Origin of the sequence: Lunatimonas salinarum (genome assembly GCF_017811155.1) — a bacterium.
GTDB lineage: Bacteria > Bacteroidota > Bacteroidia > Cytophagales > Cyclobacteriaceae > Lunatimonas > Lunatimonas salinarum.
Window position 1 is genome coordinate 1 of the sequence record NZ_JACVCV010000005.1, and the last position, 115,343, is coordinate 115,343.

Here is a 115,343-nt window from a genome sequence, read left to right on the forward strand (position 1 = left end):
AAGAAGAGGGTGGTCAAGATCACCGGATTGGTGGTCAAGATCACCGGAATTTACACAAGAGTAGAAATGGTTTTTTGAGTCGAAATGCTATAGTAATTATGCGTTAAATCACCTGGTGTATAAAATGGAACATCGCCATTCCAATATTCGTTTTTTTCAGTACTCGGTGTGCCACCTCCTCCAAATTTTACAACTTGTGTAAAAGGTTTTACTTCCCACCCCTTCGGAATCTCTTTTCCCAATTCCTCATTCCAAACCATTTCCCCACCACTACTTTTATAAGGCTTTCCATTTTCATCAGGAAATTCAAACTCCACAAACCACTCCCGATAAATCGCCTGTGCGGTTTCTTCCAATTTTTGGATGAGTTGTTGGTTTAGAGTGATACGGTCTTGGATGGTGTTGTATTCTTTTACGATTTCTCGTTGTTTGTCTATGTGGGGGATAGGGAGTTTTAATTCCAAAAAATCTTCCCAAGGTAAATTACCTCTAACCCCTCCTACAGCATAATAAGAAGCTTGCCTGTCAAACTCTGATCGCTCAAACCACATTTTCAAATATTCAGGAATCAGAACAGCTTCATCTTTTACTTCAAAAACTGGATAGGCTGGGGACATAATAGCCTTGTCTTCTGAAAACATTCCAATTGGTATTTTTCCATCTCGGCTAACCTGCATCAAACTGCAAGCAAACTGATTCTTTTTAATCAATTTATAGTTAGATAAGTCCGTTCCAATAATATTGGCTACTGATTTGATAAACTGTTTTGATATGCTTATACCAACTAATGGCAAATCCTCTAATGCAGCATTACGCTCATCTGCAGGCTGTATGTATTTACCAAGTGGTTTATAATTCTTTTGCATATTCCTCTGCTGTTTTATAGCCTTGTTCGGGGTGATTATGGGTATAAGGAAATCTTTTTTTGAGTTTACCCTCCTTTATCATAATGGGGAAAATCTTGTTTTTCAGGTAATCTACGGACTTTCCTAGAATGGTAGCGACCTCATCCATCTTAATATATTCATTTTGGCAAATCTTCATTACTTCATCTTCGAGTTGCGCTTTATTTAATTTTGTTCGGGTTGCAACCTTTTGTTTCGAGGTGTCAACCTTTGGTTTCGAGGTGTTAACCTTTGGTTTCGAGGTGTCAACCTTTGGTTTCGAGGTGTCAACCTTTTGGCTTGTTTCTGACTGATTATCAGTGTTTTTAAAAGAGATTTCAACCCTTTTGGAGGTGTCAACCTTTTGGCTCGGACTTGCAACCTTTTTACTAGAGGTGTCAACCTTTTGCTTCAACTTGTAAGTAGTCCACCTGCCATTTTTATCTGATTCCAGATAATGATTGGCACAAAGCCTTTGAAGTAGCGCAGTGATGTCAGCACTATGCATGTTCAACACATACTGCAAGCGCTGATTAGAGATTGAACCTTCTATTTGGCAAAACGAAAGTGCAGTAAGTTCATCAGGAGTTAGGTTACTCACGTCATCATAAATAGCATTTAACTCATCTAATACCACTTCAGGTATCACGCTAAACATGGGCAAGGTGAGTTTCACTCTGTCTGGCTGACTTTCAATTTCTAGAAAAGGCCTTCGCCAATGAGACTCTTGCCAGCCTGTCATGATTTTATCTACACCACTTCCTGCTTTTTCTGCACGTCCAATCAACATAAACATTTGTTGCAAAGAAGGATTGCGGCATTCACTAATACCTCCTGCATAATATTGATGAATGGAAAGAAGTAACGTTCCCGGATTTGAAAACACAAATTTTTCTGTATCCAACTCAATCACAATATTCCCGCTGAGAGAATAATCAGTATGTACCAAGGCATTTACAAATGCTTCACGCAAGGCAACATGTGTTGGTGTTTCATCTACCCGTTGATCATTTTCCAATAGGAAAGGTTTGGGTAATGTAGATGAAAGTTTTGGCCAGACTTTCAGGTAAAATTGAAGCAAATTATTTTCCCATGTGCCATCAGGACAAATTCTATCTGTCCAACGGATTTTAGGATCAGTAGAAAGTCTTTCTCTAAAATCAGGGAAAAAGTCAGGTAATTGCTCTTGATCTTGGATACTTTCGGATCTTCCAAACATGATCAACCCAGCAAGCGTAATCCCTTCTTGTTTTGATTTCCTATCTATACGATAAGCACCAATTTTTTTAAACAATTCCAAATCATCAAGTGCATGCCAAGGATGATCCGGTTTTGATGAAACAAACAATTGTCTGAATTGCCTTACTGTAGTTGGATCAAAATCTTTTACTGTGAAATTTTCAAGGATAACACTATCTCTTTTCAATTCAGCGCTTGAATCCGCAAGCATGCGCTTAATTTCATCATCCGTACACCGATAATCACCTTCATGATTTCTTTTGTATGTATTACCAAATGGATTTCTTGTAAGATAAACAGGCCTTTCTGTTCTCGATGCAAATGGTATTCTAAAAGTTAATAGCTTTTTATCCTTAACCTCGATTACTCTGATATCGGTATTGGATAATAAATTTCTATTTACAGTATTTGGATTATTGCACTCATCCCAAAACTGTTTTTGATAGGTAGAGATTTGATCATCTGATAAACCCTCAATAACAAACTCATCTCTTTTTTCCTTTACTCCTAAAACAATAATTCCAGTTACTGTATTTGCAAAAGCAGAATAAGATTTCCAGAATTCCCTAGGAAATCCGTTTGAAGCCAATTTGTATTCTATTTCAAAATTTTCATTTGGCAACACATTGGTTGTCAATATTGAATAAATAGAAAATTCATCACCAAGGTCAAAAAGATGTAGTTGTTTTTCTGACATCATTGTTCAATTTTATAACCAAGATTTTTAAATACCTCTAACAGCTCTTGTCTACTTTGTTCTTCCGCTTTCAATAACTCAGCAAACTCACTTTTCAAGGCATTCATTTTCTCATCAAAGTCAATATTCTCGTCACGGTTTACAAATTCAATGTATTTGCTCGGCACCAAGGAGAAATCTTTTTTGGCTACTTCATCAAACGAAGCCGAGTAACAGAACTCAGGAATGTCTTTGTAATGGTTAATTGTTAATGATGAATGATTAATGTTTTCGCCTTCATTAACCATTAACAATTTATCATTAACCATTGCACCCGTTTGCCAAGTGTGATACGTTTCAACTACTCGCTTAATATCTTCATCCGAAAACTGCGTGTATTTTTTTTCAAAGGGTTCTCCCATTTGTCGCAAGTCCATAAACAGAATTTCTCTTTCTCTGTCGCGATAATTGCGGATTTCTTCACCCACTTGTTTGCTCTGTGCTTTCTTATTTTTGTTAACAATCCAAAGCGTAACGCTGATGTCGGTGGTATAAAACAAGTTGCGTGGCAACACCAAAATGGCCTCTACCAAATGATTCTCAATCAGCTTTCTGCGTATTTTGTATTCTTCACCTCCGCCACTTAAGGCACCATTCGCCAAGATAAAACCAGCCACACCATTTTCAGAAAGTTTGCTCACCATAGTCAAAATCCAACCATAGTTGGCGTTGCTTTTGGGTGGCACATCATAACCTCTCCAGCGTGGGTCGTCTGTCAATTCATTTTCAGCCCGCCAGTCCTTTTGGTTAAAAGGCGGGTTTGCCATAATAAAGTCGGCTTTCAGGTCTTTGTGTTGGTCGTCTAGAAAAGTGTCGGCTGCTTTTTCGCCTAAGTTTCCGCTAATGCCCCGTATGGCCAAGTTCATCTTTGCCAGTTTGTAGGTGGTGTTGGTGTATTCCTGTCCGTAGATGGAAATTTCCCTTTTGTTGCCGTAGTGTGCCTCGATAAACTTGATACTCTGCACAAACATACCCCCCGAACCACAGGCAGGGTCATAAATAATGCCCTTGTAGGGTTCAATCATTTCGGCAATCAGGTTGACAATGCTTTTGGGCGTGAAAAATTCTCCTTTTCCTTTTCCTTCTGCCAATGCAAACTTGGAAAGGAAATATTCATAGACTTTACCCACCAGATCTTGTTTGGGGTCTTTGGTGGTGTCAATGTCGTTGATGGTATCTAGCAAAGAAGCCAGTTTGGTCACATCCAATCCTAAGCGTGAAAAGTAATTGTCTGGCAAAGCACCTTTCAGTGCTTTATTATTTTTCTCAATGGTATGCAGGGCAGTGTCAATGAGCAAGGCAATGTCGTTCTGCTTGGCTCTTTTAATCAAAAAACTCCAACGGCTGGTTTCTTCCAAAAAAAATACATTGTTCATGTTATAGAACTCAGGCATTTCAATATACTTTTCTTTGCCTTCAGAAATGAGTTTGGTTCTATGTTCTTCAAACTTGTCGCTGGCAAACTTTAAGAAAATCAGTCCTAATACAACGTGTTTGTATTCGGCTGGCTCAACGCTTCCTCTTAATTTATTGGCAGCATCCCAAAGGGTTACTTCTATAGGTTTTTCTTTTACTTCCTTCTTCTGTTTCGCCATTTTCAGGTGTCAATATTTAAAATTGTTAATGTCTGCTAATTTAAGATTTATAGTTGTGGTGTCGTCATAAGTGCGTTGGCAAAAATGGCTCTTTTGGTTTTGCGAAGGCTCGGCTTGTGTGTCGGGAAAAACCAAATGTGCCGTTTGTGCGGCTGGCTAAAAGAAATTTTAAAAAATGCGAAGAGTGGGCTTTTTCATTTTCTATTGTCACCTGTCTTAATAGCAAAACACTGTCAGCTTGCTTGCCTGTCCCCTTTGTTGATATGGTCTGTATGTCGAGTTTATTTTTAGTCATCTTCTTGCTGTGTCGTCTTCTTTTTAGCATTGGTAGTAACGTATTTATTGGCGCTACTCGGTTGTGCCTAGCTCTTCGCCGCTTACCAGGTAAATGCTATCTCCTCCATGTACCTCGACAAAAGGCGAAGGATCTGCTGCAAACGACTACCGATAAAGATAGGGCATAATTCCCATGCAAAAAATACCCTGTTCGGGGTATTTTTTAGGACCGAAGGGGTATTTTGGGAAGGTTGGATACGCTTTTCGAGGGCGGAAAGGTATTTTTGAGATATATAACATAGGGGGACCAGCGAGTACATCCCTACGGGTGTGTCTACTACCGGCTAACAGCAAAACAAGTATTTGCCGTTACCACCTAGCCTATAGACCGGTGCCGATTCAACAGCTCCATCAGCCGGTCTACCGCTACCTGGGCAAAAGCGGAATCGTTGATTGAAGCCGGTACTTGGGTAACAGAAATGCCGGGATCAAGTGCTGCCATCAGTCCCTCCAGGCAGGATTGGTCTGCCTCGCTATCAAAAAACAACCCGCCGGGGGATCCCACTTGGGAGAAGCCTCCCCGGGGCCACACAACCGCAACCTTCTCGGCTAACGGATTTATCGTTTCGGCGATATGCCTTCCCAATCGCTGATTTTCGGCCTTGTTAGTCCGCATGAGCGTCACATCCGGCGCCCAATGGTAAAAAAGACGCCCCTGAAACTGGGAGGGTACCGTTTCTGGCCTGCCAAAATTCACCATATCCAGACAGCCTGGCGCCACCACCATAGGGAGCCCCAGCTGTACGGCGGCTTTCATTCGGTCCGGACCGGCACTTAGGATGCCACCGCAAAACTCGTCGGCAAGTTCGGTGGTGGTCAGATCCATCACCGCATCAAATACCCCTTCCCGTATCAGCGCCTCCATGTTTCTTCCTCCCACCCCATTGGCGTGGAATGCCATCACCTCAAAGCCTCTCGCTTCCAACAGCCGCGTACAGGCATTTACACAGTCCGTGGTGTTTCCAAACATGCTGATCGCCACGAGGGGTTTGATGTAGGCGACCCGATCCCAAGCCACCTCCACCATCGCCAACAGTGCAGCCGCTGCTTGGTGGATGATGGGAAGGATGATCCGGTTGATGCCGGCCACATCCACTACCGATGGAATCAACACCACATCTTTCACCCCCACCGAATGGGACACATCTTTGGTAGCCAGGGTAGATATACAGATTTTTGGTAGGCCCAGGGGCAATACCTGAATGGCTCTTAAAAACAAAAAGGTGCCTCCTCCCCCTCCCATGCCGATCACACCCCTAAGTAGGCCTCGATCCAATAACCCTTTTAGCCAGATTTGACACCCAGCAGCCAGCTGCTCCAGCGCAAAGCTGCGATCCTTTCGGGATTTCAGCGCTGACAGGGTATAGCCGGCGAGCCCGGCAATCTCCTCGGATTCCACATCCACGGGAAAGGTCCCCGTACTAGCGGAAATGCCCACATTGACCATTTGAATCGACGCACCACCGGCCTTTAAGGACCGGTACAGCTCTCCATAGATTTCTCCTTTGGTGTCAAAGCACCCAATGACCACCAAAAAACCTTTCTTGGCAAACGTTGCTTCCATAATGGCTCCTTAAAACTATTCCCCTTTTACGAATTCAAATACGTACAATTCTGCCAATATTCCAAAACCGAAAGGCTATCTGGCAAAAGGCAGGCTAGTAGCTACTACCTGCCCTGATTAGGATGGGAAGACGAAGTCAACCACAACGTATCCAACCGGTAAAAAACAAGCACAATCATATGAACTAAAAATAAAAAACAGTATATTGATCGGTAAACAAACCTCAATAAAAACGAATATTTTAAATGTCGGGATCTAGCACACGAGCCGAAAAAAAGAAAAAATCAGTTCATGTAGGATGGGAAGTAGCCAAGCTGCTTTTTACGCTGATTTTTAATAGCGAAAAAATCCCCGGTCAGGTGGACCGGCTGGACGACGCACTGACCAACCACTGTACCCGCAGCAATAGAACCTGGTGGATCAACCGGATCAACGCCCTAACCAGACCACGTTTTGTCCGGCGCTTAATAGAAAAAAAACTCAACAAAAACACACCACTGCATGAATGTGTAAACCTGACCTTGGACGTGGAGCTTTCCCACGACAAAGTATTTTACAAAGAATCTACTTTTCGCCAAAAATGGGCCAATTGGTATGAAAACCATTGCTCCGAGCCATTGAAGTTTTTTATTCCTGGCAGTGGAACCTTTCCGGAATTTGACCCCAAATGCGACAGCCACCTTGTATATGATTACGATGCGGTACTGGAGGTAATCGGAGAAGTGCTGCAGGCAGAGGAAAGCGGCCGCCAAATACGCGCATTGGGTTCGGGTCACGCCCTGACGCCTATTGCCCAGTCCGACGACTACTTAGTTTGTACCCAATACCTAAATGTGACCAACAGGCCTGCCAAGGAATTTATCAAAGCAGCCTATAGGGATGGTTTTGAAGTTGAGGTAAATTTTGGCAATCAGACGGCAAAAGAAACCCATTACCTGTTCGAAACCAGTGGCGGAACAAAAATACGGCACTTGATCGAGGTACTGGAAAAATACGGCTGGTATCTGATGAATCAGGGAGGGTCCAGCATTCAGTCCATTACAGGAGCACTTTCTACTTCCACCCATGGTTCAGGAATAGGCTTGGGCCCGATTCCCTCTATGGTGCGATCCCTCACCTTGGTGGGAACTGGCGGAAAGGCGTACCGGGTAGAAGCATCCGAGGGAGTCACAGATCCAGTACTTTACGACGGGAAAATACCCGGATCAGACAGAACCATTGAGCTGATACAGGATGATGAGACCTTTCATGCAGTCTTGGTTGGTGTGGGTTGTATGGGCATCGTGGTTTCGATGATACTGGAAGTACAACCCATCTACGGGCTCTTTGAAGAGCGAAGGGTAAGAAACTGGGATGACGTGAAAGCAGAAATGACGACCTCGCCCGATCTCTACGCCTACCTGAATGCTCACCGCCACTTTGAGGTCTTGATCAACCCGTACATAGATCGTAAAGCCACTACAGACACAACGAGAAAATGTTTAGTGACTACGCGGGACTATAGCCATAGCACAGACAAGCACCCCAATGCCCGAAAGGAACGAAACTACCTATCCAGTTTTATCTCCGGCATCAATATTTCCGGCAAGCTCTCCCCTTGGGTATTTAACCGCAACCCAGACGCCATCCCGGGCATGATCAATAATTCCCTGCATCGTATCGAAGACTATGCCGAACGGGGAAGTGGTTTTGAGGATACGGCCAGAAAAGTGCTGGATCAGGGGCTTGGAGAGCTGAAATTCTACGGATTTGCCACCGAATACGGCGTGCCATTGGACCGGGTAGTGGATGCGGTGGATCTCATTCTCCGCACCTGCGAAGAGGCTATCCCCTACCGGCATTACCTGGCCGCCCCTTTTTCCCTTCGCTATGTAAAGCATTGTCCCGCTCACCTATCCATGATGAATACGGGCGACATCTGCATGATCGAACTGGTCAGCGTACGTGGGGTGACGGGTAGTTACACGTTGCTACGAAAACTGGAAAGTGCCCTGATCGAATTTGGAGCCATTCCGCACTGGGGCCTTTCGGTATTACCCTGGACGCCGGAGATGGTGGAAAAAGCCTTTCCGAAATTCCACCTCTGGAAAAAATACCAGCAAAAATTTGGCGGGCGGACATTCCTAAACCCCTTTATGGAAGACATCCTCGCGCCACGCACGGATGCTATACCTCCTTCCTAAACGCAGCCAATTCGCGGTACACGGCGCGTCGGGCCAGGTTTATCTCGCCCACCGGCTCGTGGTCTACCAATCCCATCCAGGGGGAAAACTCCAACGACTCACCAAAGGCCCGCCTTTCCGGTGTATCGAACACCTGTTTCGGCAGGGAGAGTTTCGCCACCGGTATCAACGGACCCTTCCAAACCCTTGAGGTATCGTTTAGAGGATGTTGGCGGTCGTTCTGATGCAGTTGCACATGCAGCGTAAACGTGTAATCTTTATCCTTCAGATCCATCTTTAATTGCTCCCGTAAAAAACCGGATGACCGGGTCTTGGTAAGTGAATAGGCCATTTCCGGCTGATCGGATTTGAGTACAAACTTGGCATAATGCTCAGGCCCCATGCGAAACGCCGCCCCTGAAAAATAATTCTCTGCCAAAAGGTTATCGTGCTTAGCGGAATATTTCAGCGTCAGAAACAAGCTGCGCCAATGCATTGGATTCAATGCGAACAAGATCCTGGGAAACACCCCTCCCAACACCGCTCCCATAGCCTTCCGGTATAAACGGATGGAGGAGGCCGAGAGGATAGGACTTGTAGTCAGCAGAAAATTCTGCGTTGGAATACCCAATGGATCTTGTTCTTCCAATAGTTCACCCGTAACATGAAGCACTTTGATCGCTAATCCTCTACCCGAACGCCCCGTATCAGCACCGACCTTTGGCGGCGCATTGGACAAGCGCACCCACACATCGTAGGTAGCCGGCTGCTTAAAGAGTCCTACCTTCAACGATTCGGGCAGATCTGAAAAAACGGAAAGCGTACCCCGGATACATCCGTGCATTTTGGGGTGAAAATTTCGCTTTCTGGGCACACCTGCGTATTCCATTTTCAAAAAGGCCTTCATGGTCTTGATGATTGAAGTCAGGTCCTTTTGCTGTTGGGGGGTGAGTTCAGATTCCATCGAAATTCGAGATAAATTTAAGGGCTTTAAGTCCAGGAAAGAAAAAATAAGCACCGCCTCGTATTTTTACAAAGTTGGGTATATTTTCCAATCGCCTCCTTACCGGATAAGTAGGGATGCTAAACCGATCGGTAACGACCTGATCCTGATGATAATGGTTACCGATTATGGGATCCGCATCCTGTTCGGAACCACCGAACTTATGGAAATTCACCCAGTTGTTTTGTACAAATTCAAATTGCCTTCGGATATCTGTTACCATACAGATAAAATGAAGGCCTCGCTTCTTTCCATCATCGGTTGCCTTCATGAAGTCGGACACCTGCATGGTAGCTACCAGAGGATCCCCGTAGGGGCGTCCTTTTCGCAACATTAGGTGTTTGGCCACCATTTCTGTCGAATCCTTTTGGCTGGTTTCGGTAACTAGATGATCGCGTGGATTGGTGCGTCGGATGTGTGAACCTAATGGACATTTCAGCCCGGACCGATCTTCATCCCAATAGCCGAAGTCATTCTCATCAGACAAGGAAGGGTCAGGTGCCACGGGGCATCGCACCAAAGGGGAACCATCGGGCCACCGACCTACCATTTTAGCAGCCAAAGCGATGGCTTTGTCAGAAGATTCCGCCTGGGACTTGACGTAATCCCAAAACCTCACCACGTCCTGCTGCATTTGCCGGAAGACCAAATAGGTACCGTTCCGTCCCAAATCCATGAAGCCGGGATAATCGGGATGTGGTGAAAGCCCTTGAGATCCCGGTGTATGGCTAGGTACAACCGGAGAAGGGGCGTATTCGTCGTAAAGGTTCTTATACCCCATGATAAATTCCCCAATAGGATACTTTGGGGCGTTTCCGAGGTCCTTATCTTTCACCAATTCCGCAATTATCGGTCTGGAGATATCGTCTCGAAAACCGAAATGCTCCTTTTGATCGTGCAGCATCCCGGTAGGGAGTGAGGAATGCAACATCACCCTGAACAGCGAGGCCCTATTCAATTCGGACTCCACCAACTGATCCAGTGCCATTGCACTGGAAGCAAAGAGCATCACCAGCATGTGTACATCAGAAGAATCTCGGCCCCAGTCCCAGAAATCCGGCGCATGTTCCCCCGTATCTCCCAAGATAAACTGCCTATGCGGTTCGGTCATACCCTCCCGAAATTCCCTACTGAAGCTCGCTAATGTTTGATCAGGAACCCCCAAAAACGCCAGTCCGGAATAGGTCAAGGCTACCTGACACGCAAACTCAGGCCGCTTATCTCCTGCGTGGGTCACCATTTTCACTAACTGCATAAAATAAGCCTTCGTCTCCTGAAGGGATGAAAACCGCATTAGCAAATACTGCGCATGCGGCAGGTGCCCATGGCCCCGGATGGCGAGGCCTTGCATATCCGTTAGTTCGAGTTCCATCTGCTATATCCTAAGTAACCACTCCCGTATTTCATCGTCTTTCATTTCCTTGAACAATCCCTCGCGAAATGCCCGGTTATTTTTTAGATTTTCTACGCTCAGCCCCTCATTATAGGCATACCAACATTGAGTAATTTGCTGATGTGCCCTAACACCCTTCATGTATTCACTGCGATGGTTGTACTGCTTGTGTACCAGCCAACGAGTGGCAGGAAAACCAAATGCATGACTGAAAATAACCGCCATATTCATTGTCCTGCGTTCGCTGTCTACAAAATCATGGGCATAAGCCTCTGAAATATTGTCAAAAGTCGCAATGAAGACGAGACGCTTTCCATTGTCAGTCTGCAGCCACCTAGCTGTATGTACCGTGGGGATGTATGAAAAATAACGGATCAAGAATACAAGCCGTAATGAAACCGCTAAGAAAACCCGCCGAATCCATCCCTTTTTTAACGGAGCAATTACGGTCATTTCATTAATCACCGGATTGGTTTCTCGGGTCACGATGTCCCGAACCCGCTCGTCTGATGCCGCCGTTCCGGGTATATGGGGGTTAAGTTCGTTAAGACGTAGCAAAAGGAACAAGATCAACATGGCTGCTACAAATACCGGGAAGAACCAAACCAAAATATCCAAGACCATTCCATCCATGAAAAACCGAAGTATCAGAGAAATCAAGGATGATGACATCAGTAGGACAAACAAACCCAAGGGAAATAACATACGGATCCTATCCCAGCGTACGCCTGGTATTCCTTGGCGGGCCCACTGAAGCTTTGGATGGTCCTTGACAAAATCTTCAATCAGCTGCTTCATCTCTGATGGGCTCCTTGAGGCCAAATCTACCGCTCTAGAACGATTAGTCAGGTGGTTAAACACCTCCTCCTTCAGTTGGGCTTCCTGATCTATATCCTGGGTCGCGACAAATTTAAATCCGGCATAGAAGGTATTGGGGATTGACTTTTTACGTAAAAAAGCCACCAAATCGACATTGGCATCGGCAGGGAATTCATCGCTCAATGAAAACACCTGCTGCATCTTCGTAGAAAAGCACCTAGCTAACTCCCGAAGATGGTTTTTGTGGTTTCCGACGTAACTAGTCATCAGTAGAATTCTTGCGGGTAGCCTTTCCTCACCAGCATAAACCTGGGTCGGCAGCACCAGCCAACTCAAAAACAAAACCGATGGAATTTCCTTTTGATAAATTGACTTGCTTTCCCTCAGTTCACGGTTGAGTTGTTCGAGTAGCAGCGAAGCAGCGTCAATCTGTTCTTCCGCAATCTTAACTGTAACGGTGAGCCCTCTATGAATCCTAGACATGAAAATGTTGGCGTGTTTGTCATAAATATAAAAAATAAAATAAAATATTTCAAAACCTTTTAATTTCAATCGTTCATTTTGACTCAATGAAGCTATAAACTAGTTCCCTGTTTTGGCTCCGAGGTAAAAAAATACCTAATTAACCAAGCAATAGCCAAGAGGCCATCACATAGCGATCTAAAAAAAGGCTAGAAAAGATACGTACAACCCTGTTGCCCTATCTATCTGACCTTCCCGGCCATGACACCGGTAATAGACAACAGATCGGCAACTTCCTTCTCTGTAAACTCATAGGGCATCTTTTTGGCAATTCCCAATGTTCCATACAATTTACCTTCCAACAAAAGAGGAACGGTGATTGCTCCCTCCACCTTGGTATCCTTTGCACCAGGCCTGACCACACCGGACTCATCCGTCTGTAAATTACATACTTGGACAGCTTGTTTTCTTTCGGCAGCGATGCCGGCCATTCCTTTTCCTACCGGTACTACCGACATCTTAGGAAGTAAAAAATCGGGTACCCCAACCTGTGCCTCAAGCATTAATAAATCGGTACCGGATTCAAGGATATGAATGGTTCCCGTGGTGCAGTCAAAGCATGACAATGTCTCCTTCAACCAAGCTTCCCAGGAAAAATGGTCACTGCTCAAAATAGATTCTTTCAGGTGGGCAATCCGTGTCTGTGCATTCATTTATTATCGTTCTAAAGGTTATTAAGAAGAACTCTTTATAGCGAATCCGCCCCCTTTCTTCCAAAACGCATACAAGCAAGAAGAAATAAAAGGACAGACCCTTCCGGTTTAATACCCTAAAGATAGAAAAATCAATGCAGCAATTAAATTCAGACCTGGCATTATTAGCACTATGAAGTGCTTTATAAGAGAATCTACTGGAATAACTCCGCAAATGGAACCATTTTTTCCATTCCCAAAACCACGTAAGTCAGTTGACAAAAAAAGCCATAACTACTACAAAGCGAGGTATTGTATTTTCATTATTCACTTCTGGCAAATTTCTTGCTATAAATTTTCTTTAATGTATTTAATTATTATATTTCAACCACAAGAACCCAATAACCATGAAAAAGCTCGTCATCATACTATCAGCTTTGCCTTGGCTGCTTGCTTCAATTGCCATTGCCCAATCCGAGCCTTATCCCTTGGATGAGGACGAGGCCCCTCTCCTCCCACATGTTACTACAGGTTCCGAACTCGAAGGATTATGGGAAGTACATTCCATCTACGATAAATTTCAGCCCTTCGAAGTACTTTTTCCCGGAAAGAAGCCCCGGCTGTATTTCGATATCATCAATGAACAAATCATCGGATTTACTGGCTGCAACAACTTCAGTATTTTCACTTCCCTACACGGTAACGTGATCGATATCATGGGGTTTTTGGGAATGACCAAGGCTTGGTGCGATGGAGATGGTGAGGACATCTTTCTTACCTTGTTAAAATCCGCTCATACTTATGCCATAGACGAGGAGGGCCACTTGACATTTCTTTGCGGTAGCCTCGAGATCATGCGTTTAGAAAAGGTAAATGAATCGGACGATGATCACCCCTTTGGTCTGCCAACGATGCTCACATACAAAGAACCCACGTTTCTCTTAGCCGACTAACCGGGACTGGATTATTTTGGCGCCGGCCATCTTCATTTCGGTGATAGCATTATTGCTATCCTGCTCGGATAAGTTCACACCTTTGGTGGCGTCTTCGATCAGGAAAGTATCGAATCCTTCTGACAATGAATCGAGCACGGTAAACTTTACGCAGTAATCTGTAGCCAGCCCCGCTACAAACACTTGGGTCACCCGTTCCTTTTTCAAAAAATCTGACAGACCAGTATCCCCCATCCGATTGTTATCGTAAAACCCGCTGTAAGAGTCAACCAGCCTATTCGTTCCTTTTTGAAAAACACGTTTCCAGCGTGAACGATCCAAATCCTGATGAAAGTCAGCCCCCTCCGAACCTTGTACACAATGTGCTGGCCATAGCACCTGATCCGCACCTGACAGTTTGATTATTTCCCCGGGCCGGGTGCCAGGGTGATTGACGGCAAAGCTGCCATGATCTGCCGGATGCCAGTCCTGAGTAGCCACGATTAAATCAAACTTGGGCTGTAGCGCATTGATTATAGGGATCACCTGATCTCCATCACGTACGGCTAATGCCCCTCCGGGGAGGAAGTCGTATTGAACGTCCACGATTAGTAAAGCCTTCATGCCTATTCTGTAATCTCTGATGGCTTGGTTTTGAGCACCAGATTGGTCCTTAGTTCGTATAGCGACTCCTCCAACCCAACAGGGTAAATATGGGGATTGGTGAGTCGTTTGTGGGTTTTGTCAAATTGGGCCAGTCGATCGAGTGTACTTTGGCGGATCTGATGAATATCTGGTCGGTGATACACCTTCTCGCCCTGCCTGAATATCGGCACCAACAAGACTTTCTCCTCGGCTTGAGCGGGTTGGATTCGTTTGCGGCGAGTTGGATCGATCGGATCTATGATGGTTACTGTATCCTTTGGCCTCATTCCTTCCAAGTAAATCATATCCCCTATCGCCTTTCCCTTAACGAGGTATCGCTTTACATTGTGGAATCCAGGCACGTTGATCTTTATGGATTGTTGGGAAAGCTTAATCTTTGGTTGCCACTCACCGGAAGTATCCTTCATGGCAGACATTTTGTAAACAGCTCCCAATGCCGGCTGATCGTAGGCAGTTACCAGTTTGGTTCCTACTCCCCATACATCGATAGAAGCCTCTTGAAGCTTTAACGAGGTGATGATATGTTCGTCCAAATCATTACTTGCAACGATCTTCACTTCCGGAAAACCCGCACGGTCCAAGATTTCCCTAGCCCGGTTACTAAAATACGCTAGATCTCCCGAATCTATGCGAATTCCTTTTAGCGACTTACCTTTGGCCTTCAATTGCTTGGCTATTTCAATGGCATTTTTTACGCCATTGAGCGTATCGTACGTATCCACAAGCAGCACCGTATTATCAGGAAATGCTTCGGCATAGGCTTCAAATGCCGCCATTTCCGTGTCAAACGACATGATCCAACTGTGGGCGTGAGTTCCGGAAACGGGAATACCAAATAACTTTCCAGCCATCACATTGGAAGTGGACGAACAGCCGCCGATATAGGCTGCACGACTTGCAGCAAGTGCCCCGTCTATCCCCTGTGCACGGCGCAGGCCAAATTCCAACACTGGATCTCCCTTAGCGGCCAATACAATCCTGGCCGCTTTGGTTGCGATCAGCGTTTGAAAATTTAGCATGTTTAACACCGGAGTTTCCAAAAGTTGACATTGAATCAAAGATCCCTTTACTCTCAACAGCGGCATATTTGGAAATACCACCTCTCCTTCTTCTACGGCATCGATGTCACATGAGAATTTCATATCCCGCAGATAAGCTATAAATTCCGATTCAAAAGTCCGGGTGCCGTCGGAATTTTTAACCTCCTCCAAATAGCGGAGGTCGTTTTCTTGGAAGGAAAAATTACGACAATAGTCGATGACATAATCTAGCCCTGCGGCAACCGTAAATCCGCTTTGAAAGGGATTTCTTCGGAAAAAAAGTGAAAAAACCACCTCCTGCTCTGCCTTACCTGACTTCCAATAGGCATACGCCATGGTAAACTGATAAAAATCGGTAAGTAGGGTCAATGAGCCCTGATAAAGATCCCGGGTAATTTTCATCTGTTTATAATTGATTCTTAATGGTCAAAACCTGTCCCTGTTTATCCGGCTACCTGTCCCGATCGGAATCAGGAGAATCGCTGCCTTACGGCAGGCAGGTCGGATGTTTAATAGTCGTTTTTTTAGTGGTCAGCCCAACTCCGTAGCGAAGGCAGGCATCGCTTTCCACATCACCCGTTTCGCTCCTTTGAATTGCGATTACGTTTTACGTATTTCAGTGCAAACAGAACATGAATATCAAACACACAGTCAAATTTAATTGATTTGTCCACAAAACCCTTAATTAACGTCGCTAATTCCGATCCCCTATTTTCCGGAAAAACGAACATTAAGAATCACACCGCTCAATACCAGCAGCATACCGGTATAGGTGATTAGATTGTATGTCTCGTCAAAAAACACAAATCCAAAAACCAAGGCGTAGACGATGCCTACATACGTGAGGCTGGCCACTTTAGATAGGTTGGCATTTTGGTAGGCCATGGTCATGAAGTACTGGGCAAACTGGGTAAAAACTCCAATGCCCAAAAGTAACCCCCAATCCCACCCCATAGGCTGCACCCATCCAAAATAAGATATCAATGCGGCTACGGGAGTCGTTACCAAGGGAAAATAAAAAACGATCACCAATGGGTGTTCCGTATTCTTCAGCTTTCGGATTACATTATAGGCCAACCCAGAAAATAAGGCTGAAGTAATCCCTATTACGAGAAAAATGGGATCGATACGAGGGTCAAAGCCTTCGATAACCAACACCCCGGCAAATGCTACGGCAAAGTATACAAACTGAATGGGCTTGACCCGCTCTTTAACAATAAAAATCCCTAATACCGAGGTGAATATCGGAGCCATATACTGAATGGTTACCGCACTTGCCAGGGGGATGTTCTGCAAGGTATAGAAAAAGGTGATTAACCCTACGGAACCTACCACACCGCGAATGATCAATAGTTTTCGGTTATTTCCGAAAAGTGGGATGCGCTTACTCTTTAGAACCAAGTAGGTAAATGCAAAGCTAAAAACCGATCTAAAAAGGATGATTTCTATGGCTGGTATGTGCGGAAGAAATTTTACCGTCACATTCATGAAAGCAAAAAACATACCCGCCAATAGCATGTGCTGAACGCTTTTTGAGCTCAATATCTCGGACGTTTTGGTGAAAATGAAGGGATCATGATGCACAATGGCTTTTTGGAGGCATTTTGTAAACCTTTGATTTGGAAGGTTGTTTACAAAAATAAAAACATGGCGCTAAAGATTGGAACCAAAGCACCGGATTTTGTATTACCGTCTACATCCGGAAAGCTTTTTAAATTGTCGGAAGATTGGAAAGGAAAGGGAGGAATCATCTATTTCTACCCCAAAGATTTCACCGGAGGTTGCACGACGCAGGCCTGTGAATTCCGTGACGAGTTTGAATCGTTTCGGGACTTGGACATCTCCATTGTGGGCATCAGCAAGGACAGTATAGCAACCCATCACAAGTTTAAAAAAGAATATAATCTTCCTTTTGAACTGCTGGGTGATTCGAGGGGTAAAGTATGTAGGGACTACGACGCCTTGATCCCGTTGGTGCATGTACCCAAGCGCATTACTTACCTAATCGACGAAAAGCATGTGATTCGTGCCATCCATCAAGATATGTTCGATAGTAAATCCCACATTCGGGAAATGATCGCGCAAGCTCAAAAAACCTAAAAAAAGGAAACCGGGCGAATCGCCCGGTTTCCTTTCGTATGCTAAGCCAGTTCTTATTTGCTGGCGATATATTGAAGCAAGTCTACCACTTTGTTGGAATATCCCCATTCGTTGTCATACCATGAAACAAGTTTCACAAAGGTAGGGCTCAATTGGATACCTGCACCTGCATCGAAGATAGAAGTACGGGAATCTCCGATGAAGTCGTTCGAAACGACGGCGTCTTCCGTATATCCCAAAATACCCTTCAAGTCTCCTTCCGAAGCTTCCTTCATCTTAGCACAAATTTCCTCGTAGGTAGCTGGCTTCGCCAGTCTTACCGTCAAATCTACCACCGAAACGTTAGGGGTAGGCACCCTAAACGACATGCCTGTAAGCTTACCGTTCAGCTCGGGGATTACCTTACCAACTGCTTTGGCTGCCCCGGTCGAAGAGGGAATGATATTTTGGCCTGCACCTCGTCCACCTCTCCAGTCTTTTGCGGAGGGGCCATCCACAGTCTTCTGTGTAGCAGTGGTGGCGTGTACGGTGGTCATGAGGCCTTCTTCCAATCCCCAGTTATCATTCACTACCTTGGCAATAGGCGCCAGACAGTTAGTGGTACAGGAAGCATTGGATACAAAAGTCATGTCAGATGTATATTTGTCTTCATTTACACCCATAACAAACATTGGCGTGTCGTCCTTGGAGGGGGCGGACATGATCACCTTCTTCGCACCGGCATCAATATGTCCTTTGGCGGTCTCCTTGGTCAAAAACAACCCGGTTGACTCTACGATGTAATCCGCTCCGATCGCTCCCCAATTCAGGTTGGCAGGATTTTTTTCCGAAGTCACGCGGATGGCGTTGCCGTTAACGATCAGCTGACCATCTTTTACCGATACATCTCCTTTGAATTGTCCATGAGTAGAGTCGTATTTGAGCATGTATGCCATGTAGTCTACATCGATTAGGTCATTGATGCCTACAATCTGTACATCTTCTCGTTCTTGCGCTGCACGGAACACAAGGCGTCCAATTCTTCCGAATCCGTTAATACCTACTTTAATTTTTCCCATAATGTTAGTTGTTCTTTACTTTGATTTATACTTGATGCGTAAGGTGTTTAAAAGTAACTGGCTAATAAACAGCGTGACGTCAAAATTCCAACCATAATTATTAAAAACGAACTGAAATTTTGCCGTTTCGAAATTTTCAATGGCCAAATTTATCAATTTTAATAATAGTACGGAAATTTTACCGCATGCTTTTATTCCATATTTTTGGGACTAAATGATGCCCTATGCTGGAAGAACTGGATCAAAGTGTACTGAATTTTAGTGGAGACTCACTTTTTTTTATGAATGTCTCGCTTGCAATTATCATGTTTGGCGTAGCGCTAGACATTCGAAAAACCGACTTTCTATACCTCGCAAAAGCGCCTAAACCCTTTTTCTTAGGGATTTTGTCGCAATTTTTAATACTTCCCTTTCTCACCTTTCTACTCGTTTCGTGGATTAAGCCGATTCCCAGCGTGGCGTTGGGCATGTTTTTGGTAGCTGCCTGTCCGGGCGGCAACATTTCCAATTTTCTGACCAACTACGCAAAAGGGAATACTGCTCTTTCTGTAAGTCTAACTGCATTCTCAACAGCCGTTTCTATTGTACTCACTCCCTTTAATTTTGCCCTTTGGGCAAGTCTATATGCCCCCGCGGCACCACTTTTAGCGGAAATCAGCTTGGATTACGGGGATGTATTTCAGACCGTTGCACTGATCTTGGGAGTACCACTAGCCATGGGCATGTATGTGAAACATCGTTTGCCGTTGTTTGCGCAAAAAACCAGCCAAGTTTTAAAACCACTTAGTATTGCCATATTTGGTGGGATTGTACTGATCGCCTTCTATAGCAACTACGATTTGTTTATCAAATTTATCTTCCTGATATTCAGCTGGGTCTTTGCCCATAATGCCGCAGCACTACTTACTGGGTTTTCACTGGGAAAGGCATTTGGCCTAAGCCTGGAAGATACCAAAACACTTACCATCGAAACCGGCATCCAAAACTCAGGGCTTGCGCTGGTATTGATATTTACTTACTTTGACGGGCTAGGTGGAATGGCCATTATTGCCGGATGGTGGGGTATCTGGCATATTGTTTCCGGACTTTCGATAGCAACCTTGTGGAAATCCAAAATGAGTAGATTCAAACAGGCATAAAATCCCTTCCAACCCCTAGAGATGCCTGACTTGACTTCGTGAAAGATTCCATAAGCACCTATTCTGGCTTTAAAAAACAAAGAATTGTCAAATGCAACACCTCCTTAATGAGCTTTTGAGGATTTGGGTAAGGGTGAGTCTACACTTTTATTTCGGACAAATACGGGTAAAAAACCGTTCGCTTATCCCTAACAATACACCTTTGATTGTTGTGGCCAACCACCAAAATGCGCTGTTGGATGCGTTGCTGATAGCAACCGAATTGGGCTTAAAACCCTTTTTTCTTGCGAGAGCTAGCGCCTTTAAAAAGCCTTGGATTGCCACTCTACTACAACAACTTCAGATAATGCCTGTTTTTCGAATGCGGGACGGAATCAGCAGTCTCTCCCGCAATGAAGAAATCTTTCAACAATGCCAAAATTTACTGGCCCGCAGAAAAACAATTGTTCTATTTCCAGAAGGAAACCACAGCTTAAAGCGACACTTGAGACCACTAAGCAAAGGATTTACCCGAATCGCATTTAGTACACTCGATCGCTATCCCCAGCTTCCGCTCTATATATTGCCGATAGGCATCAACTACGGGGCCCATCAATTACCGTGGTGCAAGGTAAATCTACTTATCGGCGAACCAATCGATGTATCGGAATCCAAGTTCGATCCCCATACATTAAAAGAAATGGTCGCATCCTCATTGCGGGAGTTGACGATACAGCTCCCGACTAAGGCGTATGAAACCTCCCTTGAAAAGCACCTGAAAGCCCAGATGGACCTAAGTGACCCGGAAGCCTTTCGGCAGCGAAAATCGCTCTCGGGCCAAATGCACAAGGACAGGCATCGGCTTATTCAGTTCCTTTATTTCCCGTTATTCTTTATCTGGAAATGGGTAAAACCCGGCATCCATGATCCGGTATTTTATGGAACAGTAAAATTCCTAATTGGTTTTTTAGGGGTACCCACTTATTTTTTCCTAATTTCATTGATTTGCCGGATGGTAGGTTTTATTGTGCTAGGACCAATAATCGTCATTGGCTTGACTCTAGCCCTGTATTTCTTCCGCAATTCTGGAAGACAGGCATAAAAAAGGCATTGAATCCAGCTTTTCAACCAGGGATTACAACAAGGAATACTGCTGGAGATTAACCTTTCGTATTGCACTCAATTATAGCAGCCTTACCCCGGCAAATTTAGGAACCTAAAACACGCAACACAGGGACGAACCTGGCATGCCGCTCAATTGACGAACATTTCGTCTACCAACAAGAGCGCAGACCGTCCCTTTCGGGGACTCCATTCGGGTATCTTACCTACAGGTTTAGCGACTATTTTGAAATAACGACCAATAAAAGTTGGAACGGCGATGGAAACATCTTGTATGTAGGGCTTTCCGAGGGCAGAAGGCTGCTTTGGTTGTATCCTACCCAGCAACTGCAACCGATCGGGTTCATTTCCGGCCCAAACTTCCAAGGATGCCGGCGGAAAAATGACCGTTTCCGGTTCCACCAGAACGCGCATAGCAACCTGGCTCACAGGAACAGGTTTGCGGTATTCCAATAATAGCTCCATGTCATTGTTCAGGAATCCAGCCCAATTATTTGCCCATGCGGGACTATTGGCATTAAATGTTCCCATTTCCCCGTCAAAAAAAGTCAAAGCCCCATTGGCTGGATGCACGCGGTTAAGACGTGACAAGAGGTACACGGTGTCTGGATTAAAGCGGTTTTGGTAGACCTGTATAGTTGCCAGTTCACTGCCAAACCACCCCTCCTTGTACGCTTTGGCTTTTACCACCTTGGCTTCAGTCAGTAGAATTTCCCCTTCTTTGTAGACAGGCGAGGAAACGCTATCCGGCTCAGACCCATCAAGGGTATACCGAATAGTTACATCCCGAATAGGATGGCCTAAATGCAAATACATCGAATCGGCAAAAATTGGCGAAGAGGCTAGACCGGGTAAGTTGAGCTGTAGAATATCCATCTCCTTTATTTCCTTGCCACTCAGCAGCCTTACATTCGGAAAATCCCGCTCCAACTGTTCCAGTTCGGTGTCCGTAAGACCGGTATCCCAGAGGTAAAGGGTCTTTAGACCCAGCTGTTTTTGCAGAAGCGTACGCACGCCGATTTCATCCACCCAAGTACCTGATACAGATAGGTGCTGAAGATGGGGCATTTCTGCCAGCCGATCCAATCCGGCACCGGTGATGTCGGTGAAATTCAGGTTTAGCCTGTTTAGGTTTTCAAATTGTGCAACGATGCCCAGATCCGCATCGCTAACGGGCATTTCGCTTAGGTTTAGGGACACCAGTTGGGTCTTCACCTCCAAAAGTTCCCGCAGCACCTCACTTGAGTACTCCGCTCGCGAAAACACCCTGGCATCTAGCGCCGGTGAATCCCGTGCCAACTTCATCACCGATCGAAACGCGTGATTGAGCTTTTCAATGGTTGCATTGGACGCTGGAGAAAAATCATAGCTATCGGCATCTGCACGCTCGGCAAATCGTAGACTCGCCAGCTGAAACAGCTCATTTTTTGGATCCAAAGCGGCCACCTGAGTGTCAAAAGCGGCATCCTGTTCGATCCATAACTCCAATAGCCGGATTTCCTCTTCGGTTAGCTGGGTTTTGCCAGATGGCGGCATGTGTTCTTCATCGTCCAAGGGGAGGTGTATACGGTCTAAGAGCAAACTTCCCGCAGCACCTCCCGCAGTAAGCAGGGGCCCCGATTTTCCGCCTTTTAGAAGTCCCTCTCTGGTACTCATGACCAATTCTCCTTTGGACTTCCTGGCATTGTGGCAGGAGTTGCACTTTCTTTCCAATATCGGCATCACCATGTGGTCAAAAACCACCGCTTCTTCCAACGAAACCTTTTCTTGCTTTGCTTCGGCGATCGGAGCAAAAAGAAAATTTTCGCCATGAGTCAAAGTGGCACCCCAATGGGAGGCAAGAACCAACAAAACCACAGAAAACGATGCGGTGATTTTAGCAAACTTGGGACTAAACCAGGCCTGTCGTCGAACAACATACAAAACAGACAGCAGGATAGCCAAAAGGGATCCGCTCCACTTGTGCTGCACCACCAACTCGCCCTCATAACCCTCCTCCAACGATAAGAACAACCCCATTAATGCTGCAATAACTGCACTAAACGCCGTTACCAGAAGTAGCAGGTGAGAAACCTCAACCAATCCCGGATTCCTAGAAAAAGCTTTCTTGGAAACAAGCAATTCCAAAACAAGCACTAAACATACTAACACAATTGGAAAATGAAGCAATAAGGGATGCATCCTCCCTAAAGGACTCAACCAAAGAGGAACCTGCAGGTAGGATTCAAAAAACAAGAAGAAAATTAGCAGGACGTTTCCAGCCAGAAGGAGCCCCCCTGCTATGGATACGGTATGTTCGGAAAGAATTCGGTTCTGGGTCACTGTATGCGCTTATTATTTATGCAATCAAATCTTTAACGACGTGCCCATGCACGTCTGTCAGCCTGAACCTTCTGCCAAGATGTTTAAATATCAGCTTTTCGTGATCCAATCCCAAGAGGTGCAGCACCGTGGCCTGAAAATCGTGGATATGTACCGGATCCTTTGCCACGTTGTAGCCAAGTTCGTCTGTCTCTCCATAAACCAAGCCTGGCTTCACACCACCTCCTGCCATCCAAATGGTAAAGCACCTGGGGTGATGGTCTCTTCCATAGTTGTCCTTAGTCAACTTACCCTGACTGTAATTAGTCCTGCCAAACTCACCTCCCCAGATCACCAAGGTCTCATCCAACAATCCCCGCTGCTTCAGGTCAGTCACCAGCGCTGCGGATGCTTGATCCGTATCTTTGGCTTGATGGCGGATTTCATAGGGCAGATTGTCGTGCTGATCCCAGCCTTGGTGGTATAGCTGGACAAAACGCACTCCACTCTCAGAAAGCTTGCGGGCCATCAAACAATTCGCTGCATAGGTTCCCGGTACCAAACAATCCGGCCCGTACAACTTTATGACGCTATCGGGCTCTTTGGAGAGATCCATGATCTCAGGAACAGCAGTCTGCATCCGATAGGCCATTTCATATTGCTTCACCTTTGCAGTAATTTCGGGATCTCCAAATTTATCATAGGCCAAGTGATTCATTTCTGCCAAATTATCCAGCATGGCCCTGCGCTCCTCTCTACTCATGCCTTTGGGATCCTTCAAGTACAGCACGGGGTCTTCTCCACTGCTAAACTGTACCCCTTGGTGCACCGAATCGAGAAAACCGTTTGTCCAAAGTTTTGAATATACACCTTGACCGTTACCGATCCCCCTGGAAAGCAACACCGTAAATGCGGGTAGGTTTTTATTTTCACTGCCAAGGCCGTAGCTAAGCCAAGCCCCCATGCTTGGACGGTTTCCCTGTTGGGCTCCGGTCTGGAAAAACGTCAACGCCGGATCGTGGTTGATAGCCTCGGTATGCATGGAACGAACAAAACAAAGGTCATCCACAATCTTGGAAGTATAAGGAAAAAGGTCGCTCACCCAAGCGCCGGATTCTCCGTATTGCTTGAATTCAGCAAAAGATCCCACCAAAGGAAAAGAAGATTGATTGGCGGTCATGCCTGTTAGACGTTGCCCGCCTCGCACCGAATCGGGCAGCTCTTGACCAAACCAATCGCTGAGTTTGGGTTTGTAGTCAAATGATTCTAACTGAGATGGGGCCCCATTTTGAAACAGGTAAATTACACGTTTTGCTTTAGGTGCAAAGTCGGGAATACCCGGTGCCAAACCAGTGGTATCGCCTCCTACCCCTTTAAACAAGTCAGGCATCAAAAGAGACCCTAAAGCTACACTCCCTACGCCCATGCCTATTCGTGATAGAAACCTTCTGCGGTTTATATTTAGCCGGTGTTCCAACAACGGATTTTCCATATTTACGTTTTTGAAATCGTTTCTTCTAGGTTATAAATAGATACAATGACCTGCATAAGAGAGGCCCACTGTACCTCGTCTAAGCCCTCAGCCATGGGATACTCTCCAACCGACAACAGGTCTCTTGCCTCTTCTATACTGAGTGATTCCATCCTGCCTGCAAAATATCGCACGAGCAATTTGGTCTCCATTTCACTGGGCTTCCTGCAAACAATTTGGCGAAAAGCGTGCTGGAGGATAGCCTCCATATTATCTTTGTCCGAAGACATCAATAAACGGCCCGCCAATACCCTAGACGCTTCCAATACCGTTGGGTCATTCAGCATTACGAGCGCTTGCAGGGGCGTATTGGTAGTGGTTCGCTCTACTTCGCACTGATCTCGGTTACTCGCATCAAACATGGTCATAGCCGGTGGCGGCACAGTACGCTTGATGAAATTATACAGCCCTCTTCGGTAAAGCTGCGGCCCGTGGTCTTGCTTATAAACTGACAGGATGCCCCTTCCGGAGGTGGCTCCTTCCCAAAGACCTGGCGGCTGATAAGGCTTGGCACTGGGTCCTCCTACTTCCTTGTTGATGAGTCCGGAACTTGCCAATACGATATCCCGCACAAACTCTGCCTTCACCCGAAAACGAGGAGCACGGGCGAGGTATATGTTTTCCGGATCCTGCTCCAGCTTCTCGGGAGAGATTACCGCTGACTGCCGGTAAGTTGCAGAGGTAACCAACTGCCTAACCAACCGTTTGACATCCCAACCGTGCTCCATAAAATCCACAGCGAGCCAATCCAACAGCTCAGGGTGGCTTGGGAGTGCTCCCTGCATTCCAAAATCCCCCGGCGTGCTGACGATGCCCTTGCCAAAAAACTCCTGCCATATCTGATTTACAAACACCCTGGATGTCAAGGGGTTTTTGGGATCAAACATCCATTTGGCCAACCCCAAGCGGTTTGGCTCAAAACCAGAATCGAAAGACAAAATCGACTCGGGTGTGTTGGGTTTTACTGGGACGGTAGGCTGATCGTATAGACCCCGATCCAGAATAAAGGACGGCCGAATGGAATCCAACTCACCCATAACAGAAACGATCAATCCGAGTGTATCCTTTTTATTCACAAAGGTCAGTATGGACTCCACCTCCTCGTTGGTGATTTCCATAAACGGCACTTTCGCGTAGGTTTCGGGGCCACCGACCACAGATTCAATGCCTCGTTCTCGGATATTGTTAAAAAAAGCATAAAGCTGATAATACTCCTTTTGGGAAATGGGATCATATTTGTGGTCGTGACACCCTGCACACTCCATGGTGATTCCCATCAGTGCTTTGCCAAAGGTATTGGTCCGATCGGTCACATACATCACACGGTATTCCTCATCCACTATCCCCCCTTCTTCGGTGATCTTATGGTTTCTATTAAATCCTGTAGCCAATAGTTGCTCCTTTGTCGGCTCAGGCAACAAGTCCCCGGCCAACTGCCAGGTGATGAATTGGTCATAGGGCATATTGGTATTAAACGCATGAATAACCCAATCTCGCCAAGGCCACATACTTCGGTAGCTATCGTCTTGAAAACCATGGGAATCTGCAAATCGTGCGATATCCATCCAATATACCGCCATTTTCTCCCCATAGGCTGCGCTCTCCAACAGCCGATCTACCCACTGCTCGTAGGCATCGGGACGCCCATCCTGAAGGAATTCATCCATCATCTCCAAGGTAGGCGGTAATCCCGTCAAGTCGAGGCTGAGACGCTTCAAGAGGCTTTCCTTATCAGCTACGGCGTTAGGCATAAGGCCCACTTCCTGCATTTTACTCCGAGTGAAACGGTCTATTTCATTCAGTACCCAGTCCCTGTCTGTTGGATTAGGTAATTCGGGCCTTTTGGGCGGCACGAATGCCCAATGAGGTTCGTATTTGGCCCCTTGCTGTATCCATTTTTCAATGATTTTGATTTCGGTATCGCTGAGCTTTAAGTTCGACTGGGGTGGAGGCATGCGCAGCTCGGGATCATCAGATATCATCCGGAGGTAGGCTTCTGACTGCATGGGAATTCCCGGAACTATTCCGTGTGCTCCAGAAGTCTCCTGTAGTGCCCTAAATGCCTCCTCGGCAATGTCTAGTCGAAGACCGGCCTCGCGCTTATTGGCATCGGGCCCATGGCATGCAAAACAGTTATCCGACAGAATAGGTCGAACGTGAAAATTATAGCTTATCTGATCAGGAACGGATTCCAACGTTTGGCCATCTCCCTGACTATTTTGGCAACTTTGTATGATTGCAACCGAAAAGGCAAAGATTGCCCCGACATAAAGCCGGTTCCATAGGGTATTCATAGATTTACGACTTATCTGTGCTGCGGCTATTACCTGGGATTTTCCGCAGAAAACTTACTCTCTCGTTCGAAATTTAAGAAAATATCCGAACGATTACCATCCTCATCTGAATTTTGTGAACTTTGGCCCATGAAATTCTATAAACGGAGTTAATCCCTGACAACTACGCTTATAGCTAGAAAAAATAAAAACATAATGGGAGATGGAAAACTTAAGCTCTCTTTGCGTTCATTCTCTTCCAAATGATCACCACCCACCAGGAAGATGCTAAAGCCAAGACGGTCAATAGCCAAGCGCTCGTGATATTTCCGTAAATCCAGCTCCCGGTGGCAAAAAGACAACTGTAAACGGCCATACTACCAACCGCCATTCCCAAAATTCCGTTAGGGACATCCGTACGCAGGGCATCTTCCGGTATAGGCCTTCCTTGTGATGCAGCGTATAGAATGACCTTTTGCCAACCGATTCTACCGGGCTGGACTCTCCTGTAAAATCGCTCAAGGGTTTCCATCGGGGTAGGCCGAGTGAAAACCGTCACCAATACCCAGGTGATCGTCGTTATCCCCACACCAAGTAGTAATTGAATATGGGTTTTAAGCGGTTGGATTTCAAAAATGGCTTCCTCCCGTCCCATTCCTGCGGCAATCAATGTCTCAATCTGCTTTGCCTGATGGTTTTCAAGCATCATGAATGCCAAAGCGACCAAAAACGAAATCACCATAGCGGTCAATTCGCTGTAAGGGTTAACCCTATACCAAAACCAACGAAGAATAAACAACAATCCAGTGCCCGCACCAATCTGCAGGAGTAGATTAAACGCGGAAAGTGCGTTTTGAAGAAAAAGAGCCAGTACACTCGCAATGACCATAATGATGACGGTAGAGATACGTCCTATCAACACCAGTTCCTTCTCGGAAGCCTGCGGTTTGATAAAACGCTGGTAGAAGTCATTGACCAAATAGGATGAGCCGAGGTTCAGGCAGGAAGACATGGTAGACATGTAAGCAGACAACAGCGATGCAAATACCAACCCCAGCAAACCGGCGGGCAGCAAGGTAAGCATGGCCGGATAGGCGAGGTCATGGCCTATTATTCCAGGATCTAGATCGGGAAATGCCTTCTGTATAGACTCCAAGTCTGGAAATACCACCAAACTACATAACGCAACGACAATCCAAGGCCATGGCCGAATGGCATAATGGGCTACATTGAACAGCAGGGTAGCACCCATGGCATGGTTTTCATTCCTGGCAGCCAGCATTCGCTGCACCACATACCCCCCTCCACCCGGTTCTGCACCTGAATACCAAACACTCCACCATTGTACCGTAATCGGGATGATAAAAACAATCGTAGCAACCTCCCATTGATTGAAATCTGGAAAAAAAGAGAGTTTATCAACCACATTTGGATGACTAAGTAAGTTGGTAAGACCATTCACCTCCGGATGTTGCACGGCATACACTGCCGCCAGAATAGACCCGGCCATGGCAGCCAAAAACAGAATAAAGTCGGTTACAATTACCCCCAAAAATCCGCCCATAGAACTAAAAACCACCGTAACGCCGCCGGCTATCAGAATTACTTCTACTGGCGTAAGACCTAACATCACACCACCTACCTTGATCGCAGCCAAGGTTACAGCGGCCATAATGGCTACATTGAAGACAATACCCAAATAAATAGCCCGAAAGCCCCTTAAAAACGAGGCCATGCGGCCACTATATCGGATTTCATAAAACTCTACATCGGTGACCACCTCCGACCTACGCCACAATTTGGCGTACACAAACACAGTAAGCATGCCCGTCAGTAGAAACGCCCACCAAACCCAGTTGCCAGATACCCCATTTTGCCGGACGATGTCCGACACCAATGTTGGTGTATCTACAGAAAAGGTAGTCGCCACCATTGAAACCCCCAGAAGGTACCAGGGCATGTTTCTTCCGGAAAGAAAAAACGAAAGGGAATCCTTACCTGCCTGCTTGGAAGCCCAAAACCCCACTCCGAGAGAGATGGCAAAAAACAGAAAGATGATTCCCCAATCCAAGTTGGTTAATTGCATAGGATCGGATATTAACGACAAAATATACTACCCCGCTGCGCATTTACCAAATTCTAATCTATCAAAGGGGAATACCTGCCCAAAAATGCGATGAAATCGAGCACGACGTACCCGTCACACACGGGGATGCCCCGATAGCTATCGGAGAAACCATGCCTCCTCCCTATCGGTAGGCAGGGATTCCATCCCGATAAATTGGGACAAGTTGTGACCGCTTAAAAACTATTATAGACACATGAACTGGCCATGCTGCTTGGCCTAAACAGTGGGTCGCTTTAGGAAACCTAAATCGATTACCCCCAACACGTTCAACAAATGCTAATGCCAAAAACCCCGAACTTGAATTCTTCGCAAAAAACCTGTACTTTACCTACTAGGTAAACGTCATGCATATGTCCTTCTTTTCCCGAGTTTACGCCGAAGACCGTTTGAGTCAAGGGTACATGAGGTACCTTGCGATCTTTGCCATATTGGTCATCCCAACCTATACCTTCTTATTTGGTACGAAGGAGTCTCCATTTTATTTTACCCTGAGCATGATAGGAAACTTGGTAGAATATCGCACCGGCTTTATCATTTGGGGTGTAGTTACCGGCTTGTTATTGACTTTTTACATCTACAGACTGTATGTCCTGAAGGCATTTTTCCATCGAAAAGCCAAAAAACTGCTTATTGGATCACTGTTTTTTTTGGTGCTTACCGTGTTAATTCCGGCAGTGGAGGAACTTCCCTTTTGGAATAGCCTGCATGCAGTTGTTGCGGTGCTGTTCGCCTTTTCCCTCACGGCTTCATTGTATCTTTTTATCCGCTACTTGGCGGCGATTGATGAAAAAATTACCGTGCGGTCCACGTGGATGCTTTTTTCAATCATAGGGATATCGGTGGGCTTATTTTTTATCTTGGGCAACACGGGGATTTTCGAGCTATTTTTCTTCCTATCCATTTCTGCCTTTCTGGTGTTGCTGAAAGTGTGGCTCAAACCCTATCAGAATCAGCATTAAAATTAATTTCTAACATCCTCTGCAAATACAAATCGGGGCTTCCCGGTGATATCGCTGCTGACCATCGTTGGAGCCCAGAACTTCTCCACGTGCTCTATCACCAGATCCGTACCCTCGAAGTGGCTGACCTGAGGATACTGAGAAGGATTGTACATAGAATCCGTCATATCCCGCATAAGAACCACATTTTTACCCAATTTGGCCAATTGCCGAATTGCAAAAGGACGACCCAAAATGCACATATTGGTATGCACGCCCATAATAACGATGTTTTCGATATCATTTTCTGCTAACAGATTAAATACCTCCTGTCCCTGATCCGTTATGTAATCGGCAGGGTGAATCTCCAAAGCGTCGGTTTGCTTGGTCCAGGCGGTACGCTCCACACAGGGGTTGCCGTCAGCACAGGGTTTATCGCACCCTCCATCGCTATCGTCTATCGGAAGGGGATTTTCCGCTTCAGGATCCAAATAGCACCATTCGTTGATAGGAAAACCCTCCGGGGCCTGGTGATAGGGTAACTCCTTTGCCTTCCGACGTTGTGGATACGATTCGTAAAAAGTCATGGTTCCGCTGGGTGCATGAACAATGGTGACACCCTGCATCCTCGCTTCATTCAGCACCTCGTTCATCCGAGGTGCCAACTCCCCTACCCGTTGCGTGGCACTTTCGCACCAGTGCTCATTCCACATATCAACCACAATGAAAGCTGTCTTTGCGGGATTCCAGCGCACTGTTTGGTTGATGAGCTGCCAGTTTCCGTCCGCGCCCTCATCCCTTGACCGTAGGTTCACCTCCATAACTTCCGGAGAAAATGTCTCTATAACCGTTTCCTCCTCCCAATCCACACCCACCAACCTGTAAATGACAAAACCCACAAATAGGATAAGTAACAACCACAAAAATTTTGATATATGAAACATAGCCAAGGACTTTTGGTTGAAATATAGGGAAATACCTACCAAAAAGCAAACGGAATGCCCGCCCTACCATCAACTATTTCGAAACTTGCCTTTATTTCTGGAATCATGGTTATTTCAATTTACAAACGGGGTACGGTAGGGAAATAATTAGAAAAAAGAGAAAAAACGTCAATTGAATCGCAAAACAGATTTTGATTTAACGCCTATTTTCTACGAAAGGAAGCTTGATTGTAGGATATACTTTCCATTCCCCGTAACTTGTTCTATATTTAACGTTAACTCATCCTACAGCAACCATGAAAAAACTGAAAACTATCTTGATGATGCTTTCCCTGACGGGTTTTATCTTGGGAACAGGACTATCTGCTTGTGGCAACAAAAAGACGGATGAATCCGGTGAATCTACCGAATATCCTGCGGAAGAAAGTGAACATCCTTCCGAACATCCTACGGAAAACAAAGAACATCCAAGCAATTAAACAAAATAGGCCGTGGTATCATTCAGCGGCCTTTTTCAAACTATACTCTTTTGATCCGGCATCAGAATGTTTTTTCTTTGGATTAACCATTGGATTTCCGCATAAACGAGAACGTCGAATTTATCCTCTCTTTTTGCCCGTTTAGTTCAAGGTAGGGGTAGGCGATAAAGTTGATCGGACCAGTCGCAGGCCCCGGACTAACCTGAAGGTCTCGACCACGGCTCAGTTCAATTCGGTTCGCTGGATGCCTGCCAAAATAATAGGTTGCCAATTCGGTATACTTATTGGCTTCTGAAATATCTACCGGCCACCATCGTCCATCAGCATAAAACTCCGCCCAGCAATGGTACCCATCGATGCCGCCTTCATTCCGATCGGACGGAATGGAAGCTCCGATAGAAAACTTGGCAGGAATTCCAACGGATCGGGCCAATGAGATGAAAAAGCTGTGGAATTCGGTACAATTGCCCGTTTTGGAGTCACAGGCGTAGTTGGAATCCCCATTGCCGAAATTGCCGAATTTCATATAACGCATGTTATCGATGATATAATCGTAGAGTGCTCTTGCCTGGACCAACTGGCTATCTCGGAGTTTACTGCCTAGCGCTTCCTTAGCGATATCCTCAAAACGTCCTCCCTTGGGCATCAGCAAATTAGATGCTAGGTAAATCGAAGGATCTGGTTCTTCTGCTTCGTAGGGCCCCTTCTCCTTTCGCACAACCGAATAAACAATCTTCAATTCCTTACCGCTGTCCTCAGGCCCCAACTCCGTATAGAGCAGCGTATTGTCGTAAACCGTCTCGTGTAGATTTTGTGGCTTTCCAGGCAGCTCAATCGATTCTATGACAACTTCCTGAAAATCATCTGTCTCTGCCAAGGGAACCCACATCTTGGCCGGGCCATCCAACGTGGGTATTAACGCTGAATAAAAAAACTCAAACGCATCCTCCCCTTCTACCACCCCCAATAGGTTACTGCTGGATTCCTCCAAAGCCACACGGTACCAAGTCTTGTCCTCCTTGTTTTGCTTCCAGCTGTAAAACGGTTTTCCATTAAGTTTATGCACGGTTGTACTGGTGACAGTCATTTCTCCTGGCTTTCCCTCCATAAAGAAATCTACATCATAAACATCTCCATGTTCATCTACCAAGTCCACACAGGCAAAATGGGAATCCGGCCCTAGGTTGGAAAGATACTCTGTATGCACCCGCACCAGCTTCATCCGAAGGTCATGGTTCTCATCCTTCACTGGAAACACCCCCTTATGCTCCTGGGTTTTAACGTCAATAAACTGCTTGATTCCCTCTTCGATTTCGGATATGGATACCTTCTCCAAAACGTGGTCGACCTCATTTGACGGGGTAACTTGCTGCTTTTCGCCCACGTTTTGGCAGGAATAACACCAGGTTAAAACTGTAGTAAAAAACAAGAAATTAACGTATTTCATATCTCTCTAATGGATTATTTATGGTCGGACGCCGGCTAGTAGATAGAAACGCACGCAGGCTCTTTTGCGAAGTACCCGGTCTCATCCTTTTTTTGCTTTTCTTTCGCCAAAGGCACGAAGAGCCCTACCGCCCTGAATTGGGAAGAACTGCCACAAAGCAAGGTGGATCGCTGTCCGAATCGCTGTCACCTGTACACTACCTATACTGGCCAGATTGACACCAATTACACAATGTATGTTTTCAGCGCGTTATTTTCAGAACGGGTAGAGGCGGTGGTAACAAGACACAGCTTACCTTACGAAAGGTAAATTTAGGGAAAATTAGCTCCAAATCAACACAATATTACCGAGACTATCAGCCAAGCGCTTCGCAAAAACCGGTCTATAGCCTAGCCCTAGAGGTGTTAGCTGACCCTCAGTAGTCCATCATGGTGGGGTCAACTCAGTTCTTTTTAGTACCAAGGTGTACAGCGCAACCCCATCCTCTCTGATCAAGCGAAAAGTTACCTCGGGGTCTGCCAAATGGGTATCGAACGTAAATTCCCCAAACGCATAGGTATTGTCCACTCCCACCAATTGAGTCTGCCATGAGGGGTCCGTGGCAGGAGGGCCGTAACGCCCTCCTAAACTCGCCGGCTCGAATTCATAGAAATGGAATCCCGAATTACGAGGAATACGAAATACCCGAGCGCCGTGCCGGTCCCCCGAAATAAGCAATACTCCAGGAATACGGTGCTTTTCAATTAACCGAAAAATTCGCTCCCTATCCTCCGGATCCCAAACACCCCAAGAGTCTTTTCCGTTAGAGACATAGTCACTCCACATCGTTCCACAAGAGAGAATAATAAACTTCCCCTTCGCATTTACCAATTGATCTTCCAGCCAGTCCATTTGCTCATCTCCGAGAAACGCTCCGCTTTCCTTATCTCTGAAAAACCGATTGTCCAGCATGATTACATCCACCTCACCAATTGAAGTCTTAAAATACACCCCTTCCTCCTTTACTGGGTTACCATACCCGGGATTGGCCCAAGAATGGGTAAAGACTTGTCGAATAGCCGATCTATCGGCCGCTGTAAACCCCTCAGGAATCCCGGAAAGGTCGTCATCCATGTAATCATGATCATCCCAGGTAGCATACACAGGAATCTGAGAAGTCAATTGCCTCCACGCAGGGAAAAGATCGCGCATCAGGTAATCAAATCGGTGCATACCGATCTGATCCCTTCGATCCTGCACCGCAATATCTCCTCCAAATAGCATGGCATGTGGCTTCCTATCTAGAATTTGGTGCACTAGTTTTCTGTTTCCCAATCCCCAACGGTGAAAACAAGTACCGAAAGTAATGCGAAGTGCCTCGCCTTTTGGAAGTGTATTTAACGTCAAAGGGAATGCCCCGGACCAAGGTTGCCCGTCTACAGTTATACTGACCGGATAGGATTTCCCAGGCTTGAGTCCACGAATAGGAATGATGGTGCTTAAATCCGTATTGATATCTGTGGAGGATGCGGTGAAAACCCGAGAACTACCTTGGTCTACCACTGTCGCTTCTACCTTAGCGGGCTTTGCCGTTCGTACCCACAAATCTGCCCCATCCTCGGACACGCTTCCCCAAACTGGCCCGCTTAGCAAAAGTAGCTTCTCCTCTACTAACCATGCCAAATAAGCAGAATCAGCCAATAAATCATGAAAGTCAGCCAACTTTTCGCTCGAAAAAACATCGTGATAAATTGCAGCGAGTGCATTCTCCTTATGCAGATCAAATTCCGGTGTCCAGTGATTTAGCATAAAAAGACTGGTTTCCAAGGAGCGGTTTTTGCTTAGTTGCTGATGGGTGCGGTTTCCAACCATTTGTGCCACGGAAGGTATGGAAACCAAAAACAGTACGATTGCAGTGATTCGTTGCATTGATTTACCAGTTCATATCGATCCCCAGGGATTGAGGGTCAATTTGCCATTTTGAAAAAAGAAATTTCGCCATGCGAAGATCATAATTGTGGCGCTTAAACTCCCCTATGCGCTTGACCATGTCGGTCACGGCCTGCCGCATTTCTGGACTGTTATCCTGTACATAGTCCACGACATTGAGCGCGTGGCCCCTGATAAATGGATTCGATGAGTTCAACGCACGAAGCAAGGCCTGTTGACCGATGGCTTCCTCACCCATTTGGTAAAGGCATTCCGCCGCTACAATGGCGCCATTGTGGGTAGCACTGTTGGCTACTTTCATCAAGCTTCCCTTAGCCGACAAACCCGCTTGTCCCAAAATCAGCAATCCTGTCGCACCCCAATAACAGAGCGCAGGATCTGGTGATTCCAGCATTTTTATAAGCTTTTGAAGATCCGGGGAGGGATTTGTGACGTATTCTGCTGCATCTACCAATTGGAGTAGGTCTACCTCACCCGAACGCATGTAGTCGTAAGGAGACAAACCCTCTGTCAGGTCTACCAAAGTACCCTCGGGTATAAAACCAGCATCATTTATTCCCAAAACCCAATCACGGTTTGCCGCCCGCATGCGATTCAGAACATCTTTGTAATCCGGGTCTAATGCTAGGTTTCTAACCTCCCAAGGGTCGTTTTCCGTGTCGTATAACTCCTCCACTGGCTTGGTATTCCAAAAAATAGACTGTACGCTATCGCATTCGCCGGCCTGATATGCGGCCTCCCATGAACGGATGGAGGGTGCACGCCATAGGTAGTCGATATACTGCCCATATATACGATAGGGCATGTAATTTTTGATATACCGGTATTTTTGGTCCCTGACAGCCCGACTCATATCATATCTTTCATCCATCCTTCCCCGAAACATATAGGCATATTCGGGATCTTCTGTCTTTTGCTGACCTAAAAAAGCATGACCCTGTAGGTATTCGGGGATATCTATTCCAATGATACTTAGCAACGTAGGAACCAAATCCACGAAACTGATCAGCCGATCCACCTTTGACCCGGGCACTTCGGCGGGGTAAAGGTGTTTGTATTTCTCAGGGATATAAACGATGAACGGTACCCTAGTACCGGACTCGTACACGAAGCGTTTGCTTCTTGCCAGTACTCCTCCGTGGTCTCCGTAGTAAAAAATAATGGTATTTTCCTTTTCACCACTTTCTTCCAACTCCCTCAGAACCCCACCCATCCAAGTGTCCATATCTTCGATTTTATCGTAGTATTGAGCCCAATCGTGCCGCATATCCGGTGTATCCGGATGATATGGGGGAAGCGTCACATCTTCCGGCCTATGCCGCAGATCTTCTACCGGTGTGCGGTCATGGATAGAGCTTTCATGGGATATCGTAGCATTGAATATGGCAAAAAACGGCTTGCCTTCGGGCCGGTTTTTGTAGTGTGCTTCCTTTCCAAGCTCATCCCAAACGTTTTTTGTCATGTCGGGATTGATATTAAAGTCCTCCTTTTGATTATTGGTACAATAATAGCCCGCCTCCCGTAAGTACTCCGGGTATAACTTCACGACAGATGACTTGTCGTAGTAGCTTCTCATGTGCTCATGGCCACCGGAATTGGCATAAACTCCGGTAATGATTGTGTTTCGAGTAGGAGCACACACCGGTGCATTGGCGTAGGCATGGGTATACAAGAACCCTTCCGCAGCCAGTTTGTCCATGTTGGGAGTGGTGGCAAAATCGTCGCCATAACAACCTGCAAATGGGCTGTTGTCCTCACTGGTAATCCAAAGAATGTTAGGAAGCGGCAACTCCTCTTCTGGCGGCGAACAAAAAAGCAGGAAAAATGGCACGGCCAATAGACAAAGATTTCTCATATCAGGATTAATTGGGTTAGAAAGAAACAAGTGGGAATATACAAAAAAAGACCTTGTACCACCAAGGCCCTGCTAGGAAAGACTATTCATCTGAAAAAATAGCTTCCATGCAGGTAAGTTATCGTACAAGACCGGAAGAAAATAAATCAAACCGAATCTATCTAACTCCGGAAGGAAAATAGAAGTAAGCTTGAACTACTCTTTCCAGGATATTTCCATGCCAACGAGCTATTTTGTCGTCATGAAACGCCAACTCACCGTTCCGAGGTTATCGGGCTTGCCCTTTTCCGGCTTGGAAACTTCCCCCTTCCAGCTACCGTTTTTATCTCGGGTTACCGAAAGTCGCCTCCAGGCATAGTCCCCTTTTTCGTAGTCAAAGGTCTCGCCATCGTCGTCATAGAGCAGGTATTCACCCGGGCTTTCGCCGTAATGCCTGATTTCCAAATTATATTTCTCTCCCCTAGCAGGAGTATGTAAATGGGCATCCGTGAAAGGAAGGATGGCACCGTCTTTGACGAACACCGGAATCTTATCCAAACCGGGCGTAACAGTGATCAACTCTCCCCCTCCAACATATTCTCCCGTATAAAAATCAAACCACTTTCCCGCAGGCAACACCACCTGACGGGAGGCTTCCCCGGCAAACATGGGGGCAATGAGCAAGTTGGATCCAGCCATGTACTGATCCTTTATTTCCTTGCGAACAGCCTGAGCATAAGGGTTGGTCTCCAAATCTGCTTCACTATCGGATATGGTGAGTGGTCCGGTACTGACCGCAAATCCCTCCTCCAATCCCATTCCCCGAAAGGGTGGCGTTCCTTCGTAGTGATATTTAGCGAATTCCGAATACCAATAAGGCATCATTCGCATTCTCAGCAGGGACATCTTTTTGACCTCTTCCGCCACTTCGGGAAAAGACCATGGCTTGGTACCGCTTGCCCACGCGTTGATCATGGCCATGGGAGAAAAGACCACGGTCTGCATGCGGCGCAACCATTCCTCAGCAGACTTGGATGCCCTCGCCTCAGGTGTCCATAGCACCCCTGAAAAACCACTGTTGATCAGTGCGGTAATGAAATCGCGATGGTCGTAATAATCGTTGTAAATCACATAGGGAAAAGAGGTTCCACCCCCATTAGAAGCCCTAACCAACCCAAAAGTACGTTCATTTTTCCTTCGATACAGTTCTGCGCTTTGCTTTTGAACCAACAGGCCATAAATCTGTCTGATTTGCTCTGCTGAGATTCCGGAGGGAAATTGGGCTACGTCTGGCCAAAGCCATTCGTCATAGCCGTCTACCTCGTCAATCTTATAGCCACTGACTCCCTTGGACAGATGCTCCCGATCGAATATTCCCCAAAAGATCTGTTGTGCAGCGGGAATGGTGAAGTCAGGCACCACACCTGCCCACACTGTATGAGAGCCTGTATAGGGTAAAATATCCGTATAAATCGGAGACTCTGGTGAAACAAAGGGATTAACCCAAAGATTAATCCGAATTCCCTTTTCCTTTAAGTCGGACATAAATCCAACCGGATCCGGAAACCTTCCGGGATCCCAAACAAACGTGTTCGGATAGGATTTGCTCAGCCAACCCGGTTCCAAACCCACAAAGTCAAGGGGAAATCCGCGCTCTTCAAATTCCTCGACCTCCTGCCGAACTTGCTCGTCCGAAAATAAACGGTGTACCCGTTGCGTAAAACCAAGACCCCACCGCGGCGGCAAGGGGCCTCCACCGGTAAACAGGTTATACCGACGCACCGCGTCCATCGGCGTAGGACCCGCGAACACATATACTTCTACCCCTGCGGCGGGTATACGCATTTCTACTGCATCTGAGTAGGGCCTAGCCGTCCATGCGTTGTCGGTATTCCGGTCACGAGCCTCAGGAGGATCAGTACTGTCCCGGCGGGACCCGGTTCCCGCATATACATCAATGTACCTCGCAGCGTTGACAAAGACACCATAACCCTCAGAAGAAACGTAAAAGGGAACTGGTGCATGGGTACGTCCATTATCGGTGCTTCCATAGTGGTCCACATGCAGTCGAAGGATACGGCCCCGCTGATGTACCGTCTTGAAATTTAACCCAAACCCAAAGATCTGTTCCTTCCGCTGTAGTGGAAACCGTAACTGGGTTTGGTTTTCGGTAATCTCCCCGACGATCAGGGCGGTATCCAACGGAAAACTGCCCATGGAAGGCAGCTTTTGCATGGCCTCTATCTTTGGTGGTACAGCCGCTGCAGATAGCAGGTTAATATCATCTGGCTTTCCAATGATTGCCTTCCAAACACCGGGAGCGACCTCCTCCCAAGATTGCTGGGCAAACGAGGCAAAAGAAACCATTCCGCAAAGAACAAGGACCAACAGGCATTTTCGGTTCATGGTATTAATGTTGAGATATATCGGTTCACTACAGTTTTGAGTCAAATTGAATCAGGTTCAATCTGGGATCAATGCGTTCGTCGGAAAACAACATTTCATGCCAAGTGACCGGTCGCTCCATAGTGGCGGCCTGGCGTCCCAAAATGGCCGTCAAGGTAGAATCAACGGCTGCATCTGTCTCATTTAGAAGATTTCCGGTTTCTATGCTTCGCACAAATCCCGCAACTTTTTGCTGGTTGGAATCATGCAACGAAGAAGTAAACACACCCGCTGCCTGGGCCTCCCGACTGGCTTGACTGGTACTTTCCCGCAAAATCCCCGAATCCCATGTGTTTTCACCATTGATGTATACCCCTCCGCTGTAGGTGGCTACTGCAATACCCTTAGTACCTATAAATCGGGCACATACGTCACCAAAGGTATCTCCAAACTGGGTTGAATGAAAGCTTACGCTGATGTCTTTGGGATATTTATAAATCACCTGATAGTTTTTAAATGCATCTCCAAACCCATTGCCTCCATTGTATCCCGCCATTCCAATCGCACTGATGGGGGTCATCCCCAACGCCCAATTGCAGACATCCAGCATGTGAACCCCTTGGTCAAGCAGGATACCTCCGGAGAGGTCACGAAAAAAAAATTGGTTACGGATGCGTACTTCGTCATAAGACATTTCAGAACGCTGGATGACTGGTAGCCCGGAAGAGAAATAATACAGTTGCGCATTGATGATTTCACCAATGGCCCCCTGATGGATGCGCTTCATAAGCTCGACGTAAGGCGTAGCATAGCGGATCTGAAAGCCAAATACTGCGCTGAGGTCTTTCAGGTTCTTTCCAGCTGCGGCTACCCGCTTGCATCCCGCTACATCCAAAGCTGCGGGCTTTTCACAGTAGAAATGTTTCTTTGCTGCCACCGCCGCCTCCACAAAATCGGGATGAGTGTAGGCAGGCGAAGAGATGATTACTGCATCTACATCCGACCGCTCCAGTAATCGAAGGTAAGCCTGAGATCCAAGAAAAACATGGGAGGCAGCCACAGCTGAGAGCCCCTTGGCGGCATTCAACGCATCCATTTTAACCTTGGCCTGTTCCAGTTTATCCCGAAACAGATCTGCCATGGCTACAATGTGTATAGGCGTATGTTTGGACATTGAGGTGACCACCGAGGTACCCCGATTGCCACATCCGATGATACCGACACGTATGGCAGAGTTTGCTTGGGAACCAAAAACGGCCGTTGGACTTAGCACGGTAAAGGCTGAAAGTGCCGCAGCACCCTTTAAAAAGGATCTTCTGTCTGCTGTAATCATTGTTTTTTCTGGTAGGAAAAGGATATTGGTGACCCGGATTACCCAGCGTTTAGGCCGAATCAGACGGATCTGAACGAATAGCCCGGCTCTTATAGCCTAGGATATTAGCAGGATGCACCCTGCGATGTAATTTAGGCTTTTTTAATCATTTTTAAAGGCCTTTTAACTTCTTTAACGCACCTAGGGCAAACGATCGCGCTACTAGTCAGAAAAAACCCCAGCAATCTATCGATCCTATCCAAAAGGCTAATCACTTGTATGATAAGCAATTATAGTTATACTCTATCGAATTAACGAAAATGATTGATGTCCCATGAAGTACTGGAACCGATAGAAAATTTCAATTAATATTTATTTGGATTTAATCTAATTAACATGATATTTGAATGTTATTTAAATTTGATCTTAATAAATGAAACCTGCCCAACTTATTTCTTTGGTTCTTTTGGCGATGGCATGCACCTCTCCCAAAAATGAAACCTTTCAAGGTGAAAAAACGATGATCACTGCCGGAGGTACCATCACAGAAATTGTGTATGAACTTGGCTTTGGCTCCTCCATCATCGCCACAGACATCACCTCTACCTATCCGAGCCATATGCAGGAACTCCCCTCTATAGGTTACCGCAATCAGATTAAGGCAGAGGGAATACTTGCTCTCGGGGCTGATATTTTGCTGGTGGAAAAAGGCTACCTCACCGAGGAGGTGGTACAACAACTTCGGCAAGCAAGCGTCGAACTTCATGAATTTGAAAAACCCATTGACCTGTCCGGCACCTACCGAATCATTTCTGAGTTGGCTGATTTCCTACAGGTCCCCGAAAAAGGAAAAGAAATAAGCGACCGACTGCGGGGAGATATCGTCGCCCTGGAATCCTACCTCGCCACCGTGGATCGAAAACCTAGCGCAGCCTTTGTAATGGCTAGGGGTAGCGAAACGCTATTTGTAGCCGGTGAGGAAACCTTTGCTGAGTCTCTGTTTGAAATGGCTGGTTTTCGTTCTGTTGGCAAGGGATTCAAAGATTTCATTCCACTTACACCCGAGGCATTGATCACGATGAACCCAGACTACCTCCTCTTTTTTGAATCCGGCCTACAGTCCCTTGGTGGGCATGAGGGGGTGAAGCAGATAAAAGGAATTGGAGAAACCAATGTGCTAAAAAACAATGGGATACTGGCCTTTGACGGCCTATATCTTTCAGGTTTTGGCCCCCGGGTTGGGCAGGCCGCACTGGATCTGGCAAAAAGCGCTACCAATTAACACGATGCATACCACCACGTCGCCTGTTAAACACTTAGAAAAGCACTACGTGCAAAACTGGATACTATCCCTAATGGGCGTTGGGCTGCTGCTCATAGCCGTATTTTCAGTGACCGTAGGTGCATTTCCCGTATCGTTAAAGAGTACCCTTTCGGTCATACTTAGTCAGCTTGGATTACCGATAGAATGGCATTCCCTGCAGGAGGCCAACGTGCTATGGCATATTCGGATACCACGCATACTTTTGGCGCTTTTGGTTGGCGGAGGATTGGGCGTATCTGGTGCGGCGCTTCAGGGATTGTTTCGAAATCCCCTCGTAGAACCAGGCCTGATTGGGGTCAGCAGTGGTGGTGCCCTATTTGCCGTCTTATTTATCGTATTCGCCTCCTATTTCCCCTGGTCATTAGACCTATTCGGCAGTTGGGGACTTCCTCTTTTCGCCTTCGTGGGTGGCCTAGTGAACGTACTGATAGTCTACCACATGGCCAATCACAGTGGAAAGACCGATATTTCACTTCTCATATTGGCAGGGGTGGCTCTTACGGCACTTTCTGGAGCGCTCATAGGCCTCTCTCTTTTTTATGCAGACGAGGCTGCGCTTAGAAATTTCACCTTCTGGAGCCTTGGGGATGTTGGAGGAGCCGATTGGAACAAAGTAATGATAGGCTTCTTTCTGATCTTGATCCCAGCCGGGCTGATTGTCATGCAGCACCGTAACCTAAATGCACTAGCAATTGGAGAAAACGAGGCCTTTCACATGGGTGTAAATGTACAACGGGTCAAATACACCATCCTTTTTTTGAGCGCCCTCGTGGTGGGCGTAGGAGTATCGATGACGGGAACTATTGGATTTGTAGGATTGATTGTCCCTCACCTGATCCGACTGAAATTTGGAGCAGACCACCGGCTGGTGTTACCGGGTGCTTTCCTGCTGGGAGCCGGTCTGCTAACAGGGGCAGATCTTCTGGCCCGAACCTTGGTGATGCCCGCCGAACTCCCCATAGGCATTATCACTGCCATCTTAGGGTCTCCTTTCTTCATCTGGCTTATCATCAACGTAAAAAAAATCCGTAACTAATATGTTAGAAGCAAAAAAACTTCATTTCTGTATAAAAAAGAAGCCCATTTTAGACCAAGCTTCTATTTGCATAAAATCCGGTGAATTGACCGCTTTGATAGGGCCCAATGGGGCGGGTAAATCTACCCTATTCAAATTGCTTTCCGGAGAAGCGCGGTGTCAGCTCGGTTCGATTAGTTACAACCGGCACCCCATAGAAACATTAAAATCCAATCAATTGGCCACCCTAAGGGCCGTTATGCCCCAACATAGTTCGGTCACCTTTCCATTTCGTGCATTGGAAGTCGTAGAGTTGGGTTTAGTCCTTTCAAAACAGTCCTTTGCATCATCAACCATACAGAAAGTGATGAAGGCTACCTCCACTTGGCACCTTCGTGATCAACTGGTGGATAACCTATCGGGAGGAGAAAGGCAACGTGTGCAATTAGCCAGAGTACTGGCACAAATCTGGGAACCAAAACCTTTTCCTAGATACCTTCTGCTAGATGAACCTACTTCCAGCATGGACATTGCGCAGCAGCACCATGTGCTGCAAGTAGTATCGCAACTCAAACATAAGAACATCGGTATCCTTGCCATCCTCCATGACCTCAACTTAGCTGCAAATTATTCAGATGCCGTGGTTTTATTGAAAGAGGGGGTCGTGGTCAAGCAGGGACCAACCAGAAAAATCCTAACACCCGAAAACTTGGAACAAGTATTTGACTACCCCATTCAAGTAAGTGCCAAAGAACCCCATCAACCAATATTTATAAGCAGTCTGCCTACTAACAAAACTGCACCAATGTACAACTACAAACTAGCATAAAAATGGAAACGACACTGCATGAAACACCTACCAATGCGCTGAAAGATGCTTGGGCGTCGCTGAAAGCAACCCAGCCAAACCTTCGCATTCGCGATGCGGCCAACGCATTAAGCGTATCCGAACTAGAACTGCTTGCCACCACGGTCGGATCAAAAACAATTCGGCTCAAGGAAGAATGGCCAGCCATTTTACTCGGGTGCAAATCGCTCGGTAAAGTGATGGCACTTACCAGAAATGATGGTTGCGTATTGGAACACAAAGGTACTTTCCAAAAAATCGCAGTTCACGGTACCGCTCCTCATCAAATCGCCACAGTCATCGGACCTATAGAACAGCGGGTGTTCTTTGGCAAATGGAAATATGGGTTTGCCGTGGTAAATGAAACACCCAGAGGCGCTCTGAGGAGCCTTCAGTTCTTTGATCAAGCAGGTGATGCCATCCTCAAAATCTATCTTCAGGAAAAAAGCAATTTGGACGCTTATAACGAGTTGATCGATGCGTTCAGGATGGACGACCAAACCCGACCGATTCAGGTAGTCCCATTTGAACCAGAAAAATATGCTAATTCCGTAGACCGGCATGCATTTACCGATGCATGGGAAAATATGAAAGACACCCACGATTTCTTTGGCATGCTAAAAAACTTCCAAATGCATCGGCTTGACGCCCTTAAGTGGATTGGAGAAAAATGGGCCTATCAAATCGACAAGTTGGCCGTCCGTACTATTTTGGAAACTGCCTCCATCGAAAAAATGCCCATTATGATCTTTGTAGGGAATAAAGGGAATATTCAAATTCATCAAGGGAAAGTACGTACGATCCGGCAGATGGGCACTTGGCTAAACGTCATGGATCCCGATTTTAATATGCACCTAGACGAATCCAAGATTGATTCTGCATGGGTGGTTCACAAGAATACAACCGATGGGTTGGTATCATCCATCGAACTGTTTGACAATCAACGGGAACTCATTGCCCAATTTTTTGGGCTGAGAAAACCCGGATTGGCTCAAAGCCCACATTGGAAAAATTTGGTAGACAGTCTCTAATACTTCCCGGTGGAAGAATCCACCGGGAAAAAATTTTACCCCATGTATAGAATTAATCTTAATAAAATTAAGCATATTCTCTTGCTGTTTGCCCTGACCGTCGGTGAACTATGGGCAACAGCAGACCACCCCATATTACTTCGTGATCGGAGTGGAAATCCCATTCCACACGCGATCATTCGGATCCAAAACACGGATATCATTCCTATCACTCCCGACGGTAGATTTGAAGTCCCCGTGCAATCTGATCCAAAGGCTTGGATTGAAATTACCGCCATTGGTTACGATCCTTTAAAAATACAGATCAAAGAGGCTTTGGCACTTTCTGTATTGCGAATGAAGGAGAAAATTGGCCAGTTAGAGGAGGTAGTAGTTTCCGCAACCCGCACAGACCGAAGTGTAGAGAGCCTACCCATGCCCGTAACCATCATTGGAAAAAGCCAAATCCAAGAAACAGGTGGTATGCGCCTTTCCGAGGTACTTAGAGAGCAAACAGGCCTTCAAGTGGTGCCTGATCACGGATCGGGGCTTCAAATGCAAGGATTGTCTTCGGACTATATCCTGATTTTGCTTGATGGAGAACCCCTCGTGGGGCGCACAGCAGGTACCTTTGACTTGGACCGTATTGCCGTTTCCAATATTGAACGTATAGAAGTGCTACGCGGCCCCTCCAGTGCCATCTACGGAAGCGAAGCCATGGCCGGCGTGATCAACATCATCACCAAAAGCAGTCAAATCCCTGTTTCTGCGAGCCTGGATGCTCGATACCGATCCTTCAATACCAGCGATATCAGCGCGGAAGTCGGAATCAACAAAAATGAGTGGAGCGTCTACGCCTATGTCAATCGGTTTTCAACTGAAGGGTTTGACCTAACGCCTGATGTAATAGGAATGACGCAAAGCCCGTTTCAGGCCCATACGGCTCAGTTTAAACTGGGCAAAAAATTTGATAAATGGGACCTAAAGGTCAATTCCAGGTTCTACACCGAAAATTCGACCAACACCATGGAAGTGAGGGACGGCAATTCGCCACGCTTGGTGGACATGCAGGGGCAGCGAAAAGACATAAACCTCAACCCAACGTTGAGTTTCCGGCCCAATGAGCATTGGCTATTCACCCTTAGAACGATGACTTCCGCATTTGAAACCAAGATGCTTACTCAATTTCGTGAAGACGAGACATTGTTGGACAACCAAGATTTTAGACAAAACTATCACCGAACCGAACTACAGATAGATCATCAACTAAATCAAAAGCACCTACTGACGCTAGGGCTGGGACACCTGCTAGAATCCGTAGACGCTACACGATACGAAGATAACAACCGCTTCGACGCTGGCTATTTATTTCTCCAGCATCAGTGGGATCCAACTAAAAAATGGAACATCGTTTCCGGACTTCGAGCAGACGTGCACAGCCAATACGGGGAGCAGCTAAGCCCGAAGGTGTCTGCGATGTATGCGTTCAGCGAACGATTCAGATGGCAAGCTTCGGTCGGAGCGGGATTCAAAGCCCCTGATTTCCGTCAACTACTACTCAACTTTAACAACGCATCCTCCGGATATTACGTTTTCGGTGCCAATTTGGTCCAAGAGGGTATCCAACGGCTGCAATCACAGGGACTGGTACAACAAATTTTGATTGATCCTGCGCAGTTTGGCGCACTAGCGGCCGAAACTTCGCGTGCGGTGAATACCGGCTTTCGTTGGAACATCCACGATGACTTGCTCCTTACCGGAAACTTCTTCCTAAACCACATAACCAACCTGATCGAAACCGCTCCGGTAGCTAGGCTCAATACCGGGCAGAATGCCTTTTCTTATTTCAACGTCGCAAGTGTAGTGACTCGTGGGCTTGAGGTGGATTGGACGTACCGATTGTCCGACAACCTGCAAGTATCCATGGGCTACATGTATCTGGATGCCCAAGACAGGGACATAGTGACGCAAATTTCGAACGGCGAACTATTTACCCGAGATGCCCAAAACCGGACCCGCCGCGTGACACTCGCTGACTACGGAGGACTGTTTAATAGAAGTAGGCACAGTGGCAACGTAAAAATCAGCTATCGGGAACCCTTTACCGACATCCGATTAGCGCTGAGGGGTATTTACCGTGGTCGGTTTGGGTTTGGCGACCTTAATGGCAACCTGATTTTGGACGATCCTACTGAATATGCAAGAGGGCTAACTGCATGGAACCTAACCTTGCATAAAACCCTTTCAAACGGCCTCACCATAGAGGCGGGTGGGTTTAACCTTTTGAATCAATTGAATCTGTACGATCCTTCAAATCCGGGACGAACCCTATTTATGGGAGCTCGCCTTCCCTTGCACCAATTAATCAAAACCAACTAAGAAAACTAATCCGCATACCAATGAAAAAAATGATTGCCTCTCTTTCCAGTTTATGGTTCCTTGCCACGTTAATAGGCTGCGACACCAACGAAGAAAACCAACCTGAAATTCCACTTGAAGCCATCTTGGTAGAAAATATCCATGCCCCCAACGACGTGATAGACCGGAGCACCGGCGATATCACAGAAAGTAGGCCGTTTCGTTACTTTAGCTTGGAAGATAACCAGTTGGTAGAAAGTGAAAGCGGCAATTGGGATATTGGGTTCAAAGGAACCACTATAATAGTCAACGGCGGCATCAGTGGCTCCGGAAATGCACAAGGAACCGTAGTCACAGGGGTATTTGATGAGATCGATGTCGTTCCCGCATCAGCAACCTTTATTAGTGACGGAACGGAAGGACTGGCGATACCTACCGGATCAGGCAATGGATGGTACAATTATAATTTCCAAACTCATATCGTGAGTCCGATTCCAGGAAGGGTGTTGCTATTTAAGACCAATGCCGGAAACTATGCGAAAGTTGAGATCCTTTCGTATTACGAAAATAATCCACCACTTGCCGAAGTCATCGGATTGAGTACGCCAAGCCCCTATTACACCTTCCGATACATCCTTCAGCCAAATGGTTCCAAAAACTTTTAATCAATAAATGCGGTCGAATGCCACGCAAACACTAATCGCAGATAACCCAACTATGGGCTTGAAAAACAACGGGACGGACCTTCTGTAGGCTACATGATGAATGCTATAATTTGATACCGTTACATAACCATCACAGCTACCTGAATAAAGACCTCCAGGCTAAAAGTGAACTCAGCTTGGAGGTCCTTTTCATTTTGGTTTTAGGTTTTCTTAGCTTACGCTTGCTCGGTTTTTGCGCTGGAAGCAATTCACAATAAGCAATCCAATGAAGAATACCTTAAATTAACACTTGAAATACCGGTGCACCTTTTACCGGGAGTTCAATTATGAAAACACCACCACTCTGCGGAAAATTGGCCAACTGTTCGGCGTTCATGTTCTCCCTCGCAGTGGTAATCAACAGGTGCTTACCCTCCGGCCCGCCAAAAGCACAGGAAGTCACGTGAGGAGCAGGTACTTCAATCCTGTCCATTAACGTGCCATCCTCGGGATTCCATCTGTACACGCCCGAACCACCGTAATGGCCTACCCATAACATTCCTTCCTCGTCCAAACACATCCCATCCGGTGTGCCGAGCTCTTCCGGTACAACCACGGCATCTTTTCTATAAACAATGTCACCGGTGGAAACGTCAAAGTCAAAAGCCTTGATTTTTCTGGTAGGACTGTCAATATAATACAACGTCTTGGTATCGAGTGACCAGGCCAATCCATTGGAGATGGTCACCCCATCCAGTTTTTTGGTCATCTGCCAACCCTTATCGACACAAAACAGCGACCCCGCTCCCTCCCGGAAATCCAACCCCATAGTTCCCACCCAAATACGACCTGCCGGATCACAGGCTCCGTCGTTGCAGCGGATCGAAGGGTCAGACTCCAACTCCAACAGCCATTCTAACTGCGCAGTTTTCGGATCAAAACGAGCCAATTTACCATCCAATGCCAAAATGAAAACCTCCCCCTGTTCCAGCACCAAGGTTAAACGATGGGGAAATTGCCATGTTTTTAATTGCCCACTTTCCAACTCGTAGGAATACAAGGTACCGTGTTCGATATCCACCCAGAGAAAAGCCCCCCAGTCGGACTTCCAGTAGGGTCCTTCGGCCAACATGCATTGAGAATCGTATAGCAAAGAAGCTTTCATAGCAAAACAAAATTTAGCCTGAACGAACCTTAAAAAAGGGTCGGCCCGGAGATTAAACTACGTTGATTAGGGCCAATAGATGGCGATTTTCTTTTGCAGAAAGGCAACGCTGCGTTCCAGCTGATCCATGCCATCCACACCATCTTCAATACTGATCCAAGAATCAAAGCCTACCCGCTTCAGCTCGGTAAAGATGGCATCGTAATCATTCAGTCCCTTTCCTATCTCTCCATGGCTAAGTCTTTTGGCGTAGCCCACAGCACCGCCCTCCTCTTTGCGGAGATCCTCGATAGTTCCCGACTTCAAATACCTGTCACTGGCATGCATGGTTACTACCCGATGGGATACCTTTCTTAGGAGCTCCAACGGATCCTCACCCGCCAAAAATGTATTGCTGGGATCGTAATTCACGCCAAAATTCGGATGATCGATCTGATCAACCAGCTTGGTAAACACATCCATTTGCTGTGCAAATTCGGGGTATTCCCAAAAATCATCCTTGTAGTGGTTTTCGAGAATAAGTGTGATGCCACGCTCTGCTGCAAAAGGAATACAGGCCATAATGGAATCTGCTGCCAGCTTTACGCCCTCGTCTATGCTCAACTCGGGTCGCTTTTGCCCAGAAAGCACCCGGCAATAGCTACCGCCAAGTACATGTGTCATGTCTATCCAGTTTTTCTGCTTGGCAATCTCCTTCTCTCGAAACGCCTTGTCTGGATGGGTAAAATCAGGAGAACAACACATCATGGGGATGGTTTTGCCCGTATCCTCTACCATTGTTCGAAACCCCTGCCATTTGGATCTATCTTCCATTTCCAAAAAACCGGCATACCATTCCAGCCCTTCTATATCCAACTTGCTGGCCAATGCTATCCATTCGGCTATTTTCATGCTTCCGTCCTTGCATAAGGCCTGCATAAAGGCCTTGGGGAAAGCGGCTAATTTTGGCATATCACTTAGTTGTTTAAAACGTATTAGATGTTTTTCTCTATTGAATGGTGCTGGTATCCTTGGGAGCGTTTCGTCCGATCATGGGATACTGCTCCAACTCCATTACTTGACCACTTACCGGACCGGATTCATCAGAAAGCCAAAATACAGCCGCGGCGGCAATTTCTCTTGGTAAAATAATCCGACGCGCTGGGGCATACATGGCAGGCAGGTTTTCGTACCAAGTATTGGAGAGTCCGTGCTCCTTTTTTCGTTCGATTTCCGTTTCGGTGAGCACCCATCCCGGATTAATCTGATTGATCTTAACCCCATGATCCCTAAAGAGGACATCGCCTAGGTTGCGGGTCATGGTCATCAGTCCTCCCTTGGAAATACTGTAGGCCAGTAAATTGGGTTCACCGCTCCAAGCATTCACAGAACCAATATTTAACACACACCCGGATGAGTTCTCCAAATACGGGAGCGCCGCTTTGATCAGTAAAAAAGGGGCGATGGTATTGACTCTCAGAATTTTTTCCATAAAAGCGATATCGGTGCTTTCCAAATTAGAAGCAGCGACGATTGCCGCATTGTTTACTACTGCATCCAACCTTCCGAACCGCTCTATCGCCAAGTCCACCAGTCGCTTGGCGGTGGACTCCTCGGCCAAATCGCCCACGAGACTCACCGAGCTGTCTTTGCCAAGTTCCTCCACCACTTGTTTTGCCCAGTCGGCTTCCAAGCCATGTACCACCACCTTGGCCCCTTCCGCCACGGATCGGAGCGCTATGGCCTTGCCAATACCCGTCGTACTCCCCGTGATTATGATTACTTTATCCTTTAGTCGCATACTTAAGCGGGCTTTAACACACTCTTGACAACTTCGCCGTGGTGCATTTTTTCAAAGGCTTCCCTCCAGGATTCGATCTCCCAAACACCGCCAATAATGGGCTTAACATCCAGCGTACCGGATGCCATAAGTGCAATCACCTTTTCCCAGATAGGCCAATTGTGGCTAAAGCTGCCCTGAAGTCGCACGTTTTTCTGGACGATGGGATCCAACGAGAAATTGCAGGGTTGTTTGCCCCACCCTACTTTGGTTATTTGCCCATTGGGTCGTACCAAGTTCATCGCTATTTGCAGCGTGCTACTGTGTCCTGCTGCATCTACAATCAGGTCTGCACCGAGGCCGTCTCCCGCTTTTGCCCATTCAGTGGCATCCCCCACCAGACCGGTGACACCATACTGCTCCGCAATTTTCAGACGTCCACGGTCTGCCTCGAGTCCTACAATGGCCACCTCGGCACCGTTGATTTTTGCCATAGCAGCACATAGAATACCAATAGTCCCCGGCCCAATCACCAACACCCTATCGCCTGGTCTTACATTGGAATTGGACACCACCGCACTGTAGGCCACGCAACTCGGCTCGGTCAAGCAGGCTTGCTCAAATGGCACATGCTCCGGAACATGGTGTAAACAACGTGCCGGCACTCGCACATATTTGGTCATGGCACCGTTTACGCCATATCCGAATCCTTTGCGCGTAGGATCCAAGTTGTAAAGGCCTATCTTGCTCATGGGATTATTGGGGTCTATCACCGCTGCCGTTTCACTGACCACACGGTCACCCACTTTCCACCCGCTTACCTGAGAGCCCAATTCCGCGATGCGGCCGCCAAACTCGTGGCCCAGCACCACCGGGTAGTTCACCGGCCAACTGTGGTCGGAAGTCCACTGATGCAGGTCACTTCCGCAAACACCCACATTGGCCACTTCCAGTAACACATCTGTGTCCCCAATTTGAGGTAAATCTATTTCTCTGATTTCTACAGAGCCTTTTTCCTCCGCATAATTGACGACAGCCTTGGATTTCATTGCGATTGACATAAAATTGATTGATTAGTTTGGTTACGGTTATTTTTTCAAAGGCACATCGCCGTAGGCATGCACTGCCTGACAGATTAACCGTAGCGATTCCTCCAGGTTACCGTCAGCGGTTTTAAATGCATCGGCATCGATCGTAAGGGGAGCCCCTAGCACTACCAGCGGAGCTCCGTATTTGGGACAGGCGATCGCCTGCTCCAAGGAAAGGCCGCCGACTGCCTGTACAGGTACACTTACGGCATCAACCACTTCCTTGAGTTGATCCATGGGACTGGGCATACGCCTGCCTTGGGCAGCTATTCCCCGCCGCTCATCGTATCCGATGTGGTGTATCACGATGTCACAGCCCAGGTCCTCCAACATCTTTGCTCCAGCTACCATGTCGGGACAACCCAAGTTATCACCCATTACTTTGGCTCCAAAGTCTCTGCCAGCTTGAACAACACATTCGATGGTTTCTTCGTGGGCACGTGCCATCACGACCACATAATCAGCACCGGCCTTTGCCATCATCTCTGCCTCCAAGTAGCCACCGTCCATGGTTTTTAAATCTGCCACAATGGGGACATTTGGAAATGCCTCCCGCAGCTTACGGACTCCGTGCAGGCCTTCGGCCAAAATAAGCGGGGTACCTGCCTCCAGCCAATCCACTCCCGCCCTTAAGGCCATGGCGGCAGTCTCCAGGGCTTCGTCAATATTGGTTAGATCCAGTGAAATCTGTACGATAGGTTTCATAATATGATGTGGGATTTAAATAGAAAAGATTTTTACCAGTCTTCGTTTAGTTAATCGACTAAAACACGCTTATAAGTACCTTAAATTGTAGGGATGGACTACCCGTTTTTCGAAAATCATTCTTTTAATAGAGCACATACCAATATTCTAGCCCTAATGACATTTGCTAAGTTCAAAATTATTTCCTCGGGAAGCAACTAGCTGTCTGGTTGGCTTGCGGAACACCGATAAAAAATATCGCTCTGAAAAATAACCAAAAAGATAACCAAGCTTATCGGTTTATCACCCTAGCCATACCCATACATAACCAAAGGGATCATATTGCTGTATTAGTCAACTATTGAGTTAACCGGTAAACCAAACTTTCTATTTACCTTTTCACGTGTTTATAATTTGTGCTTTAGCGGTCAGATGGAATCCCTGCCTGCGGCAGGCAGGTCGCACGAATTCCCCGATAGCTATCGGCGCATCCCGGTGTGTGACGGCTACGTCATGCCTGCCTGTCCGCTAGACAGGCTCGATTTCGTATGATGACCACTCGGAATTTATTCCTTGATCGTAGCCAAAAAACTCACCAAGTCCCTAATCTCCCTGCGGCTTAGGTATTGTTTCATGTCGGGCATACTGGAGGGCGCATCCCGCCGGGCCACCACATGTTCTTTCAATACCACCGTATCTGGCTTATTTCCCATCTGAACCGTGATACTCAACTCATTCTCAGCCGCCTTGATTCCCGCCAACTTTTGGTCATCCTTCAGATCCAGCATGACCACACCAAACCCCGGTGCCAAGCGTTTACTGGGGGTTATCAGTGCCTCAAGCAACTCCCTTCTATCCAACAGCTTGCCTATGCCATTTAATCTGGGACCTGCATTGCCTCCGAAATCGTCGTAAGCATGACATTTGATACATTGTCCTGTAGGGTGTTGGAAGAAAATTCGCCTGCCTTTCGATACATCACCTCCGTACATACTACCATAATAAGACGCCAAAACTTGATCTTCCGAGTAATTTCCGACAATCTTCTCATAGTTGGTATTAAGTGCTTCATCATCCAACGCTTCAAGCGTCTCGTATAACTCCAGCTCAATTTCAGGCATTAACGTCCCTTTTTCCAGCTTATCCAATAATCCATTCAATACAGGTCGTACCGCATCTACCTGAACTTTTGCTAGTGACAGCAACGCCGCTTGACGCTCCTCGACAGTCTGCTTCTCCACCACGTCCGCCAACAGACTGGCTTTGAGTTGCTCTGAAATCTCGAGTTTCTCTATCAACCGTAACCCTGCAACCCGAACATTCTTTTCCTTATCAGAAAGTGCTATCTCAATTGCTTCCACAACCGATGCAGCGTTCATAGATGCCAATGCGGAAAGACTTGCCTCACGGACTTGGGGAGAGGTGTCTGAACGGAGTAACGCCAGCATACGCTCCTCTGACGCTTGTATATTCAACTTGGCCGCCGCCCGAATCGCACCAATTTTTATAGCCTCTTTTGATCCAGCCATCCATTCTAAAAGCATAGGCTCTGCGGCTAACCTGAGTTCGGATGGGTCACGCTGTACTTCGCCCCTATACCTACCATCTACCCGATCAAGCACTGAGGGTTTAGCCCAAGTGCCTAACGCCTCAATCGCTTCTACTCTCATGGCTTCCGGTGCATCGGGGTTGGCAACATATGCAAGTAAATTGTGCATATTTTGCGTGGTTCCCAATCGCAGATTTGCTCCTATGGCCCGGCGAATAATAGGCTCATTAGTAGAGGTGGAATTCACCAATAGGGCTGCAAGTGCTGGCATCGCATCGGGAATGGAAAAATCGTCATTGATGGCCCTGGCAGCTTCCGCCACCACGTACTCATCCGCATCCGCAAGGAAATCCGCTACTGCCGGATCCTCCATGCGCCTTAAAGCCACCACCGCAGCGGTACGTACTGCACGGGAGGGATGATCCTTTAGTGCTGCCACGGGGCTAGGATCCCCTATTCGGGCCAACGCCAAGCTGCCTGCATGCCGCAAGTAGACATCTTCGTCGTTGTTGTGGGCTAACATATCAATAATCGGGGCTACCGCATCCCGATATCCGATCCTTCCCAACGCCTCAGCCGCAAAAAAACGTACCCGTGCGTGGGCATCATTTAGCAATGGAATAAGATCTTGTCCGGCTTCTTTAAACCGTATATCGCCTAACCAGCGGGCTGCCTGTGCACGAATCTCGGGATCCTGGTCACGCAAATACGGGACGAGCAATGCCGCCGATTCGGAATCTTTGGATGCGAGCTGACGTATGCCCCATATCGCATGAACACGGGCGTGTAGATTGGCCGTCTGTGCCAACTGCCTACTAAATACTTCCTGAGCCTTGCTACCTTTATTCACCAAGGCAAACTGGGCCTTGCGTCGAATCCGCTGATCGCTATGGGCAAGTAATCTCTCCAGCTCATCCAAGTCTTTTTTACTAAAATCTGCAAGCATCAACTCCTTCGTCTCTACGCGAGGGGCCCAATCAGCCGCACTCGCATCTTCCATCTTCCAGATACGTCCGTATCCCTTGTTTACCCATCCATCTATCCAGTCAGAAAAATACAGAGCCCCATCCGGGCCAAAATCCATCCCTGTAGCAAGGATTCCTCCCATCACCTGTTCGGTTTCCTGAAGCTCAAATCCTGCCCCTTTGGGCGTCAACTTAAATGCATGAATACCAGATCTGGCCGGATTACCTGCAAACTCTGCAACAAAAAAGGTGTTATTCCATTTTGGACCCAGCGCGGTACCGGGGTTGTAAAGCATCCCAGTAGGGCCGTTCACGTAGTTGGCGATGGTGGGTATAAAGTAAGCCGCTTGATCGTCAGCACGAGGGGTGTGCATATTTTCGTCCATCCAAACCTTATATCCATTATTGTCTGGATCACGGTATTTACCGAATTGCCAATTGATACGCCATCCGGTGTCGGAACCATCCACCAAATATACTAAGCGCTCCCGCTCCCCCCGATGATCACCGTCGTTATCCACGCTGATCAGGTTTCCAAAATCGTCAAAAACGAACTCATGGGTATTTCGCACTCCCATGGCAAATACCTCAAATTCTGTCCCGTCGGTATTACAGCGCACCACAACCCCTCTATTTGGGAAATGCCATTTTTTACCGGCCGCATCCACACCGCTAAAACCAATGTCTCCAATTCCCCAATAGAGCTTGCCCTCTGGGCCGATCGCCAAACCTGACATATTATGCCCTCCAAAACCGACATGCACCCCAAAACCGTGCATCAAAGAAACCTTGGTATCCATCAGCCCATCGCCGTTGGTATCTGTGAGTTTCCAAAGATCCGGCGCCACTCCAACAAACAACTCTCCACCGTGATACAGCACAGCCCCTGCCACGTCCGTAACTTCTTCATGAAAATCCTCTACGACCAACTGCGCCAAGTCTGCCAAGCCGGAGCCATCTGTATCTTCCAGCCGGTAGACATTCTCCTTCTCAACCGTCAAATCGCGCCAATCGTGTGACCCGTCCTGATTGATATCCGGCAGCCATTGGTTTTTGTCCGAATTTTCAGGGCGCAATTCTTCCCTGATAAAGGATCGCCTATCCTCTACAGATTGCATCTTAATGGAAGCTATCTCCCAGTCCTGGTGACTTCGGATATCAAACTCTGATATCTTTCGTCGGTTGGTTCTGGAATAGAAAAGCCGCCCATCGTCGTCAAATCGAATCGATATGGGATCTGCTACGAGGGAATCAACGGCCCACACACTAAGGCGTAAATCCTCGTGCAATGAAGGTTTAACGATTTCCTCCACCGTGGAAGCCATGCTACGAGCGGTGGATTCATCTAGGGTTTTTATACGAAGATCTATGGGATCACTCTCCTTACACGCTGACAAACTAAGCCCCAGAAGCGCAAAAACGGCTGTATAGGAGTGAATTCTCTGAATGACGGTTAATCTATTTAGATGTATCATAAGGTTTGGACAGCCTTCTAGGCTATGTGGCTTATGGTTTGGTTATTTGGTCGAATTAATGGTCGTCCTCGGTCAGGGTAGCCAAAAAACTAACCACATCCCGAATTTCCCTTCTGGTAAGCAAGCCCTTCATATCCGGCATACTTGAAGGGGCATCCTTGCGCTCTTTAATCTGATCTTTGCGGATCTCTTTATCTGGGTTGTTTCCCATTTTTATAAAGAGACTGCTATTGGTCTCCTTTTCGAGTACGCCGGAAATGGTTTCGCCATCATTAAGCGTTAGGGTTACGACACCAAAGCCGGGAGCCAAACGCTTGCTAGGTTCAACAAGTGCTTCCAGTAATTGATCCCTAGAAAGTAGCTTGCCCACCCCGTTCATGCGGGGGCCCGCATTTCCTCCGAAATCATTGTATGCATGGCAGCGAATACACTGGGCAGTTTGGTGCTGAAAGAAAATACTTCGCCCCCTACGTTCATCACCCCCATACATGCTCCCACGGTAAGAGGTCAATAACTGATCTGGCGTCAGCTTTTCCTGAATCGCTGCATAGCGGCTCTGAAGTTCCTGCGATCCGCTGGATTGAAGGGCTTCGCCAAGTTCCAATTCAATTTCGGGAGAAAGGTCATTCCCCGCTAACTTATCTAGGAGCTTATGAAATACAGGCCCTGAATAATCCACCGGAACTTTACCGAGCGTTATCAACGCAGCCTGGCGCTCCTCCAGCGTTTGTTTTTCAATGACATCCGCCAATAGATCTGCCATTAAATCTGCACTCACATTCAAATTTTCAAGGAGAGCCAATCCAGCAACGCGGACGTTCTTGTCTTTATCGGTCAGTGCACGCTGAATCGCCCGATCATTTCCTTCCCAGTTGATAGCGGCTAGAGAACGTAACGATGCCTCCCTTACATTTGGCTGCGGATCCTTTTCCAGCAGCGCATAGAGCCTTTCAGCTGCTTCAACGATTTGCAACTTACCGATAGCTTGCGCAGCAGAGATACGAATCGCCTCTTCTCCTGTCTCCAGCAGGTTCATCAATACCGCCGACGAGGCCATTCGTACTTCTTTGGGATTTCTTTCTACCGTTCCTCGATTTCTACCATCCACCCGATCCAATACGGAAGGCTTGGCCCAGGTGCTCAACGCATTCAGCGCTTCCACTCTCATGGCCGTAGGAGCAGCTACACTGTTGGCATAGTCGATCAGGTTTTTCATCGCCTCCGTCGTGCCTACCCGAAGGTTGGCATTGATGGCCCTGCGGATCAACGGTTCCGAAGTAAAGCTAGTCTCCCTGAGTACATTTCCCAAGTCTGGCAAAGCCTCCGGAATGGAAAAATCATCGTTTATCGCTCTGGCAGCTTCCGCCACCACGTACTCGTCTGTATCCTTCAAGAAAACGCTCACACCGGGATGCTCCATTCTACGCAGAGCAACTACAGCTGCGGTTCTTACCGCTTTGGAATCGTGAGTAGATAGCGCAATGATGGGTTCAGCTTTTCCAATCCTGGCCAATGCAAGACTCCCTGCATGCCTAAGGTACACATCTTGGCCATCGTTTTCTTCTAACAGGGTTACCAATGACTGGATCGCAGGCTCATAAGCGATTCTGCCCAAAGCTTCCGCAGCAAAAAAACGGGCTCGGGCAAAGGAATCTGTCAACAAAGGCATGATTGCCTCACCGGCAGGCTGAAAACGCAAATCCCCCAACCAACGTGCGGCCTGAGCCCTTATTTCATCATCAGAATCTTTTAATATCGGAATCAAAACGGATGCATCAGCCTTCCCCGACCGGGCCATTTGGGCGATTCCCCAAATGGCATGCACCCGGGCCATGCGGTTTTCTCTCTGTGCCAATTGTTGTTCCAAAATCTTCAATCCAGCAGCTCCCTTATCGACTAACGCAAATTGCGCCTTTTGACGAATACGCTGGTCTTCGTGCCCAAGCAATTCAGAAAGTCTATCCAATTGAAATTCAGTAAAGTCCTGACCGATCAACTCAGCTGTCTCCTTTTTGGCTACCCAACGATCTCCCGCTTTATCATCCACCTTCCAAATGCGCCCGGCGTCTTTGGTACCCCACCCGTCAATCCAATCGGAAAAATACAAGGATCCGTCCGGGCCAAAGTCCATGCCCGTCGCTAGGATCCCGCCCATAATTTTTTTCGTCTCTGCCAATTCAAACCCCGCCCCCTTGGGCGCCAACTTGAAGGCATGAATACCCGACCTCGCGGGATTACCCACAAATTCCGCCACAAAAAAGGTGTTTTTCCAAGCCGGGCTCAGTGCAGTACCAGGATTGTAAAGCATCCCAGTGGGGCCATTGACATAATTAATAATTGGAGGAATGAAGTAGGCGGCCTTGTCGTCAGACTGAGGTGTATGCATGTTTTCATCCATCCAAATTTTGTATGTATTGTTATCTGGATCCCGGTATTTTCCAAACTGCCAATTAGTCCTCCATCCGGTATCCGACCCATCTACCAAGTACACCAACCGCTCCCGCTCGCCACGGTGGTCTCCATCATTGTCTACGCTGATCAGATTGCCGAATTCATCAAAGACAAACTCGTGGGTGTTTCTGACTCCCATAGCAAATATCTCAAAATCACTTCCATCGGGATTAGAACGGGCAATCACTCCTCTATTGGGATATTTCCATTCTTTGCCGTCAGGCCCCTTTCCATTAAAACCAATATCCCCTATGCCCCAATACACGCGACCATCGGGTCCCATCTCCAAGCCCGACATGCCGTGCCCACTGAACCCTACGTGGATACCATAGCCATGGGATATGGATTCCTTTTGCTGCGCCAAGCCATATTTGGGGTGCTCCTTGATGCGCCACATGTCGGGACCTACACCGAGAAAAAGATCATCGCCATGCTTCATCACTGCGCCTGCAACGTCGGTTACCTCATCGTTGAAGTCCTCTACCACCAATTGGTATTTATCGGCCAAGCCGTCCCGATTTGTATCCTCCAACCGGTAGATCCGCTCCTTTTCCACGGTCATGTCCCTCCAATCATGCGAACCGTCACCGTTGACATCCTTGAGCCATTGGTTTTTGTCACTATGCTCCGGAGCAAGCACTTTACGAAGAAACGCCCGCTTTTCTTCAATTGACTGAAGGCTGATGGATTCAATTTCCCAATCCTGGTGCCTGCGAATGTCGAATTCTGAATTCTTCTGCCGAATCGTACGACTGTAATACAATCTCCCCTGTTCATCAAAATCAATGGATATCGGATCGTATACCAGCGAATCAGAAGCCCAAAGCTGTAAGGTGAGACTTTCGTCCAATTCAGGATTTACCAACGACTCTACCTCGGCCGCCACTCTTTTGGCCTGTTCCGGATCCAATTGCCTGATACGAAGGTCATCTGGCGGGGATTCGCAGGAAAAAAAAGTAGTCGCGAAAAAAACACATACCAGAGACCCCTTGTTCAGGAAATAGGTTGATACGTTTGAGTTCAATTTCATATAAACACGATCGAGTAAAGGCATGCAGCGTATAATTGCTACAGTCAATAATTTAACGCGGTAATATAAGTAAAAGAAGATGGGTTGAAAATTGTTTTTTGACAAACCCCCTGAATTTGCCATAAGACCACCACTTTGTAGATCAATGGAAAATCCTTGTCATCAATTGGTTTGCAATCGCTTTTTGCAATTTGCCATAGATCGGTAATTGTGATAGGCTGTTTTCCAGATATGCCCCTTTTGGGATGACTTGTATTGTGGCTGCTTATCGATCCCTCCTGCAAACCACTCCCCGTATTCGTGGTCTATGAGGTAATTATCAATATACTCCCACTGAAGCGAAAACTTAGAGAAGTAATCCCAAGGATCCTCGGGGTAAATGTCTGCCATGATCAAAAGTGTATTTAGCCCCTCTGCTTGGGCCCACCAGTTTTTGGTGTCTTTCACTACCCTGGGCTCGGATTCTCCCTTAAAATAATAGCCCCCATCGTAAAATCCGCCCTTCTCGTCATCCCAGCCGTACTTGAGCGCATGATCGACCATTTTCTTACCTACCGACCAAGTCTTCTCATCGTGCGTTCGCCCCAATACCTCCGAAGCCTCCATCATGAGGTAGGCCGTCTCCACATCGTGGCCGTAGGAAACATGATCGAGGGCATGGTGTTGTTCTATTACCGCTTCGCTGGAATCCCGAAAGCTGACAGGCGAAAAATCCGGGTACAAAAATAATTGCAGGTAACCCTCCGGCTGCACGATCTTGTCCCGGATAATTTCCAGCAAGTACTCCAATCTACGCTTGAGCAGTGGATCTTTCCATACATGATATAGTTCGGTAAAAGCTTCCAACAAATGTATAGAGCTATTTTGATCTTTGTAGCCAATCGTAGAAGTAGAGGGCGTACCGCTAGTGCGCTGCAAGGGGGTGCCGTCCACAGCCAAATGCTGAAAATACCCGCCGTATTCGGGGTCGTAGCTGTGGTCCTCTAGCCACAGAAATGCCTTTTTGGCAAGCTCCAATGCTTCTTCGTTTTTGCTCATTGCATAATAGGCGGCTAGCCCATAAATACCAAAGGCATTCCCATAGGCAGTTTTGGAATCGGGTCCAGGGGCTATCACCTCTCCCTGCTTGGTCAACAGGGTGTGAAATCCTCCAAACTCAGCGTCCCAAAATTTGTCCCTGATGAACGCAAATCCCAGATCTGCACCTTCCCTGAAATGGGAAACAGAAGGGTAGTCCTGGGCCGCCTTTGAGGTGGTCCACAAATGTCGGGCTTGGGATACGATCATCTTATTTTGGCGCTCAGACGGAGTAAAATCGAATTCAAAGGCACTGATATACCCGCCGTCTTCCAAATCATAGGCAGCAGGATACCATTTCCCTAATATGATTGACTGAATGGATCTTTCAAACTCCTCTGCATATTCTTGGCGAATGGAGGTAGATTCGGATCGTTGGCAGGAAGTTATTGAAAGCGATGCTGACAATATGGAAATGGTTATGAAAATCAGATTTCTTGGCATGGAAAGGCGGATTTACAATATGCGGTGATCGATGTCAGGGATTTTGACGTTTTTTCGAACGCTTCCAAAAGCCATAAACCAAAAAACCAAAAATGGGGAGCAAAAGTACCGGCCAATAGTCCAAAAATGGGTATTCCTCGGTATTTGATAGCGCTTGTTGGGCAAAAAGTGAATTGCCAACTAAAAGCAGAAAAAGCAACAACATCGGAATGGGCTTCATGTTACGTTTGGGTTTACATTAAGCAATAAATATACTCTTTTTTTTTCGTCCCGCTGTGCTTCAGACAAAAATCAATCGGAACAAATCTTCCTTTACATTCCCATAACTTATACCGAAATTGACTCATGCCCTGTACGTTGGGAAGAAGCCAAACCAGAGCGATAATTTGGGATCGCCTACAAAAACAGAAACTTTTAAAAGAGATGACTGATAAATCGGTAAAAAAGTGTTTTTTTTGCACTGTTAAAAAAGACAAGAATATCTGAATAATTTGACAACTCAAAGGACTTACTAAAAAAATTTACAAAGTCACAAACAAGCCTATAAAATTTTAATTTTCTTCAACTCACATCCAATATGATTTTAGGAGTATTAAAAGAACCCGGTAAGGAAACGAGGGTTTCCCTCCATCCAGAGGCTGTCAAGCAACTGGTAGGATCGGGTAATCAGGTTCTCGTGGAAAAAAGTGCAGGGATGCAGGCTTTTTTAGCCGATCAGCTGTACGAAGATGCGGGAGCCAAAATCGTCGAACGAGATACCTTACTGGCTTCGGCTGAAATGGTCTTCCAAATACAGCCACTAGAGGGTTCTGAACGGTCTAAACTTGGAAAGGGCAAAATCCTTATCGGTGTTTACCAGCCTTTGGTGGCAAGAGAACTGATGGGCGAAATTGCTACACAGGGCATCACGCTATTGAGTATGGACGCTATTCCGCGAATTACACGTGCCCAAAGTATGGACGTACTCTCCAGTATGAGTACCGTTTCGGGGTACAAGGCGGTATTATTGGCCGCTAGCCATCTTCCTCGGTTTTTCCCTATGTTAATGACTGCCGCTGGTACTGTAGCACCCGCTAAAGTATTGGTGATTGGAGCCGGAGTTGCAGGCCTACAGGCGATTGCGACTGCCAAGCGTCTTGGAGCCGTGGTAGAGGCATTCGACACCAGACCCTCTGTAAAAGAACAAGTGGAAAGTCTCGGTGGCAAATTTGTGGAAGTTCCCGGTGCGGTAGAGGATAAAGCAGCAGGTGGGTATGCCGTCGAGCAGTCCGAAGAATACAAACAACGGCAAAGTGAGATGTTGGAAAAATCCATCGTAAAATCGGATGTCATCATTACCACCGCGCTTATCCCTGGCAGAAGGGCTCCAATTCTGGTAACCCGAGACATGCTTGTCAAAATGAAGCCCGGTGCAGTCATCGTGGATTTGGCGTCTATAAACGGCGGCAACTGTGAGGGAACCGTAGACAATGAAACCGTGCAGGTGGAGGGAGTCACCATCATAGGAAATTCCGCTTTGCCCGCAACAATGCCGGAGGACGCCACCAAAATGTACAGCAAAAACGTCCATAACCTGCTGAAGCTTCTTCTAAAAGAAGATCAACTGAACCTGAATTTTGAGGACGAAATCATCAAAGGAACTTGTATCACGCACGATGGAGCCATCGTGTATGGTCCCTTAATCAACTAAACCTATGGAACAAATCATCCAATACCTTTCAGATAACCAACAACAATTTTATGTGTTCATCTTGGCGGTGTTTGTCGGCATAGAAGTCATATCCAAAGTGCCCACTGTATTACACACCCCACTTATGTCCGGATCCAACGCACTTTCCGGAGTAGTGATTGTAGGTTCCATCTTGGTGCTCGGAAAAACGGATCCAGGCAATTACCTGGCTCTTTCTTTGGGCTTCGTGGCCGTATTATTGGCCACCTTGAATGTAGTAGGAGGATTTGCGGTTACTGGCCGTATGTTGGAAATGTTTAAGAAAAAACCTGCCAAAAAATAAGCGAAATGATAGCACAAATTATAGACATCTGCTACCTCGTAGCAGTGGTCCTTTTTATCTTGGGAATAAAGCTGATGAGTCATCCCGATTCGGCCCGAAAGGGAAATGCCTTGGCGCTATCGGGTATGGTATTGGCCATTGTCGCTTCTTTCCTCACTCCCGGACTCAATAATATTGTATTGATTTTGGTGGCCATGGCTTTGGGAACCGGGGGCGGCCTCTACTTCGCCAAATCGGTTCAAATGACCGCCATGCCACAACTGGTTTCGTTCTTTAACGGTATGGGAGGCGCAGCTGCTGCGCTTATCGGCTTGGTTGAATATGGTGATCTGCCGGTAAATGAAATTGGTAACGGAGCTGTGTTAATGGCATCCTTGGTGATCGGTTCCATTTCATTTTCGGGCTCTTTAGTAGCCATGGGAAAACTTCAGGGAGTGATCAAAGACATCAATATCAACAAAATCCTAGCATTTCTGATTCTCGCCGTCGCTGTGGCATTGTCCATTTACGTCATCGCTTCCGGTGAGTCCCAGCCCGCATTGGTTTATGCCATAGTACTGATATCCCTTGTATATGGATTGGCATTCGTCTACCCTATTGGAGGAGCCGACATGCCGGTGGTTATCTCCCTGCTAAACTCCCTAACCGGCGTGACGGCAGCTACCACCGGCTTGCTTTACAATAACATGGTCATGCTTATGGGCGGTATACTGGTAGGCTCTGCAGGGTTATTGCTCACGCTGCTGATGGCTAAAGCGATGAACCGATCAGTTGCTAACATCCTGTTTACCTCCTTTGGAGGTTCATCCGCTGCGAGCGGTGCAGCCACTGGCGATCAAGTGGTACGCGAAATCAACCTAACTGACTCGTCAATCCTGCTCTCTTATGCAAAACGGGTAGTTGTAGTGCCTGGATATGGATTGGCGGTGGCCCAAGCCCAACATGCGGTGCACGACTTAGAAAAATCACTGGAAGAAAAAGGAGTTGAAGTCCTATATGGTATACATCCCGTGGCAGGGAGAATGCCCGGACACATGAATGTCTTGTTGGCCGAGTCCGACGTACCTTATGATAAACTCATCGATATGGACGATATCAATGAGAAGTTTCCAAGCACAGACGTAGTCATGGTAATCGGAGCAAACGACGTGGTAAATCCAGCCGCAAACGACGATCCAAGTAGTCCAATTTATGGCATGCCAATATTAGAAGTAAACAGGGCAGCCAATGTGATTGTGATCAAGCGGGGTATGAGTTCCGGTTATGCGGGAATCGAAAACGCCTTGTTTTTTGACCCAAAAACCCGTATGCTCTTTGGCGATGCCAAAAAGGTGCTTACCAGCTTGGTAACGGAAGTGAAAAACATGTAATTCATTTTCAAGGTCCGAAACTGCTTAGAAGGCCGCCCCAACGATTTTGGGGCGGCTTTTTTAATGGTTTTAGCTGCTTCCCTTCGGAAAGATGCTATTTCAGGGAGAAAATTTGATCCATTAACACCCATTTTTCACCGGGTTTGGCCCATGGAAGCGCCTGCTGCAAAGAACCCATGAGTGTCTCCCATTCCTGTACTTTTGGATTCTCTCTATCCATTTTCTCCTTCCGCTCAAAGGAAAATCCCTTTCCCACTTCCATAATCATAAAAAGACGGTTTCCGGTTAGGTAGATATCCATAACCTGAATATCCGCATCGGTGATGCTCCGAATGATCTCAGGGGCTACCGAACGGTGGTGTGCAATGTATCGTTCAATGATTTCCGGATCATCTTTGAGATCCAACGCAAAACAATAGCGCTTCCTATCCATGAGTTGCCTGCTTAATTGAGTTTGTAAAACTTTTCCGCGTTCTCTGCCCAAATCTTTTGCTGCACCTCCTCTGGGTAACCTTCCAGAAATTTGCGTAAAACACCAATTACTTCCGAGTAGGATGCCGCCAAGAGACACACCGGCCAATCCGAACCATACATCAACCGATCCGCTCCAAATATCTTCATCATCACATCCAAGTACGGATGGAAATCTCCTGCCTTCCATTGCGTCCAATCGTGTTCTGTCACCATACCGGAGAGCTTTCCATACACGTTGGGAAAACTCCCTAATTGCTCCATTTGATCTCTCCATGGCTCCAATTCCCCTTTTGCGATGGGAGGTTTGGCCAAGTGGTCGATGACCATGGAAGCCTCTGGAAAATTGCGTACCGTCTCGATCGCTCCGTCCAACTGCTTGGGAAACACCAAAATATCGTAACTGTACCCTTTTTTAAACAACGTTTCCAGTCCTTTTTGAAACTTTGGCCGAAGAATGTAGGCAGGATCTGCTTCGTCCTGAAGAATATGCCTAAATCCCTTTAACTTACGAAAGGGTAAGTAAGCATTGAGTTTCTCTTCCAGGTTAGGGGCCTCCAGATCAATCCATCCGACCACCCCCTGAATAAACGGGTGACTATCGGCTAGGCGAAGCAGGAAATTGGTTTCCTCTTCAGTCTGTGCTGCCTGTACAGCGACACAACCGGAAACCCCATTTATCTGAAACACTTTCTCCAGATCCTCCGGCAAAAAGTCTGTTTTCAACACATTCAGTGCATCGGTAATCCAAGGAAACTCCTCGGGGCTATACTTCCAGAAATGCTGGTGGGAATCCACTATTCTCATAATCCATCGGGGCTTAGTTCTCGGGCATGGGAACCCGATAAATCATTACGTTCGTATTCATGCCTGCTCCTACCGAGGCAAACATCAGGTAGTCACCCGGCGATATCCGGTGACCGGCTAATTCCTCTTTGACCACCAGATCGTAAAGCACAGGAACGGTGGCTACCGAGTTATTTCCCAAAAACGAAATGGACATGGGCATGATACCTTCTGGCGGCTTCCCTTCCCCATATAACTGAAACAAACGCTCCAGAATATTTTGATCCATTTTTTCGTTGGCTTGGTGTATAAAGACTTTTTTGATTTGGCCGAGTGGCAGATTGGCACGGTCCAGACAATCCTTTAATGCCTGAGGTACGGTTTTTATGGCATATTCATAGAGTTTTCTTCCCTGCATCTTGAGAAACAAGGTATCGTCTTTATAGTCTGGATTGTAAGAAACCTGCATTTCCAAAAGATGGGCGTGATGCAGGGTATCCGACCTCGTAAGGTGCTTAAGAATACCACTGGGCTGATCAGAAGATCTCGCCTCCAACACGACGGCACCTGCACCATCTGAAAATATCATGCTATCGATATCGTGGGGGTCAGAGATCCTCGATAAAGTCTCGGCACCTATCACCAATATGGCCTTTGCATCTCCGGATCGAATAAAATAATCTGCTTGAATCATGCCCTGCAACCAACCGGGGCATCCGAAGGGAAGGTCATATGCGACGGTGTACGGATTGGCAATACCCAGCTTGTGCTTAATCCTGGCTGCCAAGGTCGGACAGGTATCCACGCGAATATTGTTCTTTCGAATATCTCCAAAATTATGCGCTACGATAATGTAATCGAGTGCTTCCCGGTCCAAACCTGCATCCAACAAAGCAGCCTCTGCCGCCAAATAACCCATATCGGAAGTAACCTGATCATCTGCTATGTAGCACCTCTGCGCTATACCGGTGATTTTTTGTAGTGTACTCACTACGTCGGATACAGGCTTCTGTATCAACTCTCCCGATTCATTGAAAAACCGATGGTTTAAAAAATCCCGATTTTTGACCACTTGCTCGGGAATGTACCTACCTGAACCCGTGATCACCCCACTAACCTTCTTCTCTTGCATGTCGGAAAAATTTCGAATACCGCTATCCTTTGTACGTCAGCTTAAAATTAACTAAAAATGCTATCGAATGGAAGATAATTCTACAAAAAGCAAAAAAACTGGGGTGGAATAATCCACCCCATTATAAGCTACTTTCAAAGATTGGGTTGCGGTGTAGTACGGAGGTAAGGCTTGATGACCTTGTGACCCTTTGGGAACTTAGCAGGAATATCTTCATCCTTGATCGCCGGGGCAATGACCACATCTTCTCCATGCTTCCAATTTGCCGGTGTGGCTACCGAATAATTTGCCGTCAACTGCAGCGAATCGATTACCCGAAGCAACTCCTCGAAGTTTCTCCCCGTGCTCGCAGGGTATGTAATGATAAGCTTCACCTTCTTGTCGTTCCCGATAACAAATACAGAACGTACCGTAAAGTTTTCGTTTGCATTTGGGTGGATCATGTCATACAGCGCAGATACCTCGCGGTCTTCATCGGCGATGATCGGAAAATTTACCTCTGTGTGTTGCGTCTCATTTATATCAGAGACCCACCCCTTATGGCTTTCCAGCCCATCTACGCTCAATGCCAGTACTTTGACGTTTCGCTTCGCAAATGCATCTTTCAGCTTGGCTACCGTGCCTAGCTCGGTTGTACAAACCGGGGTGTAATCTGCGGGATGGGAAAACAAAATCCCCCAACTGTCTCCCAGGTATTCGTGAAAATTGATCGTTCCCTCAGTTGTTTCGGCCGTAAAGTCTGGCGCAATATCGCCTAATCGTAGTGTCATGATGTAATATTTTATAGTTTATTCTATAGGTTTAGTAGGGAAACGTTTAATCAAGCTGTTTAGTTTACATTTTGAAATGATTTTCAAAAAAGTCCCTTCTACCCACCCCGGCATATAAAGGACAAAATCTTCTATTGATCCAATATTTTTGGCTAACTTTCAACGTCTTGGGCGTGGCTTCCAAATATTTTTTTGTCCTTTTTTGCTTTATGGCCGAAACCGGCTATATTTGCATGACATTTCGGGGAGGTACAATTTTTCCTTTCTTTGGTCCGTTCGTCTAGGGGTTAGGACGTATCCCTTTCACGGATAAAACACGGGTTCGATTCCCGTACGGACTACAAAATCCAACTTCCCGAAATGCACTTGGTCCGTTCGTCTAGGGGTTAGGACGTATCCCTTTCACGGATAAAACACGGGTTCGATTCCCGTACGGACTACAACAAATGACGTTTATCTTCCTTGGTTTTATACCTATGGAATGGTAAACATTGTTTGTGGTTGTTAGTGGTTAAAGTGAATAAAAAAGCCCGGTCTTTTGATCGGGCTTTTTTTGTGCTTTCAGCCATACGCGTGGTTAGGAAGCCGCATCATAGAAAATTCGCCAAACCTTACCGGTAACCGAATCCGAAACCAGGATAGTGCCATCCGGGGCTTCGGCAATTCCTGTAGGCCGGTGCTGGGCATCCGACGGACTATCGATCTTAGTTACACCCGCAAATCCCTCTGCCAATGCTTCATACGACCCCGTTGGTGTTCCATTTTCAAAGGGAACAAAGGCGACAAAGTAGCCCTTTTGCTCCAGAGGAGCCCTATTCCATGATCCATGAAATGCGACCAGTGCGCTACCTTTATACTTGGCCGGGAAATGCTCCCCCTGATAAAATTTGATATCATTTGGTGCCCAGTGGGCTGGAAAAGTCATCACAGGCTGCTCGGTACCTTCACATCTGCCTACCGTGGTCCCATCTCCCCCATATTCAGGAGACATCATGCGCTTTCCCTGTTGTGGATCGAAATAGCAATATGGCCAACCGAAATCCGCTCCATCTGTAAGCCGGAACATTTCCTCAGCTGGAATCTCGGCGTTGTCGCCTTCGTCAAAGGATTCCGGGAACAGGCTATTGAGCAAATCTCTCCCGTGCTGCACTACGTACACGTGCTTATCGGAGGAATTGTACCCCAATGCAACTGCATTTCGGATTCCCGTAGAATACCGATAACCATGTTCCAATTGATTCTGGCCCACTTTATCCGCATCAAACCGCCATACACCACCGGTACGTTCCAACAAGGGACAAGGATCTCCCATAGGAGGAGAGCCTTTTACGCGGTCTTCCTGTTGACAGGCATTTGACGGGGCGCCCACGTTTACATAGAGATACCCTTGATCATCAAATGTTAGGGACTTGGCCGCGTGGGCCGTCTGCTGCGGTAGACCGTATACAATGGTGTCCGGAGCAGTGGCATTGTCCGGGACTAAATTTCCGGAAGAAAACGAAAAACGGAACACCGTACTGTCGTTGGAAGCATATAGGTAGCCGTTGTGAAAGGCCATGCCTGTACCTCCAAAATCCCCAAAATAGGCAATTTGATCGGCTCGTCCATCACCGTTTTCATCCCGAAGTGCTACAATGCCTCCCTTTTCATTTGGTTCCCTCAGATTCATGTAAATGTCCCCGTTGGAATTGACTGCCATGTGCCTACCCCTGCCCAAATTTTCGGCCACTACATACGCCTTCATTCCCGGGGCCAGGTTTAAACCACCGTTGTCATCATCTGCTGAAAAATAGGGGTCTGCTTTTTCGGTTTCCCTGGAATTTCCGCAGGCAATGGCTACTGCCATTAGGGCTGTCAACATCATAGGGCGGAATATCGTACTGTAGGTTGTACTCATCTGAAAGATAGTTTGGTTTGCTAGGTCGAAATTTAACCGTAATTCACCAAACATCAAATGGTTTTTGGTGCAAATCACGCAACTTTTGATAGTGCCTTCCAATCATTCACCTACAAAATCATGCTATACACCTGCATTTTACCAATAAAAACAACCGAAACTCTCTCAGTTATTTTGTAAGATTCCATTATTTTTGGCCCCAGCAAATAACCCGAAAATAGCCCATGAACCGCACTAGAACCATCCGTAATCTCTGGATTTTTTCTTTGGTTGCCCTTGGCATAGGCTGGCTTGGTGTAGGGCTCGATAGCCAATTACCTGATCAGCAAGAGGAGGAAACCCTCGGAATGGCCATCTGGCTGGTAACTCCGCTCCTGCTCGTGGTGATACTTAGGACCTTTTTTGGTGATGGCTGGAAGGATGCCGCACTCAAGCTTCGTCTAAGCAGCCAATGGCGGTGGTATGTGGTTGCTCTTTTCATTTTTCCGGTTGTGACATTGCTCTCCATGGCTGTGGGTGCCCTTACCGGATGGGTTGACTTTACCCCCTTTGATGCGGGAGCCTATTTCAGCACCTTTGCCATGCTCCTAGGCATCAATCTATTGAAAAACGTATTTGAGGAGTCGGTTTGGAGAGGATATCTGACTGCCAAGTTGATTGGTTTGAAGGTCGGTGACTGGGGCATTTACCTGGTTGCAGGCTTGGTAAGGGGATTGTGGCATTTGCCCTACTACCTGGAGTTTTTGCCGGCAGAGGCCATGTATACGGTTCTTCCCGTTAGCAAGGGTTGGTTTGCCGCCGTCGCAATAGGCAGTATGTTGGTTTGGACGGTGATGTTTACCGAAATTTTCCGGCTCACCGGGTCGGTATGGTCGGTGGTGCTACTCCATGCAGTAGAGGATGCTGTCATCAACCATTTGGTCATTGATGGCTTTGTGGTGTTACAACCCGGCACAGAGATCCTGCTATCTCCTATCTGCGGGATACTGCCTACGTTATTGTATCTGTTGATTGGACTTTGGCTACGCAGGATGCGAATGCGGCAGGAATCAAGAGAGGCAAACCCATTTGATTAACCATTGAATTAGGATATTCTGATGGTTTTGTCATTCCTAAATCTGGACAAGTGGCCTATTTTTTTTGGTGCCTCTGTGATTCACTAAAATACCTGTGGAAATAAGCTGTATTCGGTGTTTGTAAAACCTACAAAACACCTAAAACAAAAGAAATAACATACCTAAAAATAACCTATATTTAGATTAAAAGCTTGTTTTTATCGAAAATACAATTTATTTTTCTTTAAAAATTTCGATTTATGAAATATTTACCATTCTTCTATTTTTGTTTATTGATCGGACCAGCCATTGCGCAATCCCATGATATCGATAAACCGAAAAACGTCCTCAAGTTAGAGGGGCCTATGGGAATCGTAAATGGAACCCTCCTAGCAGTCAATGATTCTTCTATTACCGTTCTAAACCACCGATTACCGAATGCTGAACCCTTAGTCATCCCTTATAAAGAAATCAATACCATTAAAATCAGGAAAAAAAATAGTGTAGCAAAAGGATTATGGATCGGCATGGCTGTTGGTGGTACGATGGGATTTATCATCAGCAAAGCTGCCTACGAGCCACCACCTGCCCCAGTACAAGTTTTCGTCCCGGAATCACGATCCACCGGAACGTGGACTATCATCGGGTTAATCGGCGGAGGACTGTTGGGTACAACAATCGGTTCTTCAAAGGTTCGCCTTCCAATCAACGGTCACTACCCCTCCTTCGTAGCTGCCACTGAAAAGCTACAATCCTACACCCAATCCAAATAAGCACTAAAACCCGCTGGAAAAAGCTTAGTTTTCCCGCCGTTCGATTTCCACCCACAAAGGAAAGATGCTTTTTCCACCTCCTGTAAAGTGCGGAATCAAGTCACTTTCCAATGCCGGTAATAGTACATTTTCCCAACGGATAAGGTCTTCCCCAACGGCCGAAAATTCCTTCTGAAACACCCTCTCCCCAAGCTCCACCGTCATTCTACCGGCATGCTCAAGCGGTTGCAAAAATTTAAAGGTTAGGTTATACCGTCCTGCCTCCGTCCTCACTTTCCAAAGTCCAAAAACCTCGTCCTGCGTCCAAATGCCCCGCTGCCCGCCGGCATCGTTGCGGTTTAAAAACACCGGATTTTCAAAGGGTGTCCCAACCCCGATGAAATGATCGTTTAAAAAATGAGGCGAACCGATCAGATCATCCAACAAGACATCCATTTTCTGCTTCATTGCCGAGGCCAACCCCAAATTGTCTTTGGATATATCGAATTGCTCAAATGGGTCATTTGCCAGATCAAAAAGCGCAAACTCTTCTGGCTTTGCATCAAAACCGCCATTCCCTACCAGCTTATAGCCTCGCTGTTGAAGGGCCATATTCAGATAGGGTTCCGGATATTTTCGGCTCCAGTAGAAAAAAAGGGGCCGATTGTCAAAATCCTCGGTAGACTTCCCTTGGATGAGGGGCCAAAAACTCCTTCCATCGATAGTTCGGTCACCGGGCACTTGACCCTGGCACAATTCCGCCAAAGTGGGAAACACATCGATATGTGCCAGCGTCTGATCTATATCCAATCCATCTTGCCTTCCACCTGGCATTTTCATAAAGAAAGGAACCCGAACACCGCCGTTAAATACCGTTCCTTTCGAGCCTCGCATGCCGGCGTTGTAACGCCGTTGCTGTGGCCCATTGTCGGTCATGAAAATCACGATGGTGTTGTCGGCGATTTGGAGGTCATCCAATCTGTTCATCAGCCTTCCAACATTGTCATCTATATTCGACACCATGGCATAGACCTTTCGGGCATCCTCTTTGTTCTTCTCGCTCATCTGGGGAAAGGGCTTTCCGTCGTCCCTGAACCCTGTAGATGGATCCAAATCTTTGTAGCGATCATAATATTCGTCCGGAACCTGTAACGGGGTATGGGGTGCGTTAAATGACAGGTAGCAGAAAAAGGGCTGATCTTTCTGCGCTCCAATAAAATGGATGGCTTCGTCGGTAAAAATATCCGAGCAATAGCCCTCATACGATTTTTGCTCGTTGTTATTCCAAAGTACCGGATCAAAATAGCTGCGGTCGCCTTGAAAGTAGGTGGTAAAATCACCCGGCTGTCCCATGCCGCCAGCCAAATGGATAACCGATTCGTCAAATCCCTGATCGCTGGGCCTGAAAGGATAATTGTCTCCCAAGTGCCACTTACCAAAAATCCCGGTTCGATATCCTGCGTCTTTTAGCATCTCTGCAAGCGTAATCTCTTCGGTGGCCATGGTAGCCCCGCCATTGTAGGTATCTCTTACACCCGTCCGTAGCGAATAGCGTCCCGTCATTAGGCTTGACCGGGTTGGGGCGCAAACAGGAGACACATAAAATTGATTTAGCCGCACACTCTCTCTGGCCAAGGCATCCAGTACGGGAGTCTGTACATGGGGATTTCCCGTAAAACCCAGATCGCCATATCCTTGATCATCGGTGATGATTAGGATGATATTGGGAGATTTGGTGGATTGGGCAAGAGCGCCGGAACAAAACAAAAAGAGCATTATTAAAAATGTCAAGAGGGATTTGAAAGTGTGCTGCATGGCGTTTGGGCTGAATTTTGGGTCTCAAGATAATAAAAACTATGTATCTCTGTGCGGTCTTTCTGTATTTTCATCTGTTTATAATTTGTTCTTTAGCGGTCAGATGGAATCTCGCACGTATTACAATCGTCCCTCTGTGTGTCGCTTGCGTCATGCTCGATTTCATTGCTTGCCGCTCCAAAACGTCCTAATTGGAGGGATGTCGAAAGGACAAATTGGGATTTACCTATTTAAAAGTTTCAATTTCATCCAATCTCTTTTAAAAAAGGCTATGTGAACTCGGCATCTATGGTAAAAACTCCAGATAGAATGGATTTGCAACCATAGTAACGGGACACGGGAAATGCAAACTCCTAAATCTGTCATCGCAACTGCAAATTTCGAGGAGCGAATTCCTTTAAAGACCTTCGGGGTTTGAAAAACCCCAAAGGTCAAAATCAAATCAATCAACAACCCTCCTATTAGGATACAATTCCATGGCATCTTTTATAATCCGTTGTCCATAGCCAAAAAACGTTCCCTCATCCCCTTCTTTAAATCCCTGTTCGCCAAATTTCCGCCAATCCTCCAATGTCAGTCTGTCATCGGTATGGCTGTATTGGAAGGCATTTAGTCCAAAAAGAAACACGTAACCGTTATCTGTTGTCGTAACTTCCTTCCAAATAGCATCAAATGATTTATCCTTATCCCCGCTTACCCCTAGCGCTTGTGCCGCTAAAATCCGATTGGCGGCGAATGGGTCCGTAGCTATACGTTTTTTTAATTTTTGTTGAACAGATTCAGCTGTTGACCTGACCTGGAATAAACCATAAATCCCCCAAAACCTAACAATTGGATTTTCATGATCCATGGCCACCATATAATCAGACAGATACCTTGAATCCCCTAAGCTCGCTAATTTGGCGATTTCCAGAATCTCAGCGATTGGATAATCCTCCCTACTTTGCGCAAACTCATAGATGGTCTTAAACCTTTTTTCCTCCCCTGTCAACTCATGGAACATGGGTTCCGGAATCAAACCCACATCCCGGGTCTTTATCATCCAAGCATCCAACTCTTCGGAAAGATGGGTTATTCTATCCTGAAAGGCATTATCAGCAACAAGGTTTTCTACATGCCAAGGATCTCCTTTTGAATCGAAGAGTTCAATTGATTCCTTTGGCTCGAAAAACTTGGACTGCAAGTCATTGGTTTTGCCCGCCTCATGATGCGCCTCCCATGCACGCCAGTTGGCTTGCACCTCATAGCCATACCTGGAATCCCTTCCCAAGGGTTTATGGGGCATAAAATTTCTAATAAAATAATAGTGGCCATCCGTTACCGCCCGTGAAAGGTCATACCGTTCGGCCATCCGGTCCCTGTAAAAATGAACAAACTTTGGGTCACTTTTTGAATCCAAAAAATTTGTTCCCTGCATGATATCAGGGACGTCACAACCCGCCAAGGAGAGTACCGTCGGTGCCAAATCGACGAAACTAACAAGGCTCTCGTCTTTTGAAAGGTCAGATTTAGGTGAAAGATGTTTCCACTTGTCAGGAAGATACACCATCAGCGGAACTTGCGTGCCTACGTTAAAGATAAACCGCTTGGATCTTGACAGTTGGCCTCCATGGTCGGAATAAAAGAAAACGATGGTATTGTCAGCAAGCCCCTCCTCTTCCAGTTCCCGCAACAAATCTCCCGTCATCTTGTCCATTAGTGTGATCAGATCATGGAATCTGGCCCAATCGTTTCTGATTTCGGGCAAATCGGGATGGTAAGGAGGTAAATTTATTTCCCCGGGATCTATTCGGGGTCTAGTCGGAATTTGTTGTGTTTCGATGTAATGGTTGATCCTATCCTCGCTTAACTGGCTTTCATGGGTCACCATGTTGTTAAATACAGCGAAAAAAGGTTGCCCGGGCTTTCTGTTTTTGTAATGCGCCTGGTTACTGGATTCATCCCAAACCTCCGTGTCCGTTTCAAAGGTTGAATTATAATCCTTTTTACTGTTGTTGGTGCAATAGTAACCCGCTTCCCGAAGAAGTTTTGGATAGGCCGGTATTTCCTCCGGCAGCTGAATCCTGCTCCGCATTTGGTGGGTTCCTGTAGTGGAGGCATACATGCCGGACAAAATGGTTGCTCTTGCCACGGCACATACGGGTGCATTTGCGTAGGCATGTGTAAATTGGATGGATTTTTTGGCCAGTTTGTCCAGGTTTGGCGTATACGCCTGTTCAAAGCCATAACTGCCCAAATAGGGACTGATATCCTCACAGGTTATCCATAAGATATTGGGCTTTTCGCTTTTGCTACTGGTGTTTTTTTGTTGGGAAAATCCCAAATTGGCTAATCCACACAGGACAATTGTGAATAGGAGTGCGTTTTTAATTATCATCTGGTAGTTGATAATTCATCGGGGTTGGGAAATTCCCGCATGGGGCTATAACGGATATAGGAATCAAACACTTCTTTATCAGGGCCTACTACCCGGGGGTCTTTCGAATCGGTTAGTTCCGCCATCAGCACTTCCTGCATTTCATTTTTTAAACCCATGTGATCCGGATCGTCGGCAAGATTGACAAGACAATAAGGGTCGTTAGCTACGTCAAACAGTTGGTATTCGGGAATTTTGGCATATGCAGCGTCAAAAAACGGCCTTACCTCTTCATCTTCCCGATTCTCAATAATATACGATTTCGTCGGGGAGGGATCCACATCGGTAAAGGCCCAATCAGAGTGATGAACGCCATCTTCATCTATCCCATACATGGGAAGTAGTTCATTATCCGTTCCCGGTTTAATCGCCTGCGGATCTCCTGCAGGCCATCGGTCCGGTTTTGCATTCCAAACCAACAAATGACTTTCGCTCCGGACAGCTCTTTGCGGGTATCCCCAGTTTTGATAGCGGGACGAAGAGTGTCTCTCCCGACCTGAAAACACATAGGTAAAGTTTTCGTCAATTTTGCCTTGTTTATCAGACTCTAGGAGATGTCGGAAATTCCTTCCGGTTATGGGCAGCATGCCGGCGGAACTGGTATTGGTCACATCTAAAATCGTGGGGGCCAAATCCGAAAAGCTGATAGGATCATCCACCTTTCTTCCACCCGGAAAAGCCTTGGGATATCTTACCGCAAAAGGCACATGCACACCATAGTCGTAACTGTTGGCTTTGGCCCTAGGAAAAGGCATTCCGTTATCGGCTGTTACGATGATAATGGTATTTTCAAGCTCACCAATTTCCTCCAAATAATTCAGCATCAATTCCAGGTGGTGATCAAACCATTCAATTTCCACGGCATAATCCAGCATGTCACCACGAACGATATCATGATCAGGAAAAAACGCTGGAACTTGCACATCGGATAATTTTTTATCGGTTCTCTTCCAAGAATCTTTTTCATAGTCTCGGTGTGGCTCCGTGGCACCATACCAGAAGAAAAAGGGTTGGTCCGTGCGGACAGTGTCCATAAAATACTTGAAGTTTTCAAAATAATTCAAGTCACTGATTTTAGTGGAAGGTCTTGGGTCATTGCCTGCGTCGTATCGGATATTGGAATGGGTAATTCCTGCGGCATCCGTTTCCCTCCAAAGGGAATCATTTTCGTCTCGGGCATACCGAAATGGCGAGACGCCCTTTCCGGTTCTGCCGGTCACATATCCATTTGCATCGAGTAGATCTACAAACGGTACGTACTTTTTTGGCCAGGGAGCGGCATGCTGACCCGCCTGTTCATTTTGCCAGTGATACCTGCCGGTGACTATGGCACTTCGAGAAGGCGCACAACCGGGAGATCCCGCCATGCAATGGCTAAAGTACACCCCTTCTCTAGCTACCCGGTCAAATCCGGGGGTATTGACAAAGGTACTTCCCGCAAAACTCGTATGCGCAAAAGACTGGTCATCGCTAATGACAAAGAGGATATTAGGTCTCTTGACCTCAGAGTTTTCTGATCTGCCTTCACAACCTGACAGCAGGCAAATGACTAAAAGGCCTAAAACGAACGGAATGTATTTCATGGTGTGGTATTGAAGGTGGTAATTATCGTAAATTTGAAAAATCAGTTGATTGCATCGAAACCAAAGCAAGTGATTTATCAACTACTAGCTCATCATCCCTACTAGACATCAACCAAGCGGTAAGTTATAAAATTACAGGTTTTCCGTAAAGGCTAATAGAAAGTTTCTTATTGAATTTGATCAAACCAATCCTTTTAATCATCCTTCAGAAAATGTGGAAGAAAGGTACTGTTCCCTTAGTCAAGCCTTCGTATCACCCCCCGCGCATTTCACAATTCCCTTAGTACAGGGGGATTACTTGAAAGTGGTGCTACTCTAAAGGAGAAAATATCACCGCTAAACCATTCTGTTGAAATACATTTCTTTCAAAAACAGTATTAGAGTCAACTTCCATATCTTCAATAAGCAGATTGGTATGGGTATTAAGGGATTTATCGTCGGAAAATACAGTTGCTTTATAGGCGGTATTCTCATCTAAGAAATCAAGCTTTAACGAAAGGCTGTATTCTTCTGTCCCAGCTATTGCACCCAAGTACCATTTTTCACCATGTTTACGTGCAATGGATACATATTTACCCGGATATCCTTCCAGCACTTTGGTATCATCCCAAACGGTTGGGACATCATCAAAAAATTGGAGGTCTTCTATTTCAGGGATTAGCCCATCAGCCCCTCCAGCACCACCTGTTTTAAAAGGAGCACCTTCCGGCCTATCATACCAATATAAAAATTGCCAGGGACTATAGATACAAATCACCTTTGCCATTTGCGACGCATGCGATCCCATTTTTTCCGTGACGCGCGAGGCAAAATAACAATTGGTCTGATCTCCGGCACCAGCAATCATTCGGGTAAAAATAGTCGTGATAACACCGTCATTTGGTGTGCTTTCCTCATCGCCCCGAATCCCCTCCTGTGTCATTAAATTAGGATAAGTTCGTGAGTAACCCGTAGGCCGGTATTCATCATGTACATCAACCATCAATTCGTGCTCGGCGGCTTTCCTCACGGCTTCATGAAGCCAGCTTGTCCACTTTTGCGGACCTACTTGTACAAATCCATATTTTATGCCAGCCACACCCCACGACTTAACCAAAGGTAAAACTTCGTCCAATTGTTTTTCCAGTGCCCTACGATTCACGTAAAGGATTATTCCTATCCCCCTTTCCTTGGCATAATCTATCACCTTTGGTAAATCAAGGGGGCCAGGAGAGCGGTTCGGATCAACCGTCACGGTTGTTGCATCCGATGCGTCATCGTATTCATTACCATACCACCCGGCATCGAATTCAACGAACTGAAGGTTGTGCTTTACCGCAAAATCCACACATGCAATTCCTCCCTGCGTAGTTAGGGTAACCTCGCGTAACACTTTCCCAGGTTTTATAAAGGATGCATCAGCGATTTTATTTGCTTCATTCAAGTTTAACAGCAAGAAATTGTTTTGCAAAATCTGTGCTGTATTTTTTCCCGCCATTACATAACGCCATGGCAGGTTGTAACCACCCTTGGGAACAAAGACGGAGTATTGATTTTTATCGCCTTTTTCAAGTGAGGCCATGAGGGTGTTGGATTTTGCCCCATGTTTTTCAAATTTCATGCGGGCAAAATCGACCAAAGCCGCTTCACCAATTGCTGTAAAAACCGAATCCGATAGTTCCGCCAGCAATGGTCTTTCCGCAATAAACGAAAGCGCCGAAAGCTTTTGCCTTTTTATTTCGCTTTGGGCAGCAGCACTTACCCAAGCATTTACATCAGCAGGGTACGTAAATTCCGTCAATTCCTCATCGATATGTAAATCGGCTTCACTGGTAATCTCGTATCTGAAAGCCACACCCTCGTTGTATGCGCGAACGCGAAGGGCGAACTCGCCCTCCAAAGCAATGCTTTTTAGGTAAACGACCATTTCGTTGTAGTGATCTACGTACTCACTTTGCTCGCCATATACAGGTTTCCAACTGGTATTATTGGATGTTTTTTCGATTTTCACAACCGTAACAGCTTCTTGCAGTATTGTACCATCGTTTAGTTCAAAGCCTAAAGCTGACTTTTCGATAATTGATACGCCATTCCAGCTAACAGCGTATGCAAAGGCATCTTTGAGATCAAGGTGAAATGTGTACAAATTATCCGGACTATTTAGCTCGACTGTATCAAGACTGCTTTTACAACCGGATATGCAAAGTGTCAGGATAAAAATCCAACATAGACTATTTTTCAACGTTGACATGATCTAGCTATTTTCTTTATTGCAAGTATTTGAAATGTCTTGCATAGATGGCGGGTGAATTCCAGGAAGCATCAACACGTCCTCTCAACGGAATTACGCTTTCTCTGGTAATATTTTCTTTTTATTAGTTGCCGGCAAAATTAAGCCTTTTTATTTCACCCCTTTCAATTTCATCATATCCCTATCCATTTTTTGGGGCAATCTAAAGACTTTTCCGCCCTTGGTGGAGAAGTATAGGCTTGATTCTGAAGGTTGCCTTCCGTGACCATCCGCCCAAAAAGCATAAAAATCAGCATGCGCATTAATTGGCTTTCGGGCATAGGAATGGTTTTTTTCGCTTTGTGATGTGAGCACCTTTTCTTCCTTCCAAGTTTTACCTTTGTCTTTACTAATCCACATAACCATCTCACCTCCTGTGTTGAACAATTGTGGACCTGGTAGGGTTGGTCCGATGATCCGCCAGGTACCATCCGCCTCCAAATAAATGGATCCCATATCATAATTGTTATCCGAGGAAGTTATTTCGCTAAAGATCCATGTCGAACCTGTCCAATACGCCAAATTCCAGGTTCTAGGATTATTGGACGGTCCGGCTTCATAGCCACCACTTGTTACATATAGGATGGCAGGATATCCCTTTTCATCAAAGCTAACATCGTTGATATACACGTTCAAGCCCAAACTTGCATAATCCTTCACCAATGCGCTATTTTCAATGGCTGTAAGAGGCAGATTCATATTTTCCCCTTGGATATTTTGCCACGAATTGCCAAAATCGGTCGTTTCCAGATAATACAGATTGGTCCTGTAGTTGAGTCCGGAACCATTTTGGATATTCGGGTGGTGGTTGAAGGTTGTAGCTACCTTGCCGTTTTTGTAAAAACTGGTCTGGTAATGCCCTTCTTCTATAGTGGCTATATCCTTCCATTCAGACCAATGTTCTCCATCTGGGCTGGTCATGTAGCTGATAATCCGGCTTTGCTTTGACCCGTAGGCCAATTCCTTCTGTTCATAATGGGTAAAGAGCCCGAAAAAACCAGCTCCGGGCTGATAATACATTTGAACATACGAGAAATTGTCCATGGGGACTTTGGAGCCATTTTCAGTCTTAACCGCATTTATCGGTTTAAATTCGCTGATATCGTAAGGCTTGACACTCCGATGAATATACGACGGTCTCCAAACACCATGTGAGGTAGAGAAAAGCCAGATATACCCATCTTTGTCCATACTCATCACCGGATTGTCGTGGGCGTCGTTGGTTCTTTTATCCAGAACAGCCACCGGCCTGGCCACTTGCTTGGTCCGGTGATCGAAAAAGGAGACGGCATGGATCAAGCTTCCTTCCTCATTTACTCCTCCATAGCAGAAAAAAGTCTTGTTTACCTCAGGAGAATATATCGAAAAGGGGTAGTGGTTTGAAGGATATGTGCCCAAACCACCACTGTACTTGTATACATATTCATCCGATGAGGGCTGGTTGGCATACCATATCCCTTGGAATCCTTCCAAAGGCTTATTTAGCAATACAGCCTCCGCGTACTGGGCATCCGGATGGACAGGGGTGTTTGATTGTTGGGCATAGCCTACAAAAAAGACCATGGGAAAAAGAACCGCAAGGGTGAATAATTTATTGGCATTTTTTTGCATCTGTATTTAGTTTATTTTTCTGCAATAAAACAGGCGTAATCACTCGTCAAACGTTCAGCAGATTCTGTTTACATAAAACAAACGGTGAATCTGTTTTATAGGATATGAAGTACGAAAACGGTTGATAGAAAAAAAGGGATTCTCCAAACCGTTTTCGCCTTCCTTCATTAAATAACGTACTACTATTCTTGAGCAGCCCACCAAAGTGGTTTGTTGTATATGGCTACTTCATTGATGTCCGTGGGAGTATTCGAGTTTCTGCTAAGTTCATCTGTGGGGTAAGGCAGCCTCAGAAATGTTCCCCGCTCGTTTTTCATCTCAGGAAACTGGGTCCTTCTCCAATCATTGAAAGCTTCTAAGGGCAAAAACATCCAAAAAGAAATGTATTTTTGACCTACTATATCCTCCAACCGAAAATCAGCAATTCCTTTGTCTACGGCAGGGAGTGCCATATATTCAGCAATTTCGTCTTCATTGAAATGCTCCTTTTCCAAGGCTGCCCTTACACCTGCCAAATAGGCGTCATAGGCCTCACTTCTTCTATTTAGCCGTAACAACGCCTCTGACTCAATGAATTTCAACTCATCGTACATGAGTAACGGCTGAGGCGCATGATCAGTAAGAACATTTGCAGTAGAAGGAGCTGAATACAGGACATGGTTTGGGTCTGCCACTGTCTGACCGCTTACACCACCAATTATTTCACCGTCGATTTTTGAAAACCACTTGTCAGACCTAGGATCGGCTGATAAACTTCCAGAAAACATTTCCATCACTTCTAAAATGGTGGTACTTATTCCAAAAATTTGCTGAGGTTTTTGAATTCCGGTCCATGGGTTATCGAAAGCAGTTCCTTGCTGGTATCCCGAAAACACAAAGGCTTCGTCGGAATTTGAAAACGAATTTGCGATCGCCTCGAGTGCAGCAATTGCAGATCCTTCGGGATCTCTTAGGCTAAGTCTGTTGTGTAGCCGGGCTTTCAAGCCATAAGCCGTTTTAATCCACATAGATTTGTCTCCCGAAAAAATCAGGTCCAAATTTCCTGGATTATCAACCGACTCCCGTTCTAGGTTTGTGATCGCCCTGTCCAAGAGTCCGAACAATTCATTGTAGACGGTTTCCTGAGAATCAAATTTCGGATTTCGGATTGCACTTCCCTTCAGAGCCTCGGTCATGGGAATATCGCCATACACATCCGTTAATTGACTAAAAATATAGGCGGTCAATACCTGACCAATCCCAAGGTAAGTATAAAACCCGTCCTGTTCAGCCCTTTCAATCATTGCCTGTAGGTCATTCAAAGCCAAATAGGAATTTTCCCAAAGGCTTGAGGCGATAAAGAATGGGTCGATAACATTGTTTACACTGACATTGCTGGTGTGCTCCACAATAAAGGATACCTGATTCATTGTAAAATTTCCCCCAACCCCATAAACGGCCCCCATGGTGGCCTGAGGCAATAGAAGGTCCACCGATACGTTGACGGGGGCATTGGGGTTGGTATCTATTTGGTTTAAAATCTCATCCGAACAGGAAGACAAAATGCCAATCATTCCGATCAAAAGAACTATTCGTTGCATATTTTTAAATTTCATGACTAACCTATTTAAATTTTCAGAAGGAAACGACAATGCCGGCACCATAACTCGCTATCTGTGGAAAAACAAGGTATTCTTCCCCTTGTAGATTTCCACCTCCTGAGTTAAGCTCAGGGTCGAAGTTAGGCAGTGCCGCATTTAACCAAAGATTCCGTCCTGTCAAATACACATTGGCTCGTTGAACCTTTAATCGTTCTAGCAACTCACTGGGGATATCACATGAGAGTCGCACCTCCCTCAGTCTAACGAATGACGCATCATACACATTCGATTCGATAATTTGATCAAGTACATTCCGGTACAAAAACTCACCTGGCTTAATAACAATGTCATTTGTTCCTTCGACTACGAGTGTCCCATCATTTTGATAAAATCCCTTAACACCCTCGAAAACCAAATCCTCTTCCCGATTACCGGTTTCGGCTAAACTCCCGTATAACTTACCCAATCGATTGCTGCCGGATGCGATTTTACCGCCCTGCCTCCAGTCTACCTGCACGTCCAAACTCAGAAACTTATAGGTAAACTTGTTAATGAAGCCAAATTCAAAGTCTGGAATTACTCTCCCCAGATAATTAATTTGTTGGCTCGACCTAAGTGGCATGCCATATTGTGGATTTGGATTACCATTGGGAAGCGTCTGTCTGGAATCTACCACAATCTGATTTGTCTGTGGATCTCTTGCGAATGCGGAACCTAACATCGTTGGGTAGGATTGGCCTTCTTCAGCAACTATATTCACTCTGAATCCTCCGAGATTCAGTCTTTCAATGCCTTCCGCAAGCCGGTCAACCGTATTTTCGTAGGCAGTAAAATTTGTGAGAATATTCCACCTGAAATCCCCTGCGATAATCGGGGTCAAATCCAAAATAAACTCGTGCCCCCTAACCGACATTTGGCCTGCATTTCTCAATTCCGAGCTGAATCCTGTAGAAACGGCTACTGGGACACGGAATATCTGTCCTTGAGAGAGCGAACGGTAGTAGGTGTAATCGATGCCAATCCTTCGATTGAAAAATCTCATATCAATCCCAAATTCGGTTGTTCTGGTGTTTTCAGGAACGATATCCAAACTCGTTAACGCAGGATCCCTCCTAAATGCCGTGATTCCCTCAAACGGAAACACAAAAGCTCCTGCCCCAACGGCATTGTTAACCTGTCCCCTCAAAAAGACATTGTCCGATACATATAATGGTCCAGCTTGTCCTACTTCAGCAACGCTCACCCGCACCTTTCCAAAATCAAGGATGCCGGAGTCAGCCCCCAGTAACTCGCTGAACGCAAACCCTAATCCCACAGATGGATACAAAAAGGATCGATTACCGGCCGGCATATTGGATACCACATCATTTCGCAACGATGCATTCAAAAAAAGTAAATCCTTCCAATCTAACGCAAGATTGGTATAAAACCCCGCCACTCTTGATCGGTTAATCCCTTCACTTGGAAACTGGGTTGCTGTATTTGATAAATGATGAAACCCTCCTATCGTAAAGTCGTTGCCCGTGACAGAAAGACTTCTGCTGTAGAAATCAAATAGTTCGTTCCCCGCCATAAAGTTCAGTCGAAAGTCTTCGCCAAAACTTTTATCTATAATCATGTTAAATGTGGAATTAAATTGACGCTGAAAGAATGTCCCCTCTACGATTCGACCACCTCTAGGCGGTACGGTCCTGCCTCCCGTGGCACCGGAACCAAGAGAAAGTACTTCCTTTGACTGGGTATTAAAATAGTCCATTCCCACCCGATAATTGAATGTAAGCCAATCCGTTGGCTTATAATCAAGCAGTACATTTCCGAATGTTCGGTAGGTAAGTCTGTTATTACTGTTGTTTCGAATTGACCAATAAATATTGTCATGGCCTCCTCGGAAATTGATTTGTTGATATGGGTTGCTTGGAGTGGCGATAGGTTTATTTTTGAGATCATAACTTACCGGCGCAAAAAACGACGCATAAAACAAACTGCTATTTCCGGCACCATCCACGATTCTGTCATCCTCGGACGATGAAAAATTCACCGACGTGCTTACCCGAACCTTTGAATGCAGGGCGTAGTCTGTCGCAAACTTCAAATTATACCGCTTGAATCCTGAATTTTCAATGGTTCCCTTTTGGTCAGTATAGGAAGCCCCGATTTGGAAATTTCCCTTTTCAAATCGGTTTGCCACTTCCACATTTGCATTGTACGTACCTCCTGGCCTAAAAAAATTCCGCATATTATCGTAAACAGCTGCTTGTTCAAGCTCCCCCAATTGATTGGTATATTGTCCCATTTCCTGGATTCGTGGTCCCCAAGAAAACGTGCTAAACGGCCTAAATTCACCTTGTTCCCCTTGGGCATATTGGGTCTGCAGCTCCGGATACCGCGTTACAACATCGACGTTATACCCATTATCTATAGTAACTGTCGGTTTGCCGAGCTGAGAGTCCTTCCCTCTTTTGGTAGTTATAACCACTACACCATTTGATGCTCTGATACCATACAAAGCCGCTGCATTTGGGCCTTTTAAGACATTCAACGATTCGATATCGTTGGGGTTTAAATCGATTGGCCTACCACTAATCGGTAGTCCATCCACCACGTATAACGGCTCGTTATTACCTGTGATAGAACGGCTTCCTCTGATATTCACTATGGGTGAACTACCTGGAGCGCCACTGGTTTGACGTACAGTAACACCGGCTACTTTGCCCTGCAATCCGTTTAATAGATTGGGATTATTCACCTTTGCCAATTCCTTGCCTTCCAATTTCTGGACAGAATAGCTCAGCGCCTTTTCCTGGCGCTCGATCCCAAAAGCAGTCACCACCACCTCATCCAAAGACTCTGAATCTTGAACCAATACGATCGTATAGTTCGACTGCGTTCCTATTTGCCTGGTTTGAGAAACATAGCCGATGTAGGATATGACGATTGTTTGCCCCTCTTCTACTGCAAGTGAAAAATTTCCATCTATGTCGGTCACTGTTCCCGAGGATGTTCCACGAACGGATATGGTAGCACCCGGAAGGGGCTCGTTATTCTCATCGGTGACTTTGCCCATAATGGTAATAGGGTCATCCGCTTCCACAACTACTTCACTCCTTTCATCCCTGAGCACATCAATGCTGTGATTGTATTGCCGAAAAGAAAGTTCCCCCTGTCTGGCAGCTTGTTTAAGGAATCCCTCCAGCGTACCTTCTTTTTCTGAAAACGACAATGGAATCATTCGATCGATGATCCGGCTGTCGTAACTAAACTTAAAGGGTGTTTGGCGCTGAACTTCACGGAAGAACTGACCTACCGTGAGCCCTTCACTGGATAAACGCACATTTACTTCTTCAATGCTTTTGTACTGCCCGTTGGCATTCACTGCTAGACCTAAGTTTAGGAAAAGTAACTGTATGGTAAAGCCATATAGGAAGTATCTGGACAACATATAAATTGCCTTAAGTAATTTATTTTTCATAATTTTAAAGGTTTATTGAATAAATCGTTCAGTAATCCTGATCTCAGGTTGTGTCATTCCCCAATGCGTATAACCGGTAGATCAGTCACAAGCCGGCCGGAATTCATTCCGGTCGGTTTTTAATTAAGGCCCATTTGGTTGCTTCATCATGTCAAAATTTAAATTTCACTTGCTTACCTTCCATCGTGTACTTAAATCGCTGCGTGTAAGAAAGGCTGTTTAATACATCTTCCAATGTTTGATCTTTATACGCCGCACTGAATTTCCAGCGTATTTCTTCGCCATTTTCTACTTTTATGTGTACTCCGTACCAATCCTCCAGTCGTCTTACCACGGTGAAAAGAGACGCATCTGTAAATACTAAATTTCCATCTTTCCAAGCCGTCACTTGGCCTATGTCAAACGACCGAATCTGCTGCGAATGGTCCTCGGTCGAATAGCTAAGTTGCTTTCCAGGATCAAGAAGTACCCCATTATCAGAAGAAGAGGATACTTTCACCTTTCCGGTTAGTAGGGAAATACGGATCTTACCTTCCTCCCTGGTATTAATATTAAAAGACGTACCCAGGGCGGTGGTGGAGAGTCCGTTGGTTTCGACGATAAATGGCCGCAAACTGTCTTCCGCCACCTCAAAATATGCCTCACCGATCAACGTGATTCGCCGTTCCAGTGAATCAAATGTTTCGGGAAACGCTACTTCCGTAGCCGCATTCATCCAAACTTTAGACCCATCCCTAAGCGTAAGCTGTAACTTTTCACCGGGCAACGTAGCCTTCTTCAACCAAGTAACAGATATTGCTTCTGTCTCAGCGGGGACAGGAGTAATACCCGGGCTTAGCAGCCAACCCAACCCAAGCCCTATGGCTAGTATGGCGGCTATCCGGTAAAACTGACTTACTTGAAAGTAACCGATCCGCTTAATGGAAAGCGGCAGTTGACTCGGCTTTTGATCTGATTCCTTGAATTCCTTCTGAGGTGCTTTAAGCAGCTTATTCAGGATTTCCTCCCTCGTTCCATCAACAGACCTGATTTCCTCGTATTGCATACGCAGCAAAAATTCCCGGGCCAATTTTATGGTAGGAAGGTGGTCTGGATTGGCTTGAATCCACTTTGCCCAGTAGTCATCCAATTGACTAGTGGGACGTTTCACCCACAGGACAAATTCCGGATTAGTCAAAAAGTCTTGAATTGATTGCATACTGCTGTAAGATATTTGGAGTAAATGCAGCAGCCCCCGAAAAAAACACCCTCTAACTAAAAAAAAAAGTGTAATTTTTTTCTATCTATTTGATAATCAGTAATAAAAATAAAATAAACGATGTAAGCGAATCACGCAAAAAATTCAATGCCTTGTAAAGTAGGTTTCTGGTGGCCTTTAGGCTTTCAAGACCCATAATTTCCTGAGTTTGTTCGTAGGTCAATCCCTCATAGAAAAAATAATAGATGATTTCCTTCTTGCGGGGGCTCAACTGTCCAATGGCACGGTTTAGCTTTTCGGATTGTTCCCTGCCTATCTGCTGATCGATCAACAACTGCTCCGGCGAAAGTGAAAAATCAAAATTGGTGTTGGTGTCTATGGACAGCCTGCGGCTTTCCCACCGGGACGAAGCCCTGTACAGCTTACGCTTCAAACAGGCAAACAGGTAAAACTTGATAGAATCCGTAGGGCCAACTTTAGATCGCAATTCCTTTAAGTCATAAAAAACTTCCTGAATCCCGTCCTTTACCATGGCGTGATCACCAGCAACCCGAACTCCATAGGCATACAGCGAATCAAAATATTTTTCGTAAATCTCTACAAAGGCCGCATCACTCCCCTTTCGATAGGCTTCCCAGAGGCACATTTCCGATGAACCGATGCCCTCCTTAGCGGAGCCAAACTCTACTTCCTTTGGAAAACGATGAGTTGGATTCTGTTTAGGCATTTTGGGCTAACTATTACTTTCATTCAATAATTGGCCAAGTTTACAAAAATTTAAAATGTTTCTACCAAATCCTACCAAAAAAGGCTTGATGAAAAATTCGCTTGGATAGCCGTAAAATACACCTAAAGCCTCGCCGATGCCCTACCGGCAGCAAGCCGCTAGGCTGTTAGGCATAAACTTCCCACGAAATTTATCGCTTCAAAACTGAAAACCAGTGTTTGTTAACAAACACTTTTTACTATTTTTATAAAAATTCAGGTTGCTGGATTACAATCTTGATCGCATTAAATCAATCGTTTGAGGCGTTTTCGGCAAGAGCTGCTGAGCGACTTCAATCGGCAAGAATAGGATACTTGAAATTCGAACGTCTATAAAATGAAACCCACCTTCCTCCTAGGCCTATTGATAGTTTTTTCACTATCCATTACTTCTGCTATTGGGCAACAAACGGGATATGTACCCAACCACTACGACAAAAAAGAGTATAAAATCCCTATGCGGGATGGAATACATCTTCACACGATCGTGTATATCCCTAAAGATCAAGGCAAAAAATACCCCATACTCATGCAGCGCACACCCTACAGTGCGGGGCCGTATGGAGAAGGAAGCTTCCGACCGACCATCGGCCCCTCACCCAGTCTAATGGAAGATGGCTACATCATAGTCTACCAAGATGTACGTGGACGCTGGATGTCGGAAGGCCAATACGACAACATGCGGCCTACCCTTTCGACTAGGGACAAAAAGTCCAAAGCCATAGATGAAAGCACCGACACCTACGATACCATCGAATGGCTGCTCAAAAACCTGAAAAACCACAACGAACGCGTAGGTATGTGGGGGATCAGCTATCCGGGATTTTATTCCGCAGCTGCACTGCCCTTTGCCCATCCGAACCTAAAGGCTGTCTCCCCTCAAGCACCTATAGGTGATTTTTACTTCGATGATTTTCACCACAACGGGGCCTACTTCCTGAGTTACTGGCTGGCCACTACGGTATTTGGCTATCAAAAGGAGGGCCCCACAGATGAGCCTTGGTACCAGATGGTAGATCCAGGAACCAGAGATGGGTACCAATTCTTTATGGATATGGGATCATTAAAAAACGCCGATAATTATTACGGTCCAGATAACTTCTTTTGGCAACAGTTAAAGGAAAATCCCGATTACAATGCCTTTTGGCAGGAAAGATCCATTATCCCCCATCTAAAGGAAGTAACCCCGGCAGTAATGACAGTGGGTGGATGGTTTGATGCAGAAGACCTTTACGGACCACTTACCATTTATAAAACGATCGAAAAAAACAACCCTGCCACCTACAATACCCTGGTAATGGGTCCGTGGTCCCACGGAGATTGGTCTGCAGAGCCCGGACCTCAGGTGGTCTCCAGTATGTACTTCGGAGATTCGCTGTCTACCTGGTACCAAAAGGAGGTAGAGTTCCGATTCTTTGACCACTTCTTAAAAGGTGCCGGTGACGGAAAAACCGATTTACCGGAAGCCTACCTCTTCGATACGGGAACCAATGAATGGAAAACCTTTGATCAATGGCCTCCTGCGGATGCCAAAACAATCAGTATGTATGTGCATGCTGATGGCAAGCTAAAAACGGAAAAACCAGATAGCTTTGGATATCAGGAGTTTGTTTCAGATCCGCAAAAACCGGTACCCTACACGCAAGATATAAAACTTAACTTTACGCCTCGCAAATATATGGCCGACGACCAACGTTTTGCTGCACGACGTCCCGATGTACTTGTCTTCGAAACGGACATACTGGAAGAGGATATCACGCTGGCAGGTGAAATCAAGGCAAAGCTAAAGGTGAGTACCTCTGAAACAGACGCCGATTGGATCGTAAAGCTTATAGACGTGTTCCCTGGAAACACCCCTAACCACGACTACGTACAAGAGGGTATGGATATGGGTAACTACCACCTAAAGGTGCGCTCTGAGGCTATGCGCGGGAGGTACCGAGAGAGCCTTTCCGAACCAAAGCCCTTTGTGCCTAACGAGGTTACCGACGTAGCCTTCCGACTACAGGATGTGCTGCATACCTTTAAAAAGGGGCATAAGATTCAAATCCAAATCCAAAGCACTTGGTTTCCCCTGATAGACCGCAATCCGCAGAAGTATTTGGAAAATATTTTCAAAGCGGAAGAAACGGACTTTGTTCGCGCCACCCACCGAGTTTATCATTCCATTTCCCACCCCACTTCCCTGGAAGTTCAGGTTTTGGAATAGTAGTGAATAGCCTCCATAACATCGTACATTCGGAAGGTTTCTGGCAATGGAAGAATCCTATAACCGACCGCCACTCACGCCAATGGCAGATGTAAAGCGCAGTCTTAAGGGATGTATAGCTACAAATCTCACCTTGCCAAAAACTGCCGAAGTACGTAATGTAGTATCCCACCATTTTTGTAATAGGCAATCTCAATCGCAGAATCCAACCGTGCAACGGCCTCAAAGGTTAATACGGAACCATCCGTTCTCTTTGCAGAAACCTTCAGCGATTTCAGCGGGGTCAAGCCTGCTGATATTCCCTCAATGCTAAAAACCTCTTTTCCGGTAAGACCAAGCGAATCGGCCGTTTTCCCTGCTACATACTGCAGAGGCAGTACGCCCATGCCTACGAGGTTGCTACGGTGGATCCGCTCGTAGCTTTCGGCCAGAACTGCCTTTATCCCCAGCAAATTAGTCCCCTTAGCCGCCCAGTCCCGAGAACTACCGCTGCCATACTCCTTTCCCGCCAACACAAGCAGGGGCGTTTGGTCTGCTTGGTACTTCAAAGACGCATCATATACGGTCATTTCTTCCCCGGAAGGAACATGCAAGGTATACCCGCCCTCTTTCTGCACCAGCTGGTTTTTTATGCGTACATTTGCAAAGGTACCTCTAACCATCACCTCGTCATTACCTCTACGGGATCCGTAAGAATTAAACTGATCCACCGGCACGCCCCGTTCAGCCAGGTATCTTCCAGCGGCGGAATCAGCCCTAAAAGACCCTGCCGGAGAAATGTGGTCGGTCGTGATTGAATCCCCTAGTTTTAACAACACCCGGGCCTCTCGGATATCGCTGGGTTCAGGCACCTCCTCGGTAATACCTTGAAAAAAAGGCGCTTCTTTGATGTAAGTCGACTCCGCAGACCAAAGATATACATCATCATCAGGGGCAGTCAATGCCTGCCATTGTTCGTTTCCTGCAAAAATCTCACCGTAGTTCTTTTCAAAATCCTTCGGTGACAACACCTTTCCGATGACCTCCATAATTTCCTCCTGTGTGGGCCAGATATCTTTTAGATATACCGGTTCTAAGTTAGGGTCATACCCAAGGGGTTCTTCGTTCAGATCCACGTCCACTCGGCCCGCAAGTGCATACGCAACTACCAACATAGGGGACATCAGGTAATTCATTTTTACCTGTGGGTGCACCCGAGCTTCAAAATTTCTATTGCCGGAAAGTACGGAGGCAACCACCAGGTCATTTTCCTCTACTGCCTGGGCAATGTGCATGGGCAAAGGTCCGGAATTACCTATGCAAGAAGTGCATCCATAACCCACTACATGAAAACGCAGTGCCTCAAGATCGTCCAACAGACCCGCATTTTGCAAGTAATCAGTCACCACTTTGGAACCTGGAGCAAGGGACGTTTTTACCCATGGCTTTACATCTAGGCCACGCTGCCTAGCCTTCTTGGCTATCAACCCAGCACCTACCATCACACTAGGATTAGAGGTATTGGTGCAGGAAGTAATGGCAGCAATGACCACGGAACCATCGTGGAGCGCAAACTTTTCATCGTGATGCTTGACCACTACCGTTTTCAGGCCATCCTTTATCTTGGTTTCGATTTCAATATCTTTGGCCCCTAGACCATCACCGGAACCCATTGGTTGCCCGCCCCCACCTTCCGCATACCAACGACTTTCGTCCCGTTGGTCCATGGGAATGTACTGACGTCCATGCACCTCATGCAGCAGCTCTCCGAATTTCCCTTTAAAGTTTCTAAGCAGAATCTTATCCTGGGGCCGCTTGGGACCAGAAACTGTCGGTTCTACTGTGCCTAGATCAAGCTCAACTAAGCTTGAATAAGTGATGGAGTCTTCGTTTTCCCGCCATAAGAGATTGGCCTTTGCATAGGATTCAACCAGTCTCACCTGTTCAGCAGGCCTATTGGTTTTCACCATGTAGTCCAGCGTACGGTCGTCGATCGGAAAATAAGTCACCGTACATCCAAATTCCGGTGACATATTGGAGATCGTAGCGCGATCTGGCACAGAAAGGCTATCCAATCCGGGGCCAAAGACCTCTACAAACTTACCCACTACTCCATGATCTCTTAGCAACTTGGTTATGGTCAACACCATATCCGTAGCCGTGGTACCCAATGGCAGCTTTCCGGAAAGCCTCAACCCCACTACCTCCGGCATGATAAAATAAATTGGCTGCCCCAAGAGGGCTGCCTCGGCCTCTATACCTCCTACTCCCCAACCGACTACGCCGATCCCATTCACCATCGGAGTATGTGAATCCGTACCTACCAAGGTATCCGGAAAAACACTTCCGTCCCGGGCTATCACGCCTTGCGCTAGGTACTCCAAGTTTACCTGATGGCAGATGCCCATTCCGGGCGGTACCACAGAAAAGTTGTCAAAAGACTTTTGGGCCCACTTCAAAAATTCGTAGCGTTCTCCGTTGCGCTCATATTCTACATCAACATTCTTTTTGTAGGAATAATTGGTGCCAAAAAAATCAACCTGCACAGAATGGTCTACCACCAAGTCTACGGGAATCAATGGGTTGATTTTGTTAGGATCCTTACCCTTTCTGACAGCCTCTGCCCGAAGTGAGGCAATATCAACCACTGCGGGTACTCCCGTAAAATCTTGCATCAATACTCGTGCGGGCTTAAAAGGGATATCCCTATCGGATGGCTGAGGCGTCCAATTTAACAGGGTCTCGAGATTTTCCTGCGTAATAGCAAAATCATCAAAATTCCGGCAGGCATTCTCCAATAGGATCCGGATCGAAAAGGGGAGTTTCTCGATGGCATAGCCTTGTCTTTGAAGCTCCAGAAGACTCCAATAGGTTAAGCCACCTTCTCGGGTTTCTAAAATCTGCTTAATTTGGAAAGGATCGTGTGACATGGGAAAGCGGTTTATGTGGACGAAAAAAGATTGAATCTTACACTCTTAAATTGAATGTTCATTTTACACGTTATTTAAGCAAAAACCAAACTAAAAATGGAAGTTGGCATAGATATAACAAAAAAAAGCGGAAATATTTCCGCCTTTTTGGTTATTCTTCCTGTGCCTCTTCCTTGGCTCGTTCACTTTTGCGGAACGAGCGTCGGAAAAACCAATGATATCTGAGTGCCTCCAATGTCTCATTAAACGAATGGGTACCAGAATCCAGATTTTGCATGGTTCCTTTTAGGTATTCGGCAAACTCCTCATCCGAAAGCAGCATGCCTACTGCGTTGTTGCTTCTACCTAACTTATCTGTTACTACCTTTAAATTTGTCGCGGCAGCATTCGCTTGCTGCATCGTTTCCTCCAAACCGGCCGTTGAGGCTCTCAGGGATGAAACCATTGTCGTATCGGATAAGAACTCGTCGATGGGTGTACCCTTTTGATTTAGTTTCCTGGACAAGGATGCCAACTCGCCTGTAAGTACCCGGCTATTCTCTGCCGAACGGTCCAAGTCTATCAGTAACTGTCGGAAACCCAATGCCAGCGTCGAATCTGTCAGAAGTGCTCCCACAATTCCGTCTCCAGCTGCAATTCTACCCGTGAGGACTTTTAGGTCGTTGGTGATTGAAACGAGGTTTTGATTGTTTTCTTGCAGGGTTTCCATCATCTTATCCGTATCGAGGGGCATCACGGCTTCCAGTCTGTCACCCGGATCAATTATGGGCGCTTCGTTGGTACCCCCATAGATCACAATGATCTTGTTTCCAATCAGCCCGTCTGAACTGATGGTTGCTTTGGAGTTTTTCCGGATAAAATCACGGGTATTCGACTCCAAATTCATCTCAATCTCAACCTGTGAGTCACCGTAAAAATTGATTTTCTTAACAGTGCCAATCTTCACCCCGGAAAACCACACATTATTCCCCGTTTGCAATCCGGCGATATCGTCGAAAACCGCAAAAACGCGGTAGCTCTTTACGAAGGCCTTTTGCTGTGCACCAAGTGTCATCACTCCGGCAACCAAGATGATGATGCCTATCAGCACAAAAATTCCTACCGTTACGGTTTTTTTATTATCATTCTTCATCACTCAGTAAAATTATAGTCGTAAAATGATTTAATTCGAGGGTCTTGGGTTTGGAAAACTTCTTTAAAGGTACCTTGAGCACTGAAGACACCATCCAAAAGAATCACTACCCTATCCCCTGTCATCTTTGCACAAGTCAAGTCATGCGTAATAATAATGGAGGAGGTGTGATACCGGGTATTTACCTCGTTGATCAAATTATTGATCTCGACACAGGTAATCGGGTCCAGCCCTGCGGTGGGCTCGTCGTACAACATGATCTCAGGATTCAGTATCAAGGTCCGGGCTATACCGATCCGCTTCCGTTGTCCTCCCGAAAGCTCCGAAGGCATCTGATTGATGGTAGATAATAGCCCTACGCCGTCAAGGACTTCCTCCACACGCTTGTCTTTCTCTAGTTTCGTAAGGTTCTTCACATTTCGAATCAGGGGAAACTCCAGATTTTCCCTCACGGTCATACTGTCGTATAATGCACTGTTTTGAAAAGAGAAGCCAATCTTGAGTCGTAGCTTATTTAAGTCCTTAGGAGAAAGGTTTTCCACCTCCTGCCCCAGTACCTTGCAACTCCCTTCGTCCTGATAAAGCAACCCAACCATGATTTTGATCAGCACCGATTTCCCGCTTCCCGATTTTCCCAAAACCACTAAATTTTCACTTTTATACAAGTCCAGATCCACCCCTTTTAAAACATGCAGGTCGCCGAAGGACTTCACTAAGTTCTTTATTTCAATTACCTTTTCCCGCATCGCTTATAGTTGTCTAAAGAAGTTGGTAATCTGCAGTGCCAGCAGCTCTTCGATAAAGATCAAAAACATCGCCATCACTACCGCTGCATTTGCTGCCTTTCCCACGCCTTCGGTTCCTTTGGTAGAGTTATACCCCTTGTAGCACCCCACTATCCCAATGGTAAATCCAAAAACCAGCGACTTGATCAGTGAAGAGGTAATATCCAAAAAAGAAAGTGCATCGAACACCTGCACAAAAAAGGTACTCAAGCTTACCAGCTCATTCTGATTTACATTGATAAAGGAACCTATCAGCGCTACGAAATCCGTGTACATCACCAAAATGGGAATCATAAATGTACTGGCCAAAACACGGCTTACGACCAAAAACTTAAAGGGGTTAGTGGCCGAAACCTCCATCGCATCTATTTGCTCAGTGACTTTCATGGAGCCAATTTCCGCACCAATGCTGGAACCTACCTTTCCCGCAGCGATCAATGCAGTCACCAAAGGTCCCATCGCACGTACCACTGCAATGGAAATCAGGGCGGGCAGCCATGAGGTAGCACCGAACTCGGAAAGAGACGGCCGGGACTGATTGGTAAATACAATACCTACGATGAATCCTGTGAGCGAGATCAATGGAAGCGAGTTATACCCGATTTGATAACATTGACGAACAAACTCCTTGCCTTCGTAAGGAGGTAGCCATACCTCTACAAAAAACCGCTTTACAAAATTGAAGGCATCCGCCATGCCTACAAAAAACTTATTTAATCGCTTGCCAAGAAATAATTTATCGTCAGCTGATTCTATTGCCATTACCGATTGCTATTTTCTTCATGTATTAACGCCCTTTTCAAAGGTAGCGTTATAAAAACTCATCAATTACTTCTTTTCTCAGTGGTTTTACCAGAAATCCACTCACCATTTCAAAATGCTGGCTCTTCTCTATATCCCGGGGATCCAATGAGGAAGTCAACATTTTAACCTCCATATTAATTCCGCGCTCTGCCATAAGCTGCAGAAAGTCCCAACCCTCCATTGCAGGCATATTGATATCTAGCAGCAAAATATCGGCCACATTACGCTCCAGCCAACTCAGTGCTTCATAGGGATCCTCAAAAAACACCAGTTCTAAGCGGGGATTGATCTTCATCAAAACCCGCTTATTGATCATATGCTGAACCTTGTCGTCGTCGACAAAGATAATGACCTTTGCCGGATTATCCCTTCTTTCTGAAAATCTACTTACTCCACCGTTTTCCATCAGCATGCTGTTTACCTTCTTGACCTCTTTATCCAATTTTTTTGCGGATTTCTTAAGCATTTGCAGCTCCTCCCCTGACGGAACCTGCTGATGATCTCCCAATAAGTTGACGATCCCCATGATATTTGCCAAGTGGCTGCGTATATGGTGGGAATGCAAAAAAGAAAAATTCTTTAACCGCTCATTCTGCGCCACCAATGAGTTATTTAATTGAACATTTTCCTCCAGAGAACGGTGCACGTTGGAATGATCCACCACTAGCGCCAATATTGAGGGCCTGTTTTCGTATTCAAGCGGCATCATAAACAAGTCAACCTGCCTAGGTTCGTAAAACCTGTCCACCATCACCAAATTACGTTTGGTAACCGGCTGGATCACCCGTTCTAACTTCACTTGGATGGGGTCTTGAAAAAGTAACCGAAAGTTACTCCCCACGGCCTCCTCCTCGCTGAGTGCTCCAAAGTATCGCGTTGCCATCTCGTTCGCCAGTAAAATATTCCCGCTTTCCGGTGACAAAATCCAAACGGAATCGGGAAGTTTCTCAAAGATAACCCTGTATTGCCGACTGATTCGATCCTCCAACAACCGGTAGCGTTTGGAGGTTAAATAAGCATGTATAACCACAAACACGGTTATAAATCCTGCCATCATGGACACAAACAATCCCTCCGGCAAATTCAGATACGATCTGATGGGGGTATAAAATAAGGAAGGGAGCAAAAAAACAGCTCCTGCTAAGATCCCATATTGAAGGGTGCATTTGATCTCAGGCCTCATAGCAATAAATTGGAGGCATGAAGATAAATATAATATTTGGATTAAGCCCACCATAGTAGGTTATCACCGGCCCCACTTTATCTACCACAAAGAGAATTGTAAGGACAATAGGCGCATTTCTGCACATCTTCTGTCTGATCAAAAGGCAAGGCTTCATGGAAAATTTCCCCTATTACATCCCGCAGACCCTCCTCAAACTCCTCGCTATATTCCCCATAATCTTGTACCTCCCTCCTATTGCTCCTAGACTCCACATGGACTAGGTAGGGATTAAAATCCTCTTTGAAGATTTCCCTCAGATTTAAAATGGCGGGCTTGAGGGGCCGATGATTGTCGGGAAAGTTTTGCTTAAATAAAAACCCATAGAACAGCGTTTGCATCGCCGCCTTGTTTCGTTTTTTATCGGCTCGATCAAACAAGCTTGCTATGGAGGCAAATTGCTTTTCATCTTTGCCTGATTTGTAATCCATTAGACGAATCACCTCCTCATGCAAATCTACCCGGTCAATAATCCCCCCTAGAGCAACCCGTTTGATCCCGCCATTTACCTTTAACTCTAGCTGGGCCCGATACTTCCTTCCAGCCTCTAACGAAATAATCTGAAAGGGAGCCGATCGCTCGTCCCATTTAAGCACCTGTATGATGTATTTATGCAAGACATCTCGCACGATTGCCAACTGCCCTTGAAACTTGACAGGTTGGGCTTCCTCCAAAAAATACTGCTTTCGGATAGCCAGCTCTATAGCCGGTCCCACAAATGGCCTCAGTCCCGGAAAATCGTCCCTTTCCAACACCCTCCGACTTTTTCTTGCAATAAAGCCCAGGTATAGGTTTTCGAGTGCCCCATGCACTAAGTTGCCAAATACAGCCGCATCCACCTCTTCGCTGACCTCCTCCGGCTCTGCTATCTCGGCGATATACTTAAAATAAAACTTTAACCGACAATCCAGCCAGTTACTAATTGCTGAGGGTGAAAATGCCACGGGATTGTCCCGCTCTGGGGAAAACACATACCGCTCCAGCACCTCCATGATAGCTACATTTTTAGGGATACAGATTTCCACTGCCTTGCGCACATCCACGGGAACAAACACCACCTCCTCGTGCTGGACGATAGGTGCTGCGTTCATCTCTTCCAATAGCTGCAGCAAATAACGGCTCTTCTCTCCCGGTTTTCCTTCTCCTCCGGAAGTGGTATAAATCAGGTGGACTTCTTCCGCCCGGTGAAATAACCGGTAAAAGGTGTAGGAATACACTGCATCGTTCTGCTCCTGAACCGGAAGTCCAAAGGCAGAACGCAGGTTATAAGGGACCATTGAATTCAGTGCCCCCGAAGGCGGAAAACTGCCTTCATTCATGTCACAGATGATCACCCGTTTGAAATCGAGGTTTCGGGATTCCAGCACCCCCATCACTTGCAGGCCGCGCAAAGGTTCCCCTTCAAAGGGAACTCGAATTTGCCGAAAAAGCTGTCGGAATATACGAAGCACCAACTCCAGACTTGGAATCTTATCCTCCCTTGAATCGAAGATCTCCCCTAACCGCGTTAGCTGTCGATAGCACTGAAACAAATAACTGCGTTCCAGCCCCTCTTCTTTGAGCTGTTTGGATAGCTGTACCATGATCTGGCGCAGTCCTTCCAAGATAGATGCCGGACAGTATGCCTTAAAAATCAGCCCAAAAAGCTCCCCGCCTTGCGCCAAGGAGTCAGCTGTTACATAAACATGGTTCTGAAGCACGATTTGCTCAGAAATCCTCCTACAAAAATCCGGATTTAGCTGTTTAAGGTATACCGAGGCCAATAGCTCGGTCACCGGTTTATGATAAAACAAAACCTGATCATCCTCCCGCTTGACGTACCGCTGTAGTTCCAAGGCCGCTTCCAAAAAAATGTATACTGGTGTGTTTTTTATCGAATACCCCATCGTCACATTGACACTCTCGACAGTTTCGGGCAAATAATTCAACACGGGAAAAAGCAGCTGTTCATCTGGAAGGATAACTACGGTATCTTCCCACGCCTCCTGAGATAATTTCTGTTGCAAAATGCTGCCTACTAAGTTGGCTTGCGTCACTTTAAGTGGTGTGACGTAGGTTTTGATGGTTTTCGGATGGGTTCTAATCCTATCTGGCGCCTCTGCGGGAAAAGTAGGCCCAAGAACCCTGTCTGTTTTGTATTGCCTGAAAAACATACCGGCCTCCTGAGCTGTGTCGTTCAAATAATAGGCGTCCACATCCCAAAACACCTCCGCCCCTCTCTCCTCCACGAAATGCTTCACAAGTACTTCTTCAGTCTTCGTAAAAGCATTGAAACCCACAAAGACCAACTGGCTAGCCGGCAGGGGCAACTCCTCCAAATGCTCTGCAACTCGACGGTAAAGCATGCCAGGATAGGCAAATCCGGCTACGTGCAGGGAGGAGCGAAAACGTTCATAAAGCTCATACAATACCTCCCAAAACTTCAAAAACCGCTCCTGATGCTTGCTGTCACTGCCTTCGAAAGACTTCCAAAATGCCCGAATCAACGCTACTTGATGTTCGGTCAGATAGGACCAGTCCTTCTCGATCACCTTGAGGTCAGCCAAATGATGATATAGCTTTTTGGCATCGACCATAAACTGATCCACATCGTTAAAATCTTTGAGCATCAATTCCCCCCAAAAATAAAACCGGTCAAAAGGCTCAGCATTTTTGTGAAGGCTAGCATAGACTTCAAATAGCTCAAAAATCAACGTCAGTTGATCGGTAGGACGCTGTCCTGCCAGATCGTAAAAAAGATCCTCAATGGTGATCACCTTGGGCATCCATGTGGGACGGTCTATCAACTCTCCCAACTGCTTGATAAAAAAAATCCCAGCCCTTCGGTTTGGAAAAACCACGGTTATGTCTTTAAGAGATTGGTACCTTTCCACCAATTGCTTTGCGGTATCTTTCAAAAAACGCTCCATCAGTCTTGAATTTCTACGATGACCATCTCATCCAAATAACACAGATAACCTTTTACAGGCAACCCGGTAAGTTCCCCGACCAATTCCATGTATTCGTTTACCTGCCGGCTATGGAATTCGCGCGGCAATCCGGTTTTAAAATCAACTACTTCCGCCCCGTCCGAGAACAATAAGATACGATCCGGCCGCTTGGAGGTACCATCTGGCAGTAAAATTCCCTGTTCACTCAAGATTTCACCTTCGCCGCCAAACCATTTGGAGAATTGTGGATGCTGCAAAAGGAACTCCAATTGCTGCCGTAGGCTGTCCCGCTCTTCTAGATTGATAAACCCATTATAATACAGCTCCTCCAAACCCAGAAAGATATCCCGGCTTCTAAGGGATTTTTCGAGCAAGCTATGTACCAAGGTACCAAAGGCTCCCTTCTGCCTAAGCTTCAAATTATCGTCCGAAAACTCGGTAGCCAAGGCTTTTACCGTCAGTAAATCTCCCCAACTTCTGCTTTTCCAAGGCAATGGATAAGGTTGATAGCCTCCGTGCAGCGATGCCTGTCTAGAGGGCCAATCCCCATATTGAAAAACACCTTCTGCTGCATCAAAATAATCACCTAGGCAAAGTTGATCCCCCGGAAGAGCCGGTGCCCGAAAAATCGCCTCTAGGTTGGACGCCAAGTTCCCGTATTGTGGATTAGTCGTTTGGGCTGCCGGCGCCAAGGCCCAAAAAACCTCCTCCGCGCGAGTCATCGCTACATATACCATATTTAAAGAGTCCAAAAAAGCCAGTATTGCTTCTTCCTGATAAACCGAACGGAAGCCCGATTCCATCAACTGAGAAGACATGGAGAGTGGTATCACGACTTCTTGAAAGGCCTGATCGAACTGATAGGGAGTCCAGACAATTTGATTTTTGGTCATATCAAATATCTTCCAATCCAAAAAAGGCATCAAGACTACCTTAAACTGCAGCCCTTTGGACTTGTGGATGGTCAAGATGCGCATGGCATCATGGTCTTCGGGAATCTTGATCGTCCGCTTCTCCTTCTTCGATTCCCACCAAGAAAGGAACCCTGGCAAATCGGCGCGCTTGGTCGAAACGAAATCGTACACCGTTTCTTTAAATGCCTCCAGATAGGCTAGCTCCCCGCCCTTCACTTGCAGATCCAAAAAATCAATCAGACGCTCTACCATATCCAAAAGCTGCATTTGAAGCAGGTCTTCCTTTATTTCCTCAAAGCGCTGCTGCATTGCCTGAATTTTAGGAATTGAATTCGCTACACCAAACAAATCATGGGTAACTGGATGACCGAAAATTACCGCCCAATGATACCACATCGTTTTGAGGTAAATCGATTCCTCCATATTAGCTAAGTATTTTAGTCCGGACACCACGCAACTAACCGTAGTGGATTTACTCACTAGCATGGCCTCGTCAGAAACTACATCGAAAGAATAAGGGGAAGCAGGATTGGCTAAGCCAAATGAAATCAATTGGTCGGCAATTTTCACCCCCTCCTTCTTGGTTCGTACCAAAAAGGCAATGTCCCTGGGCCGGTAGCCCTTTTCCTGAAGGTCTATCACCATTTGTGGAACCTTGGACAAGGCCAACTCTCCAAATTTCTCTTCGGACTCCTCGGATGCCAAAAATGCTACCCGAACCAACCCGGCGTGGGCTTGGTTTTCTTTGAAAGCAGCCACCTGCTGACTCACATCCTGATATGCCCGGGCAAGTATACCCGCATCTTCCACCTCAAACTTGCGTTCCAGTACGCCCATTAACTGCTTTGGCAGGTAGGTAAAGACCGCATTGTTGACCTTTACCACATGGGGAAGGCTACGGAAATTGGTATCCAAGTTCTTTATCTCCACCCCAAACTGATGAATCTCCGCTTCTACCTCCTCCAACAGCAATCGCAGTTCCCCTCCTCGCCAGCGATAGATGGACTGCTTGACATCCCCTACCAACAAATTGGCATGCCCCTGAGACAAACTGTCGATTAGCAAAGGCCTGAAACTATCCCACTGGAAACCCGAGGTATCCTGAAATTCATCTATAAGGTAGTGCCTGTATTTGTTTCCCACCTTCTCGTAAATAAAAGGAGCCTCGTTGTCTGCGGTGATCTCCCGCAAAAAATCATTGGCATCTGAAATTAACAGGATATTTTCCTCCTCTTTCAAATCGTCCAACTCCCGGAGCAGAAACTTAAATATTCCGAACACATCCAAATTCTTCCGAATTGCTTCGTTGGTGTTCCAATCTACGTAAAGCGGTTGAATTTGGCTCCAAATCGCCGCTAGGCCATCGTAAAAAGCCGCTTGAATCTGATGGGCCTGCTGACTGGATTTGGTAAACCAGGCCTCCAGACGCTCCTCCAGACCAACCTGCGTAGGCGATAAGATTGGAAAAGGGGACTGCCGATCCCCTAGGGCATCGAACTTGAGCGCAAAGGAACGGCTACTCCCTTTGAAATCCTCCCATTGCAATCCGTGCCGCTCGCGAATGGATGTAGCCTGCATTTTTAACCCATGCCCCTTCTCAATCAGCTGATTTCTCCTTGCGATTACCTTTTGCTTAAGTGTGTCTAGCTGTGCGTCGTCCTGCAAAAACTCCTGAATCTGAAACCGGTAACGCTTAAAGGCTTCCTGAAACAACTGACTACCCAGTGATTTGATATTTCTGCGTATATCCCAAGACTTGCCTTCTTGGATTTGCTCGATGGAATAGTCGATCAGCCACTTGTGCAGAAATGCATCCTCGGTAACGGTAAGCATAAGCCGTTCTACCAAGCGATCCAATACCCCATCCTGGTCCAGTTCTAAATCAAACTTGGCCTGCAAATCAATCTCACGGGCGAAGGATCGTATGATGCGTTGAAAAAAACTATCGATCGTGCTGACGGAAAACGAGGCATAATCATGCAAAATCGCCGAAAGTGCGGATTCGGCACGCTGCATCAGCACTTCGGAACCGATACCTAAATGGGTCAAAAGCTCCCTATCCATGGTTTGCGAAGGATCTACCTGCCGCTTTAGCCGGGAAAGCTCCTTAAGGATACGATCCTTCATCTCCTGCGTAGCCTTGTTGGTAAACGTCACGGCAAGAATCGCGCGAAAGGCAGTAGGGAACACCAACGCCAGCTTCAGATACTCCATGGTCAGTGTGTAGGTCTTACCAGAACCAGCAGATGATTTGTAAATGATGAAGGGAGTGTTTTGCATGCAATTTGAAAGACGGCCAAAGCTGAAATTAAGAAATTAAATTTGAATCTTTGTATTCACGTTTTGTCAATACCCGTCATTCAGTTAACATATAACGCCTATGTTTTTCTATATTTCGCAGCTTTTCAGCTTTTTAGTAATGCCGTTGACCAGTGTAATCATACTTTTGCTTGCTGGGCAATTTATGCGGAAGCGTAAGTGGAAGATATGGTTTCAGGTGGCAGGACTTATTTTACTCCTTATAGTCAGTAATAATTTTTTGGCAAACCTCGTGATCAATTACTGGGAGCCCCCATTCAAGCCCATAGCTGAACTCCCGCATTACGAGGTAGGCATTGTGCTTACCGGTGTGACTAATCTAAATAAAACGGCGGAGGACAGAACCTTTTTTGCACATGGAGCAGACCGGGCCACTCAGGCAGTACAGTTATACAACGAAAAGAAGTTGGGCAAAATACTGATTTCCGGAGGACAGGGACTTGATCCGGTGAATGACCAAAGAGAAGCGCGTAAACTGGCGGAATTCATGGTGGTTGCAGGGGTGCCTCCCGAAGACATCATCGTAGAGGATGCAGCCAAAAACACCCGTGAAAACGCCCTATTTACCAAAGAAATGCTGGAGTCCCACCATTATTCAATCGATCAGACTTACTTGTTGATCACATCAGCCTTTCACATGTACCGCGCTGAGGGGTGCTTTAAAAAAGTCGGGGTGAAGGTAGACACCTTTCCGGTGGACTATTACGGAAATGACCGGATCCTGGATTATAAGGGAATCGTTCAGCCGAACCCAAACGCAATCTTGATATGGCATAAACTTGTCAAAGAATGGCTGGGAATCACTATGTACCGTTTGGTAGGGTATATGTAAACTAGCGGAGGATGCAAGTTGCCATTCGGATACAGCTTCATCTACAGGCCCCCGACTCATTTTGGAAATGGAAGCTCAGCGCTGAATCGCTGAACCATAAGGACGCCCTTCTTCTGGGTTACAACAAAAATTTCAGAGGCATCACACAGCCTACACGTCAGAAGGGCTTTGTGGTATCTGAATGGCGATGATGACAAATCAATTCTTCTAGGTAAAATGACCGAGAACCTGCCTTTCTTAGGCTATTTTACCGCGTTTTAGATAGTGAAAGGCATAAATCGCCGGTTTCCTTTTTTGGGTAAAACCAGGAAGCCAACAGGATTATTTAAAACCTAAGTAGCCCCGCAGATTCCAATGTGCTCTAGGGCGGATCGGACAAATGGATCGGCCGCCCGTTTCGGGCAGCCGATTATGAATAAATTAACAATGGGTGATGGGGTTTACCACGTAGCGGACTTTAGCTTTGCCATTGCCCTTACAATATCACTGACACTCAACTGTCCGAGCAATTTCCCGTCTTTCACCACCGGAAACCGCCGGATCTTTAGCGCCAGAAATTCCTGGGCGGCATCGAAAATAGACAGCTCCGGATGCATGGTGATCACTTCCTTAGTCATCAGTTCCGAAACCGGAGCCGGAAATCTGGGGGTATTTGTATACTGCCCCTTTGAGATTGCCTTAAGACAATCCCCTTCCGAAATCATGCCTACCAATTGTCCCATACTATCTAGAACCGGCCCCCCGGAAATTTTCTTTCGGGTAAGTACTTCCATTACGTAGTCTATTGTGTCATCGGGATGGAATGTAATCACATTGGCCGTCATGAAGTCCTTTATTAGGATCTTCTGATCCCTTCCATTCTTGACGGGAATCTCCCGTACTCCTTGAAAACTCTTTACCATGGCTTTATTTGGGTTTTTTGTTAGAGGTTTAATTTACCAAAAAACGACCAAATAAACCAACAAAAGACCGGTTAAATCCAGATAAAGCGCCCCAATGCAACCTCTTAACCGAAACCGGCTACGGCTTTGATTGCCTGCCGGTACTGCAAAACCTTGTCAGGAGAAACCGTGAGCAAGCACCGAAAGCCCTCCGGATCGGCCGAAAGCTGAACATAGGGAGAGAAAAAGGTACTTGTGGATTCCCGGTAGGCTTTGCAGCTGCTGTGTACTTCCCTTAATTGGCCGGTCAGGGCAAGTTCCTTCAAGTGTTCCGGACGGGTACCTCCTCCCGGCATCACCGTGATAGCGTCACCACCCGCTTCGAACATCTCCTTCAAATTATCAAATCCTTCATCCACCGAGTTTCGACCTCCCGAACTCAAGACCCGGCGAAAACCGCAGCGTATTATCGTATCTAATGATTCCATCAGATCCTTTGACACATCGATGGCCCGGTGAAAGGTGCAAGGCTTACCCTCGGCAGTAGCTATCAAACGGCGGCATTCGGCAGCATTGACTGCCCCATCCTTATCAAGTATCCCAAACACAAAACCGTCCGCCCCTGCCATCCCCATCAAACGGATATCATACTCCATTACCGTCACCTCTTCGGGCGAATAGCAAAAATCTCCCCCCCTCGGTCGGATCATCACAAAAATCGGGATCGAAACCCGCTCTTTTAAATAGGTCAACAATCCCACACTGGGGGTAGTCCCCCCCTCTCCCACATCTGCACACAGTTCCAGCCGATCAGCCCCGTGTTTGGCGGCAAGCAGGGCTGCTTCCACCGTATAGACGGGTACTTCCAATTGTATCATCTCCTATTTTCGCTTAAAATGACTGCCCGAGTTCACCATGCCTCTTTCTCCCAAGGCATGCCGTGCAAAATTGAATCCCGGATGAACGGCGTAGGCGCCAAATTCTCCGTCTTTATTCAAAGCCAGAAATCCAGCTTGGATATTTTCAATATTACTATTTTTTGCGACAAGTCGCCTTACTGCTTCCTCACAGGCTTCTTGCGGACTCCTGCCCTGACGCATCAATTCCACGATCAAAAAGCTTCCACTGATTCGGATAATGGATTCACCCAACCCTGTGGCGGTAGCTGCGCCGACTTCGTCGTCTACAAAAAGGCCCGCCCCAATGATGGGGCTATCGCCTACTCTCCCGTGCATTTTATAAGCCAAACCACTGGTGGTACAGGATCCTGCCATTTTCCCATTGGCATCCATACCAATCATGCCAATGGTATCGTGATTTTCGATGTTTATTACCGGCTTGTACTCAGAAGTCTTCTTCCAGTTCTGATAGGCTCTTTCAGCCTTTTCACTCAACACTTCCTGTTCCATTGGAAATCCCTCGGCAAGTGCAAATTGGCGTGCTCCTTCCCCTACCAACATCACATGGGGGGTCTTCTCCATAACCAACCTTGCCAATGAAATGGGGTGCTTCACCTGTCGAACAAAGGCCACCGCCCCGCAGGCACCATCACCTCGCATAATCGAAGCATCCAACGTGGTAATACCTTCCCTATCCGGTAGTCCCTGAAGACCCACGGAAAGATTGTCCAAGTCATTCTCCGTCACCTTAACCCCTTCTTCTACCGCATCCACAATAGACTTACCACTATTAAGCACCTCCCATGCACGCTCGTTGGCTGCCATCCCATGGTCCCAGGTGGATAATATAAGCGGCATACTGCCTTTCCCAACAGGTTTGCCAAATGAGCCTTCTGCTATGGCAAGAGGAAAGGCAGCGCCAGCTCCAATTACCGTTTTTATTAAAAATTTTCTTCTACCTAGCATGGTCATACGTTAAATTTTAAAGGTTTTGATCTGAATTCGCATCGAAAAAACATTTTTTTTAGAAATTACTTTTTCTTTTAGTAATTTTATCCATCGCTTGCCGAATAGGTACGGCCTCAATTAAACCACTTCCATCATCGAGCTATCGGATACAACTGTCGGAAACTGCCTACAAACGACTGACCAAATTTAAATGAAAAGTTGGAAAATATTTTAACTTAAGTATATATTGATTAATAAAATTTTTTACTAACTTGCATTAATTTTAAACAAGCATGAATCTAATAGACCCAAAAGTAGTATTAGACAAAAAAGAAGGTGTAGTTGAGATAAAAAATTACATCAATAAAATTAGAATCATTAAGGAATTATATACCGGCGGTAGCAATACAGCCAGTAATATTTGCCAAATGGTGGGCATAAGCCTTCCCACGGTTAATTTATTGCTTTCCGATCTACTTGACGAAAAGATTGTGGTCAAGGAGGGCCGGGGGCAATCACAGGGAGGAAGAAAACCTGACCTATATGGACTTTCCGAGGATTCCTTTTACGTTGTAGGAATTGACTTAAACCGCTTCTCCGGAAAAGCAGCAGTATATAACACCAAGAATCAACGCGTCACCGATATCTTCGTCAAAAATATCCCATTAAACAACGAGGCAGTCACCATCGACTTGATTTACGAATTTGGCCAAGAAGTTATCCAAAGATCTGGAATTGCCGATGAAAAAATCATTGCCATCGGGATTACCATGCCAGGCTTGGTAGACGGAACGGCGGGATTCAACCATACTTACCTTAAGTCTTCCAAGAAAAGTCTGACAGAGATTTGGGAAGGTAGATTCGGCCGTAAGGTATTTATCGAAAACGACGCCCGGGCCAAAACGCTTGCCGAATTTAAATTTGGGCAAAAGGGAGACTTGAAGAATGTACTCGGGATGTTTGTTGACTGGGGAATAGGTTTGGGAATCATCATAGATGGCAAGCTTTACCGCGGATTTTCCGGTTTTTCGGGAGAATTTAGTCATTCACCCCTTTTTGATAACAAAGACATCTCTTGCTCCTGCGGAAAAAGGGGATGCTTGGAATCTGTGGCCTCCGGTACGGCAGTTATCAGGTTGGCCAAAGAGGCCATTGCATTGGATGCGGAGTCGATATTGGCAAAGATGGCGCAGGCAAAGGGACAGGAACTGGATCCGTCTACGGTAGTGGAGGCGGCTATAGCGGGAGATCAACGTGCAATCGGGATTCTCTCAGATGTGGGGCTGGACTTAGGCAGAGGCATCGCCATATTGATTCAGTTGCTCAATCCGGAACTCATCATATTGGGTGGTGCGATAGCCGAAGCAAGTCAGTACATTACCACGCCTATACAGCAAGCGCTGAATATCTACAGCATGGCGAAACTTCGCGAAAAAACCGAGATCCAACTATCCAAATTGGGAAGCGAAGTGGGCTTGATGGGTGCTGTAGCTATTGTCAACGAACACATATTCGAAGACACAATCAACTACAATTGAACCAATTAGAGAAGACGAAAAAATAAATCTGCATTATGCTAGCGAACTATCCTTTATCACCTGCTGAAGAAGCCTTTTTGAAAGAGTCCGGGGTGGAAAAAATCACCAGCAAAATCCCCTACCTGATTGTGGACAATTTCCCAAAATTGGGATTGATGACTGCATGTCGGTTTTTAGAGTGGGCTGCTGACAATCCAAACGGTGTGATCAGCCTGCCTACCGGAAAGACGCCGGAATACTTCATCAAATGGACGCAGTTTCTTCTGGAAAACTGGGACAAGAAAAAGGGAATGGAAATCCGTGAAAAATACAACCTTCAAAACGTCAAAAAGCCGGTTTTGAAGGATCTGCAATTTGTTCAGATAGACGAGTTTTACCCTATTTCCTCTTCTCAAAAAAACAGCTTCTACCATTATGTAAATAAATTTTACATAGAAGGTTTCGGACTGGATCCAAAAAAAGCCCTTCTGATCAATTCGGACGAGATACCCCTCGCAAAAGGGAAATCCTACCGAGAAGTGTTTCCGGACTTCAAAGTGGATCTGTCACTACGCTTCCGAGAAGCCAACACCGAGAGTGAAAAGCAAAAGCAAGAGTCCATTTACCTAATAGACAAGTGGTGTGCAGAGTATGAAGCCAAAATAAGAGCGAAGGGCGGAATTGGATTTTTCCTAGGAGGCATTGGCCCCGACGGACACATCGCATTTAACACACGTGGCTCTGACCTTTTTTCAACCACACGGTTGACTGAAACGAATTTCGAAACACAGGCTGTTGCAGCCGGAGATCTGGGCGGCATTGAAATTTCGGCAAACCGATTGGTGATCACTATTGGCCTTGACACCATCGTACACAACCCCGAGGCAGTGGCAATAATCATTGCGGCGGGAGAGGCCAAAGCACCGATCGTAAAAAGCTCCCTGGAATCCGAGATGACCAACCTCTATCCGGCCACGGTACTTCAAAAATTGAAAGCAGGCAGATTCTACCTTACAAAAGGAGCTGCCGTTAAGCTGGAAGATAGTGTGGAACGCTTTTACACCCAAGGGGAATGGTCTGAGACCAAAACAGAACGAGCCGTGCTGGATCTGTGTAAAAAGCTGCGGAAATATGGTCACCGCATCACACTGGAAGACCTTAGAAACGACAAATATACTGCGCTAATTCCAACCTTGAATGAACGAACGGCCAAGGAGGTAATCAAAAGCATCAGCGCAAAAATAGACCGTGGTCTTGCGGAAGAAAAAAATGAGGTTTTACTTCATACGGGGCCTCACCACGACGATATTTCGCTGGGCATCTTGCCCCATATCACTAAACAACTCCATGAAAATTCCAACTCAGCTCACTTTGCTGTATTGACTTCAGGATTCACGGCGGTAACCAATTCCTTCGTAATAGACACCCTGAAAAACACAAAGCGGTTTTTGGATGAAGGGCGGATTCAGATGGTGAAGTATGACGACTTTTTTGATACCGGCTACAAGCTAAAAATGGACAAAGATGTGTACCATTACCTGACCAACGTAGCCTCTGAAAATGCAGACGAACGTCTACGAGGTCTGTGCCACCGGGTAGTGAGAGCCATCGTGTTTATCTATGGTGTAAAATCGCCCATGGAGCTTCGCGATCAGATCAACGAGATCATCACCGTTCTTAAAAACTCCTACGATGGGGAGAAAAATCCGAAAAACATACAGACGCTGAAAGGTATGATCCGGGAGTTTGAGGAAGAGTTGGTTTGGGCACACTTTGGTGTTCAGGTAAAAAACGTGCACCATCTACGCCTCGGGTTCTATACTGGTGATATCTTCACCGAGCAACCCGACAAAAAACGGGATGTGGAGCCCATTTTAAACATGCTCCGTGAAATCCGCCCTACCAAACTTAGCCTAACCTTGGATCCGGAGGGAAGCGGTCCGGACACGCACTACAAAGTATTACAAGCTACCGCTGAGGCCGTCAGGCAATGGGGAGAAGAAGAAGATCTGAGTAATTTCAAAGTAATCGGATACCGAAACGTTTGGTTTAAATTTGATGCCGCAGAGGCCAACGTGATCGTACCGGTTTCACTCGGTGACATGTCTGTGATGGAGGATTCCTTTTCCAACTGCTACCTAAGCCAGGTAAACGCTTCGTTCCCAAGTTATGCCCACAATGGCAAATTCAGTACCCTGGCCAAAAATACTTGGGTAAACCAGTTGAGCGACGTTCAGCTACTTCTTGGGAAAAACTATTTCTACCAACACGATACCGCAAAAGTGCGCTCAAGCCATGGACTGATTTTCTTCAGGGAGATGAATGTGGACGAATTTTTGCGTGAGGCAAGAGAGCTGGAGAAATCTACAGAAGGCATGTTCTGATCCTAAGGATCATGCCAAGAAAGGGGAACTTACCCTGCCGGATGGTTGCTGGCAGGGTAAGTTCTCAGTTCTTTTTTGTTTTAAAAACGAATAGGCCAAAAATCTGGTGGTTATACCAAGCTTACAAAGTGGAACTGCCGCCGATTAATCAGCCGAATAGACATCAGATGATAGCTAAAAATCACGTTTTAGGGTTAGACATCGGAGGAACCAAAATCAGCTCAGGGCTTAACGCCGATGGGTTGATCTTTGAGCGATTGGAGAACAAAACACCTCATTCCGAATCACAGGAATACATCCTCGAGGCCATTGCTGAACAGATTTCCCACTACCTCCCCTATCGCTTCCAAGCCATTGGAATCGGAATACCGGGATTAGTAGATCCTGACAGGGGCATCGTATATAATTTAGCCAATATTCCTTCTTTTCAAAAAGTGCCAATGAAGGACTTTCTGGAAAGCCGGTTTAATGTGCCTGTTGTGGTAAATAATGATGCGAATTGCTTCACACTAGGAGAGTATCATTTCGGCCCAACTAAAATTCACCGTCATGTCGTAGGTATTACCTTAGGAACCGGTATAGGCACGGGAATCATTGCCAATAACCACCTCTATACAGGCTACATTTGTGGAGCAGGAGAATGGGGCGGGGTTAGTTACCTCGACAAGACCTTTGAAGACTACTGCTCTAGCAAATTTTTCAAAGACCAGTATGGAGAGAGCGCCAAACGTCTGGCGAAACGAGCATTAGATCAAGACCCGCTGGGGGTAGAAGCATTCAGCACGTATGGAACACACCTCGGCACACTCATCACCCGGATCCTATACACGTATGCACCCGAAGCCATTGTAATCGGAGGATCCATTCGAAAGGCTTTCCCTTTGTTTGAAAAAACCATGATGCAGGCGGTGGATACTTTCCCCTACAAAGCTATTTCGAACCATTTACGGATTTATGTTTCCGAATTGGACGACTCAGCGATATTAGGAGCGATTTCTCTGGTAGCGGAGCATCAATTTCAACAGGATAATTCCAAAATTTCTAATCCGGCCATCAGTTGAGCCAAGGGGAGGATCTGCGTCCCACTTGATCCTTCCCGAAATTTACCATACTTAAACTCGTTAATACAGCAGGCGTTATGAGATGGAGAAGATTTGGTTTTCTTTTTTTGGCAATCATCAGCTGCCTCTCCGAACAGGTCATGGCAAGAGTCGAAACTATAGAAACCCCGGCTACCAAAGATGTCACCCTGTTTATTGAGCATTTGTTTTCTGCTACCGATGTGATGGTGACCGATGTAGCCACTCCTACTGGCGCGGCGCGTTTTTATGCTTACATACTCCTTGGAGCCTATGCTGTTCAAGCTGAGTTGGTTCCCGATGAAGTTGATCCGGCTTTGTTCCGGCGGTTGAACGAATCCTTTGAAAACAAGCCCTTTACTGGAGACGTGTCTGATTTGAATGCAGCATTTTGTACCATCTATAGTATGCTTGAAGTTGGAAAGTCGATCATGCCATCAGGAATAAAATTAGCTGAAAGCCAACAGCTTCTTATTACACAGTTTACCAAAGGAGGCAAGATCAAAAAAAAGCATCTTGCGGATCATATTGCTTACGCAGAGGCCAAAGCAAATCAGGTCATTGCGTATGCGGCGACCGATGGGTACCGAAAACTCAGTACGCTTCGCCGCTACAGCCCCAGCCCGGAAAAAGGACGCTGGTATCCTACTCCTCCATCGTATATGGCTGCCATTGATCCCGAGTGGGGTACCCTCCGCACGTTCTTCTTGGATGACCTACCCCGGTTTGATCCTGCTCCACCGGTCCCCTTTTCAGAAGATCGGAATAGCCCGTTTATCCTGCTGACTGAAGAAGTATACCAAGTTACTGCTGCCCTAACAGAAGAACAGAAGCTGATCGCAAATTTTTGGGACTGCAACCCGTTTTTCGTCGCCTACAGTGGCCACATGGCCATTGGAATCAAAAAAATTTCGCCTGGCGGTCATTGGATAGGTATAACGGGAATTGCGAGCCAACAGGCGGGGCTTACCTTTGCCGAAACCGTTCATATACATACTTTGCTGGCCCTTTCCCTTCATGATGCTTTCGTCAGCTGCTGGTCGGAGAAATACCGCAGCGATCGAATAAGGCCCATCACTGCCATCAATAAATACCTGGATGAATCATGGCAACCTCTACTCCAAACGCCCCCCTTTCCGGAATATACCAGTGGTCACAGTGTCATCTCTAGGGTAAGTGCCCGGGTGTTATCCGCCTATTTGGGTGATGATTTCAATTTTATAGATACTTCCGAAGTATATTTTGGTTTGCCGGAGCGGGCATTCAGTTCGTTCATGCAGGCCGCCGAAGAAGCTGCGATTTCCCGGCTATATGGAGGTATTCATTTCCGCGATGCCATAGAAGAGGGTGTAAAACAGGGAGACAAAATTGCAGATTATATCCTGGAAATCAACGATCCAAAGGGGGGGGCATCGGTTTCCAAATTAATCAAATAATACCTCGGCAATTTATCAAAAAATAAGTGAGGGAAATTTGACAAACAAACTTCCCTCGCTACATGGAATTATTTCCGGCTAAAATCGTCCTGCACCCTGACGATATCTTCCTCGTCAGAGGGGTTTTCAGAGTCAGTATGCATCCAGATTTCCGCTACCACTCCCCAGTTGTCGAGCCCAATTAACCTATGTCGTTCGCCTTGCCTTAGGCGAATTACTTCATTCAACACCATTTTGTTCAAATCTCCCTCTACATCGGTTTCACTTCGGATAATCCCACCTTCGCCCGCGATAAGCTTCCATATCTCAGCGCGGCGGAAATGATATTGCCAAGAAAGGCGCATCTCTGGTGCTACCAATAGTATCTTTGGGCTTAGCTTATTTTTTAATTGGAATTCAGAAAAGGCTACTTCCGAAAAAAATGTTGCCCGAAACGCCTCTATTTGCTTCTCGTTGATCACAAAAAACCCACCCCATGGTCTTTGAGAATCTTCACTAAAGATCTCAAACCCCTTCTCTTTTAGCCAATTTCGAACCTCGTCGAAAACTTCCTCCTTTGTCAAATCCTTCTGAATCTTCATCAAAATCAAAATTAACGTAAAACAAACTTCTCCGCACACGCTATCATGCGCAACTACCCCACAAGTAATTTGAACAAATATATAAATATAATACTGTTATTCTGAAAGTAAACGTATGCAATTACTAGCCGCACCGATCAGTGCTGCATCTTCGCCCAGTTGACTGAAGTGAACCGTCACGAGCCTGTGTTGCCGTTCCAATTCCTGCATCATTTCCGAATAAAAATAATCTCTCCCCTTGGCCAGGTTACCACCTATGACGATCTGATCGATTCGCTCCATCTGAATGATTCCTGCGAGGAAATCGGCAAGATTCCTTCCAAATTCCTTAAAGGCTTGCTTGGCTACATCGGGCTCCAAGGCCAACAACTCTTTAGGACCTATTCCTTCACGCCCACATGTTTCGCTGGCATATCGGATAAACCACTCTGTACCCAAATAGTACTCCGCTTGCCGGCCCCTAAAGGGAGAAGACCAGAGCGCCGCATCCATTGCTTGATCGCCAAACCGGAATGCAGAACCCAATCCAGTACCGAGCGTGATACCCATAAGCCGATGTATGGTAGGGATCCGTTGGTAAAGAGCCTCACCCTGTAAAAATGAAGCGGCATCGTTAAAAAAATGAATTTGAGCAGGTTGCAGACCCAAGCCCTGAGCCAACAGATTCTTTACATTGCAAGCATATAGATGGCGAAACTTTCCCTGCTCCTTGAGTAGCGCCACCCCCTCGCCATAGTCAAATGGGGCAGGCATGGCAATTCCGATTTGATCCTCATGGGCTAGATGAAACGATGAGAGTACCTCCAGCCAAGCAGAGAGGATTTGGTCCTTTGTACCGTAAGAATCTACCGGCCGACGAACCACCGATGCCGGAACCAATCTGAGTCGCTCCAACTCAACCCATCCGGCGGTGATATGAGACCCTCCAATATCTACGCCCAAAACCTTTCGGGAAAATTTCATCTTTGTACCGGTGTATCTATCGGAAAATATCTTTGAACCGATCGTGCTGACGGAAAAACAAAAACTCCATGTCTGCCATGGCCCGCTGCCTCAGGTATTCATTTTTTTCAACAGCTTTGGCGATATTCTCAAAAAAACGATCTTCCTCTCCGTTTCTAGCACCAATCAAGGCAAGTCCATAAAAAGGATAACCGTTTTCGATTTCCAGCACAGCGCTGTCTTCAAAGGCGGTCAGGGCATTGTAATAGTCTTCCATCATCAAATAGGCCAGGCCCCTATTAAACATATTGACCTGATTCCGATCCCCTTGGTTCAAATGAGTTGCCGCAAGCCTGTAGTCT

Annotated in this window: 84 protein-coding genes and 2 tRNA genes (1 of these 86 running past the window's edge); 27 read left to right on the forward strand and 59 right to left on the reverse strand. The window is 46.3% G+C overall.

Annotated elements, in window-relative coordinates; translation table 11 throughout:
- Positions 1-50: 50 nt before the first annotated feature.
- From IAQ59_RS07170 to IAQ59_RS07190, 5 genes are all read right to left on the reverse strand, one after another.
- Positions 51-866 (reverse strand): restriction endonuclease subunit S, encoded by an 816-nt coding sequence (locus IAQ59_RS07170; protein ID WP_209330120.1) that lies wholly within the window; start codon positions 864-866, stop codon positions 51-53.
- Complete coding sequence (locus tag IAQ59_RS07175; protein ID WP_209330121.1) at positions 850-2,823, reverse strand: RNA-binding domain-containing protein; 1,974 nt, start codon at positions 2,821-2,823, stop codon at positions 850-852. The genes IAQ59_RS07170 and IAQ59_RS07175 overlap by 17 nt, the downstream gene beginning before the upstream one ends.
- Positions 2,820-4,454 (reverse strand): type I restriction-modification system subunit M, encoded by a 1,635-nt coding sequence (locus IAQ59_RS07180; RefSeq protein WP_209330122.1) that lies wholly within the window; start codon positions 4,452-4,454, stop codon positions 2,820-2,822. Before IAQ59_RS07180 ends, IAQ59_RS07175 begins: the two co-directional genes overlap by 4 nt.
- A 64-nt stretch (positions 4,455-4,518) precedes the next feature.
- Positions 4,519-4,779 carry a hypothetical protein gene (locus tag IAQ59_RS07185; protein ID WP_209330123.1) on the reverse strand — a complete coding sequence of 87 codons (261 nt, stop codon included), beginning with the start codon at positions 4,777-4,779 and terminating at the stop codon, positions 4,519-4,521.
- A 327-nt stretch (positions 4,780-5,106) separates the two neighbouring features.
- A complete protein-coding gene (locus tag IAQ59_RS07190; RefSeq protein WP_209330124.1) occupies positions 5,107-6,354 on the reverse strand; it encodes a Tm-1-like ATP-binding domain-containing protein in 1,248 nt (415 codons plus the stop codon).
- Positions 6,355-6,599: 245 nt separating this feature from the next.
- Between IAQ59_RS07190 and IAQ59_RS07195 the strand changes: the two genes are divergently transcribed.
- Complete coding sequence (locus IAQ59_RS07195; RefSeq protein ID WP_209330125.1) at positions 6,600-8,537, forward strand: D-arabinono-1,4-lactone oxidase; 1,938 nt, start codon at positions 6,600-6,602, stop codon at positions 8,535-8,537.
- Here IAQ59_RS07195 and IAQ59_RS07200 read toward each other — a convergent pair.
- The 4 genes from IAQ59_RS07200 to IAQ59_RS07215 all read right to left on the reverse strand — a co-directional run bounded on the left by IAQ59_RS07200 (position 8,521) and on the right by IAQ59_RS07215 (position 12,906).
- A complete protein-coding gene (locus IAQ59_RS07200; RefSeq protein WP_209330126.1) occupies positions 8,521-9,480 on the reverse strand; it encodes a catalase family protein in 960 nt (319 codons plus the stop codon). The two genes, IAQ59_RS07195 and IAQ59_RS07200, sit on opposite strands and share 17 nt — an antisense overlap.
- Positions 9,470-10,891, reverse strand: a complete 1,422-nt coding sequence (locus tag IAQ59_RS07205) for a Dyp-type peroxidase (RefSeq protein WP_209330127.1) — start codon at positions 10,889-10,891, stop codon at positions 9,470-9,472. Before IAQ59_RS07205 ends, IAQ59_RS07200 begins: the two co-directional genes overlap by 11 nt.
- A 3-nt stretch (positions 10,892-10,894) precedes the next feature.
- Complete coding sequence (locus IAQ59_RS07210; RefSeq protein WP_245189486.1) at positions 10,895-12,214, reverse strand: peroxidase; 1,320 nt, start codon at positions 12,212-12,214, stop codon at positions 10,895-10,897.
- Positions 12,215-12,435: 221 nt separating this feature from the next.
- Positions 12,436-12,906: a GAF domain-containing protein gene (locus IAQ59_RS07215; protein WP_209330128.1), complete on the reverse strand. Its 471-nt coding sequence runs from the start codon at positions 12,904-12,906 to the stop codon at positions 12,436-12,438.
- Between the two features lie 386 nt (positions 12,907-13,292).
- Here IAQ59_RS07215 and IAQ59_RS07220 point away from each other — a divergent pair, with 386 nt between their 5' ends.
- A complete protein-coding gene (locus IAQ59_RS07220; RefSeq protein WP_209330129.1) occupies positions 13,293-13,838 on the forward strand; it encodes an META domain-containing protein in 546 nt (181 codons plus the stop codon).
- On the opposite strand, the gene pncA is transcribed toward IAQ59_RS07220, so the two are convergent.
- The 3 genes from pncA to IAQ59_RS07235 all read right to left on the reverse strand — a co-directional run bounded on the left by pncA (position 13,827) and on the right by IAQ59_RS07235 (position 17,041).
- Positions 13,827-14,441 carry a bifunctional nicotinamidase/pyrazinamidase gene (pncA, locus tag IAQ59_RS07225; protein WP_209330130.1) on the reverse strand — a complete coding sequence of 205 codons (615 nt, stop codon included), beginning with the start codon at positions 14,439-14,441 and terminating at the stop codon, positions 13,827-13,829. The two genes, IAQ59_RS07220 and pncA, sit on opposite strands and share 12 nt — an antisense overlap.
- A gap of 2 nt (positions 14,442-14,443) precedes the next feature.
- Complete coding sequence (locus tag IAQ59_RS07230) at positions 14,444-15,925, reverse strand: nicotinate phosphoribosyltransferase (RefSeq protein ID WP_209330131.1); 1,482 nt, start codon at positions 15,923-15,925, stop codon at positions 14,444-14,446.
- 306 nt (positions 15,926-16,231) lie between these two features.
- Positions 16,232-17,041: a DMT family transporter gene (locus IAQ59_RS07235; protein ID WP_209330359.1), complete on the reverse strand. Its 810-nt coding sequence runs from the start codon at positions 17,039-17,041 to the stop codon at positions 16,232-16,234.
- Between the two features lie 129 nt (positions 17,042-17,170).
- Between IAQ59_RS07235 and IAQ59_RS07240 the strand changes: the two genes are divergently transcribed.
- Complete coding sequence (locus tag IAQ59_RS07240; protein ID WP_209330132.1) at positions 17,171-17,623, forward strand: peroxiredoxin; 453 nt, start codon at positions 17,171-17,173, stop codon at positions 17,621-17,623.
- A 53-nt stretch (positions 17,624-17,676) separates the two neighbouring features.
- On the opposite strand, the gene gap is transcribed toward IAQ59_RS07240, so the two are convergent.
- A complete protein-coding gene (gene gap / locus IAQ59_RS07245) occupies positions 17,677-18,681 on the reverse strand; it encodes a type I glyceraldehyde-3-phosphate dehydrogenase (protein WP_209330133.1) in 1,005 nt (334 codons plus the stop codon).
- Between the two features lie 224 nt (positions 18,682-18,905).
- On the opposite strand from gap, the gene IAQ59_RS07250 reads away from it, so the two are divergent.
- Both IAQ59_RS07250 and IAQ59_RS07255 read left to right on the forward strand, forming a co-directional pair.
- Positions 18,906-19,820: a bile acid:sodium symporter family protein gene (locus IAQ59_RS07250; RefSeq protein ID WP_209330134.1), complete on the forward strand. Its 915-nt coding sequence runs from the start codon at positions 18,906-18,908 to the stop codon at positions 19,818-19,820.
- 91 nt (positions 19,821-19,911) lie between these two features.
- Positions 19,912-20,901: a 1-acyl-sn-glycerol-3-phosphate acyltransferase gene (locus IAQ59_RS07255; protein ID WP_209330135.1), complete on the forward strand. Its 990-nt coding sequence runs from the start codon at positions 19,912-19,914 to the stop codon at positions 20,899-20,901.
- 152 nt (positions 20,902-21,053) lie between these two features.
- Here IAQ59_RS07255 and IAQ59_RS07260 read toward each other — a convergent pair whose 3' ends face one another.
- From IAQ59_RS07260 to IAQ59_RS07275, 4 genes are all read right to left on the reverse strand, one after another.
- Positions 21,054-23,243, reverse strand: a complete 2,190-nt coding sequence (locus IAQ59_RS07260; protein WP_209330136.1) for a c-type cytochrome domain-containing protein — start codon at positions 23,241-23,243, stop codon at positions 21,054-21,056.
- 16 nt (positions 23,244-23,259) lie between these two features.
- Positions 23,260-24,714, reverse strand: coding sequence for a DUF1501 domain-containing protein (locus tag IAQ59_RS07265; RefSeq protein ID WP_209330137.1), 1,455 nt, complete (start codon positions 24,712-24,714; stop codon positions 23,260-23,262).
- Between the two features lie 2 nt (positions 24,715-24,716).
- Entirely contained in the window at positions 24,717-27,047 is a 2,331-nt protein-coding gene (locus tag IAQ59_RS07270; RefSeq protein ID WP_209330138.1) for a PSD1 and planctomycete cytochrome C domain-containing protein, read from the reverse strand.
- A 211-nt stretch (positions 27,048-27,258) separates the two neighbouring features.
- Positions 27,259-29,112 carry a sodium:solute symporter family protein gene (locus IAQ59_RS07275; protein ID WP_209330139.1) on the reverse strand — a complete coding sequence of 618 codons (1,854 nt, stop codon included), beginning with the start codon at positions 29,110-29,112 and terminating at the stop codon, positions 27,259-27,261.
- A 392-nt stretch (positions 29,113-29,504) separates the two neighbouring features.
- Between IAQ59_RS07275 and IAQ59_RS07280 the strand changes: the two genes are divergently transcribed.
- Positions 29,505-30,113 (forward strand): hypothetical protein, encoded by a 609-nt coding sequence (locus IAQ59_RS07280; RefSeq protein WP_209330140.1) that lies wholly within the window; start codon positions 29,505-29,507, stop codon positions 30,111-30,113.
- A 2-nt stretch (positions 30,114-30,115) separates the two neighbouring features.
- Here the strand turns inward: IAQ59_RS07280 and IAQ59_RS07285 are convergent, their stop codons facing one another.
- The gene (locus tag IAQ59_RS07285) at positions 30,116-31,036 is read right to left on the reverse strand and encodes a cysteine hydrolase family protein (protein WP_245189487.1); all 921 of its coding nucleotides are present in this window, start codon (positions 31,034-31,036) and stop codon (positions 30,116-30,118) included.
- A gap of 296 nt (positions 31,037-31,332) precedes the next feature.
- On the opposite strand from IAQ59_RS07285, the gene IAQ59_RS07290 reads away from it, so the two are divergent.
- Entirely contained in the window at positions 31,333-31,515 is a 183-nt protein-coding gene (locus IAQ59_RS07290) for a hypothetical protein (protein ID WP_209330375.1), read from the forward strand.
- An 82-nt stretch (positions 31,516-31,597) separates the two neighbouring features.
- Here the strand turns inward: IAQ59_RS07290 and IAQ59_RS07295 are convergent, their stop codons facing one another.
- The 5 genes from IAQ59_RS07295 to IAQ59_RS07315 form a co-directional block, all read right to left on the reverse strand.
- A complete protein-coding gene (locus IAQ59_RS07295) occupies positions 31,598-32,962 on the reverse strand; it encodes a transglutaminase-like domain-containing protein (protein WP_209330141.1) in 1,365 nt (454 codons plus the stop codon).
- Between the two features lie 426 nt (positions 32,963-33,388).
- A complete protein-coding gene (locus IAQ59_RS07300) occupies positions 33,389-34,870 on the reverse strand; it encodes an alkaline phosphatase D family protein (protein ID WP_209330142.1) in 1,482 nt (493 codons plus the stop codon).
- Positions 34,871-34,874: 4 nt separating this feature from the next.
- Entirely contained in the window at positions 34,875-36,746 is a 1,872-nt protein-coding gene (locus IAQ59_RS07305) for a sulfatase family protein (RefSeq protein ID WP_209330143.1), read from the reverse strand.
- Positions 36,747-36,974: 228 nt separating this feature from the next.
- Positions 36,975-39,131, reverse strand: a complete 2,157-nt coding sequence (locus tag IAQ59_RS07310) for a glycoside hydrolase family 31 protein (RefSeq protein WP_209330144.1) — start codon at positions 39,129-39,131, stop codon at positions 36,975-36,977.
- 28 nt (positions 39,132-39,159) lie between these two features.
- On the reverse strand, positions 39,160-40,443 hold the full coding sequence (locus tag IAQ59_RS07315; RefSeq protein WP_209330145.1) for a Gfo/Idh/MocA family protein: 1,284 nt from the start codon (positions 40,441-40,443) through the stop codon (positions 39,160-39,162).
- A 412-nt stretch (positions 40,444-40,855) separates the two neighbouring features.
- Between IAQ59_RS07315 and IAQ59_RS07320 the strand changes: the two genes are divergently transcribed.
- From IAQ59_RS07320 to IAQ59_RS07345, 6 genes are read left to right on the forward strand one after another with little or no spacing between them, the layout of a single operon-like run.
- The gene (locus IAQ59_RS07320) at positions 40,856-41,704 is read left to right on the forward strand and encodes a heme/hemin ABC transporter substrate-binding protein (RefSeq protein WP_209330146.1); all 849 of its coding nucleotides are present in this window, start codon (positions 40,856-40,858) and stop codon (positions 41,702-41,704) included.
- Positions 41,705-41,708: 4 nt separating this feature from the next.
- Positions 41,709-42,782: a FecCD family ABC transporter permease gene (locus IAQ59_RS07325; RefSeq protein ID WP_209330147.1), complete on the forward strand. Its 1,074-nt coding sequence runs from the start codon at positions 41,709-41,711 to the stop codon at positions 42,780-42,782.
- A 1-nt stretch (position 42,783) separates the two neighbouring features.
- Positions 42,784-43,590 (forward strand): heme ABC transporter ATP-binding protein, encoded by an 807-nt coding sequence (locus IAQ59_RS07330; RefSeq protein ID WP_209330148.1) that lies wholly within the window; start codon positions 42,784-42,786, stop codon positions 43,588-43,590.
- Between the two features lie 2 nt (positions 43,591-43,592).
- On the forward strand, positions 43,593-44,639 hold the full coding sequence (locus tag IAQ59_RS07335; protein WP_209330149.1) for a hemin-degrading factor: 1,047 nt from the start codon (positions 43,593-43,595) through the stop codon (positions 44,637-44,639).
- A 42-nt stretch (positions 44,640-44,681) separates the two neighbouring features.
- Positions 44,682-46,997, forward strand: a complete 2,316-nt coding sequence (locus IAQ59_RS07340) for a TonB-dependent receptor (protein ID WP_209330150.1) — start codon at positions 44,682-44,684, stop codon at positions 46,995-46,997.
- Positions 46,998-47,017: 20 nt separating this feature from the next.
- Positions 47,018-47,641, forward strand: coding sequence for an HmuY family protein (locus IAQ59_RS07345; RefSeq protein ID WP_209330151.1), 624 nt, complete (start codon positions 47,018-47,020; stop codon positions 47,639-47,641).
- Between the two features lie 277 nt (positions 47,642-47,918).
- On the opposite strand, the gene IAQ59_RS07350 is transcribed toward IAQ59_RS07345, so the two are convergent.
- From IAQ59_RS07350 to IAQ59_RS07390, 9 genes are all read right to left on the reverse strand, one after another.
- The gene (locus IAQ59_RS07350) at positions 47,919-48,785 is read right to left on the reverse strand and encodes an SMP-30/gluconolactonase/LRE family protein (RefSeq protein ID WP_209330152.1); all 867 of its coding nucleotides are present in this window, start codon (positions 48,783-48,785) and stop codon (positions 47,919-47,921) included.
- Between the two features lie 66 nt (positions 48,786-48,851).
- A complete protein-coding gene (locus IAQ59_RS07355; RefSeq protein ID WP_209330153.1) occupies positions 48,852-49,736 on the reverse strand; it encodes a sugar phosphate isomerase/epimerase family protein in 885 nt (294 codons plus the stop codon).
- Between the two features lie 37 nt (positions 49,737-49,773).
- Entirely contained in the window at positions 49,774-50,565 is a 792-nt protein-coding gene (locus IAQ59_RS07360) for an SDR family NAD(P)-dependent oxidoreductase (RefSeq protein WP_209330154.1), read from the reverse strand.
- Between the two features lie 2 nt (positions 50,566-50,567).
- Positions 50,568-51,593 carry a zinc-binding dehydrogenase gene (locus IAQ59_RS07365; RefSeq protein WP_209330361.1) on the reverse strand — a complete coding sequence of 342 codons (1,026 nt, stop codon included), beginning with the start codon at positions 51,591-51,593 and terminating at the stop codon, positions 50,568-50,570.
- 39 nt (positions 51,594-51,632) lie between these two features.
- Positions 51,633-52,337, reverse strand: a complete 705-nt coding sequence (locus tag IAQ59_RS07370) for an orotidine 5'-phosphate decarboxylase / HUMPS family protein (protein ID WP_209330155.1) — start codon at positions 52,335-52,337, stop codon at positions 51,633-51,635.
- A 545-nt stretch (positions 52,338-52,882) separates the two neighbouring features.
- On the reverse strand, positions 52,883-56,305 hold the full coding sequence (locus IAQ59_RS07375; protein WP_209330156.1) for a HEAT repeat domain-containing protein: 3,423 nt from the start codon (positions 56,303-56,305) through the stop codon (positions 52,883-52,885).
- Between the two features lie 55 nt (positions 56,306-56,360).
- The gene (locus IAQ59_RS07380; protein ID WP_209330157.1) at positions 56,361-59,786 is read right to left on the reverse strand and encodes a HEAT repeat domain-containing protein; all 3,426 of its coding nucleotides are present in this window, start codon (positions 59,784-59,786) and stop codon (positions 56,361-56,363) included.
- Positions 59,787-59,948: 162 nt separating this feature from the next.
- A complete protein-coding gene (locus IAQ59_RS07385; RefSeq protein ID WP_209330158.1) occupies positions 59,949-61,307 on the reverse strand; it encodes an AGE family epimerase/isomerase in 1,359 nt (452 codons plus the stop codon).
- Between the two features lie 34 nt (positions 61,308-61,341).
- A complete protein-coding gene (locus IAQ59_RS07390; RefSeq protein ID WP_209330159.1) occupies positions 61,342-61,527 on the reverse strand; it encodes a hypothetical protein in 186 nt (61 codons plus the stop codon).
- A gap of 357 nt (positions 61,528-61,884) precedes the next feature.
- Here IAQ59_RS07390 and IAQ59_RS07395 point away from each other — a divergent pair, with 357 nt between their 5' ends.
- From IAQ59_RS07395 to IAQ59_RS07405, 3 genes are read left to right on the forward strand one after another with little or no spacing between them, the layout of a single operon-like run.
- Positions 61,885-62,997, forward strand: a complete 1,113-nt coding sequence (locus IAQ59_RS07395) for a Re/Si-specific NAD(P)(+) transhydrogenase subunit alpha (RefSeq protein ID WP_209330160.1) — start codon at positions 61,885-61,887, stop codon at positions 62,995-62,997.
- 4 nt (positions 62,998-63,001) lie between these two features.
- A complete protein-coding gene (locus IAQ59_RS07400) occupies positions 63,002-63,319 on the forward strand; it encodes an NAD(P) transhydrogenase subunit alpha part 2 (protein ID WP_209330161.1) in 318 nt (105 codons plus the stop codon).
- Between the two features lie 5 nt (positions 63,320-63,324).
- Positions 63,325-64,689, forward strand: coding sequence for an NAD(P)(+) transhydrogenase (Re/Si-specific) subunit beta (locus IAQ59_RS07405; RefSeq protein WP_209330162.1), 1,365 nt, complete (start codon positions 63,325-63,327; stop codon positions 64,687-64,689).
- Positions 64,690-64,783: 94 nt separating this feature from the next.
- Here the strand turns inward: IAQ59_RS07405 and IAQ59_RS07410 are convergent, their stop codons facing one another.
- From IAQ59_RS07410 to IAQ59_RS07425, 4 genes are all read right to left on the reverse strand, one after another.
- Positions 64,784-65,122 carry an L-rhamnose mutarotase gene (locus tag IAQ59_RS07410; RefSeq protein ID WP_209330163.1) on the reverse strand — a complete coding sequence of 113 codons (339 nt, stop codon included), beginning with the start codon at positions 65,120-65,122 and terminating at the stop codon, positions 64,784-64,786.
- A gap of 11 nt (positions 65,123-65,133) precedes the next feature.
- The gene (locus IAQ59_RS07415; protein ID WP_245189489.1) at positions 65,134-65,967 is read right to left on the reverse strand and encodes an amidohydrolase family protein; all 834 of its coding nucleotides are present in this window, start codon (positions 65,965-65,967) and stop codon (positions 65,134-65,136) included.
- 13 nt (positions 65,968-65,980) lie between these two features.
- On the reverse strand, positions 65,981-67,078 hold the full coding sequence (locus IAQ59_RS07420; RefSeq protein ID WP_209330164.1) for a 3-oxoacyl-ACP synthase III family protein: 1,098 nt from the start codon (positions 67,076-67,078) through the stop codon (positions 65,981-65,983).
- A 134-nt stretch (positions 67,079-67,212) separates the two neighbouring features.
- Entirely contained in the window at positions 67,213-67,848 is a 636-nt protein-coding gene (locus tag IAQ59_RS07425) for a peroxiredoxin (protein WP_209330165.1), read from the reverse strand.
- Positions 67,849-68,117: 269 nt separating this feature from the next.
- On the opposite strand from IAQ59_RS07425, the gene IAQ59_RS07430 reads away from it, so the two are divergent.
- A tRNA-Glu gene (locus tag IAQ59_RS07430) sits at positions 68,118-68,189 on the forward strand.
- Positions 68,190-68,216: 27 nt separating this feature from the next.
- Positions 68,217-68,288, forward strand: a tRNA-Glu gene (locus tag IAQ59_RS07435).
- 137 nt (positions 68,289-68,425) lie between these two features.
- Here the strand turns inward: IAQ59_RS07435 and IAQ59_RS07440 are convergent.
- On the reverse strand, positions 68,426-69,745 hold the full coding sequence (locus tag IAQ59_RS07440; protein ID WP_209330166.1) for a PQQ-dependent sugar dehydrogenase: 1,320 nt from the start codon (positions 69,743-69,745) through the stop codon (positions 68,426-68,428).
- A 224-nt stretch (positions 69,746-69,969) separates the two neighbouring features.
- On the opposite strand from IAQ59_RS07440, the gene IAQ59_RS07445 reads away from it, so the two are divergent.
- Together IAQ59_RS07445 and IAQ59_RS07450 are read left to right on the forward strand one after the other, a co-directional pair.
- A complete protein-coding gene (locus IAQ59_RS07445; RefSeq protein ID WP_209330167.1) occupies positions 69,970-70,821 on the forward strand; it encodes a CPBP family intramembrane glutamic endopeptidase in 852 nt (283 codons plus the stop codon).
- Positions 70,822-71,060: 239 nt separating this feature from the next.
- A complete protein-coding gene (locus tag IAQ59_RS07450) occupies positions 71,061-71,573 on the forward strand; it encodes a hypothetical protein (protein WP_209330168.1) in 513 nt (170 codons plus the stop codon).
- A gap of 24 nt (positions 71,574-71,597) precedes the next feature.
- On the opposite strand, the gene IAQ59_RS07455 is transcribed toward IAQ59_RS07450, so the two are convergent.
- The 9 genes from IAQ59_RS07455 to IAQ59_RS07495 all read right to left on the reverse strand — a co-directional run bounded on the left by IAQ59_RS07455 (position 71,598) and on the right by IAQ59_RS07495 (position 88,220).
- Positions 71,598-73,367: an arylsulfatase gene (locus IAQ59_RS07455; RefSeq protein WP_209330169.1), complete on the reverse strand. Its 1,770-nt coding sequence runs from the start codon at positions 73,365-73,367 to the stop codon at positions 71,598-71,600.
- A gap of 442 nt (positions 73,368-73,809) precedes the next feature.
- Entirely contained in the window at positions 73,810-75,744 is a 1,935-nt protein-coding gene (locus tag IAQ59_RS07460) for a sulfatase-like hydrolase/transferase (RefSeq protein WP_209330170.1), read from the reverse strand.
- Positions 75,741-77,366: a sulfatase family protein gene (locus tag IAQ59_RS07465; protein ID WP_209330171.1), complete on the reverse strand. Its 1,626-nt coding sequence runs from the start codon at positions 77,364-77,366 to the stop codon at positions 75,741-75,743. The genes IAQ59_RS07460 and IAQ59_RS07465 overlap by 4 nt, the downstream gene beginning before the upstream one ends.
- 310 nt (positions 77,367-77,676) lie before the next feature.
- Positions 77,677-79,596, reverse strand: a complete 1,920-nt coding sequence (locus IAQ59_RS07470; RefSeq protein ID WP_209330172.1) for a glycoside hydrolase family 97 protein — start codon at positions 79,594-79,596, stop codon at positions 77,677-77,679.
- Between the two features lie 150 nt (positions 79,597-79,746).
- Positions 79,747-81,246 carry a BNR-4 repeat-containing protein gene (locus IAQ59_RS07475; protein ID WP_245189490.1) on the reverse strand — a complete coding sequence of 500 codons (1,500 nt, stop codon included), beginning with the start codon at positions 81,244-81,246 and terminating at the stop codon, positions 79,747-79,749.
- A 182-nt stretch (positions 81,247-81,428) separates the two neighbouring features.
- A complete protein-coding gene (locus tag IAQ59_RS07480; RefSeq protein WP_209330173.1) occupies positions 81,429-82,841 on the reverse strand; it encodes a SusD/RagB family nutrient-binding outer membrane lipoprotein in 1,413 nt (470 codons plus the stop codon).
- 19 nt (positions 82,842-82,860) lie between these two features.
- On the reverse strand, positions 82,861-86,295 hold the full coding sequence (locus IAQ59_RS07485) for a SusC/RagA family TonB-linked outer membrane protein (protein WP_209330174.1): 3,435 nt from the start codon (positions 86,293-86,295) through the stop codon (positions 82,861-82,863).
- Positions 86,296-86,446: 151 nt separating this feature from the next.
- Positions 86,447-87,493, reverse strand: coding sequence for a FecR family protein (locus IAQ59_RS07490; protein WP_209330175.1), 1,047 nt, complete (start codon positions 87,491-87,493; stop codon positions 86,447-86,449).
- An 85-nt stretch (positions 87,494-87,578) separates the two neighbouring features.
- On the reverse strand, positions 87,579-88,220 hold the full coding sequence (locus tag IAQ59_RS07495; protein ID WP_209330176.1) for an RNA polymerase sigma factor: 642 nt from the start codon (positions 88,218-88,220) through the stop codon (positions 87,579-87,581).
- A 375-nt stretch (positions 88,221-88,595) separates the two neighbouring features.
- On the opposite strand from IAQ59_RS07495, the gene IAQ59_RS07500 reads away from it, so the two are divergent.
- Positions 88,596-90,467: a CocE/NonD family hydrolase gene (locus tag IAQ59_RS07500; protein WP_209330177.1), complete on the forward strand. Its 1,872-nt coding sequence runs from the start codon at positions 88,596-88,598 to the stop codon at positions 90,465-90,467.
- A 128-nt stretch (positions 90,468-90,595) separates the two neighbouring features.
- On the opposite strand, the gene acnA is transcribed toward IAQ59_RS07500, so the two are convergent.
- The 7 genes from acnA to IAQ59_RS07535 all read right to left on the reverse strand — a co-directional run bounded on the left by acnA (position 90,596) and on the right by IAQ59_RS07535 (position 103,443).
- Positions 90,596-93,376 (reverse strand): aconitate hydratase AcnA, encoded by a 2,781-nt coding sequence (acnA, locus tag IAQ59_RS07505; protein ID WP_209330178.1) that lies wholly within the window; start codon positions 93,374-93,376, stop codon positions 90,596-90,598.
- Positions 93,377-93,527: 151 nt separating this feature from the next.
- Positions 93,528-94,508, reverse strand: a complete 981-nt coding sequence (locus IAQ59_RS07510; protein ID WP_209330179.1) for an MlaD family protein — start codon at positions 94,506-94,508, stop codon at positions 93,528-93,530.
- Positions 94,508-95,254, reverse strand: a complete 747-nt coding sequence (locus IAQ59_RS07515; protein ID WP_209330180.1) for an ABC transporter ATP-binding protein — start codon at positions 95,252-95,254, stop codon at positions 94,508-94,510. Before IAQ59_RS07515 ends, IAQ59_RS07510 begins: the two co-directional genes overlap by 1 nt.
- Positions 95,255-95,257: 3 nt before the next feature.
- Positions 95,258-96,055: an MlaE family ABC transporter permease gene (locus IAQ59_RS07520; protein ID WP_209330181.1), complete on the reverse strand. Its 798-nt coding sequence runs from the start codon at positions 96,053-96,055 to the stop codon at positions 95,258-95,260.
- Positions 96,056-96,104: 49 nt separating this feature from the next.
- Positions 96,105-97,280, reverse strand: a complete 1,176-nt coding sequence (locus IAQ59_RS07525; RefSeq protein WP_209330182.1) for a response regulator — start codon at positions 97,278-97,280, stop codon at positions 96,105-96,107.
- 77 nt (positions 97,281-97,357) lie between these two features.
- A complete protein-coding gene (locus IAQ59_RS07530) occupies positions 97,358-100,228 on the reverse strand; it encodes a PD-(D/E)XK nuclease family protein (RefSeq protein ID WP_209330183.1) in 2,871 nt (956 codons plus the stop codon).
- Positions 100,228-103,443, reverse strand: coding sequence for a UvrD-helicase domain-containing protein (locus IAQ59_RS07535; RefSeq protein ID WP_209330184.1), 3,216 nt, complete (start codon positions 103,441-103,443; stop codon positions 100,228-100,230). The genes IAQ59_RS07530 and IAQ59_RS07535 overlap by 1 nt, the downstream gene beginning before the upstream one ends.
- Before the next feature lie 100 nt (positions 103,444-103,543).
- Between IAQ59_RS07535 and IAQ59_RS07540 the strand changes: the two genes are divergently transcribed.
- Together IAQ59_RS07540 and IAQ59_RS07545 are read left to right on the forward strand one after the other, a co-directional pair.
- Positions 103,544-104,314 (forward strand): YdcF family protein, encoded by a 771-nt coding sequence (locus tag IAQ59_RS07540; RefSeq protein WP_209330185.1) that lies wholly within the window; start codon positions 103,544-103,546, stop codon positions 104,312-104,314.
- A gap of 11 nt (positions 104,315-104,325) precedes the next feature.
- Complete coding sequence (locus tag IAQ59_RS07545; protein WP_209330186.1) at positions 104,326-104,505, forward strand: hypothetical protein; 180 nt, start codon at positions 104,326-104,328, stop codon at positions 104,503-104,505.
- Positions 104,506-104,754: 249 nt separating this feature from the next.
- Here IAQ59_RS07545 and IAQ59_RS07550 read toward each other — a convergent pair whose 3' ends face one another.
- From IAQ59_RS07550 to IAQ59_RS07560, 3 genes are all read right to left on the reverse strand, one after another.
- A complete protein-coding gene (locus tag IAQ59_RS07550; protein WP_209330187.1) occupies positions 104,755-105,216 on the reverse strand; it encodes a CBS domain-containing protein in 462 nt (153 codons plus the stop codon).
- 104 nt (positions 105,217-105,320) lie between these two features.
- Entirely contained in the window at positions 105,321-106,073 is a 753-nt protein-coding gene (locus IAQ59_RS07555) for a copper homeostasis protein CutC (RefSeq protein ID WP_209330188.1), read from the reverse strand.
- A 3-nt stretch (positions 106,074-106,076) separates the two neighbouring features.
- Positions 106,077-107,060 carry an isoaspartyl peptidase/L-asparaginase family protein gene (locus IAQ59_RS07560; RefSeq protein WP_209330189.1) on the reverse strand — a complete coding sequence of 328 codons (984 nt, stop codon included), beginning with the start codon at positions 107,058-107,060 and terminating at the stop codon, positions 106,077-106,079.
- Positions 107,061-107,335: 275 nt separating this feature from the next.
- Here IAQ59_RS07560 and IAQ59_RS07565 point away from each other — a divergent pair, with 275 nt between their 5' ends.
- The 4 genes from IAQ59_RS07565 (at position 107,336) to IAQ59_RS07580 (ending at position 113,458) form a co-directional block, all read left to right on the forward strand.
- Positions 107,336-108,580: an ROK family transcriptional regulator gene (locus IAQ59_RS07565; RefSeq protein ID WP_209330190.1), complete on the forward strand. Its 1,245-nt coding sequence runs from the start codon at positions 107,336-107,338 to the stop codon at positions 108,578-108,580.
- A 35-nt stretch (positions 108,581-108,615) separates the two neighbouring features.
- The gene (locus IAQ59_RS07570; RefSeq protein ID WP_209330191.1) at positions 108,616-110,943 is read left to right on the forward strand and encodes a PIG-L family deacetylase; all 2,328 of its coding nucleotides are present in this window, start codon (positions 108,616-108,618) and stop codon (positions 110,941-110,943) included.
- A 167-nt stretch (positions 110,944-111,110) separates the two neighbouring features.
- Positions 111,111-112,004: an ROK family protein gene (locus tag IAQ59_RS07575; RefSeq protein WP_209330192.1), complete on the forward strand. Its 894-nt coding sequence runs from the start codon at positions 111,111-111,113 to the stop codon at positions 112,002-112,004.
- 77 nt (positions 112,005-112,081) lie between these two features.
- Complete coding sequence (locus IAQ59_RS07580; RefSeq protein WP_209330193.1) at positions 112,082-113,458, forward strand: vanadium-dependent haloperoxidase; 1,377 nt, start codon at positions 112,082-112,084, stop codon at positions 113,456-113,458.
- Between the two features lie 68 nt (positions 113,459-113,526).
- Here IAQ59_RS07580 and IAQ59_RS07585 read toward each other — a convergent pair whose 3' ends face one another.
- The 3 genes from IAQ59_RS07585 to IAQ59_RS07595 all read right to left on the reverse strand — a co-directional run.
- Positions 113,527-114,039 carry a cupin domain-containing protein gene (locus IAQ59_RS07585; RefSeq protein WP_209330194.1) on the reverse strand — a complete coding sequence of 171 codons (513 nt, stop codon included), beginning with the start codon at positions 114,037-114,039 and terminating at the stop codon, positions 113,527-113,529.
- Between the two features lie 96 nt (positions 114,040-114,135).
- Positions 114,136-115,002: an ROK family protein gene (locus IAQ59_RS07590; RefSeq protein WP_209330195.1), complete on the reverse strand. Its 867-nt coding sequence runs from the start codon at positions 115,000-115,002 to the stop codon at positions 114,136-114,138.
- A 16-nt stretch (positions 115,003-115,018) separates the two neighbouring features.
- Positions 115,019-115,343, reverse strand: partial view of a hypothetical protein gene (locus IAQ59_RS07595; RefSeq protein WP_209330196.1) — the final stretch only. It continues 1,082 nt past the right edge of the window; only the last 325 of its 1,407 coding nucleotides appear in the window; its start codon lies off the right edge, out of view — the gene reads right to left on this strand; its stop codon occupies positions 115,019-115,021.

Excerpts from the sequence above, each read along its gene's own strand:
- IAQ59_RS07170 (WP_209330120.1), bottom strand. The coding sequence starts at position 866 with ATGCAAAAGAATTATAAACCACTTGGTAAATACATACAGCCTGCAGAT.
- IAQ59_RS07175 (WP_209330121.1), bottom strand. The coding sequence starts at position 2,823 with ATGATGTCAGAAAAACAACTACATCTTTTTGACCTTGGTGATGAATTT.
- IAQ59_RS07180 (WP_209330122.1), bottom strand. The coding sequence starts at position 4,454 with ATGGCGAAACAGAAGAAGGAAGTAAAAGAAAAACCTATAGAAGTAACC.
- IAQ59_RS07185 (WP_209330123.1), bottom strand. The coding sequence starts at position 4,779 with ATGCTAAAAAGAAGACGACACAGCAAGAAGATGACTAAAAATAAACTC.
- IAQ59_RS07190 (WP_209330124.1), bottom strand. The coding sequence starts at position 6,354 with ATGGAAGCAACGTTTGCCAAGAAAGGTTTTTTGGTGGTCATTGGGTGC.
- IAQ59_RS07195 (WP_209330125.1), top strand. The coding sequence starts at position 6,600 with ATGTCGGGATCTAGCACACGAGCCGAAAAAAAGAAAAAATCAGTTCAT.
- IAQ59_RS07200 (WP_209330126.1), bottom strand. The coding sequence starts at position 9,480 with ATGGAATCTGAACTCACCCCCCAACAGCAAAAGGACCTGACTTCAATC.
- IAQ59_RS07205 (WP_209330127.1), bottom strand. The coding sequence starts at position 10,891 with ATGGAACTCGAACTAACGGATATGCAAGGCCTCGCCATCCGGGGCCAT.
- IAQ59_RS07210 (WP_245189486.1), bottom strand. The coding sequence starts at position 12,214 with ATGTCTAGGATTCATAGAGGGCTCACCGTTACAGTTAAGATTGCGGAA.
- IAQ59_RS07215 (WP_209330128.1), bottom strand. The coding sequence starts at position 12,906 with ATGAATGCACAGACACGGATTGCCCACCTGAAAGAATCTATTTTGAGC.
- IAQ59_RS07220 (WP_209330129.1), top strand. The coding sequence starts at position 13,293 with ATGAAAAAGCTCGTCATCATACTATCAGCTTTGCCTTGGCTGCTTGCT.
- pncA (WP_209330130.1), bottom strand. The coding sequence starts at position 14,441 with ATGAAGGCTTTACTAATCGTGGACGTTCAATACGACTTCCTCCCCGGA.
- IAQ59_RS07230 (WP_209330131.1), bottom strand. The coding sequence starts at position 15,925 with ATGAAAATTACCCGGGATCTTTATCAGGGCTCATTGACCCTACTTACC.
- IAQ59_RS07235 (WP_209330359.1), bottom strand. The coding sequence starts at position 17,041 with ATGCTATTGGCGGGTATGTTTTTTGCTTTCATGAATGTGACGGTAAAA.
- IAQ59_RS07240 (WP_209330132.1), top strand. The coding sequence starts at position 17,171 with ATGGCGCTAAAGATTGGAACCAAAGCACCGGATTTTGTATTACCGTCT.
- gap (WP_209330133.1), bottom strand. The coding sequence starts at position 18,681 with ATGGGAAAAATTAAAGTAGGTATTAACGGATTCGGAAGAATTGGACGC.
- IAQ59_RS07250 (WP_209330134.1), top strand. The coding sequence starts at position 18,906 with ATGCTGGAAGAACTGGATCAAAGTGTACTGAATTTTAGTGGAGACTCA.
- IAQ59_RS07255 (WP_209330135.1), top strand. The coding sequence starts at position 19,912 with ATGCAACACCTCCTTAATGAGCTTTTGAGGATTTGGGTAAGGGTGAGT.
- IAQ59_RS07265 (WP_209330137.1), bottom strand. The coding sequence starts at position 24,714 with ATGGAAAATCCGTTGTTGGAACACCGGCTAAATATAAACCGCAGAAGG.
- IAQ59_RS07270 (WP_209330138.1), bottom strand. The coding sequence starts at position 27,047 with ATGAATACCCTATGGAACCGGCTTTATGTCGGGGCAATCTTTGCCTTT.
- IAQ59_RS07275 (WP_209330139.1), bottom strand. The coding sequence starts at position 29,112 with ATGCAATTAACCAACTTGGATTGGGGAATCATCTTTCTGTTTTTTGCC.
- IAQ59_RS07280 (WP_209330140.1), top strand. The coding sequence starts at position 29,505 with ATGTCCTTCTTTTCCCGAGTTTACGCCGAAGACCGTTTGAGTCAAGGG.
- IAQ59_RS07285 (WP_245189487.1), bottom strand. The coding sequence starts at position 31,036 with ATGTTTCATATATCAAAATTTTTGTGGTTGTTACTTATCCTATTTGTG.
- IAQ59_RS07290 (WP_209330375.1), top strand. The coding sequence starts at position 31,333 with ATGAAAAAACTGAAAACTATCTTGATGATGCTTTCCCTGACGGGTTTT.
- IAQ59_RS07295 (WP_209330141.1), bottom strand. The coding sequence starts at position 32,962 with ATGAAATACGTTAATTTCTTGTTTTTTACTACAGTTTTAACCTGGTGT.
- IAQ59_RS07300 (WP_209330142.1), bottom strand. The coding sequence starts at position 34,870 with ATGCAACGAATCACTGCAATCGTACTGTTTTTGGTTTCCATACCTTCC.
- IAQ59_RS07305 (WP_209330143.1), bottom strand. The coding sequence starts at position 36,746 with ATGAGAAATCTTTGTCTATTGGCCGTGCCATTTTTCCTGCTTTTTTGT.
- IAQ59_RS07310 (WP_209330144.1), bottom strand. The coding sequence starts at position 39,131 with ATGAACCGAAAATGCCTGTTGGTCCTTGTTCTTTGCGGAATGGTTTCT.
- IAQ59_RS07315 (WP_209330145.1), bottom strand. The coding sequence starts at position 40,443 with ATGATTACAGCAGACAGAAGATCCTTTTTAAAGGGTGCTGCGGCACTT.
- IAQ59_RS07320 (WP_209330146.1), top strand. The coding sequence starts at position 40,856 with ATGAAACCTGCCCAACTTATTTCTTTGGTTCTTTTGGCGATGGCATGC.
- IAQ59_RS07325 (WP_209330147.1), top strand. The coding sequence starts at position 41,709 with ATGCATACCACCACGTCGCCTGTTAAACACTTAGAAAAGCACTACGTG.
- IAQ59_RS07330 (WP_209330148.1), top strand. The coding sequence starts at position 42,784 with ATGTTAGAAGCAAAAAAACTTCATTTCTGTATAAAAAAGAAGCCCATT.
- IAQ59_RS07335 (WP_209330149.1), top strand. The coding sequence starts at position 43,593 with ATGGAAACGACACTGCATGAAACACCTACCAATGCGCTGAAAGATGCT.
- IAQ59_RS07340 (WP_209330150.1), top strand. The coding sequence starts at position 44,682 with ATGTATAGAATTAATCTTAATAAAATTAAGCATATTCTCTTGCTGTTT.
- IAQ59_RS07345 (WP_209330151.1), top strand. The coding sequence starts at position 47,018 with ATGAAAAAAATGATTGCCTCTCTTTCCAGTTTATGGTTCCTTGCCACG.
- IAQ59_RS07350 (WP_209330152.1), bottom strand. The coding sequence starts at position 48,785 with ATGAAAGCTTCTTTGCTATACGATTCTCAATGCATGTTGGCCGAAGGA.
- IAQ59_RS07355 (WP_209330153.1), bottom strand. The coding sequence starts at position 49,736 with ATGCCAAAATTAGCCGCTTTCCCCAAGGCCTTTATGCAGGCCTTATGC.
- IAQ59_RS07360 (WP_209330154.1), bottom strand. The coding sequence starts at position 50,565 with ATGCGACTAAAGGATAAAGTAATCATAATCACGGGGAGTACGACGGGT.
- IAQ59_RS07365 (WP_209330361.1), bottom strand. The coding sequence starts at position 51,593 with ATGAAATCCAAGGCTGTCGTCAATTATGCGGAGGAAAAAGGCTCTGTA.
- IAQ59_RS07370 (WP_209330155.1), bottom strand. The coding sequence starts at position 52,337 with ATGAAACCTATCGTACAGATTTCACTGGATCTAACCAATATTGACGAA.
- IAQ59_RS07375 (WP_209330156.1), bottom strand. The coding sequence starts at position 56,305 with ATGATACATCTAAATAGATTAACCGTCATTCAGAGAATTCACTCCTAT.
- IAQ59_RS07380 (WP_209330157.1), bottom strand. The coding sequence starts at position 59,786 with ATGAAATTGAACTCAAACGTATCAACCTATTTCCTGAACAAGGGGTCT.
- IAQ59_RS07385 (WP_209330158.1), bottom strand. The coding sequence starts at position 61,307 with ATGCCAAGAAATCTGATTTTCATAACCATTTCCATATTGTCAGCATCG.
- IAQ59_RS07390 (WP_209330159.1), bottom strand. The coding sequence starts at position 61,527 with ATGAAGCCCATTCCGATGTTGTTGCTTTTTCTGCTTTTAGTTGGCAAT.
- IAQ59_RS07395 (WP_209330160.1), top strand. The coding sequence starts at position 61,885 with ATGATTTTAGGAGTATTAAAAGAACCCGGTAAGGAAACGAGGGTTTCC.
- IAQ59_RS07400 (WP_209330161.1), top strand. The coding sequence starts at position 63,002 with ATGGAACAAATCATCCAATACCTTTCAGATAACCAACAACAATTTTAT.
- IAQ59_RS07405 (WP_209330162.1), top strand. The coding sequence starts at position 63,325 with ATGATAGCACAAATTATAGACATCTGCTACCTCGTAGCAGTGGTCCTT.
- IAQ59_RS07410 (WP_209330163.1), bottom strand. The coding sequence starts at position 65,122 with ATGGATAGGAAGCGCTATTGTTTTGCGTTGGATCTCAAAGATGATCCG.
- IAQ59_RS07415 (WP_245189489.1), bottom strand. The coding sequence starts at position 65,967 with ATGAGAATAGTGGATTCCCACCAGCATTTCTGGAAGTATAGCCCCGAG.
- IAQ59_RS07420 (WP_209330164.1), bottom strand. The coding sequence starts at position 67,078 with ATGCAAGAGAAGAAGGTTAGTGGGGTGATCACGGGTTCAGGTAGGTAC.
- IAQ59_RS07425 (WP_209330165.1), bottom strand. The coding sequence starts at position 67,848 with ATGACACTACGATTAGGCGATATTGCGCCAGACTTTACGGCCGAAACA.
- IAQ59_RS07440 (WP_209330166.1), bottom strand. The coding sequence starts at position 69,745 with ATGAGTACAACCTACAGTACGATATTCCGCCCTATGATGTTGACAGCC.
- IAQ59_RS07445 (WP_209330167.1), top strand. The coding sequence starts at position 69,970 with ATGAACCGCACTAGAACCATCCGTAATCTCTGGATTTTTTCTTTGGTT.
- IAQ59_RS07450 (WP_209330168.1), top strand. The coding sequence starts at position 71,061 with ATGAAATATTTACCATTCTTCTATTTTTGTTTATTGATCGGACCAGCC.
- IAQ59_RS07455 (WP_209330169.1), bottom strand. The coding sequence starts at position 73,367 with ATGCAGCACACTTTCAAATCCCTCTTGACATTTTTAATAATGCTCTTT.
- IAQ59_RS07460 (WP_209330170.1), bottom strand. The coding sequence starts at position 75,744 with ATGATAATTAAAAACGCACTCCTATTCACAATTGTCCTGTGTGGATTA.
- IAQ59_RS07465 (WP_209330171.1), bottom strand. The coding sequence starts at position 77,366 with ATGAAATACATTCCGTTCGTTTTAGGCCTTTTAGTCATTTGCCTGCTG.
- IAQ59_RS07470 (WP_209330172.1), bottom strand. The coding sequence starts at position 79,596 with ATGTCAACGTTGAAAAATAGTCTATGTTGGATTTTTATCCTGACACTT.
- IAQ59_RS07475 (WP_245189490.1), bottom strand. The coding sequence starts at position 81,246 with ATGCAAAAAAATGCCAATAAATTATTCACCCTTGCGGTTCTTTTTCCC.
- IAQ59_RS07480 (WP_209330173.1), bottom strand. The coding sequence starts at position 82,841 with ATGAAATTTAAAAATATGCAACGAATAGTTCTTTTGATCGGAATGATT.
- IAQ59_RS07485 (WP_209330174.1), bottom strand. The coding sequence starts at position 86,295 with ATGAAAAATAAATTACTTAAGGCAATTTATATGTTGTCCAGATACTTC.
- IAQ59_RS07490 (WP_209330175.1), bottom strand. The coding sequence starts at position 87,493 with ATGCAATCAATTCAAGACTTTTTGACTAATCCGGAATTTGTCCTGTGG.
- IAQ59_RS07495 (WP_209330176.1), bottom strand. The coding sequence starts at position 88,220 with ATGCCTAAACAGAATCCAACTCATCGTTTTCCAAAGGAAGTAGAGTTT.
- IAQ59_RS07500 (WP_209330177.1), top strand. The coding sequence starts at position 88,596 with ATGAAACCCACCTTCCTCCTAGGCCTATTGATAGTTTTTTCACTATCC.
- acnA (WP_209330178.1), bottom strand. The coding sequence starts at position 93,376 with ATGTCACACGATCCTTTCCAAATTAAGCAGATTTTAGAAACCCGAGAA.
- IAQ59_RS07510 (WP_209330179.1), bottom strand. The coding sequence starts at position 94,508 with ATGAAGAATGATAATAAAAAAACCGTAACGGTAGGAATTTTTGTGCTG.
- IAQ59_RS07515 (WP_209330180.1), bottom strand. The coding sequence starts at position 95,254 with ATGCGGGAAAAGGTAATTGAAATAAAGAACTTAGTGAAGTCCTTCGGC.
- IAQ59_RS07520 (WP_209330181.1), bottom strand. The coding sequence starts at position 96,055 with ATGGCAATAGAATCAGCTGACGATAAATTATTTCTTGGCAAGCGATTA.
- IAQ59_RS07525 (WP_209330182.1), bottom strand. The coding sequence starts at position 97,280 with ATGAGGCCTGAGATCAAATGCACCCTTCAATATGGGATCTTAGCAGGA.
- IAQ59_RS07530 (WP_209330183.1), bottom strand. The coding sequence starts at position 100,228 with ATGGAGCGTTTTTTGAAAGATACCGCAAAGCAATTGGTGGAAAGGTAC.
- IAQ59_RS07535 (WP_209330184.1), bottom strand. The coding sequence starts at position 103,443 with ATGCAAAACACTCCCTTCATCATTTACAAATCATCTGCTGGTTCTGGT.
- IAQ59_RS07540 (WP_209330185.1), top strand. The coding sequence starts at position 103,544 with ATGTTTTTCTATATTTCGCAGCTTTTCAGCTTTTTAGTAATGCCGTTG.
- IAQ59_RS07545 (WP_209330186.1), top strand. The coding sequence starts at position 104,326 with ATGCAAGTTGCCATTCGGATACAGCTTCATCTACAGGCCCCCGACTCA.
- IAQ59_RS07550 (WP_209330187.1), bottom strand. The coding sequence starts at position 105,216 with ATGGTAAAGAGTTTTCAAGGAGTACGGGAGATTCCCGTCAAGAATGGA.
- IAQ59_RS07555 (WP_209330188.1), bottom strand. The coding sequence starts at position 106,073 with ATGATACAATTGGAAGTACCCGTCTATACGGTGGAAGCAGCCCTGCTT.
- IAQ59_RS07560 (WP_209330189.1), bottom strand. The coding sequence starts at position 107,060 with ATGCTAGGTAGAAGAAAATTTTTAATAAAAACGGTAATTGGAGCTGGC.
- IAQ59_RS07565 (WP_209330190.1), top strand. The coding sequence starts at position 107,336 with ATGAATCTAATAGACCCAAAAGTAGTATTAGACAAAAAAGAAGGTGTA.
- IAQ59_RS07570 (WP_209330191.1), top strand. The coding sequence starts at position 108,616 with ATGCTAGCGAACTATCCTTTATCACCTGCTGAAGAAGCCTTTTTGAAA.
- IAQ59_RS07575 (WP_209330192.1), top strand. The coding sequence starts at position 111,111 with ATGATAGCTAAAAATCACGTTTTAGGGTTAGACATCGGAGGAACCAAA.
- IAQ59_RS07580 (WP_209330193.1), top strand. The coding sequence starts at position 112,082 with ATGAGATGGAGAAGATTTGGTTTTCTTTTTTTGGCAATCATCAGCTGC.
- IAQ59_RS07585 (WP_209330194.1), bottom strand. The coding sequence starts at position 114,039 with ATGAAGATTCAGAAGGATTTGACAAAGGAGGAAGTTTTCGACGAGGTT.
- IAQ59_RS07590 (WP_209330195.1), bottom strand. The coding sequence starts at position 115,002 with ATGAAATTTTCCCGAAAGGTTTTGGGCGTAGATATTGGAGGGTCTCAT.